Origin of the sequence: Streptomyces sp. NBC_00075 (assembly GCF_045041225.1) — a bacterium.
Taxonomy (GTDB): Bacteria; Actinomycetota; Actinomycetes; order Streptomycetales; family Streptomycetaceae; genus Streptomyces; species Streptomyces adonidis.
Window position 1 is genome coordinate 7,402,085 of sequence record NZ_CP108243.1, and the last position, 115,343, is coordinate 7,517,427.

At 68.8% G+C, this 115,343-nt stretch carries 107 protein-coding genes, 2 tRNA genes and 1 pseudogene (2 of these 110 running past the window's edge); 67 read left to right on the forward strand and 43 right to left on the reverse strand.

All coding sequences use genetic code 11. From position 1 onward, the window contains the following. Positions 1-183: the 5' end (the start) of a GntR family transcriptional regulator gene (locus tag OG787_RS32380; RefSeq protein ID WP_405537505.1), read on the reverse strand. 594 nt of this gene lie to the left of the window's left edge; only the first 183 of its 777 coding nucleotides appear in the window; it begins with the start codon at positions 181-183; its stop codon lies beyond the left edge, outside the window. Between the two features lie 215 nt (positions 184-398). Between OG787_RS32380 and OG787_RS32385 the strand changes: the two genes are divergently transcribed. Both OG787_RS32385 and dapF read left to right on the forward strand, forming a co-directional pair. Beyond that, positions 399-596: a hypothetical protein gene (locus OG787_RS32385; RefSeq protein WP_405537507.1), complete on the forward strand. Its 198-nt coding sequence runs from the start codon at positions 399-401 to the stop codon at positions 594-596. Beyond that, entirely contained in the window at positions 596-1,501 is a 906-nt protein-coding gene (dapF, locus tag OG787_RS32390) for a diaminopimelate epimerase (protein ID WP_405537509.1), read from the forward strand. Before OG787_RS32385 ends, dapF begins: the two co-directional genes overlap by 1 nt. 173 nt (positions 1,502-1,674) lie before the next feature. Here the strand turns inward: dapF and OG787_RS32395 are convergent, their stop codons facing one another. The 3 genes from OG787_RS32395 to cdgB form a co-directional block, all read right to left on the reverse strand. Further along, positions 1,675-2,772 (reverse strand): hypothetical protein, encoded by a 1,098-nt coding sequence (locus tag OG787_RS32395; RefSeq protein WP_405537511.1) that lies wholly within the window; start codon positions 2,770-2,772, stop codon positions 1,675-1,677. 260 nt (positions 2,773-3,032) lie between these two features. Continuing rightward, positions 3,033-4,349, reverse strand: coding sequence for a hypothetical protein (locus OG787_RS32400; RefSeq protein ID WP_405537512.1), 1,317 nt, complete (start codon positions 4,347-4,349; stop codon positions 3,033-3,035). Positions 4,350-4,597: 248 nt separating this feature from the next. Next, complete coding sequence (cdgB, locus tag OG787_RS32405) at positions 4,598-6,130, reverse strand: diguanylate cyclase CdgB (RefSeq protein WP_405540655.1); 1,533 nt, start codon at positions 6,128-6,130, stop codon at positions 4,598-4,600. 1,742 nt (positions 6,131-7,872) lie between these two features. Between cdgB and OG787_RS32410 the strand changes: the two genes are divergently transcribed. Continuing rightward, positions 7,873-8,073 carry a hypothetical protein gene (locus OG787_RS32410; protein WP_405537513.1) on the forward strand — a complete coding sequence of 67 codons (201 nt, stop codon included), beginning with the start codon at positions 7,873-7,875 and terminating at the stop codon, positions 8,071-8,073. 291 nt (positions 8,074-8,364) lie between these two features. Further along, positions 8,365-9,132: a hypothetical protein gene (locus tag OG787_RS32415; RefSeq protein WP_405537514.1), complete on the forward strand. Its 768-nt coding sequence runs from the start codon at positions 8,365-8,367 to the stop codon at positions 9,130-9,132. Here the strand turns inward: OG787_RS32415 and OG787_RS32420 are convergent. Then, complete coding sequence (locus tag OG787_RS32420) at positions 9,062-9,388, reverse strand: GNAT family N-acetyltransferase (RefSeq protein WP_405537516.1); 327 nt, start codon at positions 9,386-9,388, stop codon at positions 9,062-9,064. The genes OG787_RS32415 and OG787_RS32420 overlap by 71 nt on opposite strands. Positions 9,389-9,682: 294 nt before the next feature. On the opposite strand from OG787_RS32420, the gene OG787_RS32425 reads away from it, so the two are divergent. After that, positions 9,683-10,696 carry an NAD-dependent epimerase/dehydratase family protein gene (locus tag OG787_RS32425; RefSeq protein ID WP_405537517.1) on the forward strand — a complete coding sequence of 338 codons (1,014 nt, stop codon included), beginning with the start codon at positions 9,683-9,685 and terminating at the stop codon, positions 10,694-10,696. Here OG787_RS32425 and OG787_RS32430 read toward each other — a convergent pair whose 3' ends face one another. Continuing rightward, positions 10,697-12,022: a DNA-binding protein gene (locus OG787_RS32430; RefSeq protein ID WP_405537519.1), complete on the reverse strand. Its 1,326-nt coding sequence runs from the start codon at positions 12,020-12,022 to the stop codon at positions 10,697-10,699. 265 nt (positions 12,023-12,287) lie between these two features. Between OG787_RS32430 and OG787_RS32435 the strand changes: the two genes are divergently transcribed. The 15 genes from OG787_RS32435 (at position 12,288) to murF (ending at position 24,832) form a co-directional block, all read left to right on the forward strand. Beyond that, entirely contained in the window at positions 12,288-12,797 is a 510-nt protein-coding gene (locus OG787_RS32435; protein WP_405537520.1) for an ATP-binding protein, read from the forward strand. A 140-nt stretch (positions 12,798-12,937) separates the two neighbouring features. Then, positions 12,938-13,270 (forward strand): ATP-binding protein, encoded by a 333-nt coding sequence (locus OG787_RS32440; protein ID WP_405537521.1) that lies wholly within the window; start codon positions 12,938-12,940, stop codon positions 13,268-13,270. 45 nt (positions 13,271-13,315) lie between these two features. After that, positions 13,316-14,812, forward strand: coding sequence for an ATP-binding protein (locus OG787_RS32445; RefSeq protein ID WP_405537522.1), 1,497 nt, complete (start codon positions 13,316-13,318; stop codon positions 14,810-14,812). A gap of 42 nt (positions 14,813-14,854) precedes the next feature. Then, a complete protein-coding gene (locus OG787_RS32450; RefSeq protein WP_405537524.1) occupies positions 14,855-15,349 on the forward strand; it encodes a roadblock/LC7 domain-containing protein in 495 nt (164 codons plus the stop codon). After that, complete coding sequence (locus tag OG787_RS32455) at positions 15,346-15,753, forward strand: DUF742 domain-containing protein (RefSeq protein WP_405537525.1); 408 nt, start codon at positions 15,346-15,348, stop codon at positions 15,751-15,753. Before OG787_RS32450 ends, OG787_RS32455 begins: the two co-directional genes overlap by 4 nt. A 5-nt stretch (positions 15,754-15,758) precedes the next feature. After that, positions 15,759-16,355 carry a GTP-binding protein gene (locus OG787_RS32460; protein ID WP_405537526.1) on the forward strand — a complete coding sequence of 199 codons (597 nt, stop codon included), beginning with the start codon at positions 15,759-15,761 and terminating at the stop codon, positions 16,353-16,355. Beyond that, positions 16,355-16,960 carry a GAF domain-containing protein gene (locus OG787_RS32465; RefSeq protein ID WP_405537527.1) on the forward strand — a complete coding sequence of 202 codons (606 nt, stop codon included), beginning with the start codon at positions 16,355-16,357 and terminating at the stop codon, positions 16,958-16,960. Before OG787_RS32460 ends, OG787_RS32465 begins: the two co-directional genes overlap by 1 nt. Before the next feature lie 77 nt (positions 16,961-17,037). Further along, a complete protein-coding gene (locus OG787_RS32470) occupies positions 17,038-18,318 on the forward strand; it encodes an acyl-CoA dehydrogenase family protein (RefSeq protein ID WP_405537528.1) in 1,281 nt (426 codons plus the stop codon). A 211-nt stretch (positions 18,319-18,529) separates the two neighbouring features. Further along, entirely contained in the window at positions 18,530-19,297 is a 768-nt protein-coding gene (locus OG787_RS32475; protein ID WP_405537529.1) for a zinc-dependent metalloprotease, read from the forward strand. Between the two features lie 544 nt (positions 19,298-19,841). Further along, positions 19,842-20,516, forward strand: coding sequence for a LexA family protein (locus OG787_RS32480; RefSeq protein WP_405537531.1), 675 nt, complete (start codon positions 19,842-19,844; stop codon positions 20,514-20,516). A 42-nt stretch (positions 20,517-20,558) separates the two neighbouring features. Then, positions 20,559-20,663 (forward strand): hypothetical protein, encoded by a 105-nt coding sequence (locus OG787_RS32485; RefSeq protein ID WP_405540656.1) that lies wholly within the window; start codon positions 20,559-20,561, stop codon positions 20,661-20,663. 69 nt (positions 20,664-20,732) lie between these two features. Further along, positions 20,733-21,707 (forward strand): hypothetical protein, encoded by a 975-nt coding sequence (locus OG787_RS32490; protein ID WP_405537532.1) that lies wholly within the window; start codon positions 20,733-20,735, stop codon positions 21,705-21,707. 22 nt (positions 21,708-21,729) lie between these two features. Further along, positions 21,730-22,728, forward strand: coding sequence for a pyridoxal-phosphate dependent enzyme (locus OG787_RS32495; protein WP_405540658.1), 999 nt, complete (start codon positions 21,730-21,732; stop codon positions 22,726-22,728). A 31-nt stretch (positions 22,729-22,759) separates the two neighbouring features. Continuing rightward, positions 22,760-23,419 carry a peptidase gene (locus tag OG787_RS32500; RefSeq protein WP_405537533.1) on the forward strand — a complete coding sequence of 220 codons (660 nt, stop codon included), beginning with the start codon at positions 22,760-22,762 and terminating at the stop codon, positions 23,417-23,419. Between the two features lie 15 nt (positions 23,420-23,434). Further along, complete coding sequence (gene murF / locus OG787_RS32505; RefSeq protein WP_405537535.1) at positions 23,435-24,832, forward strand: UDP-N-acetylmuramoyl-tripeptide--D-alanyl-D-alanine ligase; 1,398 nt, start codon at positions 23,435-23,437, stop codon at positions 24,830-24,832. Here murF and murC read toward each other — a convergent pair. Further along, the gene (murC, locus tag OG787_RS32510; protein ID WP_405537537.1) at positions 24,829-26,283 is read right to left on the reverse strand and encodes a UDP-N-acetylmuramate--L-alanine ligase; all 1,455 of its coding nucleotides are present in this window, start codon (positions 26,281-26,283) and stop codon (positions 24,829-24,831) included. The two genes, murF and murC, sit on opposite strands and share 4 nt — an antisense overlap. Before the next feature lie 182 nt (positions 26,284-26,465). Here murC and OG787_RS32515 point away from each other — a divergent pair, with 182 nt between their 5' ends. The 13 genes from OG787_RS32515 (at position 26,466) to OG787_RS32575 (ending at position 38,543) form a co-directional block, all read left to right on the forward strand. After that, a complete protein-coding gene (locus OG787_RS32515) occupies positions 26,466-26,885 on the forward strand; it encodes a hypothetical protein (RefSeq protein WP_405537538.1) in 420 nt (139 codons plus the stop codon). Positions 26,886-27,461: 576 nt separating this feature from the next. After that, positions 27,462-27,875 (forward strand): hypothetical protein, encoded by a 414-nt coding sequence (locus tag OG787_RS32520; protein WP_405537539.1) that lies wholly within the window; start codon positions 27,462-27,464, stop codon positions 27,873-27,875. A 266-nt stretch (positions 27,876-28,141) separates the two neighbouring features. Further along, positions 28,142-28,903, forward strand: coding sequence for a hypothetical protein (locus OG787_RS32525; protein ID WP_405537540.1), 762 nt, complete (start codon positions 28,142-28,144; stop codon positions 28,901-28,903). Between the two features lie 261 nt (positions 28,904-29,164). After that, entirely contained in the window at positions 29,165-29,731 is a 567-nt protein-coding gene (locus tag OG787_RS32530) for an SAF domain-containing protein (RefSeq protein ID WP_405537542.1), read from the forward strand. A 38-nt stretch (positions 29,732-29,769) separates the two neighbouring features. Next, complete coding sequence (locus tag OG787_RS32535) at positions 29,770-30,567, forward strand: MinD/ParA family protein (protein ID WP_405537544.1); 798 nt, start codon at positions 29,770-29,772, stop codon at positions 30,565-30,567. Further along, the gene (locus OG787_RS32540; RefSeq protein WP_405537545.1) at positions 30,564-32,015 is read left to right on the forward strand and encodes a CpaF family protein; all 1,452 of its coding nucleotides are present in this window, start codon (positions 30,564-30,566) and stop codon (positions 32,013-32,015) included. Before OG787_RS32535 ends, OG787_RS32540 begins: the two co-directional genes overlap by 4 nt. Further along, positions 32,012-32,911 (forward strand): type II secretion system F family protein, encoded by a 900-nt coding sequence (locus OG787_RS32545; RefSeq protein WP_405537547.1) that lies wholly within the window; start codon positions 32,012-32,014, stop codon positions 32,909-32,911. The genes OG787_RS32540 and OG787_RS32545 overlap by 4 nt, the downstream gene beginning before the upstream one ends. After that, entirely contained in the window at positions 32,912-33,805 is an 894-nt protein-coding gene (locus OG787_RS32550) for a type II secretion system F family protein (protein ID WP_405537548.1), read from the forward strand. A 31-nt stretch (positions 33,806-33,836) separates the two neighbouring features. Continuing rightward, positions 33,837-34,022, forward strand: coding sequence for a hypothetical protein (locus tag OG787_RS32555; RefSeq protein WP_405537551.1), 186 nt, complete (start codon positions 33,837-33,839; stop codon positions 34,020-34,022). Positions 34,023-34,033: 11 nt separating this feature from the next. Further along, positions 34,034-34,501: a TadE/TadG family type IV pilus assembly protein gene (locus OG787_RS32560; RefSeq protein ID WP_328285710.1), complete on the forward strand. Its 468-nt coding sequence runs from the start codon at positions 34,034-34,036 to the stop codon at positions 34,499-34,501. Then, on the forward strand, positions 34,498-35,007 hold the full coding sequence (locus tag OG787_RS32565) for a TadE family protein (RefSeq protein ID WP_405537553.1): 510 nt from the start codon (positions 34,498-34,500) through the stop codon (positions 35,005-35,007). The genes OG787_RS32560 and OG787_RS32565 overlap by 4 nt, the downstream gene beginning before the upstream one ends. Further along, entirely contained in the window at positions 35,004-35,456 is a 453-nt protein-coding gene (locus OG787_RS32570) for a pilus assembly protein TadG-related protein (RefSeq protein WP_235478831.1), read from the forward strand. Before OG787_RS32565 ends, OG787_RS32570 begins: the two co-directional genes overlap by 4 nt. Positions 35,457-35,525: 69 nt before the next feature. After that, a complete protein-coding gene (locus OG787_RS32575; protein WP_405537554.1) occupies positions 35,526-38,543 on the forward strand; it encodes a hypothetical protein in 3,018 nt (1,005 codons plus the stop codon). A gap of 137 nt (positions 38,544-38,680) precedes the next feature. On the opposite strand, the gene OG787_RS32580 is transcribed toward OG787_RS32575, so the two are convergent. From OG787_RS32580 to OG787_RS32595, 4 genes are all read right to left on the reverse strand, one after another. Further along, positions 38,681-39,370 (reverse strand): winged helix-turn-helix transcriptional regulator, encoded by a 690-nt coding sequence (locus OG787_RS32580; RefSeq protein ID WP_405537556.1) that lies wholly within the window; start codon positions 39,368-39,370, stop codon positions 38,681-38,683. 310 nt (positions 39,371-39,680) lie between these two features. Further along, the gene (locus OG787_RS32585; protein ID WP_405537558.1) at positions 39,681-40,505 is read right to left on the reverse strand and encodes an SAM-dependent methyltransferase; all 825 of its coding nucleotides are present in this window, start codon (positions 40,503-40,505) and stop codon (positions 39,681-39,683) included. Positions 40,506-40,565: 60 nt separating this feature from the next. Next, positions 40,566-40,796: a DUF397 domain-containing protein gene (locus OG787_RS32590; protein WP_405537559.1), complete on the reverse strand. Its 231-nt coding sequence runs from the start codon at positions 40,794-40,796 to the stop codon at positions 40,566-40,568. Continuing rightward, entirely contained in the window at positions 40,793-41,662 is an 870-nt protein-coding gene (locus OG787_RS32595) for a helix-turn-helix domain-containing protein (protein ID WP_405537561.1), read from the reverse strand. Before OG787_RS32595 ends, OG787_RS32590 begins: the two co-directional genes overlap by 4 nt. 404 nt (positions 41,663-42,066) lie before the next feature. Here OG787_RS32595 and OG787_RS32600 point away from each other — a divergent pair, with 404 nt between their 5' ends. The 14 genes from OG787_RS32600 (at position 42,067) to OG787_RS32665 (ending at position 53,273) form a co-directional block, all read left to right on the forward strand. Further along, on the forward strand, positions 42,067-42,504 hold the full coding sequence (locus OG787_RS32600; protein ID WP_405537563.1) for an ATP-binding protein: 438 nt from the start codon (positions 42,067-42,069) through the stop codon (positions 42,502-42,504). Between the two features lie 252 nt (positions 42,505-42,756). Beyond that, the gene (locus tag OG787_RS32605) at positions 42,757-43,635 is read left to right on the forward strand and encodes a winged helix-turn-helix transcriptional regulator (RefSeq protein WP_405537564.1); all 879 of its coding nucleotides are present in this window, start codon (positions 42,757-42,759) and stop codon (positions 43,633-43,635) included. A gap of 511 nt (positions 43,636-44,146) precedes the next feature. Then, complete coding sequence (locus tag OG787_RS32610; protein WP_405537565.1) at positions 44,147-44,965, forward strand: hypothetical protein; 819 nt, start codon at positions 44,147-44,149, stop codon at positions 44,963-44,965. Positions 44,966-45,923: 958 nt separating this feature from the next. Next, complete coding sequence (locus tag OG787_RS32615; protein ID WP_405537566.1) at positions 45,924-46,298, forward strand: hypothetical protein; 375 nt, start codon at positions 45,924-45,926, stop codon at positions 46,296-46,298. 75 nt (positions 46,299-46,373) lie between these two features. After that, complete coding sequence (locus tag OG787_RS32620; RefSeq protein WP_235478841.1) at positions 46,374-46,754, forward strand: hypothetical protein; 381 nt, start codon at positions 46,374-46,376, stop codon at positions 46,752-46,754. Positions 46,755-46,874: 120 nt separating this feature from the next. Then, a complete protein-coding gene (locus OG787_RS32625) occupies positions 46,875-47,270 on the forward strand; it encodes a hypothetical protein (RefSeq protein WP_235478842.1) in 396 nt (131 codons plus the stop codon). A 743-nt stretch (positions 47,271-48,013) separates the two neighbouring features. After that, entirely contained in the window at positions 48,014-48,592 is a 579-nt protein-coding gene (locus OG787_RS32630; protein WP_405537567.1) for a hypothetical protein, read from the forward strand. A 2-nt stretch (positions 48,593-48,594) separates the two neighbouring features. Beyond that, positions 48,595-48,780, forward strand: coding sequence for a hypothetical protein (locus OG787_RS32635; RefSeq protein ID WP_405537569.1), 186 nt, complete (start codon positions 48,595-48,597; stop codon positions 48,778-48,780). Between the two features lie 135 nt (positions 48,781-48,915). Next, positions 48,916-49,176: a hypothetical protein gene (locus tag OG787_RS32640; RefSeq protein WP_405537571.1), complete on the forward strand. Its 261-nt coding sequence runs from the start codon at positions 48,916-48,918 to the stop codon at positions 49,174-49,176. Continuing rightward, on the forward strand, positions 49,164-49,676 hold the full coding sequence (locus tag OG787_RS32645; protein ID WP_405537573.1) for a hypothetical protein: 513 nt from the start codon (positions 49,164-49,166) through the stop codon (positions 49,674-49,676). The genes OG787_RS32640 and OG787_RS32645 overlap by 13 nt, the downstream gene beginning before the upstream one ends. Before the next feature lie 265 nt (positions 49,677-49,941). After that, a complete protein-coding gene (locus OG787_RS32650; protein WP_405537574.1) occupies positions 49,942-50,421 on the forward strand; it encodes a hypothetical protein in 480 nt (159 codons plus the stop codon). 142 nt (positions 50,422-50,563) lie between these two features. Beyond that, entirely contained in the window at positions 50,564-51,175 is a 612-nt protein-coding gene (locus OG787_RS32655) for a hypothetical protein (RefSeq protein ID WP_405537576.1), read from the forward strand. Positions 51,176-51,668: 493 nt separating this feature from the next. After that, positions 51,669-51,941 carry a hypothetical protein gene (locus OG787_RS32660; protein ID WP_405537578.1) on the forward strand — a complete coding sequence of 91 codons (273 nt, stop codon included), beginning with the start codon at positions 51,669-51,671 and terminating at the stop codon, positions 51,939-51,941. 138 nt (positions 51,942-52,079) lie between these two features. Further along, positions 52,080-53,273, forward strand: coding sequence for a DUF932 domain-containing protein (locus OG787_RS32665; protein ID WP_405537580.1), 1,194 nt, complete (start codon positions 52,080-52,082; stop codon positions 53,271-53,273). A 148-nt stretch (positions 53,274-53,421) separates the two neighbouring features. Here the strand turns inward: OG787_RS32665 and OG787_RS32670 are convergent, their stop codons facing one another. From OG787_RS32670 to OG787_RS32680, 3 genes are all read right to left on the reverse strand, one after another. Further along, complete coding sequence (locus OG787_RS32670; protein WP_405537582.1) at positions 53,422-54,801, reverse strand: hypothetical protein; 1,380 nt, start codon at positions 54,799-54,801, stop codon at positions 53,422-53,424. Positions 54,802-54,880: 79 nt separating this feature from the next. Continuing rightward, positions 54,881-55,918: a UvrD-helicase domain-containing protein gene (locus OG787_RS32675; protein WP_405537584.1), complete on the reverse strand. Its 1,038-nt coding sequence runs from the start codon at positions 55,916-55,918 to the stop codon at positions 54,881-54,883. After that, the gene (locus OG787_RS32680; protein ID WP_405537585.1) at positions 55,905-57,503 is read right to left on the reverse strand and encodes an ATP-dependent nuclease; all 1,599 of its coding nucleotides are present in this window, start codon (positions 57,501-57,503) and stop codon (positions 55,905-55,907) included. Before OG787_RS32680 ends, OG787_RS32675 begins: the two co-directional genes overlap by 14 nt. A 1,002-nt stretch (positions 57,504-58,505) precedes the next feature. Between OG787_RS32680 and OG787_RS32685 the strand changes: the two genes are divergently transcribed. The 5 genes from OG787_RS32685 to OG787_RS32705 all read left to right on the forward strand — a co-directional run bounded on the left by OG787_RS32685 (position 58,506) and on the right by OG787_RS32705 (position 61,444). Further along, positions 58,506-58,580: transfer RNA gene (locus OG787_RS32685), tRNA-Ile, on the forward strand. Positions 58,581-58,988: 408 nt separating this feature from the next. After that, positions 58,989-59,273 (forward strand): hypothetical protein, encoded by a 285-nt coding sequence (locus tag OG787_RS32690; RefSeq protein WP_405537586.1) that lies wholly within the window; start codon positions 58,989-58,991, stop codon positions 59,271-59,273. Between the two features lie 69 nt (positions 59,274-59,342). Further along, positions 59,343-59,582 carry a hypothetical protein gene (locus OG787_RS32695; RefSeq protein WP_405537587.1) on the forward strand — a complete coding sequence of 80 codons (240 nt, stop codon included), beginning with the start codon at positions 59,343-59,345 and terminating at the stop codon, positions 59,580-59,582. A gap of 1 nt (position 59,583) precedes the next feature. After that, positions 59,584-60,087, forward strand: coding sequence for a hypothetical protein (locus OG787_RS32700; protein WP_405537589.1), 504 nt, complete (start codon positions 59,584-59,586; stop codon positions 60,085-60,087). A gap of 625 nt (positions 60,088-60,712) precedes the next feature. After that, positions 60,713-61,444, forward strand: coding sequence for a FadR/GntR family transcriptional regulator (locus OG787_RS32705; protein ID WP_405537591.1), 732 nt, complete (start codon positions 60,713-60,715; stop codon positions 61,442-61,444). A gap of 174 nt (positions 61,445-61,618) precedes the next feature. Here the strand turns inward: OG787_RS32705 and OG787_RS32710 are convergent, their stop codons facing one another. The 9 genes from OG787_RS32710 to OG787_RS32750 all read right to left on the reverse strand — a co-directional run bounded on the left by OG787_RS32710 (position 61,619) and on the right by OG787_RS32750 (position 73,649). After that, the gene (locus OG787_RS32710; protein WP_405537593.1) at positions 61,619-62,581 is read right to left on the reverse strand and encodes an NlpC/P60 family protein; all 963 of its coding nucleotides are present in this window, start codon (positions 62,579-62,581) and stop codon (positions 61,619-61,621) included. 6 nt (positions 62,582-62,587) lie between these two features. After that, positions 62,588-63,634 (reverse strand): replication-relaxation family protein, encoded by a 1,047-nt coding sequence (locus OG787_RS32715; RefSeq protein WP_405537594.1) that lies wholly within the window; start codon positions 63,632-63,634, stop codon positions 62,588-62,590. A gap of 95 nt (positions 63,635-63,729) precedes the next feature. After that, the gene (locus tag OG787_RS32720) at positions 63,730-66,228 is read right to left on the reverse strand and encodes a type IV secretory system conjugative DNA transfer family protein (RefSeq protein WP_405537596.1); all 2,499 of its coding nucleotides are present in this window, start codon (positions 66,226-66,228) and stop codon (positions 63,730-63,732) included. A gap of 52 nt (positions 66,229-66,280) precedes the next feature. Beyond that, positions 66,281-67,111, reverse strand: coding sequence for a hypothetical protein (locus OG787_RS32725; RefSeq protein ID WP_405537597.1), 831 nt, complete (start codon positions 67,109-67,111; stop codon positions 66,281-66,283). A gap of 107 nt (positions 67,112-67,218) precedes the next feature. Next, entirely contained in the window at positions 67,219-68,997 is a 1,779-nt protein-coding gene (locus OG787_RS32730; RefSeq protein WP_405537598.1) for a VirB4 family type IV secretion system protein, read from the reverse strand. A gap of 122 nt (positions 68,998-69,119) precedes the next feature. Continuing rightward, complete coding sequence (locus OG787_RS32735) at positions 69,120-70,295, reverse strand: PrgI family protein (protein ID WP_405537599.1); 1,176 nt, start codon at positions 70,293-70,295, stop codon at positions 69,120-69,122. Next, positions 70,292-71,911: a hypothetical protein gene (locus tag OG787_RS32740; protein WP_405537600.1), complete on the reverse strand. Its 1,620-nt coding sequence runs from the start codon at positions 71,909-71,911 to the stop codon at positions 70,292-70,294. The genes OG787_RS32735 and OG787_RS32740 overlap by 4 nt, the downstream gene beginning before the upstream one ends. 332 nt (positions 71,912-72,243) lie before the next feature. Beyond that, positions 72,244-72,633, reverse strand: a complete 390-nt coding sequence (locus OG787_RS32745; RefSeq protein ID WP_405537601.1) for a pilin — start codon at positions 72,631-72,633, stop codon at positions 72,244-72,246. A 26-nt stretch (positions 72,634-72,659) separates the two neighbouring features. Then, positions 72,660-73,649, reverse strand: a complete 990-nt coding sequence (locus OG787_RS32750) for a hypothetical protein (protein WP_405537602.1) — start codon at positions 73,647-73,649, stop codon at positions 72,660-72,662. A 1,699-nt stretch (positions 73,650-75,348) separates the two neighbouring features. Here OG787_RS32750 and OG787_RS32755 point away from each other — a divergent pair. Together OG787_RS32755 and OG787_RS32760 are read left to right on the forward strand one after the other, a co-directional pair. Further along, entirely contained in the window at positions 75,349-75,558 is a 210-nt protein-coding gene (locus OG787_RS32755; RefSeq protein ID WP_405537603.1) for a hypothetical protein, read from the forward strand. A gap of 521 nt (positions 75,559-76,079) precedes the next feature. Beyond that, a pseudogene (locus OG787_RS32760) lies at positions 76,080-76,478 on the forward strand (recombinase family protein); the annotation flags it as partial. Positions 76,479-77,346: 868 nt separating this feature from the next. Here OG787_RS32760 and OG787_RS32765 read toward each other — a convergent pair. Beyond that, positions 77,347-77,422, reverse strand: a tRNA-Arg gene (locus OG787_RS32765). A 323-nt stretch (positions 77,423-77,745) separates the two neighbouring features. Between OG787_RS32765 and OG787_RS32770 the strand changes: the two genes are divergently transcribed. The 7 genes from OG787_RS32770 to OG787_RS32800 all read left to right on the forward strand — a co-directional run bounded on the left by OG787_RS32770 (position 77,746) and on the right by OG787_RS32800 (position 86,802). Further along, positions 77,746-79,365 carry a dynamin family protein gene (locus OG787_RS32770; RefSeq protein WP_369033301.1) on the forward strand — a complete coding sequence of 540 codons (1,620 nt, stop codon included), beginning with the start codon at positions 77,746-77,748 and terminating at the stop codon, positions 79,363-79,365. A gap of 5 nt (positions 79,366-79,370) precedes the next feature. Continuing rightward, complete coding sequence (locus tag OG787_RS32775; protein WP_405537604.1) at positions 79,371-81,437, forward strand: GTPase; 2,067 nt, start codon at positions 79,371-79,373, stop codon at positions 81,435-81,437. 294 nt (positions 81,438-81,731) lie between these two features. Then, complete coding sequence (locus tag OG787_RS32780) at positions 81,732-82,196, forward strand: single-stranded DNA-binding protein (protein WP_405537605.1); 465 nt, start codon at positions 81,732-81,734, stop codon at positions 82,194-82,196. A gap of 214 nt (positions 82,197-82,410) precedes the next feature. Then, positions 82,411-83,835, forward strand: coding sequence for a Cys-Gln thioester bond-forming surface protein (locus OG787_RS32785; RefSeq protein WP_369033298.1), 1,425 nt, complete (start codon positions 82,411-82,413; stop codon positions 83,833-83,835). A gap of 191 nt (positions 83,836-84,026) precedes the next feature. After that, positions 84,027-85,691: an energy-dependent translational throttle protein EttA gene (gene ettA / locus OG787_RS32790; RefSeq protein WP_405537606.1), complete on the forward strand. Its 1,665-nt coding sequence runs from the start codon at positions 84,027-84,029 to the stop codon at positions 85,689-85,691. A 2-nt stretch (positions 85,692-85,693) separates the two neighbouring features. Then, positions 85,694-86,125, forward strand: coding sequence for an acyl-CoA thioesterase (locus tag OG787_RS32795; RefSeq protein WP_369033297.1), 432 nt, complete (start codon positions 85,694-85,696; stop codon positions 86,123-86,125). After that, positions 86,122-86,802: a hypothetical protein gene (locus tag OG787_RS32800; RefSeq protein ID WP_369033296.1), complete on the forward strand. Its 681-nt coding sequence runs from the start codon at positions 86,122-86,124 to the stop codon at positions 86,800-86,802. Before OG787_RS32795 ends, OG787_RS32800 begins: the two co-directional genes overlap by 4 nt. Before the next feature lie 16 nt (positions 86,803-86,818). On the opposite strand, the gene OG787_RS32805 is transcribed toward OG787_RS32800, so the two are convergent. Further along, a complete protein-coding gene (locus tag OG787_RS32805) occupies positions 86,819-87,223 on the reverse strand; it encodes a globin (protein ID WP_369033295.1) in 405 nt (134 codons plus the stop codon). A 98-nt stretch (positions 87,224-87,321) separates the two neighbouring features. Between OG787_RS32805 and OG787_RS32810 the strand changes: the two genes are divergently transcribed. Next, positions 87,322-88,317 (forward strand): methyltransferase domain-containing protein, encoded by a 996-nt coding sequence (locus tag OG787_RS32810; protein WP_405537608.1) that lies wholly within the window; start codon positions 87,322-87,324, stop codon positions 88,315-88,317. Between the two features lie 13 nt (positions 88,318-88,330). On the opposite strand, the gene OG787_RS32815 is transcribed toward OG787_RS32810, so the two are convergent. From OG787_RS32815 to OG787_RS32880, 14 genes are all read right to left on the reverse strand, one after another. Continuing rightward, a complete protein-coding gene (locus OG787_RS32815; protein ID WP_405537610.1) occupies positions 88,331-89,641 on the reverse strand; it encodes an FHA domain-containing protein in 1,311 nt (436 codons plus the stop codon). Between the two features lie 41 nt (positions 89,642-89,682). Beyond that, positions 89,683-91,029: a VWA domain-containing protein gene (locus OG787_RS32820; RefSeq protein ID WP_369033292.1), complete on the reverse strand. Its 1,347-nt coding sequence runs from the start codon at positions 91,027-91,029 to the stop codon at positions 89,683-89,685. Positions 91,030-91,131: 102 nt separating this feature from the next. Continuing rightward, positions 91,132-92,517: a PP2C family serine/threonine-protein phosphatase gene (locus OG787_RS32825; protein ID WP_405537611.1), complete on the reverse strand. Its 1,386-nt coding sequence runs from the start codon at positions 92,515-92,517 to the stop codon at positions 91,132-91,134. Continuing rightward, on the reverse strand, positions 92,518-95,058 hold the full coding sequence (locus OG787_RS32830; protein ID WP_405537613.1) for a tetratricopeptide repeat protein: 2,541 nt from the start codon (positions 95,056-95,058) through the stop codon (positions 92,518-92,520). After that, positions 95,058-96,383, reverse strand: coding sequence for a hypothetical protein (locus OG787_RS32835; RefSeq protein ID WP_369033289.1), 1,326 nt, complete (start codon positions 96,381-96,383; stop codon positions 95,058-95,060). The genes OG787_RS32830 and OG787_RS32835 overlap by 1 nt, the downstream gene beginning before the upstream one ends. A gap of 64 nt (positions 96,384-96,447) precedes the next feature. Further along, a complete protein-coding gene (locus OG787_RS32840) occupies positions 96,448-97,530 on the reverse strand; it encodes a glutamate ABC transporter substrate-binding protein (protein ID WP_369033338.1) in 1,083 nt (360 codons plus the stop codon). A gap of 88 nt (positions 97,531-97,618) precedes the next feature. Beyond that, the gene (locus OG787_RS32845) at positions 97,619-99,100 is read right to left on the reverse strand and encodes a hypothetical protein (protein WP_405537615.1); all 1,482 of its coding nucleotides are present in this window, start codon (positions 99,098-99,100) and stop codon (positions 97,619-97,621) included. A 250-nt stretch (positions 99,101-99,350) separates the two neighbouring features. Further along, entirely contained in the window at positions 99,351-100,322 is a 972-nt protein-coding gene (locus OG787_RS32850; RefSeq protein WP_369033287.1) for an N-acetylglucosamine kinase, read from the reverse strand. Beyond that, a complete protein-coding gene (locus tag OG787_RS32855; RefSeq protein WP_405537616.1) occupies positions 100,313-101,578 on the reverse strand; it encodes a 6-phospho-beta-glucosidase in 1,266 nt (421 codons plus the stop codon). Before OG787_RS32855 ends, OG787_RS32850 begins: the two co-directional genes overlap by 10 nt. Before the next feature lie 7 nt (positions 101,579-101,585). Beyond that, positions 101,586-102,479 carry a carbohydrate ABC transporter permease gene (locus tag OG787_RS32860; RefSeq protein WP_405537618.1) on the reverse strand — a complete coding sequence of 298 codons (894 nt, stop codon included), beginning with the start codon at positions 102,477-102,479 and terminating at the stop codon, positions 101,586-101,588. Position 102,480: 1 nt separating this feature from the next. Then, positions 102,481-103,425 (reverse strand): carbohydrate ABC transporter permease, encoded by a 945-nt coding sequence (locus OG787_RS32865; RefSeq protein ID WP_405537619.1) that lies wholly within the window; start codon positions 103,423-103,425, stop codon positions 102,481-102,483. 2 nt (positions 103,426-103,427) lie between these two features. After that, the gene (locus OG787_RS32870; protein ID WP_405537620.1) at positions 103,428-104,765 is read right to left on the reverse strand and encodes an ABC transporter substrate-binding protein; all 1,338 of its coding nucleotides are present in this window, start codon (positions 104,763-104,765) and stop codon (positions 103,428-103,430) included. Between the two features lie 119 nt (positions 104,766-104,884). Beyond that, a complete protein-coding gene (locus tag OG787_RS32875) occupies positions 104,885-106,096 on the reverse strand; it encodes an ROK family protein (RefSeq protein ID WP_405537621.1) in 1,212 nt (403 codons plus the stop codon). Positions 106,097-106,324: 228 nt separating this feature from the next. After that, positions 106,325-107,419: a mechanosensitive ion channel family protein gene (locus tag OG787_RS32880; RefSeq protein WP_369033281.1), complete on the reverse strand. Its 1,095-nt coding sequence runs from the start codon at positions 107,417-107,419 to the stop codon at positions 106,325-106,327. A 337-nt stretch (positions 107,420-107,756) separates the two neighbouring features. On the opposite strand from OG787_RS32880, the gene OG787_RS32885 reads away from it, so the two are divergent. Next, entirely contained in the window at positions 107,757-108,293 is a 537-nt protein-coding gene (locus tag OG787_RS32885; RefSeq protein ID WP_235479080.1) for an HNH endonuclease, read from the forward strand. 144 nt (positions 108,294-108,437) lie between these two features. Here the strand turns inward: OG787_RS32885 and OG787_RS32890 are convergent, their stop codons facing one another. From OG787_RS32890 to OG787_RS32900, 3 genes are all read right to left on the reverse strand, one after another. Further along, positions 108,438-109,817, reverse strand: a complete 1,380-nt coding sequence (locus tag OG787_RS32890; RefSeq protein ID WP_405537622.1) for an ABC transporter permease — start codon at positions 109,815-109,817, stop codon at positions 108,438-108,440. Between the two features lie 448 nt (positions 109,818-110,265). After that, on the reverse strand, positions 110,266-111,003 hold the full coding sequence (locus OG787_RS32895; protein ID WP_369033279.1) for an ABC transporter ATP-binding protein: 738 nt from the start codon (positions 111,001-111,003) through the stop codon (positions 110,266-110,268). Continuing rightward, positions 111,000-111,533 (reverse strand): PadR family transcriptional regulator, encoded by a 534-nt coding sequence (locus OG787_RS32900; protein ID WP_369033278.1) that lies wholly within the window; start codon positions 111,531-111,533, stop codon positions 111,000-111,002. Before OG787_RS32900 ends, OG787_RS32895 begins: the two co-directional genes overlap by 4 nt. A gap of 151 nt (positions 111,534-111,684) precedes the next feature. Between OG787_RS32900 and OG787_RS32905 the strand changes: the two genes are divergently transcribed. The 3 genes from OG787_RS32905 to OG787_RS32915 all read left to right on the forward strand — a co-directional run bounded on the left by OG787_RS32905 (position 111,685) and on the right by OG787_RS32915 (position 114,352). Further along, the gene (locus tag OG787_RS32905) at positions 111,685-111,933 is read left to right on the forward strand and encodes a hypothetical protein (protein ID WP_405540660.1); all 249 of its coding nucleotides are present in this window, start codon (positions 111,685-111,687) and stop codon (positions 111,931-111,933) included. Next, entirely contained in the window at positions 111,934-114,021 is a 2,088-nt protein-coding gene (gene malQ, locus OG787_RS32910) for a 4-alpha-glucanotransferase (protein WP_405537623.1), read from the forward strand. It begins immediately after the preceding gene. 67 nt (positions 114,022-114,088) lie between these two features. Then, positions 114,089-114,352: a hypothetical protein gene (locus OG787_RS32915; protein WP_369033275.1), complete on the forward strand. Its 264-nt coding sequence runs from the start codon at positions 114,089-114,091 to the stop codon at positions 114,350-114,352. 71 nt (positions 114,353-114,423) lie between these two features. Here the strand turns inward: OG787_RS32915 and OG787_RS32920 are convergent, their stop codons facing one another. Continuing rightward, a complete protein-coding gene (locus tag OG787_RS32920; RefSeq protein WP_405537625.1) occupies positions 114,424-114,939 on the reverse strand; it encodes a MarR family winged helix-turn-helix transcriptional regulator in 516 nt (171 codons plus the stop codon). 128 nt (positions 114,940-115,067) lie between these two features. Here OG787_RS32920 and OG787_RS32925 point away from each other — a divergent pair, with 128 nt between their 5' ends. After that, positions 115,068-115,343: the 5' portion of an EamA family transporter gene (locus OG787_RS32925; RefSeq protein WP_405537626.1), read on the forward strand. Its footprint extends 663 nt past the window's final position; only the first 276 of its 939 coding nucleotides appear in the window; it begins with the start codon at positions 115,068-115,070; its stop codon lies off the right edge, out of view.

The window sequence follows — 115,343 nt, forward strand, 5'->3', positions numbered from 1 at the left end:
GTCGATCAGGAGTTCCTGGGCGCGGCGTACGACGTTCTCTCCCACCCCTCCGAACTCGGCTCCGAGGACAGAACGAGAAGGGAGCCGGTGGCCGGGCGGCCAGCTGCCATCGACGATGCGGTGTCGCATCCCGTCGGCCACCACCAGATAGGGAGCCGGAGCGGTCGGAGTCCCGTCAGCCATGCCCCTCCTCGCGCATGCGTAGTGCGCTGTACAGATTGACAAAGTTAGTCCACTAGCTAGAAGCTAGTTAACTAGAACTACGCATAGTGACCCGCAGACGATGGACGGTGGGGTACATGGGGCGTGGCCACCAGAACTCCGCAGTCCGTTCGCTCACTGCGCGACTTGCCGAACTGACGGGATCTCAGCCTCGCGTCATCGAGGAATCCGGCAGCGTGCGCATCGAATTCGACGTGACCGACAACGACACCCGCAACTGGCGCCCGATCCTGGACGTGCTGGAACAGGGAACGTCGTTCGGCCTCACCGACACCGCGCACGGCCAGATCGCCTGGCTCCGCCTCGAACCCGAGAGCGACGACGGGCACGACGGGGACGACGGGGACGACCGGGACGAGGGGGACGACTCCTGATGGTCGAGCACCCCGTCGAACGCCGCCTACCGGCACGGGAGTTCACCTTCGTCAAAGGACACGGCGCCCACAACGACTTCATCGTCCTGCCCGACCCCGACGACCGGATCCGCCTCGACCCGGCCGACGTGGTCCACCTGTGCCACAGACGCGCCGGAATCGGGGCCGACGGACTGCTGCGGGCCGTCCGCTGCACCGCACACCCCGAGGCCGTCGGCATGGCGGGCGAGGCCGAGTGGTTCATGGACTACCGCAACGCCGACGGCTCCACAGGAACCATGTGCGGCAACGGAATCCGCGTCCTCGCCCGCTACCTCGCCGACGCCAGCCTGCTCCCGCACGGCAGCACAACGATCGCCACCCGCGCGGGAGTTCGCACACTCCACATTCCGGCACGCCACAGCCAGGACCGCACCATCACCGTTGACATGGGACATCCGCGACTGCCCGGCGACACCGATATCACCGTGTCCGCCGGAGGAAGACGATGGCCGGCCCTCCACGTCGACATGGGCAACCCGCACGCCGTCGCCTTCGTCGAGGACCTCACTCACCCCGGAGACCTTCGGACTCCTCCGGCAGTTACTCCCGGCGAGGCGTATCCAGACGGGGTGACCGTCGAATTCGTCGTCCCCCATACGCCCCGGCACCTGGCCCTCCGCGTCCACGAACGAGGCGTCGGTGAGACGAGCGCCTGCGGCACCGGAGCTTGCGCGGCTGTCACGGCCCTGAGGCAACGTGAACGGCACGCGGGCGCGGGCACGTACACGGTCGATGTCCCAGGCGGGCGCCTCCACGTGACCGTCCACGACGACGGGACCATGATTCTCGGCGGACCAGCCGTGATCGTGGCCGATGGAATGGTGTGGTTGACGCCGGATGCCATAACGGCACGTTCGCGCTAGTTCGCACGCGCCGTTCGTGTGCGGAGACTACGTCGGTACGTTCGTCCGTGACCTGATCAATGGCCTGCGGTCAACCTAGCTGCCTGCCGGTGACCGTTGCCGCAACGCGGTCACCACTCAGGCTGGTGGACCCTCTCAACGCTAGACGGCGCAGGACACAGCCACCGATCGCGTTACCTTCGCGCAGCCTGGATCTCCTCTTGTACACGGCTCAGGGCCCGCTCGGCATGCGCCCGGACGCTGTCCCATGCGACTGTGAAGTCCCGGACTGGGAAAGGCAGGCCGAGCGCCTGGTGAGCGGCGAGGAGCCGGGCCGACGGCTTGGGATGAACCGCGGAGTTGCGCAACACCCGAATCTGATCGAGGAGTTCGACAGCCTGCCGTACCGCGGCCTGATCGATAGCGGGGAGCTGGCTGACGAGGTGACCTTCGAGACGGCCGAGAGCGGAGGCGGGGGCCCCGCCCGGTACCTGTAGATCGCGAAGAATGTCTGTGAGGACGACCAAGCCCGCTTGGAACCCGGCCTCGTCCTCGACGTCCAGGGCCAGCAGGCTGGACCGGTCCATCGGCGGACGGGATACGAGCCGGCGGCCAAGAACCAGTTCGCTGGTGACGTCGAGGAAGTTGAACGCCCGCAGGAGGGCGCGCGGCTCTGTGTATGGCAGTGCGGCTGGCGGCTCGGGCGGCGACAGAGTGGCTGTGACCGCGGCAAGATACTCCGCAACTGTAGAGAACTCGGCGTCAGCCAGCATCCCCAGCCGCCCGGTCTCGCTCCCCTTGCTGTAGCGGATGCCCGGCCACTCTCGCTCGGCGATCACCGCCATTTTTCCTACATGGCCCCCTTCGACGTCGGCCTGTTTCACCGCGGTAGCCAGGTCGATATCGACGTCCGGCATGGTGAACGGCGAGTCGAGAATCGCGTCCTGGGCCCGAGTCAACTCCCGCATAAACACGAGCAGGCCGCGGCTGATGACCTCGGCCGCTGGGTCATCGTGGATGTGGTACAGCCCGGCGATCGTCAGATAGACCAACCCGTCGTTGTCGGGGTTGTGATCGGTCCCCCACCAGCCGACCGCCCGGTAGGGGTGGGTAAGGACGGTGCCCAGAGCGGGAAAGCTGTTGAGCACGGCGACCGTGTTGTAGCCACGACGCCGCATGAGGTGGTTGACGTAGAAGAACTTTGGAAACTCCCCGTGCTCGACGAACGTCGACCACACGAGGTCAACGAGATACTGCTGTGCATCGTCAAGCGGATCTGTCAGGCCGGTCATAGCGCTGTACCTCCCCTGGAAGCGAACAGAGCAGGATAGAGCGCTTAGACCTGACCGACAGCTGATTTTCTCGCACTCGCCCCCTGCCCCGGCGAATGCCAGGGTCCTCAACCCCACATCCGCCCCGCCGGCCCTCCGTTTGAGGATGTCCGGGCCGAGGGGGACGGTGGGGTGCTCGGGCCGGAGCCGCTGCTGTTCTGCGATATTAGACGGCGTCCTATGCGGTGAGGGGGCGGCGCTTCAACATGGGCCGTTCAGCCTCACCGTGGGATGATCAAATCGGTGAGCTGCCCCGCAGTTGGCATGCGACCACGGTTGAAGACGACCGCGACAAACAGCACAACCACCGGCAGCAAAGGGACGAGTGCAGCCTCGGGCAACCCGAGGACAGCCGCACAAGCCATAACCAGCACGACCACGAGCCCCACGACTCCCATCCGCAATCGCTCCCGTGGCGCGGCCGGATCCACGCCAACGAGTTGATCTGCGTCGAGAAGGTCGTCTATGCGGCCCTCGGCGTAGCGTTCGGCGATTGTCAGCAGCATCACGACTAGGTCTTCAAGAGCCCGGTCAGGCTGGGAGTCCTGGCGCGCTTCGGCCTTTCGTAGTGCGCCCACTACCAGTGCGGCGTGCGCCTTGAACTGCCGCTCGTTGTGCCGTCTGGCTCTGGCTCGGCGGGTGCGGTGGGCCTTCCAAATTGCTTGCTCAACCGGTTGTACGGAAACCCGCGGGATCTGGCAGTCCGGCTGGGTTTCCTCCCAGCGACGAAGAACTGTGGCGCACTGGGCTGCGACCGTCAGTAGCGCAACGACTGGCCAACAACGGCGATACTCCATTCGCGCACTCTCTTTGCCCGGGTACCCAGCAAGGGCCTCCAGGTCAGATGCGGCATGCGTCGCGCCGTTACCAGAGCTGGTCAAGTTTGTGCGCTTGAGAATCCGTACTTCAGCGATCAAGATCAGGGCCCAGAACAGGAACGGCGGTACTCTGCCGATCACTGAAAAGTCCCAGGCACGCACCGCCATCGGCACAGCCACGATGTTGCTGAGCAGTGCCTGCACCACGCCTGGTTGGGGTCCCGGATCCGCGCTCAACTGCAGATGTTCCCAGTCGGCCATGTTGCCGACGTTCGCCACGACGGCTAGCAGCAAGCCCAGCCGGAGTGCCTTGATCGGCATGGCCAGGGGCAGAGCTCGCCACCATCGCACGACATACTGAGGGGCCAATCCGTGGCCGTCGACCCGGTCCAGTATTCGGGGCGGCAGCAACAGCATCTGCATCAGAAGTGGGACAGCTCGACGCAGCCCCGAGGCGACGCGGAGTCGTTCGAAGTCCTCCAACTGCCCCAAACACCACCGCTGCACTGGTCCAGGAATGTAGAACAGCGCGATTGCGACCCCGAGCACCAGCTCGCTACCCACAATGAGAAAACCGATCAACACATCGGCAGTCTCGCGTATCCCACTGCCAGCGACGCCTGGAACGCGATGAACCGCCGACGGCGCCGGCACTTCGGCACGAACCTGATGCCGATGGCAGATCGCCTGCCCCGGACGTGTCCAGGGGCGCGTGGACACTCCTACGGTGCCTGCACGCACCCCTCCCTCGGCTTGCTGCAGCCCTGTTCGCTGGGCGACTCGTCCGCTTCACCCCGTAGGACACGGTCTTACTGTCGGAGTGCGCGAGACAGGTGTTGACGGCGGGCTCGGTGACTTGAAGTGCTGGGTGCGCAACCGGCCTCGTGCCGCAGTCGGCACCACTCCGACGCCCAGCACGCAGTACAACGCCGTTTCCGTTTGGCGCACCGGTCCTTGAAAACCTTCGCTCACGACGCGAACCGGCGGGCCGCCCGCAGGATGTCACTAGTGGCGGTCCCGCACTGGGCCCATGCGATACCGACACCTGCGTGCATGCGCACGGCTTGGTCACCCAGGGGGATCGGTAGGTGGATCTGTGTCTGCATCGATACCGCGGCGGTGTGTGCGTCGGCGGGGCCGAGGTCGTCGGCGAGGACGACGAACTCGTCACCGCCGTAGCGGGCGACCGTGTCGCCGTCGCGTACGGCCTGACTGAGCCGCCGGGCGACCTCGACGAGTACGCCATCCCCGGCGTCGTGCCCGAAACGGGTGTTGATCGCCTTGAAGTCGCGGAGGGCGAAGAACACCACGGCCAGGCCATGGGTGGTGTCGTCGCCCACGGGGGCCCATACGTGGGTGTGGTGGGTCGCGGCCTGGTTGGAGTGGCCGAGGTAGAGGGCGTCTCCCCCCTCAGTGTCAGCGTTGGACCCTTGCTCCTGGAGTGCGCAGAGCCGGGCGTCGATACGGGCGTGCAGCTCTGCGGAGTTCGGTAGGCCGGTGAGGGCGTCGTGCGCGGCGCGGTGGGCGAGATCGAGCTCGCGGCGCTTGCGCTCCTCGATGTCCTCGATGTGAGTGAGCAGGAGGCGGGGGCCGTCGTTGGCGTCCGCGACCACGCTGTTGCGCAGCGAGACCCACAGGTACGTCCCGTCGCGGCGCCCGAGGCGCAGTTCCGCGTGCCCGCCCTCGGCGTTGGTGCGGAGCAGGGTGCCTATGTCCTGGGGGTGGACAAGGTCGGAGAACGAGTAGCGGCGCATGGCGGAGGCCGGGCGGCCCAGCATGCGGCACAGCGCGTCGTTCGTTCGGAGGATGACGCCGTGGCGGTCGCCGCCGATCTCGGCGATGGCCATACCGTTGGGCGCGTACTCGAAGGCCTGCCGGAAGGATTCCTCGCTGGCCCGCAGCGCCTGCTGCTCCTTTTCCTGCCTGACCAGTACGCGTTGCATGTTCGCACGTAGCCGCGCATTGCTGATCGCGATGGCGGCCTGGAAGGCGTACTCCTCCAGATCCCGGCGCTCGTCCGGCCTGGGACGGCGGCGGGTGAGGGGCAGGTCCACGGAGATCACACCGAGCAGCTCACCGTGGGAGGCGCCGGAAGCGCTCCGGGCGTACAGCGGTGCGAAGAGGCGGTCGGAGGGATGCCACTCGTCCTCGAAACGAGGGGCGGGGCCGTCGGTGTACCACTGCGGGACGTCGTCATTGTCGAGGACCCAACCCTCGGTGTGCGGTATGAACTGCAGGTCGCCCCAGGTCTCGCCCATGCTCAGCCGACGCTCCCAGGACTCCCGGGAGCCGACCCGGCCGGTGATCTGCGCCTCGGCGGCGGAGTTGCCCGCGAAGGAGGCGACTACGAGATCGCCGTCCGGGCGGACGAGGTTGACGCACGCGAGCTCGTAGCCGAGACCGGTCACGACTCCGTCGGCGACGATCTGCAGGGTGTCGGCGAGACTGCGGGCGAGATGGAGACCCTGAACCGCGGCCTGCAGACTGTGACTCTTGTCGATGGCGAGCGCGCTGCCGGCGGCGAACTCGCCGGCGACCGACAGATCGGCGTCCTGGAAGGCCTGCCCGGTGGGATGGCGCAGGAGGACCGCCGTGCCGATGATCCGCCTGCGACCGTGCAGGGGCACGAGGACGGTGTGGCCCCCGCCGGGCGCCTCATGCTTCTCACCGAGCAGTTCCGGCAGCGCGGCGCCACCGACCGGCGAGTCGGCGGCGACCGGCAGCGCCCCGTTCAGTACTTCGAAGAGTGCGCCGCCGGGGCGTACCTCGCACAGCGCGGCACCCCCTGCGGCGTGGAGCGGTTGCACCTGTTGCAGCCGCAGCACCAGCGGGCCCACGTGTCCTTGGTCGCCCACGGGGATCGGGTCCCGCAGATAGACCATGACCGCGTCGGCGACGGTGGGGACGACGGCCCGGCACAGCTGCGTCACGATGTCCGCCGGGTCCCTTCCCCAGATGATCCGGCGCGCCGCCTCGGAAATGTCACCCTGGGGGTCGGCGGCCGGAGGCCGTGGGGATTCGAGCGCGGGGAAGGATGTCTCCTGGCTGGTCGGCGGGTTGTTCGGGGTTGTTCCGGACAACCCGAAGGGTTGTCTCCCCAGGTTCTGCCGAACCTGCCCGGGCACGGAGACGCCGGCTTCCGCCGGAGAAGCCGAGGGAATCGAGGAGGACCAGTAACCCACCTCGTCGGCGGCCTGCTGGACGGCCTCGTGCTCCTCGTCCAGGACGGCGCGCGCCTTCTCCAGCGCACGGTCCACGTCGTTGAGCGCGGCGTCGTCGGGGCTGAGCGCGTGCAGATCGGGCCGGGACAGCAGGGGCGCCGGCTCCTGCGTCCGGGAGGGCCCGTCCTCTCCCATTCGGAGCCGCAACTCGGCGAGTTCGGCCTCCAGTTCGTGGATACGGCGTGCCGCGTGGTCGGCGACCTGCTGGGCGATGCCCCGCTCCCGTTCGGCGCGAACCAGTTGTTCGCGTAGTTCCGTCTCTTGTCGTTGCGCCCGGGAGAGAAGCTCCACCACCCCTTGACCACCGGGGAGGTCGACCGCCACCGGCTCCAGCGCGTCGAGCCGACGCCTCAGTTCGGTGACCTTCGCCTGGGTCTGTCCGAGCATGACGAACAGCAACGTGGCGATTGACAGTGCCTGTTGGCGCCCGTGCTCGCCGGCCTCGTAGGCCTGCCGGGCACGCTGCATCTCCTGGAGGACCTCGATGGTGCGGTCCTTGGCCTCCAGCAACTGCCGGGCAGGCACCAGCTCCTGCGCCTCTGTGATCGCTGTGGGGTTGGTGCACGCCCGGTCCCACAGCGTCCTCGCCTCCCCGAGGCGTCGCCGGGAGAGGTCGGCCTGTTCGTGGGGAAAACACACGTCGGCCACGGCTTCGACGAGATCCCATTCCAGCGACTCGCCGGACAGCCAGTCGCGCAAGCGGCGTAACTCGGGCACGGCCCTGGCGACGAAGTGCTCGGGAGTGAGCCGTGCGTGCAACTCCCGTACGGACACCGCCGATTCGTCGAGCCAGGACCGCACCATTGCAATCAGTTGGTTGATCTCGACGCACGAGCCCCGGGCCGGTCCCCATGGCCGCCCCGCCCGCTTCCTCTCGCCGGCCACTCGCTCTCCCCCTCATGGATTGTTCGCCGGACAACCCCCTGTTGTCACCGGAGAATCATCCAACCGTTCCACCTGCGGTTCTGCTCGGGGATCGTCGTAATTCGTCATCGACACCACACGATCCAGGCGGTGCCTTCATGAAACACACCTTCCCGGCGTTCCTGCTCCTCGCGCTGGCGGTGGCCGTCCTCTTCTCCGTCGTTGCCGCGGTGATCGCCTTCGCCCTCGCCCGCTGGGAGGGAGCTGCGGTGCCGACGGCCCTGTCCCGCTGCAGCATCGCGTTCGCCGCGAGCCTCACCCTGTGCCTGGCCGTCTTCGCGGCGTTGGACCGGACGTAGCGGAGGGGAAACAGGGGACAGGCGGACGACGGGACTTTCGCAACATGCTTTACGACCTCGTGCAGGGCTGGCCCGTTCCTGTCCCCACACGGTGACACCGGCCGGACACACCATGGGCTCCGGTGGTGTGAAAGCACCCCGGGCCCGACATATTGGGTCGTGCCGTTCAAGGACGGCGCGACGCCGATGCCACGTGGTGGTTGCGTTCAACCGACCTCGGGCTGCGAAGGCTCCACTTGGTGCAGGCAGTACGTGTGTGAAATGCCGTATGGGGCGCGTAAGTTCGAGACCATGACCAACGCGAAGGCCGCCGGACCGCTTAGCGGGTGCGCCGGTATGGAGGGTGCGGATCCGCTGTCACCGAGGCTCACGGTCGCTCTCCTCGACTCCTGTCTGCAGAGCGCGGGGCGATCGTTCGAGGAGGGGGAACTGGCGTACCTGGCGCTGACCTCGCAGATAGAGAACCCCGTCCGGGACCGGGTGGCATACCAACTTCACCGGCGGTTCAAGGGGACACACCTGGACGTCGGCCGAGAGTGGACGGGTATGTACGCCGAAGGCAAGGACGGCCAGCCATCCCCCCGGAAGATCGACCTGGCAGTGGTCAAGCGAACCAGACGCCACCACGTTGAACCGCAGGGTGTCGTCGAGTTCAAGGCCGTGTACGCCTACGAAGCTCAAACCCGGGGCCATCTAAACAGGGTAGAGAAGCAGGTGACGACCGACGTCTTCAAGTCCGCAACGGCGTACGGGTCCGTGCCGAACGATGTGTACGCGGTAGTGCTGCTCCCGAGCATGACCATTAAGAACGAGCGGAGCCTTGCGCGCCACGTCATGAAGGGCACTGACAAGATCCGTATCGACGGATTCCGGCTCCAAGTAGGCAATGTGCCTGACTCGGTGGTGAAAGGGGTTGCCGATCGGCTCGCTCCGCTCGGGCCGGTGCGTGATGGGGTGTTGGAGGGCGGAATGGAGTACGGGGTTCACGTCACTGTGCCGTACGTAATCCTCGGGCCGATTCCGCTGACGACGTTCGAGACGCTCCCCTCGCCGTACTAGACGCGCTGGAAAGTCGCTCGGTGGCCAGCCCGGAAGGGCCATTCACTGCGGTCCGCGTGGAGGCCTTGTTGAGTGGGGACCGCGTACCCCAGACGCGATGCAGACCAAGTTCGTCGAATCCAACCCCTAGAAGAAGGCGGACGGTATCAAGGCCATAGCCAACTCCCCAGGTGTTCGGGCGCAACGCGAACTCGAACGTGGCTGCGCGCTGTTGGTGTGGATCCAACGCGAGGCGGCCGAAGCGGAACAAGCTCACGAGTATGCCGCTCGATGATGGCGACTGCGTACTCGCTGCGCGGTTCCGTGGTGGCCGAGGCGATAGATCGGGCCACGATCTGACCGACTTGTCCGCGAGTCCGCGGCGCGAAGGACAAGTGCTCGGTGGCTTGGGGGCTGCCGTAGATGGCGAACACCGGGTCGACGTCCTCGACGGCTAGTTCGCGGAGTTCGAGGCGCGAATTGGAACGCTTGATCGGCTACACGGGCAGGCACTCTCCCCATGCTGAGCTCGGCTTCCGCTGGCCCGCCTTGGCCAGGCAGGATCGGGGGTATGAGGATTCTCTTGCTGGGTGGAACGTGGTTCCTGGGCAGAGCTATCGCTGAGCAGGCGTTGGCGCGAGGATGGGAGGTCACCACCTTCAACCGGGGACGTTCCGGCCGAGACGTACGTGGGGTAGAGCCGGTTCACGGAGACCGGACAATACAATCGGACCTTCGGAGACTTGCCCAACATGGCCCTTGGGACGCTGTGGTCGACACCTCCAGTTCAGACCTCGCCCCGCGCGATGTACTCCTGGCGACCACCGTCCTTCGGGGGCGGGCCCAGCGGTGGGTCCACATCTCTACGGTGTCCGTGTACGAAGGCTGGCCCCATCAAGCCCTGACCGACGATTCCCCGTTGCTGAACTGCCCGCCCGACGCCGACGAGACGTACGGGTACTCGGGCGAGGACGGCAGCCCCACCATCTATGGATTCCAGAAAGCGGGTGGCGAGCGCGCGGTCACGGAAGTATTCGGAGACTCGGCGGTCTTCCTGCGCCCCGGAGTGATCCTCGGCCCCGGCGAGTACGTGGGGCGTTTGCCCTGGTGGTTGGAGCGGTCGAAGCGCGGCGGTCGAATCCTTGCTCCGGCCCCGGCCAAGCAACGCATCCAGCCCGTCGACGTACGTGATGTCGCTCAGTTCGCCCTGGACCAGGCGGCGAGCACGACCAACGGCGGGTACAACATCACCCACCCAGACGGAACCACCTTCGAGGAATTCCTCAGCGAGTGCCTGCTTGCTACCGACAGTACGGGCGTTCCTGTCTGGGTCGAGCCGAGCGTACTAAAGGAGCATGGTGTGGCCCAGTGGACCGAGCTTCCGCTGTGGCGCACTCATGCTGGTGTATGGGCAGTTGACTCCAGCCGAGCCGTCGCTGCTGGTCTGAACTGTCGATCGATCGCCGTGACCATCCGCGACACATTGCGATGGTGGGCAGCCGACGGGCGTCCCGTGGACCACCCGCGATGGGCGGAACACGGGCTCCGCCCGGACAAAGAGGCGAAGATCCTCACCTCCCTATGATCAGGGAGCGATCGCCAGCAGGGATACCGGCGGGCCGAGCCGGTACGGCGGGGAGACCCGCGTGAAGTCCTCGATCTGTTCACGCAGATCCTTCGGTAGCTGCGCGCCGTGGTAAACCGGCCGTGCCAGGTACCGGCCGATGCGGGCCGTCCGCACGACGATCCCTGTGTTGCGCTGTTCGATGGGCACCTTCCAAACCGGTGTCAGGGCCTCGGCCGCGCCGTCGACGTCGTCAGCAAGGAGACGGGCGTGGGCCAGATCGGCGGCTGCGCCTGCCCGGACGTGGGCGGACCGCTCGCCCTGGGGCCTCTGGTCGAGCAGCACCAGGGCTCGCCGGGCCTCTGCTTCGGCTTGGTCTGCGTCGCCGATGAGCAGGGCGGTCGTGCTGTTGGACATGGCCAAGCGTTCCGGGGAGAACCCAAACTCGCCGCCCACCGAGTCGTGGAGTTCATCCCGCATACTTCTGTCGCTCTCTTCGGAGAGCTGGATGGCACGTTGCGCGGAGGAGATGTCGCCCAGGTAGGCGTGCGCGCGGGCCGCGATGGAGTGGAGCCGCCGCCGGGCGACGTCCCCGAGGCCGCCGTACGACAGAGCACGCTGGGCCTTCGCCGCAGCTTCAGTCGCATCGCCCGTGTGGTAGGAGATGTATGCCAAGGTGCCGTCTGCGAAGGCCTGCAGAGGCGCGAAACGCGAAGCTTCGCCATACACGGCTGCGGTGCGGGCCAGGGTACGGGCACTAGGGAAATAGCCCAGGTCGAACGCGGCGACTGCCAGGAGCGCAGCCGTCTGCCCGTTGAAGATCATTAGGGACTGCTGTTGTACTGGCACTTGTGTCCGGTCACGCTGCCGCTCGACCTCCAGGCGGAGGCTGTCCCCCTCCTCGTACGCCTTGGCCGCCGGCAGGCCGTGATATCTCCGGGCAAGGCTCACCACTTGGTCGTGTAGTTCGTCGATGGTGTTGTCGGAAATGGACGCTGCGGCGGTCGCATCAGCGCCGTCGTGGGCATTACGTGCGGTCATCTGAACTCGCTCTTCCAGGTCAAACGCGGGTGCCTGGGAATCGTCTTTCGGAGGCGGCCCGAACAGCTGCGCTGCCATGTACTCGGGCCACATGGCTTCGAGGATTCTGCAGCTCTCCGGGATGGGTAACCCGATGAGCTTGCCAGCCGTCCAGCGCCGGAACTGTGCCTCGCCGCAGGTCGGATTGCTGGGGTCATGCCCGAAGAGGCGGACACCGGTCTGGTTGAACTTTTCGTCGAATCGGCGGTAAGTGAGGTTGTCCCGATCGCACAACCATGCGAGCAGTGTTCTCGGCTCACTTCTCATTCCGCCCCCAAGTCTGCGGCGCCGCAGTAATACGGCCTGCGGATCGATCCCTTCGTTGGAAGGGGAACCCGCCATCGGCCGCTGTGGCAATAGGCCCTGAACAGAAGCCACTTCAAAGCTACCCCGAGGCCACGAGTGTTGTCTGGAAGGGGTGGAGAGGCTGTGTGGCAGGCCATGGCGAGGCAACGTGGCACGGGGGAACGCTGATCACCAACCCTCGCTGAGAGTGCGCCTTCGAGCACATCCGTGAACCAGGGAGTTCCCCATGTCGCCCAGAGCTATTGGAGCAGCCAGCTTGCTGGAGGTGCCTCCGCTCCAAGCCAGAGAGGCGCCAACGTCTGTAACCCCTTGCTTTGACGTTGCTGTACGTGCCGATCCGTCGCGTGTCGAGCATGCGCGACGCATCACTAAGGCGTGGTTGAGCCGGCGGTGTCTGATGGCGGAGGACCGTACCAACGCCCTCGTGGTCGTGGTCTCCGAGTTGTGTACCAACGCGATCGTGCACGGCCGTGTCGACGAGGTCGGGCTGCGCGGCCGGATGGATGCTGAGGGTCGTGTCCGCCTCGAAGTGCGGGACGCCCCTTCGCTGGTTCCCTCGCAGCAGCAAGTTGACTCGGGGGCCGAGAGCGGCCGGGGTTTGCTCCTGGTCGATGTGTTTGTCACGGAGTTGGGCGGTACTTGGGGCTTCGCTCCGGACGGCGCGACTGCCTGGTGCGAGGTACCGCTCGCCTCGGAGGTCGACGATCGCGCGCCGGTGCAGGAGATGCTCCGATGACGTTGTACGAAGGATCGCTTCCAGCCCGGCCCTCCGAGCAGAAAGCTGCTCCGCTCCGCCCGCAGCAGTGGTCGAGGGCATGGCCTGTGGCGCCCGGGGCTGGCCGGCTGTCGCGCCTGCACGCTCGCATGATCTTGGCGATGTCCGCCTGGGCCGGTGACCAGTCTGTCGCTGCCCGGGTGGTTACCGAGCTGGTGGCCAACACTGTGGCGCATGTCGGCGCTGGCCGGGTCACGCTCGTCCTGGTCGTCGCGGAGGACGAGGAACTCCTCATCCAGGTATCGGACCCGAGCCCGGACTTTCCCGGATTCGACGAAGCCGTGGCCAAGCGGAAGGCGACGGGGCTCGGTCTTGTACGGGCTCTGGGCGGCGAGATCAGCCTGGGCGTCCCGCCTCCAGGAGGCGGAAAGACCGTTGAGGTGCGCATGCGTCCCGCCACCCCAGGAACGGCCAACGCGCCGTCTGTCTTTTGACCCTTCTTCCTACCCCCTTGCTGGAACGGACTGTTGAGGAATCCCATGTCTGACCGTGTGTCCGCTGCTCGCCAGGTCACGCACCGGCGCAGACGGGGCCGTCGGCCCCGGGTGGATCGCTACCTCCTTGATGAGGTCGGCGGTGTGCTGGTCGCGCCTGTGGTGTGCCTCGTCGGCGTGTGGGCCGTGTCCGTTTCCGCCGCGTGGGTGTTCCGGTTCACCGTCACCCAGCTCGCGATCGCTCTCGGCGGCGGCGTACTCGTCGCGGTGCTCGTCGGCGTCATCCGGGTCCAGGCTGTGGCGGCCTCCCTCCAGGGCCACCGGGATGCTGAGTTCCAGCGGGTTGCGGAAGCAGTGCATGCCGCTGAGCAGACCATGATCTGGACGGCGGATCAGCTGTGCCAGGGTGCGCGGCCCCCGCTCCCGGACGACCCTCAGCCGGCGGGCGGCGACATGCTCGACAAGGTCATCGAGCTGATCGGGAGTCTGAAGATGCAGGGTGCGGGCTCCCTGCTACGGGTGCACGACGAGTCGCAGGCGGCGGTGCTGGTGGAGATGCACCGGACCCTGTCCCGGCGCCAACACAGCCTGATCGGCGAGATGTTGGAGCATCTGAGCGGCCTGCAGAAGGCGACCGACGACCCGGACCTCCTCGACTGGAGCTTCAAGATCGACCACCTGGCCATGCGGCTGCGCCGCATGGTGGAGAGCGTGTCCGTCGTCCTGGGCAGTCAGTACCTGCGCGAGACGCGCGCTCCCGTCAAGGTCGACACGGTGCTGCGCGGCACGAAGTCCGAGGTGGTCAGGTATCCGCGCGTCCAGATCGCGGCCGGCGAAGTCGGCGACGCCTTCGCCCTGCCGGCTCATGTGCATCCCGACGTGGCCCATCTGCTCGCCGAGCTGATCGACAACGGTCTGGAGCACTCCGATCCGGCGACCCATGTCGTCGTCCGCGCGCAGCAGGTGGCGCACGGTCTGCTGATCGAGGTCGAGGACAAGGCGACCCTGCTGATGGAGCCCGAGCAGCGGGAGATGCTCAATCGTCTCCTGGAACACCCCGAGCAGGCCGACGTCGCGGGCCAGGTCCGGGCAGGCCGCCTCGGTCTGATCACCAGCGCGAAGATCGCGGAGAAGTACGGCCTGACGGTGTGGCTGACGATGAACCCGATGGGCGGGACCACTGCCCACGTCGTGGTCCCGGCCCAGTACCTCGTCCCGGTCACGCGCGCTGTCGCCACCGTAGCGATCCCTGCGGCGCCAGAGCCCGTTGCCGCTTCGCAGCCCGCGCACGCGGGCGCGGGCGCCGTACAGCAGCTCGTCCGCCGGGCGCCCAGCAATCCTCCCTCGAACCCGGGCACAGGCGCGACAGCCCCGCTGCCGAAGCGCAGGCGTGTGCACCGGCCCGTTGCCGCCACCGCCGCGGAGGGGGAGGTGCCGGCCCAGGCCGCGAATCCCCGGGCCGTGGGCGACTGGCGGGCTGGCCTGCGTGCCGGGCTCGGAACCGAGCCCGCTTCCGGCACGCCCTCGATCGGCCAGCCCTGACCCCCCGTACCTTTCCGCTACTTCGCATGGAGCGAATCCACCATGACCCACGACACGAACGCTGCAGTGGCCGCCGCGCTTTCCCCTGATGCGGTCAAGGGGCAGATGACGCGCCTGCTCGACGACTTCGTGGCGGGCACGACCGGTGTCAGCCACGCCTTGATGGGCTCACGCGACGGTTTGAAGCAGGTGTTCTCCTCCCAGATGGACCCCGACTGGGCCGACGAACTGGCCGCGACGTTCTCGGGCATGGCGGGGCTGGCCAAGGGAGTCACCGGGCCCACGGGGAAGGACCTGCCGGCACGTCAGGTCCTGGTGGAGCGGGACGACGTCCTGTTCCTCGTCACCAACGCCGGTGTCGGCAGCGCGTTCAACCAGAGCGGGAAGACCGTCGCCACCGTGCTGGTCGTGCTGGTCGCCACGGACGCGAACATCGGCGCCGTCGCGTTCGAGATCGGGCGGCTGGTGTCCCGGTTCGCGCCCTTCATGACCACGCTCGTCCGTGAACGCGTTCCCGGTGGTGAGGGTGCCGCATGACCTCCCGGCCACGTCAGGAGCCCTTAAGTAGGGCCGGGGACGACACGGGGAGCATCGTCCGGCTCTACACGGTGACCGACGGCCGCACCCGCCCCCGTCACCACCTGAATCTTCAGACCGTGCTCGGCCCCGGCCGCCGTCGGCCCGGCCCCGGGCTCTCGGCGGAAAGCGCACAGATCGTCGCGTTGTGCCGCCAACGGCCCTGCCCGCTCGCGGAGTTGGCGGGCACCACCGGTCTGCACGTCACCGCGGTGAAGGTTCTTGTCTCCGACCTGATCGACGCGGGCGCCCTGAAGGTGCCCGTCCCGGAGGCGCCGGGCGACCGCTCCGAGATTCAGCTCCTGGAATCTCTCAGCGCCCACCTCAAGATCAAGTATCCCGACGCGGTAGCGAAGGCCGGGTGACCCCCATGACGCACGTTGAGCGGCCCGCCGGGCGGACGGCCCTGAAACTGGTCGTCGCCGGAGGATTCGGCGTCGGCAAGACCACCGCGATCGGCGCCATCAGTGACATCAAGCCGCTGCGCACCGAAGAAGTTCTCACCGCGCACAGCGCCGGGACCGACAGCCTGGACGGCGTCGAGGCCAAGACGACTACGACGGTCGCCTTCGACTTCGGCCGTGTCGGCTGGGACGATCCCGAACCGCTGGAGCTGTACCTGTTCGGCACGCCGGGACAACCCCGGTTCTGGAAGCTGTGGCACGACCTGTCCCAGGGCGCCTTCGGTGCCGTGGTCCTGGCTGACACCCGCAGGCTGGAGAGCAGCTTTCCGGCGGCCGACTTCTTCGAACAGCTCGGCCTGCCCTTCGTCATCGCTGTCAACCGCTTCCCGGGATCGGTCCCGCGCACGCTCGCCGAGATCCGCGACGCCTTCGACGTACCCGCCGCCTTTCCCGCGATGTTCTGCGACGCACGCAATCCCGATTCCGTGGCCGGAGTCCTGCTCGCCCTGATTCGGCACGTCGTGACCCTGGCCTCCGATAACTCAGCACTCCTGGAAGCGTGATGACCTCCATCCCCAGCGCACACAGCCCTGCCCTGCACGTCCCGGCGCACAGTCCCGTGCATCACCGGATCGAGACCTTCACCGACGATCCGGAAGTCGAGGCCGCCCAGATGGCCACCCGCCTGACCCGGTTCGAGGAGCTGGGCATCCGTATGGAGGGCGTGGAGGTACTCGACGAGATCGCCAACGACATGGGCGAGCGTGCCGACTTCCTCTACGCCATGGTGAACGCGTTCGGCCACGAGCAGACATTCCTCGGTCTGCGCAACCCGCCCCGCGACGCCGGCTATCCCATCGTGGGCCGCACCATGAGCCGCAGCCACGGATGGTGCCCCGAGGTCGTCCGGCGCAAGCTGTCCCTGCCCCTGCCGAACGTGGCCGCCTCCCCGCGGTTCGCCAGCAACCCCGTCGTCGACGCCATCGGCATCCAGAGCTACTTCGGCAGCCCCATCATCGACGCCCACACCGGCCTCGTCCTGACCACGGTCTGCATCATCGACCCCGAACCGCGCACCCTTAACGACGCGAGACGGCTCCTGGCCATCGTCAAGGACACCGCGCACACGGCCGCCGATGTGCTCCAGATCAAAACGCCTGCCCCCTGACGTCTCAACTGCCCGCGAACCCCCCACGCGGAACCGGCCGCAGCCGTCATGTGAGCCCATCAGGGAGAGGGACGCCCATGCCCGTGCCCAGCACGCCCCGCGTACTCGACAGATTTCTCACCGCCCGCCACCAGGCCCTGTGGGACGACGTCGATACCTTCGCCGAACAGGAGATCCGCCCCCGGGTGACCCGTATGGAAGCCGCCCCCGGCCGCGTCGACCGCAAGATCGCCCGGCTGCTTGCCGCCCGCGGCTGGTTCGGCGTCACCGTGCCCAGGGCCTCCGGCGGTATGCAGGCCGGCCAGGTCGCCAAGACGATCCTCATCCACCGCCTCGCCCGCGTCTCGGGCGCAGCCGCCGCGATCCTCCAGGCCGGCCTGATCCCCATCGCCGCACTGCTCCACTTCGGCACCGACCGACAGCGCACCGACCTCCTGCCGGGCGTCGCGGACGGCAGGGTGCTGCTGTCGATCGCGGTCACCGAGCCGGACCAGGGCGGCCACATCGGCGGCATGACCACGGCAGCCGAGTGGGACGGCACAGCATGGGTCCTCACCGGCACGAAGGCCCACATCGGCAACTCCCACATCGCCGACATCCACGTCGTCGTCGCCCGCACCGCCCCGCCGGGCACCCGCACCTCGCAGGCCCTGACCGCCTTCCTCGTCGCCAACGACCGCCGTGGAGTCACCACCGACCGGTACGCCGCCGCGTTCGGCCTGCACGGCTTCAGCTTCGGCCGGATCGGCTTCGACCGCGTCCGCATCCCCCCGGAAAACATCCTCGGCGACGTCGGAGGGGGCTTCGCCGTCGCCCAGTCCAGCAGCATCCTGTACGGACGGCCCAACCTGGCGGCCGTCTCGCTCGGTCTCCACGAAGCGGCCGTGGACCTCACCACCCAGTACGTCGACAACCGGCCCCGCTACCGGGGCATGCTCTCCGACATCGGCGTCGTACGAGACCGGGTCGGCGCGATGGCGGCCCGCCTGCACATGGCCCGCATACTCACCTACCACGCCGTCGACATGCTCGATCACGGTCTTCCCTGCGACGACCAGCTCATCGCCTCCAAGGGCATAGGCCACGAAGCGGCCGCCGAGTCCGGCAAGGACGCGATGGAGCTGCACGGCGCGAACGGCCTCGCCAGCTCCGGCGAGGTGTCACGGGTGTGGCGTGACATGCAGACCGTCTACGCCCCCGCCGGCACCGGCGAGGTCCAGCGCCTGCGCCTGGCCGAATCCGCCCTGCGGGAGAAGAGAACCAGACCCGCGCCCGAGGACGAACCCGAACGCATCGTCTGGTCCGTGCGATTCGCCGACCAGCTACGGCACGTCGAGCCCGACCCGACAGCCGTCTGAAGACACCCGCGCACGGCATCCCCGTGAAATCCGCATCGCCGTGCGCGGGTTCCGCTCCCTGTTGCCGAGCCACACCTCCCCGGCACGGCAACAGGGAGCCCCGATAGAAGCCGACTTGAACATTTCCATGGAAAGCAGCACGATGCCCCCTGCTGTCGTACGAAACGAAGCCGGCCGCCGATTCGATCCGCTCGCGGACCGATTGAAGGCCATGGCCGACGAGACGTTACCGCTGGTCGAAAGCGTCACCGGACTGCCACTGCCCGACCCGGTGGTCATCCGGCTGATGCGTCCCCGCGCCTGGTGCACGGCCCACGCCCGCATGAGGCGGCAGCTCCTGATGGCCGAAAGCGCCGAGCTCTCCATCCGCCGGCGGGACCTGGCCGGGATTTCCGCCGCCCTCAAAGCCGGAAACAAGGAACGTCGACGGACATGGCCTTTGATCGGAGCCCTGTGCGCGGCGCTTACACCGGGTGAGCCGGAGATGATCGTCCTGCCACAGTCACTCCGGGAGGGTGGAGTCCTCGACAACGAGCCCTTCCTCTACAAGACCGTCGCGCACGAGGCCACTCACCTGGCGCAGCACGCGGCGACGGGGGGAAAGGTGTGGGCGGCACAGGACACCCTGTTTCCGCACCTACGCGGTACGGCGGACCGCGACTACCAGTTCCTGCTGGAGGGCCACGCCTACTGGGCGGACCACCAGGTCACCACCAAGATCCTCGGCGCCTCGGTACCTACGGATGGTCTCAGCCCGCACGCCAGCTCGCGCTTCCGAGCCCTCCAGGATTCCCTCCGGGGCTCAGGAACGCGCGAGTTCCTCGACCGAGCGGCGAGCAGCGTCGGCGACATCATCGCCGAACACGGTCTCGACACCTTCAACCAGGTCTGGGCGAGCCCGGACCTGGTCCCCACTACTGAAGAGAAGGACGACCCAGCTGCCTGGACGGCCCGATTCGCATCCCTGAGATCCGCATGACCTGCCGGTGGTCCGTGGCCGTTCCGCCCGTGCCGGACGGCACAAGAGTTCCGGTCGCCTGAAAACTCCCGTGCATGGCAGCCCCGTTGAAGTCCACTGCCGCGCGCGGTTCCCCCCTCCCCGTTGCCGGGCTCGCTGCCCCAACGCCCGTCCGGCGACGGGGAGGAACACACCACAGACACCCTTCGTTCCCCGAGCCTTGACGGTGGCCGGGGATCGAAGGGGCCGATTCCGGGAAACCAGCCAGGCCCCATCTGCTCACCGCACTGATCCCCTACGCCGCGGCCTGGTGGATCAACCGACATCTGCACGCGGCTGCGGCACGGGAATCGCCCCGTGCCGAACCCGACAGCCGTCTGAAGACACCCGCGCACGGCGACACCCCCGTGAGAACCGCTTCGCCGTGCGTGGGCCCTTGCCGCCGAGCGGGGAATTGGGGTTCCCCGCCCGGCGACAGGACTCACCCCCAAGCACCCTTCGTTCCCCGGGCAGGACGGTGACCCGGGGAGCGAAGGGCCAGACCGACACCTCTGAAGGAAGATCTTTGAAAGCCGAACAGTCCATCGGCCTGGCGCGGGACACGATCCGCCGCGCGGTGCCGGACACAAGCCCAGAGCAGACAGATCCGCGGTTGACGATGCGACAGTCGCAGATCATCGCTGCCATCCGGGACTCCATGGAGCGGAACGGGTACGCCCCCTCCCTACGGGAGATCGGCCGCGTAGTGGGACTGAAAAGTACCTCCTCCGTCGCGCACCAGCTCAGCAAACTGGAAGAGCTGGGGCTCCTTACGCGCGATCCTCACCGCCCCCGGACTTACAAGCTTGTGACCGGCTCCGAGCCAACGGCCCCGGCAGCCGCCCCTCAGAGTTCCACGTGCAGCTTCCTCGGCAACGGTGCTGAGGAGCCCGGAACCGTATTCGTCCTCCAGGTCATGGTCGGCGCCGCCGTCGGCGCCGCTCTGCTCAACGGCGCGCTGGTGACGGTGAAAAGCGACCCTCCCGGCCCCGATGCCCCGCCCAGGATCGACCACGCCACCCTCCTCGGCCAGGTGGTAGCCCTCACGCACCCTCTGATGACATCCCCGTCGGTCGTACAACCACCCGACACCGCCCCCGGCCGTCAGGCCTTACCGGACCTGCTCTTGCCCACCCCGGGGGAGAGCGTCAGCCCCGAGGTCTCGGCTGGCCACGTCGAGCGGGGGGCACTTCATGCCTAACCTCCCCTCTCTCTTCCCTGATCTGCGCCTCGCGGATCTGAGATCCGCGACATCTCCGGCCACACGAACCGCTCGTACGGAACCGTCCGCTGCACCCTTCTGGACGCTGGCGTGAAACCGCGTAGATGTCCGAAGCGGGCGTCCTGACCGTCCCCGCTGCCGCAGATTCCGCTCACCGCCACGGCAAGACACCCACGTATCCAGACGGAGACCCATATGCGTATCGCCCCCCTCGACGCGGTCGAGATCGGGAGGCCAGTCACGGTGATCACTGGAGGCTGGTCCCGCGAACGAGACCGTGCCCTGCTGTCCGGCAGGACCGTCACCGACGCGCTGACCGATATAGGGATCAAGGCGCGCGTCGTCGACCTCTCCTGCGACAGCCTGCTCGAAGGCCTTGACAGCACCGCGACGGCATTCCTTGCCATCGCGGGCCGGGGCGCGGAGGACGGCCGGCTCCAAGGCCTGCTCGAAACGCTCTTCGTCCCCTACACCGGATCGGGAGTGCTGGCCTCCGCGGTCGGCATGAACAAGCTCCACGCGAAGACACTGGTGTCGGCCGCCGGTGTCTGTGTTCCCCGCGGCACCCGGATCGACCCGACGGCCCCCGCCGACGACGAGGCCGTTCGGGTCAGCCAGTTGCTGGACCTCCCCGTGATGATCAAGCCCGTCAGCGAGGGCGGCTCGATCGGGGTACAGGTCGCCACCACCGTGGAGAGCCTCAGCCACGCCCTTGCGCACCCGGACGTCGCCGACGGGGAGATGATGGCCGAGGCATTCCACCGGGGGCGCTCGGTGAGCGTCGGAGTCCTGGAGGACCCGCTCGGTGCCGTACACGTCCTGCCTCCGCTGGAGGCCCGGACTCCGAACGGCGTCTACTCCTACGGCGCGAAGCGCGGCACGGCCGCCTGCGACTACCACTGCCCGGCCCGGATCAGCCCCGTCACGCTCGCCGACCTGGAGCACCAGGCGGTGACCGCTCACCGCAGTCTGGGCTGCCACTCGTACTCGCGGCACGACTTCGTCGTCGGCGACGACGCAAGCGCCTGGTGGCTGGAGGTCAACACGCTGCCCGGCCTGTCGAGGGGCGGCAATCTGGCCCGTATGGCGACCGTCGGCGGTATCTCCTACGAGCTGCTGCTGACCCACATCCTGCGCGGGGCGGACATCGACCGCCGTACGCGTCCATGAGGACCGGGAGACCGTCGTGACGATGTCGATCCGCCTGATCCTGGGTGCCGTGGACAACCTGCGCGGCATCGCCGTACGCACGCCCATGCTCACGTCGGCCGCCCTCAACGAGCAATTGGGCCGCACCGTTTGGGTCAAGGCGGAAAACCAGCAGCTCACCGGCAGTTTCAAACTGCGCGGCGCGTACAACGCACTGGCGCTCATGGACGCAGAGACCCGCAGCCGGGGCGTGGTGGGCGCCTCGTCCGGCAACCACGCGGCCGCTCTGGCCCTGGCCGCTCACCGGCTTGAGGTGCCGGTCACCGTCGTCGTCCCCGAGAACCTGCCCAGCGTGAAACGGCAGGCGATCGAGGACCTCGGCGCGCGCATCGTCCCCTACGGGCGGCTCGCCGGCCGCCGGGACGCGCTGGTCCACGAGATCGCCGACCGCGGCGGTCTGACGATCGTGCCGTCCGCGAACGACGAGCAGGTCATCGCCGGGGCCGGCACGGTCGGCTGGGAGATGCTCCAGGAACACCCGGACCTGACCGCGCTCGTTGTGCCGGTGGGCGGCGGCGGACTCGCGGCCGGCACCGCGCTCGCGGCGAGCGCCCACAACCCGGGCCCTCGCGTCTTCGGAGCCGAACCGGCCACCGCAGACGACACGCACCGCTCCCTGCAAGCGGGCCGCCGGATCTCCATCGCTCCGCCGCGCACCATCGCCGACGGGCTCGGCCACACCGAGCCCGCCCGCATCCCCTTCCACATCAACCAGCGCCTCCTCGCCGGTGTCGTCACCGTCCCCGAGGGGGCAATATCCGAGGCCATGGCGCACCTGTGGCGCCTCTTCCGGCTCGTCGCGGAGCCCTCCGGGGCCGTTGCCTTCGCCGGACTGCTGCACGCCCTCGGCCGTCTTCCCGACGGCCCCGTCGGCGTCGTCGTTTCCGGCGGCAACGTTGACTGGAACACCTACAAAACCCAGGTAGACACTGCCATGACCCGATGGGAGACCCCACTCCATGCCGCCGCCGTGCTGCACTGAAACGCCCGTCCCCGGCCTCGTCCACGATCCGGTGCGGCCCATCACCCAGTACGCCAGCGCCGACCTGATCGGCCCCATCGCGTACGACGGGCACGACCCGGCCCGCGATCCCGCCTGGCAGACCACCGGCGCACCGTCCCAGACCATCTACGGCCGATGGTGCCGGCACCTGTGCGGCATGGCCTGCCTGCACATGGTGCTCCTGCACCGCGACGGCCACGCCCCCGATCTGTTCGAACTCCTCGCCGGGGCCCGCCACTTCGGCGCCTACGTCCGGGAGACCGACGGAATCAAGGGCCTGATCTACCGGCCGTTCGCCGAGTACGTGGAGCACACGTACCGCATCCCGGCCGCCGTGCACCCCGAGCTGGACCTCGACGGCCTCGCCGCGCTCCTGGACGACGGGCACATGGTGATGGCCTCCGTCTCCAAGGAGATCCGCCGACCCGAACACGACCCCGAGCAGCGCGAAGGACACCTCGTCCTGGCCATCGGCCGCACGGAGGGCCAGATCGCCTTCCGGAACCCGAGCGGACACACCCCCCAGGCCCTGGCCCCGGTCATGCCCATGGACCGCTTCGGGGACTTCTTCGCAGGCCGCGGCATCTCGCTCGATGTCCGCCGCACCGTACGGCACCCGCCTGCCCGGACCTCCGTGTCCGGCCCGGTAGCGTCCCAACCCACCACCTGAGCAGGGAGAACCACGTTGTACCCGATGTCCTTGACCCATATCGCCAACGTCGTCGGCGGCCGGCTCGCCGACGTCTTCGACCCCGAGGCCCTGGTCACGCAGCCCGCTCTGTTCGACTCCCGCGACGCCGTCCCCGGATCACTGTTCCTCGCCCTGACGGGCCAGCACACCGACGGCCACGCCTACGCCGAGGCCGCCATCAACAAGGGTGCCGTCGCGGCCCTCGTCACCCGGCCCGTCGGCCTCCCCGCGATCGTCGTCGACGACGTCCTGACCGCGTTCGGACGCCTCGGCCGTTTCCTTCTCCACGACGGACTCGGGACCGCCAAGGTGGTGGCCATCACCGGCTCGGCCGGCAAGACCAGCACAAAGGACTTCATCGCCCAGGTACTGCCCGGCACCGTGGTCTCCACCCCTCAGTCCTTCAACAACGAGATCGGTTTGCCGCTGACCATCACCATGGGCGACAACACCACCGACTACCTCGTCCTGGAGATGGGAGCCCGTCACATCGGCGACATCAGGGAACTCACCTGGATCGCCCCGCCGGACATCAGCGTCATCACCAACGTCGGTACGGCGCACGTCGGCGAATTCGGCAGCCGGGAGAACATCGCCCAGGCCAAGGGCGAGATCGTCGAAGCACTCCAGCCGGACGGGCTCGCCGTCCTCAACGCCGACGACCCATTCGTACGGGACATGCACCAGCGCACCCAAGCCCGGGTCGTCACGTACGGCCTGACCGAGCAGGCCACCGTCCGTGCCGTCGACGTCACCATCGACGGACAGGGCCGGGCCTCCTACACCCTCACGACTCCCGAGGGCAGCGCCCGTGTCCAGCTTCAGTTCGTCGGCGACGTGCAGGTTCCCAACAGCCTGGCCGCCGCCGCCGTCGCCCGCGCTGCCGGACTCAGCGTGGAGGAGAGCGCCGCGCGCCTGTCCGAGGCTCTCCCGCGTTCCCGGTGGCGGATGGAGACGACCATCAGGGCCGACGGCGTCACGATCGTCAACGACGCCTACAACGCCAACCCTCACTCGATGCGTCACTCCCTGGACGCCCTGGCCTCCATGACCGGCGGACGCGACCAACGCTCCATCGCCGTCCTCGGCCGGATGAACGAACTCGGCGACGACGCCCGCACCGCACACGAGGAGATCGGCCGCTACGCCGCCGAACTGGACCTGGACCAGATCCTCTTGGTGGGAGAGGAAGAAGCCGGATGGATGCAGAGCGGCGTACGCAGTATCGGTGGGAAGGCCGTCCACCTGCCCGACCAGGACGCCGCCCTGGACCTGCTCCACAACATCCTGCGGTCCGGCGACGTCGTCTTGGTCAAGGCCAGTCGCGGGGTTCAGTTGCAACAGCTCGCCGACGCGCTGCTGCAACCCAATCCCCGCCCCACGGGCGCTTAGGCCACTGCGGGGTCCAGCTCGCCGAGCGCGGCCCTCAGCAGCGGCCCCGACTCGACGATGTCACCGGTCCCCATCAGGACGACCACGTCGCCCGACCGGGCCTCATCGGCCGCGGACACCATGGCCTGAGCCCGATTCGGCACCACATGCCAGGCGTTGCCGCCCGCGTCGTTGACGCGGGCGGCCAGCGCCTCCAGCGACCCTACAGCGACGCCTTGGAGGCTGTCCGTCAGCACCACCTGGTCGCAGCCGGCCAGTGCCTTCGCGAAGGCGCCGCCGAACGCGTCCAGCCGGGTCTGGCCCGACGGCTGGAACACCCCGACCACCCGGCCGCCCGCCTCGACCAGGGAACGCGCGGCAGCGAGATCCACGCTCACCTCGTCGGGGTGGTGGGCGTAGGAGTCGAAGACCAGCACCCCGGCCGCCTCACCGGACAGGGTCATCCGCCGCTGCACGCCGTCGAAGTAACCCAGCTGATCCACCGCCAGGTCGCACTCCTGGTTCAGGGTGTGCAGGGTGGCGACGGCCGCGGCGGCGTTCAGGAGCTGGTGGACGCCGGGCACACGCAGCACCAGATCGAACTCCACACTCCCCGGACCACGCAGCACCGCCGTGGTGCGCCCGCCCGCGGTGGCCGCCCCGGTCAGGCGCCAGTCCGCGGACGACGAGAAGCCGAACGTCACCGTCCTCGGCCCATCCCCCCGCATGGCCAGCCGGGAGGCCAGTTCACGGCACCCGGGATCGTCGGCGCTGAGCACCAGCGTGCCGTTCTCGTGCAGGCCGATCCGGACACACTGCTCGTACGCATCGACGTGGTCGGCCTGCGACGCGTAGCTCTCGGGGTGGTCGTGCCCGATGTTCGTGATCACCGCCACGTTCATACCTACGCCGATGTGGGAGCGGTCCGACTCGTCGACCTCGGCGACGAAGAAGCCTCCCTTGCCGGCGCGCCCGCCGCTGCCCGGCACATCAAGGTCACCACCGACCACGTACGACGGCTCCTGAGCCATGCGGGAGAGCAGGAACGCCAGCATCCCCGCCGTACTCGTCTTACCGTGCGTACCCAGTACAGCGACCGGCGTACGGTCGGCCGCCATCAGCGCGTTCAGGACCGCCGAACGGTGCACCACCGGGATACCGCGCCGACGCGCCTCCAGGATCTCCGGATTGTCCGCACCGACGGCGTGCGTGAACACGACCACGGTCGCATCCGCCGGCACCTGCTCGGCCGCGTGACCGGTGTGCACGGTCACGCCGCAGCGGGCCAGTTCCTTCAGTCCCTCCGACGTCCGGGCGTCGCTGCCGGACACAGTGGATCCCCGTTCGGCGCACACCCGCGCCACCGGCAGCATGCCCATGCCGCCGAGCCCGACGAAGTGCGGGCGCTCCAGATCGACCGGACCACCGGTCGACACGTTCGGCGCGATCGTGGGAACTGCGGTTTCTGCCATGAAACAGCCTCCTCCAAGGCGGCCCCAGCCGCCTCAACTGACAACGTGCGCTCCCGTGTTGGAAGACGCACCGCCACCGTCCCGTCTGGCCCCGCACACCGTCTACGACCTGCGGTGTTGCGAACCCATTCGCAACACGGTCACACGTCTCCCACCCGTCCCGCCCGGGCGGACGGTACGCGATGAGGACACCCAACTACGCGCTCGCACTGGCCCTCGCCCAAGTCGGCTGGAACAACAGCGAGACAGCCCGCCGCATCAACACCCTCGCCCTGGAACGAGGGCACCACAGCGTCGCCATCGACCGCTCCCGGGTCAGCCGCTGGATACGCCACGGAGAGAAACCCCGTCAGCCCGTTCCCGAACTCCTCGCCGAGCTCCTGGCAGAACATCTGGGGCAGCCGTACACACCACAGAGCCTCGGCATCGGCCCAGCTCGTAGTCTGCTCGTCCTCTTGGACCCACAGGAACATCGCACCCTGACCGCGAACGCCGCAGCCGCGAACATGCCTGTCGAGCACTACGCCCACGCGCTGCTCCGCAAGGCCCTCTCACAATCGTCGGTTCCACAGCCTGCTCAATTCCGCCAGCAAGAGGTGTGACGCCTGGGAAACCCTTGACTCGCGACCGCGATGGGCCCGGAGCACCTGGGAGCGATCCCGAAGCTCCGTGTTAATCCTGAACCGGAAATAGCGCATCAACCTGGCAAAGTGGCGCAAAGGGAGGATGGTGAGCGGTCGTCTGAAGTTCCTGCAGCAACGTGGCGCTGCGTGCCGGTGAGGCTGAAGTTGCCCCCCCTCTGTCGATCAAATCGCAATGCGTGCTTCCCGATAAGGTAAAGAATTCGCCAGTGATCCGTTCCCGCTTTCAAGTTGGAGCGCGTGGAGCGGCGTTCGCACCTTGCAGTGGGAACGGGGCAAAGCGATAGATGTGGAAGCTGTTCATGTGCCGGATGACGGGATCTGCATCGTTCGCGGGGTGATGTGACTGTGGATGTCTTAGGAGTACGTACGGTTGCCGGGCTGATCGCCCGGAGGTTGGGCACGGCGGTCCTGACGTTGCTGATCGCTGGCTGTAGTGCGACGGGGTCGACTGGTCCGAAATCGCAGGGAGGGAACAGGACGCCCGCTGGCTCGGCGAACGAGTCGGCGTCCGGGTCCTCGCCTTCAGCCTCCTCCGTGGAGATCGCGCGCTCGCAGGCGAAGACGGCGTACTTGGGGATGTGGCGGGACATGGCGCAGGCCGGGACGACGTCGGACTGGAACTCGCCCAAGTTGGCGCAGTACGCGACAGGTACCGCGCTGTCGGCGATCTCGCGCGGGATGTACGCAGATCACCTCAATGGCTTGGTGACGAAGGGTGTACCGAAGAACGATCCGAAGGTGAGTTCGTCGGCGCCCGCAGCGAACCCGACGACGGTCATGATCTCCGACTGTGGTGATTCGACGCGCTGGCTGAAGTACCGGAAGGACAACGGCAAGCTCGCGGACGGCAAGCCCGGTGGGCGACAGGCGATCACGGCCGAGGTGAAGAACGTCAACGGCGCCTGGAAGGTCACGCGCTTTGCGGTCGAGGCGGTGGGCTCGTGTTGAGGCGAGCAGCTTTCGCCGCGGGCCTGTCCCTGATCGTCGTGATGGCCGCTGTGGCGCCCGCGTTCGGCGACAGTGGGTGGGGTTCGGTGCAGTGTGACCAGAACCCGCATCCCGGATGTGAGCTCGGTGCGGGATCGGGCGGCCCGGACGGCGCGCCTCCACAGGCCCGCGAAGGTTCCTCCGGCTCGGGAGGTACATCCAGTGTCGGAGGGAACAGCGGATCCGGTGGCCAGGAGGAGCCGGAGTTCTCGAACCCGGATTTGAACTTGGCCGATTGTTCGTACCAGCGTAGTGACTACGAGCCTCCGCCCGGGGTGGCCCTGGCCGCGTACGAGGTCGGGTCGGGCGGTGGTGGGGCGGTGGTGGCGGTGTCCGCGGCGTACTCCCCGGCCACGCCGTCCGCAGTGGTGCCGGTGGCTGACCCGAAGCCGGGGGAGTCGGGGGCGTGGTACGTGTACCGGTGCGAGGCGGGCGGGGTACGCGATGCGGTGTACCGGCCGCCGGTCTGGATTCCGGATGCCCCTCAGGAGGGCGGCGGGGATCCACTGCCGACGCCGGCACAGTTGGCGCAGGTGGCACGCGAGCAGTTGCGGTTGCCGTCTCCGCGGATCCAGGCGAGTCCGGCGGATGAGCAGTTGGTGAACCTGCCGACCTGGTTGTGGCTGGAGCGCGGCGGCTGGGGAGCGGTGTCGGCGACGGCGTCGGTGCCCGGGGTGTCGGTGACGGCCGTGGCGCGGCCGACGTCCGTGGACTGGACGATGGGCGACGGCCACTCGGTGACATGCACCGGACCTGGGACGCCGTACGGGGCGAGCGCGAGTCCGAAGAGCCCGTCCCCGGACTGCGGTTACACCTACCGCACCACTTCCGCGGGTCGGCCGGACAGCGCCTTCGCGGTCTCGGCGACTGTGCACTGGACGGTGACCTGGGCTGGTGCCGGTCAGAGCGGCGTCTTTCCCGGTATGACGACCACGTCGGACGCGGACTTCCGCGTCGCGGAGAGCCAGGCCCTGAACAACGGCGGCTGACGCCGAATTGAGCCTCCGCCCTGTCGGCTGACGGCGGGGAGCGACAACCCCTATTCGTGATCTTGTTCACCGCGTCGGCGGCGCGGTGAGGTGAAGTCCTGTGCCGGAAGGTGGCAGTTGGTGAGTACCCGTACGTCTACGTATTCGGATTCGTCCAGTCCGGGGAGCACGTCTCCCGCGGGTTGGGCAGGTCGCGGTAGTGGGAAGACTCCGGCGCGGATGGCTGGTGTGCCGAGGCCGCGTCGGCTTCCGTACCTCTTGGTGGGAGTACTGCTGGTCCTGGGGTGCACGGCAGGCGGTGTCGTGGTGGCGGTGAGAGCCGGCCATCAGGAACCGGTGCTGGTGCTGGCCCGCGCGGTCGCGGTCGGGCAGGCGCTGTCCGAGCAGGACTTGCGGGAGGAGAGCCTGTCGGCCGACAGCGGGGTGGCGTTCGTCCCGGCGCGGTCGCGGGCCAGGGTGGAGGGACGGCCTGTCGCCTACAGCCTGCCGGCGGGAACCCCGCTGACTGAGAACGTGCTGGGGGAGGCCCGTGTCCCACCGGCCGGGCGGGCGGTGGCCGCCGTGGGGTTGAAGGCGGGGCAGTTCCCGCCGGGTGTACAGCCCGGCAATCGCGTGGCGGTGGTGGTGGCTCCCTCTGGTGATAGCACTGCCGGCTCGGCCTCGCCGCCGACGTCGGTGTGGGGTGCTTCGGTGACCGACGTGCGCGGTGACAGCGCGGATCAGACGACGGTGATCTCGCTGCAGATGGCCCAGGAGGATGCCCGCCGCCTGGCCGCGGCACCGGCGGGCCAGATCAGCGTGGTCGTGGTGCCTGGAGGCGCCCCGTGATGCTGGTGGCGTTGTGCAGTCTGAAGGGCTCCCCGGGCGTGACGACGAGTGCTCTGGGATTGGCAGCGGGGTGGCCGTCCGCCGGGCAGCCGGTGGTTGTCGAGTGCGATCCGGCGGGCGGTGATCTGGTGGCCCGTTTCCGGCTGGAGACGGCTCCGGGGCTGATGAGCCTGGCGGCGGCCGCCCGGCACAGCACGGAGACGGGGCTGATCTGGCAGCACACCCAGCGGCTGCCGGGCGGACTGCCGGTGATCGTGGGCCCGACCGGTGCGATCCAGGCGGGTGCGTCGCTCGCCCAGCTCGTCCAGAGCGGAACGCGGGTGCTGCGGCAGGCCGCTGACCGCGCCGGCACGGTGGTGATCGCCGACTGCGGGCGCCTCGCTCCGGACTCTCCGGCGCTGGAAGTGGTGCGCGAGGCCGACGTCACGCTACTGCTGGCCCGTGCCCGTGACGACGCCCTGGCCCATGTGGCCACGCAGTGGCACACCGCGGCACGCTGGTCACAGCGCCCTTGTTTCGTGCTGGTCGGCGAGGGCTATCCGAGCGACGAGGTCGCGCGGGAGCTGGACGTCGAGGTGATGGCCCGTATCCCTCAGGACTCGAAAGGCGCCGCCGCACTGGGCGGACAGCCCGGGCGGCGCGCGGCACCGGCCCGTTCGCCACTGGGTCAGGCCATGGCCCGACTCGCCGCGTTGACCGTGTCCCGCGCCTTCACCCCTCCCGCCTGGGTTCAGCGGGCGCAGGCTGTCGGCCTCGACCCCCGGGGGCAGTCCGTCGACGCGTTGAAACGCCAGGCCGGCGATCCGGGGCAGGCATGGGGTGAGGCGCGGCGATGACCGAACCGGAGAAGACGTACGTGGCCTTGCCGTACGGGGGAGGGACCCCGCCGCCGGACGGACCTGGGCAGCCCCACACCCGCCCGGCCATGGTGAGCGGCCTTGGGGCGCGCCGGGTGCAGGTCGGGCCGCCTGCCGAGCGGCTGCGCATCCACTTGCGGCAGCGGCTCTCGGTGCGGATGTCGCAGCAGATCCGCGACGACGACGCGGCCGGCCGGCCCACGATGAGCGATGCCGACCGCCTGACCCTGGCGGGGAAGATCCTCACGGATGCCGCCGAGGAGTACACCCAGAGGATGCTGTCCGGCGGAGGGGAGGTGGTGGCGCCGGACGTCGAGCAGATGGTCATCACCACCGTCCTGAACGAGGTGTTCGGGCTGGCCGGCCTGGAGCCGCTGCTCAACGACCCGCAGATCGAGAACATCAACGTCACCGGTGACCGCGTCTTCGTCCGGTACGCCGATGGCCGTCGCGATCGCCTGCCGCCGGTCGTCGGGTCGGACAGGGAGTTGGTGCAGCTCATCCGGGACCTGGCGGCCCGCAGCGGGCTGGAGGAACGCCGCTTCGACCGGGGCAGCCCCGGCGTGAACTTCCAACTGCCCGGAGGGGAGCGGGCGTTCGCCGTGATGGCGGTCACCGCCCGGCCGTCGCTGTCGATCCGCCGGCACCGCTTCCAGCACGCCACCCTGGCCCAGCTACGCGCGGGTGGCACCGTGGACCGGGGCCTGGAGTCCTTGCTGGCCGCGATGGTCCGCGCGCGCAAGAACATCCTGATCACCGGCGGGACCGCGATCGGCAAGACCACGATGCTGCGCGCCCTGGCCTCCGAAATCCCGTCCTGGGAGCGGCTGGTCACCATCGAAGACGTCTTCGAACTCGGCCTCGACCTCGATGCCCAGGCCCACCCGGACGTGGTGGCGATGCAGGCGCGCGAAGCGAACATCGAGGGTCAGGGCGCGGTGAGCCAGGCCGAGTTGGTGCGCTGGGCGCTGCGGATGTCCCCGGACCGGGTGATCGTCGGCGAGGTCCGCGGGCCCGAGGTCATCCCGATGTGCAACGCGATGTCCCAGGGCAACGACGGCTCCATGGGCACCCTGCACTCCTCCACCAGCAGGGGAGCGTTCACCAAGCTGGCCGCCTACGCCGTCCAGGGCCCGGAGCGGATGCCGCTGGAGGCCACCAACCTCCTGGTGGCCAACGCGCTCGACTTCGTCGTCCACCTGGACAAACCCCGCGGCCACGACGGACGGCGCGTGGTGTCCTCCATCCGGGAGATCGTCGACGCCGACGACAAGCAGATCGTCTCCAACGAAGTCTTCCGCCCCGGCCCCGACCTGCGGGCCGTCCCGGGCGCACCACTGCGCACCGAGACCCTGGAGGACCTGGTCGCCGTCGGCTTCAACCCTGAGACGACCGGTCGGCCCGAGTGGCAGCGGCGGTCGCCATGAACGGTTACGTGCCCGGGATGGGCCTGCTGGGACTCGGCGTCGGTGGCGGCCTCGTGCTCCTGATCCGTGCGTGGCGGGCACCCGCGTTGGCCGCCGGTCCGGCTCGCCCACGGCGGCGGCGCGAACCACCCCGCCACGCCGGCCGTTGGCTGGCAGCCGCCGCCGGAGCGGGGCTGCTGGTCGGGGTCGTCACCGGCTGGGTGGTCGGCGCACTGCTGGCGGCGATGGGCGCTTGGAGTCTGCCGCGGATCCTCGGTTCCAGCCCGGCCGAACGTGATCGGACCGCCCGGATCGAAGGCATCGCCGGATGGACGGAGATGCTGCGCGACACCCTCGCCGCCGCAGCCGGACTGGAACAGACCATTCTGGCCACCGCCCTCGCCGCACCAAAGGCCATCCGCTCCCAGATCGCGGACCTGGCCGCCCGGCTGGAGCGCGGCGAGAGTCTGCCCACCGCTCTGCGGCACCTGGCGGACGACCTGGCGGACCCGACCGCCGACCTCGTGATCGCCGCCCTGACACTGGCCTCCGAGCACCAGGCGAGGCAACTCGCCTCACTGCTCGGCGAACTCGCGGCCACCGCCCGCGCGCACGTCGAGATGCGTCACCGGGTTGAGGCCAGCCGCACGCGTACCCGCACCACCCAGCGCGTAGTCGTGATCACGACCCTGGCCTTCGCGGGCGCCCTCATCCTGTTCAACCCCCGATTCCTCACCCCCTACGACTCCGTGGCCGGGCAATTGATCCTGCTCCTGATCGGCGGCCTGTTCACCATTGCCTTCGTCTGGCTGCGCCGCATGGCCCGCATCGAGGAGCCGGAACGGTTCTTCGCCGGGCTCGAACCCACCAGCCCGGCATCCGATGCTGGTGCGACCGCGCAGCAGGAGGTGATCTGAATGACCGTCCTTGTGCTGCTGGCCGCCGGCCTCGGTCTGGGCCTGTGGTCGCTGATGGTGTGGCTCGTCCCGCCCCGACCGCCCCTGGCCGCGCTGCTCACCCGGCTGAACACCACGCCCGCGCCTCCGCCGATCCTCACCCCCGACAGCGGTGGCTGGGCCGCACGGCTTGGCAGCCCGTTCGCCAGCCTGCTGCGCGCCGCAGGCCTGCCCGGCCACACGGTCAGCCAGGACCTCACCATCGCCGAACGCTCCCCCGAAACACATCTGGCGGAGAAGGCCGCACTCGCCCTGACCGGGCTGCTCCTGCCCGCCGCGGTCGGCGTGTTGCTGACTCTGGGCGGTCGCCCGCTGCCCTGGCCCATCCCGCTGGCTGGCTCACTTGCCCTGGCGGCCGGCGGCTTCCTCCTGCCGGACGCGACGGTACGCGCCGAGGCCGAACGGCGCCGGGAAGCCTTCCGCCACGCCCTGGGCGCCTACCTGAACCTCATCCACATCCTGCTCGCGGGAGGCGCCGGAGTCGACGGGGCCCTCACCGACGCTGCCGGCATCGGACACGACTGGTCCTTTCGGCAACTGCGCCGCGCCCTGAACACCGCCCGCCTCACCCGCACTTCCCCCTGGGTGGCGCTCGGGCAACTCGGCGAGGAGCTCCAGATCGGCGAACTGACCGAACTCGCCGCCGCGCTGTCCCTGGCGGGCACCGAGGGCGCCAAGGTACGCGCCTCACTGGCAGCCAAGGCCGCAGCCATGCGCCAACGCAACGGTGCCGAGGCCGAAGGCAAAGCCAACGCCGCCACCGAGCGGATGGCCCTGCCCGGCATCCTCATGGCCTTCGGCTTCATCCTCTTCGTCTTCTATCCCGCCCTGACTCAGATCACGAACTCACTGTGACCAGCCACCGACCGCCTGAAGGGAAGCACTGATGTCCCTGCCACATTCGCTCGCAGCCCGCACCCGATCCCTGATCCATCGCCTTGCCGACGACGACCGCGGGGTCACCACGGAGCACGTCATCTGGATCGCGGGCCTCTCCGCTCTCGCCCTCACCATCGTCGGCATCTTCGGCCCGGAGATCACCGCCGCGGCGAAGAACGTGGTGTTCAAGTAGGCCGTGCTGACATGAAGTTGTTCACTGAACCCGGACAGCAACAGCGTGGCTGTCGAGCAGCCTGCGCCGGAACTTGCCGTCGCACGGGACTCCTGCGGGACGAGCGGGGAGCGGTCACCACCGAGATGGTGATCATCATGCCGGCACTGCTCACCATGGTGCTGCTGCTCGCGCAGGCCACTGTCTGGTGGCACGCCGTCCACATCGCCCAGGCCACCTCCGCCCACGCCCTGGCCGTCACCCGCGTTCAGGACGGCACCGCCGCCGACGGCCAGGTCGAGGCCCGGCGGGTCCTCGACCAGCTCGGCCACGGACCGCTGCAGGGCACGGACGTCACCGTTACCCGGACAACCGACCGTGCCGAGGTCCAGGTCACCGGAATCGCCACCAGTGTCGTTCCGTTCCTGCACCTGCCGGTGCGCACTCATGCGTCCGGCCCCGTCGAACAGTTCCGCCCGCCTGCCCAGGGGGCGCCGTGAGACGCCCTCCGCGCACCGCTGATCCAGGCGCGGTCGAGCGACGGTGGCAGCACGCCGACGGCCGAGGCGCCCGACTGCAGCATGACGCGCGCGGATCGGTGACGGTCGAACTGGTACTGACCATCCCCGTCCTGCTGCTGATGCTGTGGTTCCTGGTCTACTGCGGGAGGTTGTCCGACACCCGGCTGCAGATCGAGGACGCCGCCCACCAGGCCGCCCGCGCCGCCACTCTGGACCGCACCCGGTCAGCCGCCGCGGCCGACGCCCGCTCGACCGCGGCCTCCGCCCTGAGTGACGCTGGCGTCACGTGCCAGAGCCTGTCCGTCACCACCCGAGGAACCCTTCAAGCCGGGTCCACCGCCACCGTCACTGTCTCGTGCACCGTCGGCTTGCACGACTTGGCTCTGCTCCAGGTACCGGGCACCACCACGCTCACTGCCGAGTTCGCATCACCGGTCGACGTCTACCGCTCGACCACCACGACCGCAGGAGGCGGCACATCGTGAGAACGCCGTACGGTCTGTCGCCCCGCCTGCGAGGCCTTGCCCATGACGAGAACGGCCAGGTAACCCCGTTCGTCGTCATCCTCGCGCTCGCGATCGTGATGTTCGCCGGCCTCGTCCTGGACGGCGGCCTCGCCCTGGCTGCCAAGGTCCGAGCTATGGGCGAAGCCCAGGAAGCCGCCCGCTCCGGCGCCCAGGCACTGGACCTGGCCGCGTACCGCGACTCCAGCACCGTGCGCCTCGTCCCTGGCCAGGCCCGCACCCTGGCCCAGACGTACCTCGCTACCACCGGCGACACGGGAACGGTCACCGTCGCCGGGGACACGGTCACGGTGACCGTCACCGCCCACCAGAACACCCAACTCCTCGGCCTGCTCGGCCTTGACTCCCTCACTGTGACCGGCACCGGCTCCGCCCACCCAGCCCGCGGTATCACCACCCCCGAACCCTGACGAGGCCCGGCCATGCCCGCACGCCGACACCCTCTCCGCCCCGGGCCAGCCCGACGCGGCGCCGACCTGGTGTGGCGCAGCGCCCACCTGCTGCGCGGTCTGCTCGCCACCGGGGTACTCACCGCTCTCGCCGTCGGGATTCCCTGGGGCCTGGCCTGCTACATCGGCTGGCCGCTCCCGCACCACGTCCCCACCTGGCCCGAGTTCGAAGGGGCCCTGCTCGCCCCGATGAGCACAAACTTCCTTCTCCGCACCCTGGCATGCATCCTCTGGCCGGTCTGGAGCGCATTCGTCTTCGACGTCGCCCGCGCAACCGCCGACGAGATCCGGTACCTTCCCCGCCCCGCCATATCGCACGCTGGCCCGCTGAACGCCCTGGCCACCGTGCTCGTCGGAACCATCATCATGGCTATGCTCCCCCAGCGGCCCACCACCCCCGCAGCCGCCGCTCCAGCCTCTGCCGCGACGAGCACCGTCATCACGGAGAGCAGCTCAACGCTCCTACAGACCAGGCTGGTTGCCATCGCCCGGCCCGTCACCGCACAGACGCAAGGCCGCAGCCACGCCACCGGGACTGTCGAAGTCGAGTCGCCCCACGCCGGCATCTACGACAGCCTGTGGCGCATCGCCGACCGAGCCCTCGGCGACGGGAACCGCTGGCCCCAGATCTACGCACTCAACCGCGGCCGCCCCCAGCCTGACGGACGTACCCTGACCACCCCGAACCTGATCCGCCCCGGCTGGATACTGCGCCTGCCCGACCATCCGCGCGCCCCCGGCACCCGCGATCCCGGACACCGAGAGTCTGCCACCCCGGCACCGGAATCTCCCCACCCACCGCACACCAGTGCCCCCACCACACCGAACCCCACAGAATCACCGGACACCTCGCCGCCCACCAGCACAGAGCCACCCGGCGCCACACCTTCGGCACCGCACTCTCCCCCCAACGACTCATCGCCGCCCCTGCCTTCTCATGAGTCCCCCCGACAGCCCGGCATCAGCCTGCCCACGGGAGCGTTCGTCGGCATCGGCCTCGCCGCGCTGATCACCGCCGTCCTGCTCACTGTCCGACGCCGCCACCGGGTGCGCTACCGTCCCGGCAGCGGCGAACGCGACGACCTGACCATCGCCCCCGTCGTACGCGCCCTGCGCCTCGCCCACGACGACTCAACCCGCACCGACGACCCCGACGACGCACCTGCCGACGCCGACCGGCCCGCACATCCCCGCCAAGCCCTTCCCCGGACCCCGCAACCGACCGACGAGAACGTTGTGCCGGCCGCGCCCCTACCTACGAACGAACGGGTCATCGGAGTCAACGACGGTCAGGCAGTCGCGTGGAACATTGCCCGAGCCCGCGGACTCGGCCTCATCGGCCCAGGAGCCCTCGACGCCATCCGCGCCCTGCTCGTTGCCCTGCTCGCCGAACCCCGTTGCTCCACTACCAGCGCTGTCGAGATCCTCATCCCAGCCTCCGACGCTCGCACGCTTCTCGGTGAACACCCCAGCCACCTTGCCCGACTACGCGTTGTCGACGACCTCGACGCGGCGCTGGACACGATGGAGGCCGAACTCCTCGCCCGCACGCCCACGGACGCTGGCCCCGGCACCGTCCCAGACGAGGCCGGCCCGCCCGTCGGAGACCTCGTGCTCGTCGCTACCCCGGCTCCGCACGCCGACCGCCGTCTGCAAGCCGTCCTCGACAACGGATCCACACTCGGGCTGGCTGGCGTTCTCTACGGACAATGGCGCCCCGGAGGCACCGCCCGCATCCGGCCCGACGGCACCGTCGCCGCAACCAGCTCCTCCGTCGCCGACCTACTCACAGGCGCCCGGTTATTCACTCTGCCCACCAACGACGCCCAAGCACTGCTCGATCTCCTCCACGATGCGCAACCAGCGCAACACCCCAAAGCCCAGCGGCCTCCGGCCGCCCCGCCCATGCCACCACTTGCATCCGACCGGCACGACCTCGATACCGAAGCGCACACTCCCTGGCCTGCGCCTGCGAGGCCCCGCCGTGGCCTCGCCTACGGACCTGCTTCTCGCCCCGGGGCCCAGCAACCGCCGCCCTCGGACGACCGCGGGCACCCAGTTGGCCCTGAGAATGCGCAACGGGAAGAAGCATCCGCGACAACACGTGATGGCGATCCAACACCAGCAAACGTAAGATCCCCGGCTGTCCACGTACCAGACCGTGAACACACATTTCGGAAGACTGACGACGGATCCGGCCTTTACACGCGGCTGACCGCCGAAGGCCGCCCGACCGAGCGAGCTCCCTCGGCCCCACGGCCGCTGCAGCTGGCCGTCCTCGGCCGCGTACGGCTGACGCATCATCAACCCGGCGGTGGCGAACACGCCGATCTGAGCCCCGCTCTCGCCCCCAAGCAGCGTGAAGTCCTCGCCTACCTTGCGCTCCACCGCGACGGAACCCGCCGTGAGGCCCTGACCACCGCCATATGGCCGGATGCGCCGCGAGACCGCCCCTACAACAGCTTCCACGCGACGCTGAGCCAGCTACGGCGGGCACTGCGCACCGCGACCCACGACGTGCTCAGCGACGTCACCGTCCATGCCGACGGTCACTACGGCCTGGACCGCGACCAGGTCACGGTTGACCTGTGGCACCTGCAGGACGCTCTGGAGAACAGCCGCCACTACACCAGCGAGCACTACCACCGCACTGCCCTGGAACACGTTGTCGAGCTCTACGGTGGCGACCTTGCCGGCGATCTGTCCGCGGAATGGATCGAAGCTCCCCGCGAAGCTCTCAGACGCGATGTGCTGGACGCTGTCAGCGCTCTGGTTCGCATCCTGCGCGACGACGAGCCCGAGCAGGCACTGGCCCTCCTGGAAAGGGCTCGCACCCTGGATCGCTACAACGAAGCCATCTACCGCGACATCGCGCGGTTCCAGGCTCACCTCGGCCAGCAAGAAGCGATTCCCCGCACCCTCACCCTGCTCACCACAACGCTCGCCGAAATCGATGACGCGCCGAGCCAGGAAACCGTGGACCTGTGCGACTTCCTCCAGCGTTCCCGGTCGGCCAAACGCATTACGGGCGGCAGAACAGCCGGCTGACGATTCCGACGACCTGAGCCGCCTCCTCGCACCTGCGATGCGGGGAGGCTGCTCGCGATGTCGCAGCGGTCGGTGCAGAATCCCACAGCGCGAATCAGCAAGGCAGCGCTCGATGCCGAACAACCCCGCCACTGTGCTCAGTCGCCCCCTGATTTCTCAGCGCGTCGCCGCTGCCGAGCGTGTTCCACGAGGTCTGCGTTCGACTCCGCCCATACGACAACTGGCACCATCGCGGTGAGTAACTCTTTTGCCGGAGGAGTCAACTCGTACGCTGAACGGTAGGGGAATTCGGTTTCCCGGTTATGTTTGACGAGGTCGCCCTGTTCCAGGCGTCGAAGGGTCCGGTTCAACGTGCCGTCGCGAAGGTAGTTGTGCTTTTTACCGGGCCAGCCACTGCCGTTCTGCTTCGACTGAATGGCATCGAGAAGAATCGTGTAGTGCAGGGGTCCGCCATGAAGAGTCACGAGGACGTCCCACGTCCATTCGCCACTTATCAGATGCCGGACGTCGTGAATTCCCTGCAGAAATCGATCGCTATCTGCCATCGGGAATTTCTCCGGGTTTCGCTGAAGATACTCGCTGCTTCCGTCACGCTGCCGTCCTTGATCGCCGTCTGAGCCGCGTCTCCGCCAGCGGCCTATGCGATCGGGCACGAAATCCTCCCTCTGGGATAGCCGTAACGCGATCTTGCCGAACCGGTCGTCACTGTGCCTCTTCATCTCGTTTCGAAGGCAGGAGGCGAGGGCGCCGCCCGCGGGGATGAGACAGAACACCGCATAGGAGTCTTGGAAGGCGACACCTGCCACACAGACGATCAGCCTGTGCATCGGGCACTAGCGGTAGACGTGCCCGGCGATGGCGGGTGCCGAGACCCTGTCACGAAAAGCTCCTCTTGTGCGAAGGAAGGCCCCGGGCCTGGTTCCCGGTCGGCGGAGCGGTGGTGCCGCTGGCCGGTTGATGGGTAGTAGGCACGGCGGTGGGCCGGGGGATAACAGTTGCTGCCTCTGGCATACACCAAGGCACCGACGTAACTTCAAGGTCAGTGCGCGGAGCTGCAGTGCAGAGGTGTTGGCCGTGAACGGGTACCTTTCGTTTGAAGCAGACACGACGCTCAAGTCCGCAACGCCAGCCCAGGCATCACCGTTTGCGGGCAACCCCCACATACAACGGGATCTGCTCACCCTCGCTGTGCTGTTCCCCTGGCCCCGGGTGCCAGAGGGTGGCGAGCTCTATGCCAGGGTCGACAAGCTCAAGGCCCTCAAAGAACCTCGCAAATTCACTGCGCGACCGTACTTGCGCGGGAGTTCCTCCCTTACGGTAGACCTCGACAACGCGTTCCCAGGTCTCGGGATCAAAATCTCCTGTCGTGTGGGAGAGCGCCAAATAGCTCCCAGGCGCCAGTGGCTTTAGCAGCTCACCTACGATTCGGTAGGGATCGTCCTCGTCGGTCACGAAATGCAGGAGGGCAACCAACGAGAGAGCGATCGGCTGTTCGAAGTCCAGAATCTCCTTTGCTGCTGTGAGGATCCTTCCTGGCTCCTTCACGTCGGCGTGAATATAGGCAGTACGTCCCTCTGGCGTGCTGTGGAGAAGTGCCTCGGCATGCCTGAGGACGATCGGGTCATTATCTGCGTAGACCACACGGGTGCTGGGCGCGATGGCTTGGACGACCTGATGCAGGTTCGGCTCGGTCGGTATTCCGGTACCGATATCGAGGAATTGATGGATTCCTCGTTCGGCCAGTAATCGGGAGGCCCGGTGCATGAAGTCGCGGTTGACTCGTGCGCCCTCTTCGATGGCAGGGAAGTGGGATTTTACCTTTTCTGCGGCTTCCCAGTCGACGGGATAGTTGTCTTTGCCGCCGAGGTAGTAGTCGTACATGCGGGCCGAGTGGGGTTTGCTTGTATCGATAGCGTCCGCACTGATTCCTGAATCTGTCACTTCGATCCTCCGATGCTGCATCGGCGTGATTCTAAGGTTTCGGTTATTTGTGGCTGGACAATGTTCTTGCGGGCTGCTGTCTCAAGCGACAAGGAAGTCCGCCATTCCGGCCTTGGCCGCCCCAACGAAGGCGGAAATCGCAGAGGGGGTCCAGATGAGAGCCGGGCCCTCCGGGTCTGTCGACTGCCTGATCGCCACGTGTCCACCGTCAAGTTTTTTTGCTTCGACACAGTTGCCGTTGTTACTGCCGCTCCACGGCTTGTGCCACCCTTCAGTCCCCAAATCCCTTGCGGCGTTCATGGCGTGCTTCATCGTTCTAGCTCCTTGCGGACGTCCGAGAGGAATCCCCTGGTACGTCCCTTGGACATTGCTTGGGTACTCATCCGGTCGAACACCTCACGGTGCAGGGCAACTTCCTCCCGCTCCTCGCTGTAACGGGCGCTGCTGAGGTTGTCCGTGCCGACGATGTCCGGGAAATCCGGCATCGGGAGACGGAATAGAGTGAAAGGCCCGAACGCGCCTGGGTGCAGCCCGGCCGCGAACGCCAGCACCTGAAGTGTCACGTGCGGAAGGTCCATCACCTCGATCAGATGATCGACTTGGGCCTTCATGACCTCAGGCTCGCCGGCCGGACGCCGCAACACGGTCTCGTCCATGATGATCCACAGCTGAGGCGGAGGCGGATCCTGACGGGTGAGCAGTGCCTGGCGCTCCATGCGAAGCGCTACGCGCCGTTTCAGTTCGTCCGGCGTCGGGCGGGGACGGTTCAGCCGCAGAACATCGCGGGCGTAGCCCTCGGTCTGGAGGAGGCCCGGAACGACGTGGGGTTCGTAGCCCCGGATTTGGGTGGCCGAGGTCTCCAGACTGACGTGGACGGCAAACCAGCTCGGCAGGGCATCACGGTAACTCTGCCACCAGCCGTGCTCGTTGGCTTTCACCGTGAGGGTGAGGAACTCCTCCATCTCGGCTTGGCCGACCTCGTAAAGCTCCAGCATCGCCTTGACCGTTGCCCACTTCAGGGTGACTCTGGCCTGTTCCATCCTGATGACCGTCGTGTGGGCAACGTGCAGTCTCCCGCCGACGTCCTGTGCGGAAAGGCCCGCGGTCCGCCGCAACTCCTGTAGCCGTCTGCCCAGGACCATCTGCAGAACGGTCGGGGCAGAACGCGGTGCGCTCACGCCGTATGCCTCCTTGACGCCCGGTCGTCAGCAGTGTGCCACGCCACACACGGCACGGGACAGGGTGCACACATGAGATGTGCACTGTGCAGACTGATGGGTTGCCAAGTTACTTGCGAGGCGAGCATAGTGACGAGGTGACCAAGTTCACCCGTGTCCAACGGCAGGTGCCGACCGCGCGTAAGCGGTGCACCGCGCCGCGGGTGGCCCGCCCTGGATGCTGTGCACCGTGCGCCTCAGATGCACCATGTCCCCCTGCCCGCAAGACTCATGGCGGGGGATCGCGTCACAAGCCCGAACTCGCAGGCTGGTGGCCCTCATTGACTTCCCCGGGACCGCGAGACCGTCACGGTCCTCGCAGCGCACGGTCTCGCGAGGCATCCGCCCCACGTTAGGAATCAGTCGTGGCCTTGTCCGACGCCACTACAACGGGAGCCCCACCTCCTGTACTTGAGGGCACCGCACACCGAGTTGTCTTCGACCTCCCCGCTGACGGCCAGGCCGTCGGAGAGGCCCGTCACCTCACCCTGGCACACCTCAGAAGCTGGGGTATCGGTTCCGACGGCTGCGACACGGCTGTCCTCGTCGTGAGTGAGTTGTTCACCAACGCCGTGATCCACACGAGCAGCAAGACCGTCACGTGCAGCCTGGGAGCGACGTCAGACCAACTGCTGATCCAGGTCCTCGACGACGGCAGCGGTCACTCCGCCCCCAACTTCCAGAAGGCCGGCCTCCGTGACGAGGGGGGCCGCGGACTGATACTTGTCAAGAGCATGACCGAACGCTGGGGGGTGGGCCGAGTCGTCTGGGCGACGCTTCCGGTGGCCGAGGGACAAGAGTGAAAGAGCCTTGGGGTCGACATGCCCAACATCCCACCGAACAGGGTCACTTGGCTGCGCGTAATGCCTGCGCGCGCTGCGCCGTGTGCCCCGGGTGGTCCTGCCCTCGGCTGACGAAGGCCTGTTGATCAGCGATCAGATCGAGCTTGCCGGGTCGTGACACCCCTTCCCGCTCCAGCCCGATCTGATGCCGGAGTCGGTCTCTGCTCCCATCGACTTGTTCTGAATGAGACATCAATTTCGGGAAGGCGGATCGTGAGCCAGCTGATGGACGAGGACTCACGACGGCTACGAGGGATTGATATGGCCCTCGACCTATTCCGAAATCGCTGGACGTACCCTGTCCTGACCGTGCTCAGCAGCGAACCGCTCCACCCTGCACAACTGATCGCACGGATCAACAAGGAAAACGCGAGCTACGTGGACTTGGCGAGGATGCGAACCCTCCACGAGAAAACACTCTTCGAAACACTGCGCCGGATGGAGTCGCAAGGGCTCATCGCCTGTAAGAACATAGCAGGCAGACCCGGAAGCGCCACTCAACGGGAGTTGACCTCCATGAGCCGGGAACTGCTGATCTCTATGCATCGCATGGCGGAGTGGGCCAGTGACTACCGCGATCAACTCACCATCACTGTGCGGGAGCATGAAGAACCTTTACAGAGAAACCCAAGCCTTGCAAACTCTGGAGTCGCAGGACCACCTTCGCTGACACCGGAACAGAGCTCCTGGCGGAGTATTGGAGTCGCGTTGACAATCCTGCGTTTGCGGTGGAGCTTCTCAGTAATCTATCAACTCAGTCATGGACCTCAGCACCCCACCGGAGTAGCTGCCGCGATCAACGCCAGAGTCGATAAGAACCGCGACATTATGGGAAAACGTACCCTGTCGGCAAAGGTCCTCTGGGATACCCTGCATCGACTGATCGATGCTGGACTTGTCAACCATCAACCGCGAGCCGGCCAGTTCGCTTCAACTGCACAATGCACCCTGACAGCGCGTGGCTACTCTCTCCTCGGAGCCCTTTCACCCATCGGTACCTGGGCAACCGGCCACGAGGAACACCTCACTGCGACCACCCGCAAGCGCCGCGGATTTATCGACCTCTCTGCACCTGGAAAATTCGCAGGCTAATGGCACCTCGCGGGAAATGAACAGTGGTCTGCCAATAAGGGTTCCAATTTCGATGCTAATTCATCTTCCAATGCGTCTGCCTGCTAGGTCGGCAGCCTCCGTGGCCCTCCTTGGTGCAGGTGACTGCCGCCACGGCCACTTCCAAGGCTGTGCGCAACTGTGGTGCCGGTAGGCGCATCAACAGACGGGGCGGGGTTGGGGTGGGTGACATGTGAATGATGGTGTTTTATTTTTGGTTTTTGGATTGATCCTGCTCTGGTGTCTTTAAAATGCTTGGTTCGATTCTGACTCCCTCCTCCTTCACTTGCCCTGAATTGAATTGCCGACCGTGCTGCCATTCGCCTTTATGGGTTACCCCTTTTGGTGATGTTGACCTATCTGCTGGTTCTGGATTCCTGTAAAGAATAGGGAAAGGTTAGTGGTGGCTCTTGAATTGAAGCGAGAAAGCGCGAGAATGGAAGGGAAGGGACGCGGTACAGAGGGTACGCGTCACGAATGATCGGAGAGGATCGTGAGCGATCTTCCCGCAAATGGGATACAGGCGAATAAGCCTGTGGGAGACGTCACGGCAGAGGACATGAAACGGGTGACGTCGGAGGACTTTACGGAACTGCAAAGGATCGCGCGCGGATACTGCCGCACGGTCGATTCCACTCGGTCCCGTAAGCGGATGGACGGAAGCGCGACCGTGGTGCGTAGCGGGTCCGCACTGTACGGAACGGATGACGTGAGCGACGATGTCACTCAGGATGCCGTTTTGATCTTCACGAAGCGGCTGCGCGAAGTCATCGCAACCTGCGAGGCTTCGGCGGTTTGGGTGGAAACCCGTAAAGTGTGCGCATGGCAGTACATTCGCAGGGACGGGGAAACGATCATCGTGACCCGTGGAAAGCTCCATTATTGGGCGGTGCGAGATGCTGCCGCGCGCAACGGGTACCGACTGGACGTCAAACCGGAGCCAATAGATGTCACTCCGGGCGCACAGATCACGCGCGGAATCCCGCACGCGGACAAACTGTCCACCCTGGCAGTAACGCCGTATCTGTCGGGGCAGAGCGAAACGATCTTCCGGTCTGCGTGGGGTGACGGACGTGAGTTCCCGGTTTTGAGCACGATCCTGGACATCGCGAAGCAAGCGGATGATCTCGGTCGTACCAGTGTGCTCGGACAGACCGCGCAAGATCTGTACGGCGGACCGCGTCACTCGTCATCCAAAGTACAGCGCACGCGTGACGCTGCGGTCAAGGAATGGCGAGCGTTGACCGCGTCCCTTGACTCTGTGCGCGACGAACTGGTCTACCGCAGCACCGAGCCGCCGCACACGGCCTGATAACGGGCAGCTGTAAGGGTCCCTGAGGTTGAATCCCAGGGACCCTTCGCGTTGTCCCAAGCGGCGATGTATGCGTCTGCACCATGGGCGGGATTCGATGGCGTTTGGCGGTCCCGGGCATGGGTGGGAACGACCTGTGACAGCAACCGATCGCCGCAACACTCGCGTGATTCCTTGAATGCCGGACGCGCGGCAGACTCAGCTGTTCGGTCGTATCTTTGCGCGCCGGAAGATTCTTGAAATCATTTTCAATGATCGGTATTTGGACGGTCCGACGCCCCGTATATAGGTGAGAGCGCGTAACGGCAGCAGTCGAACGCGTGAATGCCAGTCTGCCGTTTCCTGTCAATTGCTGGACGGGAATCGGTAGACGTTAATGGTTCTCGGCCGGCCGGGCAGTCAATGCGTGTGTCTGGGCGCAATTGGGTGCGCCTTCGCATGCCCAAAAAGATCTTCGACGATCAATCCCCTTGATCGGTAATTGGGGGTTTGGGGATCTGTATTTAAGTGGCATGCGATACGGGCGCCGCAGCCTACAGGTGGCGCATCCGTTCGCCTCTGATTTTCCGGACGGTAAAGAATCTTGCGGAAATTCTCGCTTGAGCGGTAATTGGGCCGTCCGGGGAGTCGTATTTGAGTGAGAGCGTATTGCGCTTTCATGGACGGAGGAAAGCGTGATTGTGTTTGATGGCGCTACGCGTACACGAACCAAGATCGGCTATTTCGTTGGCAGGAGCTTGCCGTTCTTCGCTTATCTCGGCGGAATGCTGCTCGCATTGGTGTTCGGGTCGAAGTGAATTACTGCGTGGTATGGGTGACAGCCCGGCTCCTGCCCGGGCTGTCACCTGCCTGCTGTAGTCGCATGATCGAGGAACCGTGACTCGCCACGGCGAAAGGGTGGCGGTCGCTGCGCAACTCGATCAAGTGTCCCTATTTCTGGTCAGGTGGGGAGCTGATCATGAGTGACACCACGCTGGTTACCAGCGACTTAATCAACCTGTATGACGCTGCGCTTCTGTGCGGCGGCTTCACGGTCCGGCTCAACGCGGACGGAACTATAACCCCGGCGGCAACCGGGTTTGCCGTGTCCGCGACTGACGAACGACGGTCTGTCCCGGTCGACGTACCGTTTGCGGACTTCGCATCGGTCGTTGAACGGCTGCGCACCCTATACCCCACCGCGAACGCCGTTGGGGGATGGGTGGACGGCCAGTGGTTGTACCTGGACCCGGTCGAGATCATCGACGACCGGTCCAAGGCGGAGTCCCTCGGCCGTCTGCGGAATCAGATCGCGATCTACGACCTGTCCGCCTCCGAAGAGATCAGGCTCTGAGCCTGCCCGTGATCAACGGTTGCTGCACCGGCCGTTGTTCGCGGGCAGGACCAGAACCGATCTGGGGAGGCGATCATGAAACTTGTCTCATGCACCACCGGCCAGGAGATCACCCCCGGCGCGACGCTGCACATGCAGTCCGGCCCAACGGCGGGACGGGCGTGGCGCTTTGAGCACATCGTCGAGCGGCCGGACGGCAGTCACCACGTGCACGTCACGCGCGCCAGCGGGAAGTTGGGGCGTGTGCCGGGACAGTACCACCCGGTCCTGTTCGGCTGCGAGATCGCGGTGGACATCACGTGGCGCCAGAACATCCGCAATACGGTACGGCATGCGTGGACCAAGGCTGACGACTACCTGATGGCGGGGGTGTTCGCCCTGGTCCCCCTCGCATTCTTCGAGCACTACCAATGGGCCGAATCGATCACGTCGGCGTTGGGGTTCGGCGGTCACTGATCTGCCGGAGTATCGGGCGCGCTCCATCGGGGTGCGCCCCCTTGCTCTTACAGACGAGAGCACATCCGTGCCGGTCGGACCGGTTGCGGATGCGTAACCCAGGGACCGAGGAGAAAGGCCATGGAAGCCCAGCAAGTTGCCGACCTGATCAACCAGGTCAGTTTCCGCCCAGGGTGGGAGTTCCGGGCAGACGTGATGGCTGACGGAGCGCCGCTCGTGATCGTTCAGGCACTCGTCGAGACCGTCAACTCCGACCGCGACCAGGCACTCAGGGGCTACCCGGAGAAGATCCTCCTCGTGCCCGAGGCGATCATCGACGCAGCTGAGTACGTGATCGCCGACGATCTGTACACGGCCATCTTCCAGTGGATCATCGATCTGGAGATCCACGAGTGCCGTGAATTCTTCCGGGTCGGCCCGGACAAGGACGCGCCCTTCCACCCCCACCGCCCGGAGGGGCAGAGCGCGTGGGACGCGATCGTACGCGAACCGGTCGCCGAGGATGCCGGGGCATGAGCCGCGATCGCGCGTGGCACCTGATCGGTTGGCTCGCCCTCAGCTGTCTTGTGCTGCTGAACGTGGCCCCCGGGCTGTTCGGCATCCACTGAAGCCCATCGCTCTGCTCCCCGCCCCCGCTCCATGGTGGGCACAGCGTGATCCACGTCGAGGGCACGCGGCGGCGGGCAAGTTCACCGGGGCCAACTGGCCCCGCTCGCGCCGTAGGCCAGTGCGGACGGCGGATGAGAGTTTCGCGCCGCCCGATTCACGGTGTACTGGAAGCCAAGCGCTGCGGGACCTGCCCCGGATTGCATTCTCTACGGTTCGGCTGGGCATCGCGGAAGCCTCTGCCGAGTGAGCGAGTGGCGAACCACCTCTGCACGCTGCTCAGTACCCCGGGGGACATGATCCGTGCTCCCGCCTGCGGATTCCTTCACGGTCATCGAAACGTGAGCATGGCTCACAGGCGACCGGTCCCCGCAGCAGCGGGCGAACCCCTTCCGCAGGGTGAACCGTCTTGCACCGGACCCTGACGCGGCGCGTTCGACGCGCTGCCCACACGGACCCCCGCACCCCCTCAATTCCCCCCCACCCGGAGGGGGTGCGGGCTAGGCCAGAGGCACCGCCTCTGGCCGCTCATCCCTTGGATGAGCGCCCCAAGTACCGCTGGCGGGGATGCCACCCCGCTTCTTCCGTGTCTCGGACACGGTGCCCGGCGTCTTGGCGGCCCTCACCGTCCCGGTCTTGGAGAGGACAGGACCATGCCTAAATTTGCGACCCAATCGTGGTCGGTGCGGAGGGCACTGGCTGCACGCGAGCCGTTCGACACTTACGGTGCCTTCCGAGCCACCGACGAGCGCAGCTACTGCGTAGGGCGCCTTCCGGAGCAGTGGGCCGACCGGTACAGGTCGGACGCGGAGGCCGGACGCATCGTCTATCAGGTCTACAGCTACAGCACCCCCATCGCATGGGTGCTGGACGACGACTCGGTCGTCATGCCGCAGGTGCGCTACTCGCCTACTACCAGCAGCCATCAGGGGCTGCTGTACGCCCTGGACAAAGCCCCCGACACCTTCCCGCAGGACACTCCGCGAGAGCCCGCCTTCGCGCCCACCCAGGCGCCCGGAAGCTGGGACTGGCCACGCGCCGACGGCTACCCCGTGGGCGGAGAGGGTCGGAACGGGCGCGGCTGGAGCTCGCGCCTCGACCGGCCGGAGGAACCCGTTCACGTGGACTTCGCGCCGGTGCGGATGGAGTACAGCGAGAGCTACAGCGTCCGTCAGGGCTGGGCCACGTCGTACGACGTCGGTCCCGCGTCCGGCGTGGAACAGGCGGCGTGACCATGAGCTACACGATCGAAATCACCCGCCACGTCGTGAGCTACCGCACCCGGGCCGGAGTCACCCCTACCGGGGGGCGGTACGGCGGCGGGTGGATGGACGGTGCTTCCCGAACGATCGAGCCGCCGTTCACGACCTGCGAGACGTACGACCCCCGCCTTCCGCTTGCCCCGGAACAGTGCGCGTGACGCGCTGCCCGACACAGACTCCCGCACCCCCTCAACTCCCCCCACCCCGGAGGGGGTGCGGGGCCAGGCCGGGGGTGCCGCCATGCCGGGCGGCGCTCCTGGCCCATCTCGTGATCTGAAGGAGAGGACGAGATTGTGAGTACAGAGGAGATGACCGAGGTCAGGGTCGAGATGACAGTGACCGAAGAGGTGACCTACGACTTCCCGGTCACCGTGGAAATCCCCGCCGAAGTAGCCGACGACCCGGAGGCCCTGACGGACTATCTCGCCGAGAACGAAGACTTGTGGCTCGACGACCTGCCGATCGATGCGAGCAGAGGCTCGCTCTCGGTGAATGAGCGTGATGTGGAGGACGTCAAGCTCCTGCCATCCACTGAGGCTGCGTGCTCACCGTGAGCCCGTTCGCCCCGTTGACGCCCGAGCGCTTTGACGCGCCGCTGTACGAGCTGCCGCAGGAGGAGTGGTCCGAGGAGCCCCGGGACTTCACCGTCACCGTGGCCGGACCCGAGAGGTTCGACGGGGAGGAACCGTACACATACGTGGTGCGCGACCACACCGTGGAAGCGGCCTGGATCCAGGCCCTGACCTGGCACATGCGCGAGAACGAAACCCTTGACGCTCACGTGATCGCGTCCGAGTCGCACGTGGGGCTCCCGCCCGCCGACGCCGGGTACCACTGGAACGACCTGCGACCGGAAGGTCAGTCGGCCGCGATGAACAGGACCATCGCGCAGGCCCGGGACCTGATCGCACGGTACGAAGCGGCTATCGCCGGTTTCCGCGCCGAGGACGGCGAGGACATCGACCCGGAGCAGTACGGCTCGTACGACGAAACCCGAGCCGACTTCGGCGAGGAAGCCATAGACCTGGTCAGCAGCCTGGCCATGGCGGCTTGAGCGTTCGCGACCACGGGTCACCGGCGCCGAACCTCCGTCCAGCTCCGCCGCGAGTAGCCGTCAGGACTAACTCGGCGACGACACTCCGCACCCCGCTCACTGCACGTGCCCGGGCAACAGGACCCGTGCGCGGTGCCAGTGCAGCCCGCGATGGTCGGCGATTCCGTGTCAGCACACCGCCCTTTCGGCCGCCAACCAAAGCGTGTGGCGGTCATACGTCGCCCACCCCTCACCGATTCTGCCAACTACCCGGAGGTGTTCCGCCATGAGCATCGCTGACCGTGCCGCATCCGCCTATGAGCTGCTCCGGCAATACTCCACCCATCCGGTGATCTCTGAGCACCGCGTCGCTGACATCGCCCGGACCGTCGTTCGCCTGGCCGCGCTGCTGGGCGTCGATCCCGCCCAGGTGCAGCCGAACCACAACTGGGACTACCTGGCGCTGCCTCTGACTCCGCTCACTCTGCACGCGAGCGATCCGGAAGACCCGGAGCGGGTCTACACCTTCTCCTACCGCGATCCGCTCTACGACGACGAGCCGTTCTTCCTGCTCAGCCCGTGCCCGCTCTGCGAGGCCACGGTGCCGCTCGCCGAGATCCGCAGTCTGGCGGACCTTGGGGCCTTCCTGGCCAACGGGCCAGCTCCCCTCCGGGACAACGGGATTCTGCCCGGGAGCTACCCCGATGAATTTGACCGGGACCCGGCCCACACATCCAAGTGCCCCTACCGCGAAGGCGACTGCTGAGCGAGCGACGCCGGCTGCCACGCGAGCGTACGGCGCACCGCACCTGTGCAACCCCAGCGCCCGGGCCAAGCACCGGCGATCAGCGCCGGACGCCTTGGGACCGGCCCAGCCATGCCCGCCCAACTCCCGGAGGGAGGAAGCCGTGATCCCCATAAACGTGTCTCCCGAGACACGCGAGCAGTTCGTCCGCAACATCATCACCGCATGGCATTCCGCCACTTCGGAGCAGCAGCAATGCGGGCGTACCTGGTACCGCACCGCCCACGAACTCGCCGCGATGATGACCGACGGGAACCCGCGAGCGGGTGCCGGCGTCATCGCCGCCCTGTCGGCGAACAAGTCCTGGCCGGAGAACCTTCGCTTAGCCCGCCAGGCATGTGAAACCGGCCTCAAATCCGGGCACTTCACCGACGCCCTACACAAGGCCGCCCAGATCATGGCCGGAGCAGACCCGGCTGACGTACTCCCCATGGAACGGAAGACCGGGCAGTTCTTCCGTCTCATCGCCAACCCGGACGACCCGGACGCCGTTGTGATCGACCGCCACGCGCACGACATCGCCGTCGGCGAGACGTACGGGAACCGCGACCGCGGCCTGTCCAGCGCCGGACGCTACGCCCTGCTCGGCCACTGCTTCCGCGAAGCCGCCCTGCGACTGGATGAGCTGCCCAGCACGGTCCAGGCAGTCACCTGGGTCGCCCACACCGAACGCATCGCAGGTACCGGAACCCGCAGCTCTCGCCGCGCCGCGTGACGACCTCCGCGACCGGTGCTCCGATCCGGAACCCTGAGCCAGATCTGTCAGGGTCCTGCGACCGGTGCGGACCTCTGCTCCGAATCCGGTCCCGATGGCGTCGGAAAGCAGGGCGGACCAATTTTGCCCAAGGTCGGTATTCGGGCGACTTCCGTCACCGTATTCAAGCGACCCCGAACGCAAGGCCCCGTCGACCCGCCACTCGCACGGTGGGCCTTCGCGGTAACGGCGGCCTTGGCCAAGACCCGGCGGCGGCTTGGTCTGCATTCCCCGCCGCCGGTTTCCCGCCCTGGTCGTGCGGGGGATCCCGGCCTCCCTTCCCCGGGTGCTGGGCGCGCTCAGGAAAGGGGGGCCGACCGTTTGTCCCGTAGCGCCCCACGCCCGCACGCCTGCCCCGTACTTTCCCCAGATCGGACGGAGCCGGGCGTGCGGGTCTGCGGCCCTACGGGCCTGCCCTGGCCCTTGCGAGTCTGTGGAGAGGAGGCCACCACGCATGGCCAAAAGCGCGACCGCGCTGCTCCGGGAGGCACAACAGCTCGGCGCGATGATCCGAGAAACCGTTTCGAACACTCCTGTGCGCCACGCGCCCCGGAGCACCCACGATCCCCGCCCCTGGGTGCTCCACGAACCCAACCGCGGCCAGGACTTCCGGCTGACCGGACGTGCGTGCACCGCCACCTTCCCCGACCAGGTCCGCACAGTGCCCACCGATCTGCCACCGGCCCCGGCCAAGGAGTACAACGGCCCGGCAGACGGGAGGCGTTGACGGTGCCTGCGGATATCTCAGTTTCTGGTCTACCCGTGGGATGTCACGTGCCGTGCCCTTGCCATATCCGTCTGACGAGCGGCGCTCAGGAGGCCCTCGGAAACCACATCCACAAGCAGATCACGAAGGAGTCCAACCATGACGACTGACGTCAACGCCGCGTTCACGCAGGAGAAGGAAGACCAGATCGAGGCCGTGCGCGAGGAGGCGCGCGCGTTCCAGGAGCGCATCGACCGGGGCGAGATCGCACCGATCGGCGACGACCGCTACCGCGTCCTCACCGGCTGGGACGCGGGTGAGACCTTCTCCGTGCAGCGCAACACCGAGGGGCGGATCGAGCAGATCCTCGCTCAGCATGGGCTGGACACCTCCACCGGTGGGGCCGCCCTCTATACGACCACCCCGGCCTGGCACGGTCTGGGCGCCGTGATCCCCGGCGGGATCACGGACATCGACGAGGTGCTGAAGCTGGCTCGGATCGACTGGGAGGTCAGCAAGCGGCCTGTGCTGTACGAGTGGGACGACGGCATCCGCGACGCCGTCGACCGCTACGTCACCGTCCGCACCGACGGAGGCGCCGCCCTCGGCACTGTGGGCGATAGATACGAGGTCTTCCAGAATCGGCGTGTCTTCGAGTTCCTTCAGGACCTGGCGCAGCGCTACGACGTGGTCTGGGAATCGGCCGGCGCCCTGCGCGAGGGCCGGAAGGTCTTCGTGACCATGCGCATCCCCCACTCGCTCGTGATCGACCGCGGCGGCCTGGACGACGAGATCGTCCTCTACCTCGCCGCGATCAACTCGCACGACGGGACGTCCTCGGCCGAGTCCGTCGTCACGCCGTGGCGGATCGCGTGCGGCAACACTGAGCGTTTCGCGACCCGGGACGCCGTACACCGCTGGGGCATCCGGCACACGAAGGGCGGCCTGACAGCCCTGGAAGAGGCCCGCCGCACGCTCGGCCTGACGCTCGACTACGCGAAGGCCTTCGAGGCCGAGGAGAACACGCTCGTCCGCACCGACCTGCTGATCGACGACTTCCACAAGCTGATCGACGGCCTGTGGACGGTCGACGAGGACGCCAAGGACCGGGCCAGGTCCTTCGCCCAGCAACGGCACGACGAGCTGGAGGGCATGTTCCACGACGAGGCCCGGAGGCTGGGACGCACCGCGTACGCCGCAGAGCGCACCATCACCGACTACCTGGACCACCGGATGGGCGTCGTGCCCCGCAACCTCGGCGAGGACCTGGCGCGCGCCCAGCGGTCGCTGGAGGGAACGAACGACGACCTGAAGTCCAAGGCCCACCGAAAGCTGCTGCTCCTGGCGCGGTGACCTAGACCGCAGTGCCCGTCCAGGGCGTGTAACCGGGCGGGCGGCTCTGCCAGGGCCGGTAACTCAACTGCAGAGAAGGCCAGTTAAACGGCCGCTGGGTGCCGGATCGATCCCGGCCCACGGGTTTGGCCCGCCTTGCGCTCCGCTGCTAGACCCAGATCTCGTGCTCGTTGCGGTAGTGCGGCCAGGGCCTCCCAGCCTGCCGTGCGGCGAGCACATGTTTGATGCCTGCGATCCATGAGCCTGGCTGGACGAGTTCGATCATGTAGCGGTCCAGTTCGGAGCGGCCCATTTGCAGAGTCCAGCCCGGGGTCATCGTCAGGCCCCCCGGCAGTGGCACGGCTCGCAACTGTTCCTGCTGGTGGATCTCCATGACGACCTGGCCTGGCTTCAGGCTTGCCTTCCCCGACGGGAGGACCCAGTGGGCATCCAGGCCGGCCACCTGGAGAAGACCGGCCAGCGCAGGCCCAGAGGTTTCCACGACCATCGCAGCGTAGTCGCCGATCAGCCGAGCGCAGGCCACAGGATGCAAGGGATAGTTCGCCCACGGTACCCGCAGCGGATCACGAGCTGTGCTGTCCATGCTGGTGAAGTGGATGTTGTGAACCTCGCGGCCCGCCGCGATACCAGCGCGCTCCAGCGCGGCACCCATGGTCTGCTGAAGTCGCTCGTTGAACCGCGTGGAGGGAAGACCCTGCTGGGCACATCCGAATTGGTCAATGACGTACAGGGCCCGGCTGCCGGGTACGGCGGTGGCGTAGACGCCCTCGGCCGCGGCTCGCTCAAAGGCCGAGCGCAACATGTCCAGGTGCGTGCGCAGTGGCAGGTTCAGGTCGTGGAGGAGCTCTGCAGTGTTCTCACCCGGCAGCGGACCGCCCTCCAGCACCGAGGCCCTGGCCTGGTTGATCCGCCGGATCTGGGCGCTCTTGCGGTTCTTCGGATTGGTCTTGATCTCTTCGGTTTGAGGAGGACGAACGCGGTCCCACACCGTGATGTCGCCGATGCGCAGGCAGTTCGTCAGGTCATGCAGGAGGGCGAAGCAGCCGCTCTCCTTGAAGACTCTCTCGACGCGATCGAGTTCTGCCTGCAGTCCTGCTTTGCCGTACATCGGTCCGGGTGACTCGTTGCGGCACAAGGCGAGGATGAACGGGCGGTGGAAGCCGAAGGCCCGCCAGGCCAACCCGTCGCCCACGGAACGCAGTTGGCGAGCCAGCCGCTCGTACACATCATGCTCGAACCGCCAGGTCGCCACGTCACCAAAGTCGCGACCTGACTGCGGCTCGGGGGCCTCCGGCTGGGGCGGCTTCCCCTTACGCACCCGGTCCGCGGCACGCTTGAGCTCCCTGCGGGCCTTCTCCACCTCCAGCAGCCTGGTGATCAGGTCCCGCTGGAAGGCAACGCCAGCCTCCTCCGTCGTACAGTCCCGCAGCTGCTGGATGAGCGCGGCCAGGACGGGCTGCATCTCCTGGTGCCGCGGGTGCGCCAGCATGTCGTCGGGGTCGTAGTAGTCGGCGTCGAACAGGCTCATCCGGCCAGTGTGACGATCAGCTGGCTATCCTGCTCCGGTTTTTCCAGGCTTCGGAGGAAATAACCCATGTAAGCGGGCTCTACGGGATCACGAAGGTCACGCTGTACCGGGCTCGCGTCACCGCGACGTACAGCTTGAAGCGACCGCCATCAGCCAGCTCGGACTCCCGGTTCCGGTAGTACTTGGTGATCGGCTGAGTCGGGAAGATCAGTACCCGGTCGAAGGTGCACCCCTTCGACTGGCCGAAGTTCATGGCATCGAGTCCCTGAGTCCTGGTCCGCTTGTCCCACCTCAGCACGACCGGCTCGTACTGCTCGACGTACCCCTCCACCTCGGCCGGCGTGATCGCAGAGACACCGTCGTGGCCTGTGATCTCGGTGTTTTTGGAGATCGTTCGCGGCAGGTCCGGGAAGAGGCCGTCAGCAAAGTCGCAGATCGCCTGGTTGCATCGATAGCTTTCAAGCCGGTGCTCGATCTCGCAGATGTCCTTGCGCTCGTCCAGCCAGTCCGCGATGCCGCTGCCCTTGTACCGCTTGTTCTTGGTCGAGTTGTTCGTAGCGAAGGTGGCTTGTCTCGGGTCCCCGACGACCGTGATCGCGGCAGACGATTTCAGCAACAGGTCGAGGATTTCGAGGTCGTAGCCGGCGAGGTCCTGGACCTCGTCGATGTAGATCTGGTCGTAGATCTCGGTCAGCCGGCCTACGACCTTGCCGCCGCTCCGCTGATCGGCCTCGTAGGCGAAAGCGGCTACAGCGTCACGGAACATGTCGCCGTTGGTGTCGAGGTAGTACTTCTTGACGTTCGTCTTGGGGATGAACTTGTTGCGCTCCCCTACGAAGTTCAGTCCGCGCATCACTCCCACGTCGTCGAGCACGGCGCTCTGGTACGGGCGAGCGCACTGGTTCAGCAGGAACGTGAACCAGGTCATGACCGTGACGTGCTTCGGCAACAGCCCCGTGCCGGCGCTCAGCCGATCAACCAGCTGGTTCATGTTCTCGGTGGTGTAGGTGGTTACGAGCACACGTTGGCTCGGGTCGCTGAGAACACAATCCACGATGTGCTGGGTCTTGCGGGAGCCGGCCGCGGCCAGGACGGCCAGGTTGTTATGCGACGGCATCGGCGATGTACCCCGGCATGGTCACGGCCTCCTCGGCCTCGAAGATGGCCAGCGCGACGGTGGTCTTGCGCGCCTTCATGTACGCGAGCAGATCATCATCCGTGGCGAAGGTCGTTCCGAAGATGCTGTTGAGCTTGTCCCGGCCGTTCGCCTTGAGCAGCTGCGGTTCCAGCGTCGGGAAGTTCGCGTCCTCGCCCACATGCACCGAGATGTTGAGGAAGCCGCCGAAGCTCGCGTACCGTGCCTTCACATCCGCGACATCCTTGCCGTCGTTGTCGGTGACGACCGAGACCTGGTTCTGCTCCAGCAGCGACGCGATGTCGAGGAACCGCTTGAAAGACAGCCCGCGGATGTTGATCACGTCGACACCGTCTTCGACCGGCAAGCAGCCGTGCACATCACTGTAGGCGCGCTGGATGACCAGCTCGTCGGAGGGGCCCTCAACAAGAATCGAGCGGCGGGCCAGGACGACGCGCAGCGTGTCGTAGCCGGACAGCTTGCGGAAGTAGTCCTGGGTGTCGGCCGGCAGGCTGCTCAGGCGGAAGCCTTGCTGGGCGGACAGCAGGACGAGGTTCTCCAGACCCAGCTTGTTAAGCACGTACGAGCTGTGGGTGGTGATGAAGACCTGCTTGTCCTCGCACTTGGTGCTGATCTTGCGGATCAGCTTGCCCAGGTTCGGGAACGACAGGTGGTTCTCGGGCTCCTCGACCAGGACGATGTGCGCGTCCTCCACCTGCTTGTTCAGCGCCAAGAGGATCTTCAAGGTGCTCTGCTCGCCCTTGCCGACGAACTGGAACGGCAGATCGTCGAGGTGGGGCACGATGTTGCTCTCCCAGTTGGACTTCTGGGAGACGTCGATGGCCAAGGTCAGCTCTCGATCGCTGACCTCCCGCGGAGCACCGCGCAACTTCCGATTGATCTTGACGATGGAGTCATCGTCGGCAAAGTTCTCCCGCAAGCTGCGGTACGCGCGGGCCAGCTCGACGCGCTCGCCGGCCTCCAGGTGCGAGCTGATGATGCCGTTGAGGTAGTAGTCGACGCCGCTCTGGAGGTGGATGTTGGTGGCGTCGATCAGGGATGCCGTGGCCGGGATCCGGTGGAAGGTGATGCCGTTGCCCCCGAAGTCGAGCCAGTCGACCTTGTAGTACTCCGTCGGCACCAGACGGACCTGCAACGGGTCCTTGATGAACTCCCGGTATTCCGCCTCGTAGTCCGGGTTCAGCGTGGCCCGGATACGGACACCGGATTCGTCGCTCTTGAGGAGGTTGTTCGTCCCCTTCAAGGTGGCAGGCGCTGCCTTCCCATCGAGGAACAGGTCGATGATGATCTCGGGCGGCTTGGCCTCAAGGCCGTCACGCAAGGCCTCGATGTACTCGTCGACGACTGCCTTGTTGAACAGGTACGGCGACAGCTCCTGCGCCAGGAGTCGGCCCCGGATCCGACCCGTCAGGGCCAGGCCGATCGCTTCGAGGAGTGTGGACTTCCCCCGGTCGTTGTCGCCAACCAAGATGTTCATCTGCGGGTCAAATTCGAGAGTGAAGTCTCGAAACGTCCGATAATTCTTGATGACGATCTTGGTGAGCACACTTCCCCCGGGTTACACATGTTCCACTTCATGATCACCCGACGTTTTGGCGAGCCCAAAGCGCATAGCAGTGGCGGCAGTTGTCATACATACCTACCGATGCAGCCGGGATTCAGGAGAATAGCAGCCGCACCGTCCAGCATGGCCAGAAACGGCCAAACCGGCTATTTTAGAACTTTAGTTCGACAAGTCGACGGGGGTCGGCCCACACCCCGACACGATCGAAGTTCGGCCCAGCAGCCACAATTCCCCTCATGGACGCAGCACTTGCAGGGCTGGTCGGGGCGCTTGGCGGAGGCGTCATCGGGACCGACGGCGCCTGGGGCGCGGCTCTGATCGACTTCCGTGCGGCTCGCTACCAAGCCGACACGTAGGCGAAGAGCAGTCGTGAGCAGTGGCTACGCCAGAGCTCGGCTTCGGGCACAACAACTGCGGCTCGCTGTGCATCCGTGGCGGTCACCGGCGCTGGGCACACGTACTGGAGGTCTTCCCCGAGCGGTACGCGGAAGCCGAACGCCAAGAGCAACAGCTACGAGCTGAACTGGGCGACGTGGCGATCCTGCGCGCTGACGCTGACCGAATTCTGCGAACGCCAGCAAGCCTTGCAGAGTGCCTCGGCGGCATGAGACCTGGCCTCGGAGCCTCCGCGAAGCAGACCAGAGCCGAAAAGCCCGAGATCGAACTCGACCACGATGGTCGTGGAATGGCCTTCGCGTGGGCCAGTTGAGAGTTCGAGGACTGGTCCAAACGGGACTCGGCGGGAACCTCTGCATGATCGGGAATCGGCCGGATCCGGGCGACGTAATTGGGTGAGGTGTACCACGTTCGGGCGCCACCCACGCGGACCCGCTGCCCACCTTTTCTTCCCCCGTCGCCCCGCGGGTCCAGCGCCGCGGAACAAGCGCACCCCTGAGACCAGCGGCCCGAACTCGCATGTCCGGTTCCGGCCGCTCCCAGGGTCGCACTCCGAACCCTGTTCTACGGAGCGTGGCCCATCTACCTGGTTGCGTAGCTCAGCTGGTAGAGCGCCGATCTTATAAGTCGTTGAGGTCGCGGGTTCGAGTCCCGCCGCAACCACTCTCGACCAAGTCACCCGAGGAGGTCCGTATGGGCCTCAACTTCCCACATGTTCCGGCCTATTCGACCCCGACCACCGGAAGGAGAACTCACTCCTATGACCGCTCCCGCGTACCGCTTCGACTCCAGAACCTCGCGCTGGCCATGACGCAGGCCCGTGACCGCGTCCATGGTGCCGAACTCCGCCTGGCCCGCGTCGCGTGCGCGCGCATCGCTGCAGCAGTCGGCGACCTCCTCACCGACGACGCCCCCCGCCCCGATGCACCGTTCAGATACCCGGTTCGACCGGATTGCCCCCCGTGATCGATGGGTCAACGGCATCTCACCGCTCGGGATGGCCTGGGAGCTTAGGCAACCGGGGAAGGGGAACATCATGTCCCTCCTGGTCAAGCTGCTCAGGCTGCCGGCGTGGTCGGCAAGCTGGAGGAGATGACCATTACCGTTGAGTTAGTGGATGACGGCGGCGAGGGCGTCTACCGCTGGCTGCTGGACGTCGCGGCCCCCACCCTGCCGAAGGTCGTGACACTGAGCGAGGTGATGGCGCTGCTGGGAGAACCGGATCTTCGCCGGGCGGGGACCGAGGCGACCGAGTCCGCCGTCGCTATCCTGAAGAAGGCGGTCCAGGCAGCCAAGCACGCCGTCCACCGACTGTCGGACCACGTCGAGGCCGGCATCGACCGGGGTGGCAACTGACCTGCAGTGCTGGGCTCCGCCGGCGTCCCGAATGCGGGAGACTGCCGGGGGAGCCTGGAGGTAGGGACAGTGAAGATCGATTTGGCTCAAGCCCGAGCCACAGTCAAAGAACTGGCCGAAGAGCTTGAAGCGCTGGACGGGACGGAAGTGATTGATAGGCCGAGCCGCGCGGCACGTCTCCAGAACAGCCACACCAGCCGCACGCTGCTGCGCCTGTCCCACCTCGGTGACCGCGTCTCCGTGGAGATTATGGGCGTGTACCACGACTTCAAGCTCCGGGACGATCCGCCGCAGGCAGGTGATCGCTGACGTGAACCAGGACACCGAGAGCTTGCTGTTCGACGTTGCCGGCCGACTGGAGCGGGCCATCATCGACCGGGACTGCCCGGCGATGGTGGCGTTGCAGGGCGACCGTACTCTCGTGCTGTCCGACTACGACTATCTGCGCGACGAGCCCACTGCCGCGGCGTTCGAGCATCGCGCGGCGGAGAGAGCCCGGGAGATCCACACCTCCCGCTTCGTCTTCGCCGTCCCGCAAGTCTGGGTCGACACCGACGACACGGTCCAGGCGCGAGCGGTGTCCAACCACCCGCTGCGCGAGGACGAACGTGAAGTTATCGCCTGGATGAGTTACGACGCCCACGACGGGGTGGACTACGGATTCGTGCCGTATGTCCGCCGGCCAAATGGGGAGCCGATTTTCGCCGACCCTGAAGTCTTCACAGCCCTTGTCCGCCCCCGTGGGCAGGCGCCTGGCTGGACCCTGCTGCGTGCCCTCATGGAGGACGGCACCGAGCCGACCGACACGTTGTAGTCGTTCGGCCCTTCCCTGCTACGGGACCGTAGTCCTGCCGCAGGGCGCAGTACTCGATGGGCACCTCTTCGTTCGCGACCTCGCAGAACCTGGTCCGGCGGACCGTCCGACGAGTTGCGAGTCGACTTCCTCGTGTCCGCGTCGCCATTGGTGTGCCATGGGTAAGGGTGCTGTCGCTGGCCGGGCACCGCCCGTCGGCCATCTACGGCTCAAGGCGGCCCCGCCATGTCATCCGCGCGTCGGTCCCAGTGTCAATACCGGGCTGAGTCTGACTGCGGCACCGCACTTGAGGATCGATCCCTTGCAGGCGCCACCTCCGTGTTCGTCCCGGCGGACGACGACTGTGAACGGTGCGAGGGCAGCTCTCGCGACGACAGTCCATGAGACGGGTGCGCCCCGCTGGGGGCGCCCAGTGCTCGCGGTAGGTGTCAGTGGGCGCCACCGGTGCTGAGCGTGGACGAGACGACCACCTTCCCAAGATCGGTATTCGGGGAGTCCCAGGCCCCGTATTTCTATGAAGGAATTTTTTTCGGAGAGATCAAGGAGTGGCTATGAAGAGCAAGCGCTGGTTCATTAAGGGCGAGAACGACACGTGGCGACCGACCGCGAGCGAGGAGGGCCAGCCGTGAGCACCCCCAGCATCAACGGTCGCCGAGGCCGTGGATTGCACGGTCAACTCGTCCAGCAACTGGGCCAGATGATCGTCTCCGGCGACCTGGGCGCGGACCGCCTGCTTGTGCCCGAGGAGATCGGCCAGCGCTTCGAGGTCTCCCGCACCGTCGTCCGTGAGTCGCTCCGCGTCCTGGAGGCCAAGGGCCTGGTGAGCGCCCGGCCGAACGTGGGCACGCGCGTGCGTCCCGTCAGTGACTGGAACCTCCTCGACCCCGACATCATCGAGTGGCGTGCCTTCGGGCCGCAGCGCGACGATCAGCGCCGCGAGCTGAGCGAGCTGCGCTGGACGATCGAACCGCTCGCCGCCCGTCTCGCCGCCGGGCACGGAACCGACGAGGAACAAGTTCAACTCGCGGCCATGGTCGCGGGCATGGGGCACGCTGTTGAGCAGGGCGACGGGATCGCCTTCTCTCGCGCCGATGCGGAGTTCCACGCCCTGCTTGTCCAGATCGCGGACAACCGCGTGCTGGAGCACCTCTCCAGGATCGTGGCAGCGGCTCCCCAAGATCCCGATGACGTGCTCGGCGGCTGCAGCTCTGGCAACAAGGCCCTGCTGGCGCACCACGCTCAAATTGTGGATGCCCTCGTTACCGGCAATGGCGCGGCGGCCGAGGAGGCCATGCGTCAACTGCTCACCGACCACACCGAGGCAGATCCTGGATTGCCCACGCAACGCAAGCCGTGACGTGAGTCTGGTTGCGTGCCCCAGGCACTGTTAGCCCGCCCGAGGCGCCACACTCACCGGCGGCGTCATGCGGCCCCTTCCCGCTCTGCTCGCGTGGAGAATTCTTCCTGTTCTTGGTCGGCGTCTTCTCATACTTGCTGGCAGAACGACGCATACGGTCCGGGAATCGAACATTCAACCAATCGAACGTGTGGTCAGTTTGAATGGCCTGGTGGCACCCGCGTAGTCGTCTCCCTGGTACCGGTACGGCTCGATCCTGATCGTTTTTCCCGGGCGAGGGGCATCGATCATCTGTCCGCCTCCGGTGTAGAGGCCGACGTGGTGGATGGCGCCGCCGGGGTTGCCGTAGAACACCAGGTCTCCCGGCTTGAGTTGCTGTCCTGCAGGGACGCGGGGGCCGGCATCGTATTGCGCCTGGGCGGTACGGGGCAGGGAGATTCCGGCGGCTGTATAGGCGGCTCTGGTCAGGCCGGAGCAGTCGAATCCCGCGTCGCCGGTGCTGGGGCCGTTGCCGCCCCATTCGTAGGGGAGTCCGAGCTGTCCTTGGGCGTAGTTGATTGCCTGCAGGGCGGCGGCGGTCGGAGTGGCGTCGGCGCCGAAACCTGCGCCGCTGGCGTACGCCTGGGCTTGGGTGAGGACGTCTGAGACGTACCAGTCGGCGTGGTTGTAGGCGTAGATGGCGTCGGTGAGGTTGCGGCCGTCGCGGGCGCCGGAGTCGCACAGGTACGCGGCTGCGGTGTAGATCGCGTCGTGCGCGTTGTACGGCGAGGGCGGAGTGGCTCCGCCCTGCGGCGGCGGGTGTTTGGCGATGACGCTCTGAAACGTGGGGAGCAGGAACTGCATGGGGCCGCGGGCGCCGGCGTCGTTGGTGCCGCTGTGCACACCAGGGAGGGCGGAGCGGCCGTGGTCGGACTCGGTCTTGCCGACGGCCGCCAGGACGGACCAGTCCAGCCTGGGACAGGTGGTGGCGGCGTCCATGTACAGGGCGAGGTAGTCGGACGGGATGTCGGTGAGGGCGCTGGCGCTGGGCTGGGTGCCGCTGCTGCCGAAGCCGGACAACATGCCGCCTGCTCCGGCGCCGCCGAGGACAGCGACCAGCACCAGCAGTCCCAGGGCCGCGGCAGCGATCTTTCCCATGAGCGATCACCGCTGTGGGCGGCGGTCCGACGGGCCGGGCGGCACTGGGGAGGGCGGCAGGGGGCCGCTGGTCACGTCGCCGCTGGCCTGTGCAGGGTCACTCGAAGAACTGTTCAACGGCGGCAGATGCGGCCAGGCGTGGGTCAGTTCGGTGAGGCGTAGACGCCGGGTGAGGGGTTGCCGGACGTCCAGGGGCTGCCAGCGGGCCGCCGTGGGGTCGTTGTCGTGGCCGCTGAGGAAGTCCGCGCTGGACGTGGCCACGGGTACCAGCGATGGATCATCGAGGTCGGCCAAGGCGGCTGCCAGGGCTTGGCGGACGCGGGCTTCCCGGCGGGCAGTTGGCACCCAGATCAGGACCGGGGTGATGATCCCGGTGGTGGCGGCCAGCTTGGCGTATCCGGCGAGTTTGCGGCCGACGCGGTCCGGGCGCTCGGAGCCGAAGTCGAACTCCAGGAACCACTCGAACGCCGTCGGCACGGGGCTGTGCTCGTGCCAGAGGCCATAGGCGTCGGGGCGGACGATGTCGCCGAAGTGCCTGGCGCAGCGTGTCTCGGACCACCAGGTGGTGAGTCGGCCGGAGGTGTCCGGGCGGCGGGAATGTGCGACGAGGGCGCTGAAGAAGCCGTTGGTACCGACGGTGTGGGCCAGGTGCAGGGAGTAGGCGACGCCGATCGCCCGGTCGTGCCGGTAGTCCAGGTCGCGCAGGTCTAGACCGTCCTCGCGGGCGAGCAGGGAGGCCCCAGCGAGGTCGAGTACGTAGTGCATGGGGGCGGTGCCGTACGTGACGAAGGGTTGGAACCGGTCGATCAGCCGCCACCGGTACAGCCGCAGCAGCCGCATGTTGGCCGCCCGAACGGACGGCCAGGCCATCTCGACGATCTGGTGGGTGGTCAGGACCCGGTGTTCATAGAGCACGCGCGCCAGCCACCGGTCCCGCTCGGTCATGCGGGTGGCGAGTTGGGCGACGTAGCCGCTGGTGACGGCGGTGCGCTGGCTGGGACGCTGGGGCTGGTGCCCGCGCAGGGAGCGCTGGGGCGTGGGATTGGTGATCAAGGCGGTGCACCTCCGTAGAGAGAGGGGATCGGGGCGTGGAGCGGCGATACGGCTGGCCGCCGCACATGGTGGGTGCCGGGCGGGAGCCCGAGCGCTCAGGCGGGGCGGCGCGGATCCGCCGTCTGCCCGCCGGTCCCCTTGCGGGTCGAGACCGGCTGAGGGCGGGCGTTGCGGCGCGCGGCGGCGCGGATCCGCTTGGCCCGGCCTGGGATCGCCGACGGGAGCTGTTCGGTGACTGCGGTGAAGGCGGGGGCTTCGGCTCCGTTGACGACCGGTCGTACGGCGGCGTGGAAGGCGTCGAGGTGGGAGAGGTCGTGTGGGGTCAGCCGCGGTTCGGTATGCCGAGCGAGGTGGCGGGCGTCCTCCGGTGACGCGTTGAAGAAGATCTTGGTGCGGGCGTTGGTGCTGATGCCCTCCTCCAGTTCCTTGGGCAGTTGCCGCAGGTACTGGTGGGCCAGTGTCATCGACAGCCGGTAGCCGCGGGCCTCGGCGAGCATGTCCTCCAACGCGTAGGGCAGGTTGAGGAAGTTGTGCGCCTCGTCGAGATACAGTCCGGCGTCCTGCCGCTGGTCTTGGGGGATGCGGGCGCGGCGGGTGGCGGCCTGCCAGGTGCGGGCGACCACGGTGGAGCCCATCAGGTGGGCGGTCTCGGTACCCAGGGCGTCCTTGGCGATACGGACCAGGCAGATCCCGCCGTTGAGCACCTGGTCCATGTCGATGGTGGAGGCTCCTCCGGCGAGGGCGGCGCGGACGAAGGGGCGCAGCAGGAAGCCACGAAGCTTGTTCATCAGCGGGGCGGTGACCTGGGCGCGGGCAGGGTCGGATAGAGCGTCGTACCAGGACCAGAACCCTTTCAGCACGTCGTCGTGGATCTGGTCGACGGCGCGTTGTCGAAAGGCAGGCACCGATAGCAGCTTGGGCAGGTCGGTGAGGACTGGGATACCAGGGAGATGGCGCAGGGTGAGCAGGCCGGCGCGCAGGATGTCGTCGGTGCGCGGTCCCCAGGAGGAGGCGTAGACGCGGGAGAAGATCGACACCAGATTGTCGACCGTCCGGGCAGCGTCGGCGCCTTCGAGCGGGTTGAGGACGGGCGGGCGGCTCTTGCTGTCGGCATCGAAGAGCACCACCTTCTCGCCCAGTTCCTCGGGCAGGCGCATCAGGACATCGGTGATCAGGTCGCCCTTGGGGTCGACCACCACCAGGCCGCGCCCCGCGTCGGAGTCGGCCAGGATCATGCGGGCCATCAGCTCGGACTTGCCGGAGCCGGTGGCACCGAGGATGTGCAGGTGATGGCGGGCATCCGGCACCCGCAGGCCCACCGGGCGGGAGTGGCCGGAGTCGCTCAGGCCGATAGGCCTGACGGCTGGGCCGACGGTGGCGATCCCGGGCGGGGGCGGCACGGCGCGGGCGCCGGCCCGTTCCAGGGCAGGGATGGCTTCGTCCCACGGCAGATGGGCGACCGCGGCCAGCTCCGGAATGGACAGCAAGTCGCCGCCGTCGAGACGGCGTTCAGCTAAATGTGGCAACGGGCGGCGGAGCCGGGCGCGGCGGTAGTAGTTGTGCTCGGTGAAGGCCGCGAACGCCGAGGCGATGGCGTGGCCCCGTCCGCGCAGCCGGTCACGCGTCGCAGCTCGCTGTTCGGCGTTCAGGGTTTCGGGAACGGTCGCGGTGACGACGTAGCGGACGCGGGTCTCGTAGGAGGCGCCGCGCTGCTTGGCGACGATGACCTTGTCTTCGGCGGCGGTGGTCAGCGCGGTCTGCCGGTCCACGACCGGGGCAGAGTGGCGGGCGCGGGAGCGGGTGCGCTGACCGGGGGTGATCAGGTCGAGCAGGCGGCCGACGGGACGGGCGGAGCGGCCGGCACGGGTGTGCCGGGCGACTCGGCGGGCTTTCTTCACACGGCGTCCGGTGACGGGCCGGGCCAGGATCTGCACGACGGCCTGCTCGTGAGGGCCGAGGCCGACGGGTGCGCCGAGCAGAGCGCGGATCGGGTCGGCCGGGAAGACAGTGCGGAGGGGCAGGGCCTCGCTGCGGGCGAGCCGCATGTCGCCGCCCGCAGCCTCGATCTCCTGGCTCGGGGCCGCGATCTGGGTAGGCGCGGGTGTGGTGCGAGTGCGGGCTCCGGGCCAAGCGGCCTCGACGGCCCGCTCCACCATCCCGGGCGGGATCACGCCGGGCACCCACAAGCGGAGGTGGACGGTCTCGCGGTCGAAAACGTACTCCCAGGCCAGGTGCGGTTGACCGGTCACTCGGCGGCGCCAGGCGGGCCGCAGCAGCCCCAGCAGGTTCGTCCAGAGGGCTTCGGCGCCTGCCGGGTCGGCAGTGGGCGGGGGCAGCACCCTGACCAGCCGTGCGTCCAGTGCGAGGGTCCGACGGCAGCGGCGACGCCACCACCAGCGCGCCCAGCCAAGCGCGGTGGTAGCGATTGCCACGGCCGGACCGGCGATCGGTCCCCAGGTGATGGCCCCGCGCGTCGCGTGATCGAGGAGGGTGTGAACGGCGTCTGCCGGGTCGCGCAGATAGTTCCCCAATGGGGAGTCGGGACTGGCGGGAGCAGAGAACCGCGATGCGGCGAGGGCAGGACCGATCAGCATGTCGAGGAGCCTCCGGTGAGTAGAGAGGAACGCCGACGACGGCGCCGAACAGTCAGGCGGCGCGGTCGCGTTGCCCCGCCGAGGGACGGCCGGGAGCGTCCGGCGCTGGGCTGGCCGCCACCTGCGAACCGCCGTGCTTGCGGCGGGCGGCCTGGCGTTCGGCGTCGACTTCGGCCTGCCAGGAGCGGAAGGTGCGGCCCCCGAGGAGTTTGAGGAAGTGGGGGATCCGGTTGGCCGGGATGCCGACCAAGTGAGGACCGAGCACGGCGAGCAGGTCGTTGGCCTCCTGCGAGTGCCATCCAGCGGCGGCGATCGCCTCTTCGTCGGGGAAGACATCCGCCACCCGGTCGATCGCCTCATCGAGCGCGGAGTCCTGGGTGCCGCCGAAGCTGTAGACCCACAGGAAGTTGGTTGGCGCGTTGGGCTCCACCAGGGCGCGGAACCTGCTGATCTCCTTGGTGTACGCGTAGAAGTTCGTTGTCGGGCGGGCACGGATGACGTGCAACCAGGCGATCACGTAGCCGTCGGAGAAGAAGTCACCGCTGTCATGAATCCTGATCCAGGTACCGCGGAACTTGTCCGCACCGAGTTCCGCGATCATTGCCCGCTGCCAGCCAGGCAGGTCATCGAGCACGAACCGCAGGTTTGCCTGGTGCTTGGCCCGCACGACCGGCCACGTGTAGGTGCCGTGGCGTGCATAACAGACATGCCGACAGATGCCCGCCGAGGGACAGGTGTTGTAGGTACGGCCATCGGGAAGCCGGCCCGCCCACGCGGGCAGGGACCAGTTCCACACGCCGATCGCGCGCAACTCACGGTTCTGGGTCAGCAACCGCGCGGGACGAGGAGCGTTGAGGGAGGGCGTCGATTCGGGAGACGACATGAAGACTCCCCTCGGATGGGGGACGCGGACGTGGTGCGGGACAGCCAGGCATCCAGGTCGGGTGTTGAGAGCGAGCCCGGATCGCCTGGGCCGGGAAGCGGATTCGGTCAGGTGTCCAGATCGATCTGGACACCTGCATCGGCCTCGAACGCCTCCGTGTCGGGATCGGCGGCTTCCAGATCCAGGAAGGAGTCGTCGGCCGTCGTGGAGGCGTTCGATTCGGCGTAGGCGGCGAGTTCGGCCGGGTCGGTTGTCACCAGGTAGTGCTCGGTGGGCGAGGCGATGGCATGGAAGGCGACCCGTTGGGTTCCGGTGGACAGCAGCCCTTGGCCGCGGTCGGCCGACAGTAGGAACTGCCGTTCGCCCTCGGACAGATCGAACGTCCGGCTGATTTCGTCGATGACTTGCGGGGCCTGGCGCAGCAGGATCTGGGTGGCGGCGTTGGTTACGACCGTCTTCCCTAGGTCGGAGCCGAGTAGGTCGGCGGTGTCCTGGGTGGCCACGGTCAGACCGGCCCAGTGCTTGCGGGACGCCTTGGCCATCCGGAACAGGAACGCGGCTCCGGCTGCTTGGTTCATCAGCAACCAGGCCTCGTCGACGGTCACCAGTCGTGGTCGGCGCACCGTGGGGTTGGACACCTGGCGCCAGATGGCGTCCAGGGTCAGTAGCGTGCCGATGGGCTTGAGTTCGTCCGCCAGATCGCGCAGCGAGAACACCACGAGGTGACCGTCGGGCCGGGTGGTGGTGGGTCCGGCGAACAGGCCGGAGAACGCGCCGTCGACGAACGGGTGGAGCCGGGCCGCCAGTTCGCTGGCGATGCGGTCCTTCGAGTGGTGGAGGGTGGCGACCAGATCGGCCAGCAGCGGTGCGGGCCGCGTCCAGGTCCGTGCGTCCGCAGTGATGCCCGCCTGCTGGTAGGCCGTGGCGATCGCTTGGTCGAACACGGACCGCTCGGTGGGCGCCAGTTCGACACCGAGGAGCACGGCCAGGACGGTGTGCAGGAAGAGTGCGCGGCGTATCAGGGCGTCTTTGGGCGCGGTGCGGCGTCCGTCGGGGCGTGTGTGGATGGGTAGGTCGAACGGGTTGAGGTGGACGTCGTCGGTGCCGAGGCGGATGCAGGTACCACCGACGGCCTTGGCGAGGCGGGTGTACTCGTCCTCGGGGTCGATGACGTGGATCTCGACGCCGCGGTAAAGGGAGCGCAGCAGTTCCAGCTTGACCAGGTAGCTCTTGCCCGAGCCGGAGCGGCCGAGGATCACGCTGTTGTGGTTGTCCAGGGCGAAACGGTCCCAGTGGACCAGCCCTTGGGAGCCGATGTTGTAGCCGTACAGCACGCCCGAGGGCGCGGCGACCGATGTGGGATCCGGCGGGGGCAGGTCGGGGCTGGTGAACGGGAACGCCGCCGACAGCGCCGCGGTGTCGAAGGTACGGCGCATCCGCACCAGGTCCAGGCCCATCGGCAGGCACGTCACCCAGCCTTGGAGAGTGCGGTACGTGGTGGGCTTGGCGTCCAGCAGCATGCTGGCGGCCAGTGCCCGCACGGCCGCTGTTTCGGCGATCAGGGTGTCGTGGCTGGTGGCGTGGACGGTCAGGTACAGGCCGAGCCGGAACAGTTTGCCCTCTCCGCGGGCGACCCGGGCGGAGAGCTCGTAGGCGTCTTCGGTGGCGGCCTCGATTTGAGGATCGGGGAGTCGTCCGTGGTCCTGGGTGTAGCGGCGGCCGGACTCCATCTTGGCCAGCTGCCGCTTGAGCCGTTGGGCGGCGGTGATGGGGTCGATCGGCTCGATGTGCAGGCTGACGTCCACCCGGCCGGGGTAGGCCAGCAGAGGCTGGAGCCAGCCCGGATGCACCTCACGGGGAAAGCCGGTGACGGCGAAGGAGGCCACCCATTCGCTCCCGACCTGCAGATACCGGGGTGTGATCGCCAAGGCATCAGGACTGAATGCCCCGGCCCCACCCGGGGCCGCAGCCGCCTGTGCCCGCTGCCGCAGGCGGCTTCCGGATCGCTTCACGCAACGCCCCCTGTTTTGAAGCGAGCGCGCCCAGAGCCCGCTGCACCCTCTTCATCGGTCCAGCCGCGAACTCGGGTGGCGGGCTGCTCCGCCGGTGAACCGGCGTTTGTCGAGAACCGGTTTTCCTCGTCGGCGGTGACCGTGGTGATGACGTCGTCGGCTCCGGCGAGCGCCGAGGACGGTGCCAGCAGACTGTCGGGATCGCACGCGGCAGCCAGGACCGCGGTGGCCTGCCCAGGATCGAGCGGGGTCACGGAGACGCCGATGGGGCCCAGGAGTTCGACCGCCTCGCCGAGCCTGCGCACCAGACGCGCCTCAGCCGCACGCCGCGCCGTACCGTCGTCTGGAGTCGGCTGCGGGGCGGCCTTGCGGCGGGTGAGCGCGGCCAGGGGCGAGGTTCCGCCGAGCCCGTCGACCGGGGCGGCTTTGCCAAGGGGTTCGCGCAGGACAAGGAGCACTTGGCTGCGGAGCAGATCCGTCGTGCGGCCGAGGTGGGCGAGGTAATCCGCGTGCTCGCGGGCAGCGGCCTCCAACGCGGGGTGCGGCAGGGAGGGCGCGTGCGCGTGCAACTCGGCGATCTGATCCGACAGATCCAGGCGTTCGGCTCGGATGAGGATCTGGACGGGGGCGGTGAGCGAGTGCAGGTACCGACCGAACGCGGCGACCAAGGAGTCCTGTTCGGCCGGGGTGCGCAGCGCGAAGTTGACGGTGCTGCACACCGCCACCGCCGCCACCCCGTCAGTGCCGAGGTCGATCACGCCGGTTTCCGTGACACCTTGGGCAGGCAGCCGCAGTACGGCCGGAGCGACCGTAGCGGCGTCCTCCTCTTCACCCACCGTGACCTGCTGGGACAGCCAGGCCGGCGCGGGGTGGATGCCCTCCGGGGCGCTCACGCGGTAGCGGGGGCCCAGTCGCTGACGCAGGGCCGCAAGCACCAGCCGGTCCAGCGCCAACCCATCGTGCTTGCCCAGGACCAGGAAGGCAGCGGCGAAAGCGACGGGGACAGCAGGGATCAGGAAAACCGGCAGCGGCACGAAGATGCGCGTGATGGACCAGGCGCCGTACAGCAGGATGCCGGTGACGGCCAGGATCATCAGTTGACGGGCAGTCAAGTTGGCCAGGACGGTGTCCTCGCGGTCGACATCGGAGGGGATACGCACGGGCTGGGTCATGACCGGTCACCTCCCGAGCGGGTGCCGCCGGTACGGCGCGGAAGTGGGGGAGAGGTGCGCCTCGCGGGCGGGGCGCTGGTGGGTGGTGGGGAGCTGAAGACGGCCGGGGGCGGAGCACTGGTGCGCGGGTGCCGCATGGCAGGAGTTCGGGGCTCGGTTACCGGTGGCCGGAAGGTGGCGGTTGCGGGCGGCCGGGTGGAGTGCCGGGGCGGTATGCGGGGCTGTGGAGCGGGCTGTTGGAAGCGTGGCCGGGCTGGTACTGGAGGCCGACCGGTCGCCCTGGTCGCAGGGGCGGGGCCAGTGCCGCCGGGTGCCTGGAACATCGGCAAGCCGGGAGGGCGAGTCGGCCGCGGGGTCGGCCGGGCAGGGGATGTACCAGATTCCGGGCCGGCGGGAGCCCGGAATTCGGGCATCGGGGGCGGGCCGCTGGCGGGGCCGATCGGCTGGTCCCGCTCGGGGACCATGGGAATCGGCTGGAGGAACAACGGAGGTCCCGGCCGCCGACGCGGGCTGCCGCCCGGCTGGCTTGACCCGCCGGTGGAGGGGCTCCCGCCGCCGCTCCGTCGGCTCGGACCGCCCGCAGACGGCCCTGGCCCGGACGGCGGTGGAGAGTTGGCTGCCCCGCCGGAGCCTCCGGAGGGAGGTGTCCGGCGCGCACCGCCGCCGCGTAGCAACCCGAAGGTTTTGTACATGATGTAGGCGCGGGCCACCCTGCCGACGAACGAGCGGCCGTGCCCGGAGCGGATCGACCCCAGGATCCAGAACGGGATCTTGAAGACGATGTACATCAACGCCAGCGTGACCAGCACGTTGACCAGCCCGTCACCAGTGAGCCCGAACAGTCCGCCGGGGCCGAACCCCCCAGGCGTCAAAAACACCCGCACCCCAGTGATCAGCGCCAGGGACTGAGCGACCTGGATGGCCAGCACGCCGGCGAAGACCTTCCACCACCAGCGGGCGATGCCATCGGTCTGCGGCAGAGCGTGACAGATCAGAGCCAGGGGAGCTGCGACGATCAGAATGACCGTCAGAGCTACGCGGACGACGTACGTCAGCAGCAGAGCGACCAGGACTCCGACGACCACGAGCCACATCAGGACCATGAAGATGCTGCCGTCGGCGGAGTTGAAGGAGCTCAGGACGAAGTCGCGCAGAGCCAGGCCTGCGGTGTCGGCGTTGACGCCGCCGCCCGTAGTGGCGCGGGAGAGGCCGTTGGCCAGCTCGACTGCCTTGCCCGCAAAGAACAGCGACAGCGCGGCAGCGAGGAATCCCAAGGGAATCCGCGGCGCGATCTCCTTGACCGAGTAGCGGGTCTGCACCGTCTCATGGCTCATCACCACGATCCCGGCGAGGGCGACGACCAGCGCGTAGCAGGCGACAGCGATCTGCCAGGAACTCGCCCACAATTCCCCGACCCGCGGCATCGACGACAGACTCGGCGTGGCCAGCAGTGTGCCGCTGAGCAGATCCAGAAGCGGGTTGAGCGCGAACTTGATCACCGACTTGAAAAAGCCCGTGATCGCACTGCTGATCCCCTTGGCGATCCACCCGGCCACACCACCGACGCCGCCACCGTCGGAGACCTGGGCCGGGGGAGTGAGGCCCGCCGTCGGCACCGCCTCGGCCGACGTGTTGGGCTGAGGGATACAGTCCGCCCCCGAGCACGGGGACGCTGTCCCGGACGGTGCCGGCAGGGGCGCGGAGGAAGCGGTCGTGGTCGGCTGCGGGCCGGGGCTCGGACTTGGATCGGCAGAGGCAGAGAACACCGACGCGAGCACGGCCAAGACCACGAGGCCGAGCACCACAACATGACGCCAACGACGCCGCCGGGAGTGGCCGGCCGCACGAGACCGGCGAGATGGTGCCGGACGTACGGCCGCAGACTGGAAGGCACCAGTTGCTCCGGGGAACCGGCGGTCAAGGGCGGCGGTGGCCTCGGTGGTGGTCATCAGGCCCCCACGATCCCCTTGAGGATCTCGACCACCAGCGGGGCCAGGGCGGCCAGCCCGTAGCCCCAACCGGCGCTCTTGAACGCGGTCTTGGCCTTCTCCACCTCGCCAGGTTCGTCCCCGGCCATGATGTAGCGCACGCCGCCGACGGACAGGAACACCGTGGCCAGGCCAGCCAGAATTCCCATGATCCAGGCACGGATGTTTTCCAGCACGGCGTTGACCGATGCCTCCAGTGCCAAAACCTCGACCGTCTCGGCGGCGCCGTGCGCCCGGGTGACTACGACGGCGAGTACCAGCACCGTCAAGCCGGCCAGCCACAGCCCTCGACGCAGCCCAGCACTGTGGGGCCTCTGCCGCGGCTCGTGTTCTGCTGCGTTTTTGGCCATACGGGCACGATCGGAGCGTAGAAAGATCAGACGCATCCTGGCACCTCCGAAGACACATGGGGCGTGCGGGCGGGTGTGGATTCCCCGCACGCGAGAAGGCCGGAATCGGAGCCCGTTTTGGACACTGCCGCCGCGGATTTCCGACGCGGTCGAGCCGGGCCGCCCGGGGACTCAGGAGTGACGCTGCGTGACCTTAAGGGGCTGTGGCTGGTAGGGGCCGCAGGAGTCAGGCTGCTGACGACATGGGAAGCGACAGGGTCGTCCGGGTCGGCGGAGTCGGCCTGCTCGCGCAGGAACGCGACTAGGCGCCGCTCGGCGCGCCAGCGCGCCTTGTAGGCGGCTTCCGTGGTCATGTGATTGCGACTGGCCCAGTCGGTGACGAGGGTTTCTTCCAGTCGGGTGGCACCGATCAGGTCCGCCTCGGTCCGGTTCAGGACCGACTGCCGGACTGCCTCCGCCAACACCAGGTCCGGGTGACCCCACGGCGCCTTCGGAGGCGCCGACCGGAACGCACCGGCCACGGGCATCGGTGCGTCCAACGCCTCACACAGTGCCGCGAACCCGGAGCGGTAAGCGGCCCACCGCAGTCGCACCAGGACCCGCGGCCGGTCGACATCGATCGTCGCGAGTGCGCCGAGGAACCCGGAGAGCACCTCGGCATGCACATCGAACACGTCATCGGGGAACCGGGCCGCCAGCCAGCGAGCCACCCCGGCCAGCGCCGGCAGCGCCATACCGGTGCACGCCAGCGTCCACGTCGCCCCGTGCTCCCTCGACTGCCGCACCAGGTGCGCCCAGATCTCGTCCCGGGTGCGCCGCGGACAGCTCCGACGCAGCATCCGGTCCCGCAACTCATTGAGCGGGACAAGCCGGTTGGGTAGTCCCGCGTAGCGTCGCCCGTCCAAGGACAACGGCTGAGGGCCGGTCACCAACAGCGTGAAGCATTCCCTCGCTGTATCCAGCGGCAACGGCTGGCTGATGGCGCGGGCGTGCCGGGCATGATGCCTGTCGGCCATGTCACAGGACTCCTTCACAAGGCGGGAGAATGACGCCTCAAGGAATCCAGACGGCCGACAAGAAAAGGACAAGACGGCAACAGGGTGATTCGCTGAGAAAGCTAATTTTCTACTAAAGCTGCCTTAATTATTCTCCTTTTCTGTGGAGGTGGTTGTGCCGGCCTGGTGTGGGCTAATTTCGGTCTTAGTAGGGCTTCAGTGGCTCCTGACCTGCATATTTAGTGGCCTCTTGGTGTCGCAGTAGCCGGTCACGCGACCTGTCGGTATCACGGCTCTCGCTCTAAAAGAACCGCCATAGGGCAGGTTTCATCGTGTGTCCCGCGTCATGGCGGAAAATCCACAGAGGGCCGCCAGTGGATTTCCTTTGGTCGGTCCGGCCGGGGACCGAGACCGGTGCGAGCTCGACGAAGCAGCAGACACCTCAGCACGGTGTCCAAAACAACCCCGTATCCCGGCCTTTTGCGGTGACAGCGCATCAGCTGGCTCATCGCATCCAGGGGAGTGGGCATGACACCACGACCGCACCGACGACCCGCGCGCCGCGAACGGTCCCGGGCGCCCCGGCGCCCCCACCGCTCGGGCTCTGCGTGGGTGATCGCCCGACACTCCGACCACCCTGACGCCCGACTGATCGAACCGCGGCTGATGGAGACGATCGTCCGGGTCGTCGCCAACTGCGCTCGCCCCAGCCACCGCGCGCTGCTCATGGCCCCGCCTTCGCGAGACCGGCCCGATGAGGGTCGGTTGCCTGCCTTGATCGGAGCAGCCAAGACCGCAGGCCAACTCGGCCGCACGATCGAGGTGCTCAGGACCACCCCGGACGTGGCCCGTCGAGTTGATGAGAGCGTCCCGCTGGTCCCGGCTCAGTCGGTACCCGGACTTCTTGGCGAGTCCATCTCTCGCTTACCGATCGATTCCCGACGACTCGGGTACTGCTGCGGACCGACCGTCGTTGACCCACAGCGGCGGGACGTGGCCCTCGCGCCCCGGGAGGCCCTGTCGGTGCCGTCCGGGAGCCTTTCAACCATTGGTCATTGCATGAGGGTTGAGTCGCCATACGGACTGGCGAAACCATCGCTCGGTCCGGAGACGGACGTACGACAGACTCCCGTGCGGGAAAACTCGGGCGTGAAGATCCCAGGCAGCTTCAACAGTGTGCTTGCGTACGTGGATTCGTGCGCAGACGACTGGGCTCGTGGCGCCCCTTGGGCCGTCTTTGCGGGGACCGTCGGAATTCTCGACTCCGTCACCTACAGCGACGATTCCGGCGACATGGTGAGTCCTCATGGCGCGTGGATGCGCACGGCCCTTCCCGCGTCTCTCATCCAATTCGATCTCCAGGTTCCATCTCCCGCGCCGCCTGGGCGTAGGGCCCAACAGCAGCTTCAGCCGGCCGTTCCCGACAATGGGGAGCACGCTCTGAGGACACTGCAATCCGGATACATGGCTCGTATGCGACTTCGGTTCCGCCGAAGCCATTTCGGCGTTACGCTGAGTATTCCCGTCCAGCAGCTTGGTAGTGGACAGCGGAATCGAGTGGTGCTCGCCGTGAAGGCTGAGCACGGCCGACCTCGGCACGGTCGGGCGGAAACGAGCCGCCGTGACGTCCCTCTTCCCTTGAACGGCGTTCCCGGCGATCACCCGTGTCCTGCACTCCGCAATCGCGGGGCCGATGACCGTCTGAGCGGATACCGCCGCCATGGCTGAGACGTCAGACGAACGCCGTGGTCGGTTCCGGGCGAAGAAGAAGGTCCGGATGACGTTCGAGATCCAGGTCCTGGACGGCCCAGAAGGAGCTCAACTGCGCCGCGAACAGGCGCGGGTGATACGGGAGGTGGTCGAATGGGTGGCCCGGCAGCGGTCAGATCCTGGATCGAGCAGCGCGCCAGAGCCGCGGAACCCCCGGTAGGCACGGCACCGCAACTGATCAGGGTGGCCTGGGTGGGCAGGACCTCCACCCGTGATCTGCAGGACCCCACGCTCTCGTTGCCGCGCCAACTGCGCCACAGCCAGATCGCCTTGCCCGAGAACGCCATGATCGTCGCGCACTTCTACGACGTGGAGTCCGGACGGATGGCCCTGGACACTCGCGGACGTGGCACCGCGCACGAACAGTTCGAGATCCCGATTCCGAGGGATGGCGGCATCCAGGACCTCCTAGAGGAGGCGGAACGTCCGGACCGCCGATTCGACGCGGTGATCTGCGAGGCGATCGACAGAATCGCACGCAACACGTACTTCAGCACCAAGATCGAATATCAGCTGGAGCAGGCCGGTCTGCCTCTGCTCGCCTCCGACGAGCCGATCGACCTCGGAGGCAATCTCAGGAAGACCAAGGCGGCCACCCAGGTCCTGACGCGACGGGTCAAGCAGGGAGTGGCCGAGTGGTACGTCACTGAGCTGCTGGAGAAGTCGTGGGCAGGCTTCGAGATGCACACCGAGCACGGCTACAACGTCGGAAAGGCGTGTTACGGGTACCGGGGGCAGCCCATCCCGCATCCCGTGCCCGCGAAGAGGGCCAAGGGCGTCAAGAAGACTCTGCTGGTAGTCCACCTGGTCGAAGGCCTGGTCGTGCAGAAGGTGTTCCAGTGGCGAGTTGTGGAGCGCCTGAGTTACGAGGCGATCGCGGATCGGCTCAGCCTGGATCTGGTGACCAACCCGCCACCGTCGCCCATCCTGGCCGATACGGCAGTCGGGCACTGGACGTACTCCAACGTCCGCGACATCCTGACCAACCCGAAGCACACCGGCCACATGGTGTGGAACCGTCGCGCCCGCAAGGGTGCGGGTCGCAACCGTCCCAACCCGGTGGAAGAGTGGGTGTGGTCCCCCGAGCCGACCCACGAGGCGCTGGTGAGTCTGGAGACGTTCGTGCAGGCCCAGCAGATCGCTGGCCATCGCGAGCGCTCGCGAACCTCCGGGGGATTGAGCCGGCATCCGCAGGCGCAGCGCAGCTACCGGCTGCGCAGCTACGTGTTCTGTGTGCAGTGCGGCCGACGCTTCTACGGCAAGCCGAGCAAAGGGGTTAGCTACTACGTCTGCGCCCCGAAAAGGGCGTACCGCCCGCCGGAGCATCCGGCGAGCATTTGGGTGCCGGAACCGGGCCTGCTCGACGGCATCAACGAATTCCTGGCCGCGCAGGTCTTCGGCGAGTACCGGTCGGATCTGCTCTCCGAGAGTCTGGACCAGCTGGACACGGACCAGCAGCGTGAACGGCGGGAGCGTGGAGTGGCGCTGCGGGCGGCGATCGAGGAGGCCGAGACCAGGAGCAAGCGCCTCATCCGGAACCTGGAACTCGTCGACGATCCTGGCCGGGAATTCGTTCGCGACATCAACGACCGGCGCGCCGAGCTGCGCGGCCAGCAGTTGGATCTGGAACGGCAGCTCGCCGGACTGGAAGCCGAAATTCAGGAAACGCCGAACCGAGGGCTTCTCTGTCAGCTGCCAGTAGTTCCGGTCGACCTCGCCGCGGTGCCCGAGACGCTCGCGCGGCGTCTCTTCGACGTGCTCCGACTTGAGATCAACTACGACCATCGGACCGAGACGGCGGCCTGTCGCGTCACGCTGACCGGTGACACGATTGCCGCAGTAGTCGCTATGGCGGACCTTCTGCCCCACTCGGGGCGAGGACGGTCCCGCACGAGCAAGGAGGAAGGCATGAGTGCGGAGAGGAACCCCTCACAGCCATCCTTCTGTGTGGCGCCCCCGGCAGGACTCGAACCTGCGGCCAAGCGCTTAGAAGGCGCCTGCTCTATCCACTGAGCTACGGGGGCCGGGTGTGGTGGCCTCGGTCGCGGTGGGCCCGGGTGCGGGCTGGTCCTTGACGTTGCCGGGGACAAGGATAGGGCTCCCGGGTCCTTGTCCTGGTTGCTTCGCCTCCGTGGCTCAATGTGGAGGTTCAGTGAAGCGGTCCTGATAATCGCAGGCAGGTACGAATCGTGCACCGATTTTGGCGTCCCGCGCATCGGGTGTTGTGCACTCGTTATGCCTGGACTATGCCTACGTCCCAGTCATCCCTTCCGTCCCTTGTGTTCCGTCGGCGCGCAGACATGCCCATATGCTTCAGAATTCCCCTAAAATTGGGCATTCTTCGCATGTGGTGACCTTGGACGTACGGCCTCAGCTGCTCGACGCACTCTCCGCCCTTCGCGACCGTGTCGCCGCCGCACGCTTCCCGCTGCCCCTGGCGGGGGCTCCACGCGCGCGTGCCAACCGCGACGAACTGCTCGCGCAACTCGACGACTACTTGGTGCCCCGACTGAGGGAACCTGAAGCGCCCTTGCTCGCCGTTGTCGGCGGGTCCACCGGGGCCGGGAAGTCGACCCTCGTCAACTCCCTTGTGGGACGCCGGGTCAGCGAGGCCGGCGTCCTGCGGCCCACGACCCGGACACCGGTCCTGGTCTGCCATCCCGAGGACCACCACTGGTTCAGCGGGATGCGCGTACTGCCCGACCTCACGCGCGTATGGGTGCCCCAACAGGAGCCCGGCCGCGACCCCGACGACGATCTGCTGCTCCCCGGCGAGGACGGGTCCCGGGTACTGCGCGTCGAGACCGCCGACAGCATGCCGCGCGGACTCGCCCTCCTGGACGCCCCCGACATCGACTCCCTCGTCGCCGACAACCGTGTCCTCGCCGCCGAACTGATCTGCGCCGCCGACATCTGGATCATGGTCACCACGGCCGCCCGGTACGCCGACGCCGTCCCCTGGCACCTCCTGCGCACCGCCAAGGACTACCAGGCCACCCTCGTCACCGTCCTCGACCGGGTGCCCCATCAGGTGGTGTCCGAGGTGTCCCGGCAGTACGGCGCCCTCCTCACCAAGTCCGGCCTCGGCGACGTACCGCGCTTCACCGTGCCCGAACTGCCCGAATCCGCCTGGGGTGGTGGGCTGCTTCCGGCCACCGCGGTGGCACCGCTGAAGGCCTGGCTCACCCAGCAGGCCCAGGACCCGGCCAGCCGCCAACAGGCCATGGCCCGTACGGCGTACGGCGTCCTCGACTCCCTCAAGTCCCGCATGCCCGAACTGGCCGGCGCCGCCGCCGCGCAGTACTCGGCCGCCCTGCGGCTCACCGCGGCCGTCGACGGGGCCTACGACAGCGAGCACGCGCGCGTACGGGGGCGGTTGCAGGCCGGTGCCGTGCTCGCCGGGGACGCGCTCAAGCGGTGGCGCGCCTTCCCGCTCGACTGCACCGCGGGCGAACTCCTCGACGCCCTCGTGGAGAGCCTCTGCGCCCTCCTGCTCTGCTCCGTCACCGCCGCCGACGAACGCGTCGACGACGCCTGGCGCCGCGAACCCGCCGCAGGGGCCCCGGAACTGACGGCCCCCGACCCGACCCAGGAGAGCGTCGAACACCGTATCGGGATGGCCGTACGGCGGTGGCGGCGCGAGCTGGAGGAGTACGCCGAGGAGGAGCTGCGCGACCTCGACCGCGGTGTCGCCCCGGACGTCGAGGCGGTCGCCGCGCTCGTCGCCACCGCGCTGCTGGGCGGCCGACGCGCCAGGTCCGCCGGTGAGGGCCTCGCCGAACGCATCGGCGCCCACGGCGCCCTGCGGCTGCGCGACCGCGGCGGACGGCTCCTCGCCGACCATCTGGACCGGGTCATGCACACCGAACGCGAGCGCCGCCTCGCCCCGCTCGACGCCCTCGACGTCCATCCGGAGCCCCAGGCCGAACTCATCGCCGCGCTGTCCGTACTTCAGAAGGAGAGGTGACCGCGGTGACCGCCGTCACTGACCAGGACCACCACGACACCTCGGGGACCGGGCCCGCGGAGCCCACCGAGCCGACCGATCCGCCGCCCCCGGCCGAAAACACGCCTCCACAGGAGGGGCTCTCCGACGACGAAGCCGGGGAGAAGGAGGAGAAGGAGAAGGAGAAGGAGGAAACGGAGGGCGATGGCGGGGCGCCCCAAAGCGACGCCTCCGACGTCCCCGGGGAGGCCTCTTCCGCCGACGGCGACGGCCACGCGCGCGTGGAGAGCGATTCCGACACCCGACCTCCTGCCATCCGTACTCCTGCCACCCGCAAGGACATCCGCAAGGACACCGGCAAGGACCCCCGAACCGAATCCGAACCCTCCGGCGCCTGGGACGACGGACTCATCGCGCGCCGTGTCTCCGAGACCGACGGCCACACGCGCGAGACGGTCGTCGAGCCCCGGATCACCGCCACCCCCCAGCCCGTGATGCCTCTGGCGTACGACGGACAGCTGCGCTCCCGGCTCGACGCGCTCCGCGAACTCGTGGGCCTGTCCCGTACCCGCCTCGACAGCAGAACCCTCGCCGAGGCCGGCCGGGTCCTCGACGAGGCGGCCGCCCGGCGCAGGCTCTCCGGACAGCACACCGTCGTCGCCATCGCCGGCGCCACCGGCAGCGGCAAGTCCCAGCTGTTCAACACCCTCGCCGGAGTACCCATCTCGGAGACCGGGGTACGCCGGCCCACCACCGCCGCGCCCATCGCGTGCAGTTGGAGCGACGGCGCCGCGACCCTCCTCGACCGCCTCGGCATCCCGGGACGGCTGCGCAGGCGCCCCCTTCAGAGCGCGGAGGCGGAGGCGCAGCTGCGCGGCCTCGTCCTCGTCGACCTGCCCGACCACGACTCGGCGGCCGTCCAGCACCGCGAACAGGTGGACCGGGTACTGGCACTGGTCGACGCGGTCATCTGGGTCGTCGACCCGGAGAAGTACGCGGACGCCGTGCTCCACGAGCGCTATCTGCGGCCCATGGCCGGCCACGCGGAGGTCATGTTCGTCGTCCTCAACCAGGTGGACCGCCTCCCCGGGGAAGCCGCCCACCAGGTCCTCGACGACCTGCGGCGCCTGCTCGACGACGACGGCATCGCCCTGGGGGAGTACGGCGAACCGGGCGCCACCGTCATGGCGCTGTCCGCGCTCACCGGGGACGGCATCGGCGAACTGCGCGAGGCGCTCGGACAGTTCGTGGGCGAACGCGGGGCCGCGGCCCGCCGGATCTCGGCCGACCTCGACGCCGCCGCCTGGGAGCTGCGGCCCGTGTACGCCACCGGACGGCGCGCCGGGCTGAGCGAACGGGCCCGGGACGAGTTCGCCGACCGGCTCGCCGACGCCGTGGGCGCCACCGCCGCAGGACAGGCCGCCGAACGCGCCTGGCTGCGCAACGCCAACCGTGCCTGCGGCACCCCGTGGCTGCGGCTGTGGCGTTGGTACCAGGACCGCCGCGAACCCTCCACCGGCCGCTTCGCCGTACGCACGCAGCCGGACGAGGAGGCCACGGCCCGTCAGCGGGTCGAGCAGGCGGTGCGTACGGTCGCGGAGCGGGCGTCGGCCGGACTGCCCGCGCCGTGGGCGCTGGCGGTGCGCGAGGCGGCCGTACGGGGCTCCCAGGGCCTGCCCGAGGCGCTGGACGAACTGGCGGCCCGCGCCGGGACGCCCTCGGGACGACCGCCCCGGCCCGGCTGGTGGCCGGTGGCCGTACTGGCGCAGGCGTCCATGACGCTCCTTCAGATCGTCGGCGGGCTGTGGCTGGTGGCCCAGATCGTCGGCGTCATGGCACCGAACCTGGGCGTGCCGGTGCTGCTGATGTCGGTGGGCATCGTCGGCGGCCCGGGCGTGGAGTGGAGCTGCAAACTGGCGGCTCGCGGCCCTGCCCGCCGGTACGGCCTGGAGGCGGAACGCCGGCTGCGGGAGGCCGCGGCAGGCTGCGGCCGGGCCCGGGTCCTGGATCCGGTGGCGGCCGAACTGCTGCGGTACCGCGAGGTGCGGGAGCAGTACGTGCGGGTGACAGGGGCTCGTGCGGTGGTGGGGTGAGAGCGGAAAACGGCAGGTCAAATGAGGTGAACCCCGGAGGAGTGAGACGAGAGAGGGAAGTGGATCACTCGGTCGGGTGACGGAGTTGTCCACAACCGGCCGGTAGTCCACAGCGCTCAGCGGGCTCGGCCCGGCGGATGCATTCTGGCTTCGCGGCGATCACGACGGACGCGATCGACGCGGGGCGGTGACCGGAGAAACACACGGTCGCCGTGCCGGAAGCAGCCGTACGGGACGGGCCCGTACGGGTATCCGCCCGGCGTGAGTGCGCCGGGACCGGGAGGGGTGGTCCGCATGAACGAGACGATGGTGTGCGTGGTGGGCAACGTGGCGACGCAGCCGGTCTACCGAGACCTGGCGTCGGGGGCGTCGGCGAGGTTCAGGGTCGCGGTGACCTCACGCTACCTGGACCGTGAGAAGAACGCGTGGACGGACGGACACACCAACTTCTTCACGGTGTGGGCGAATCGGGCGCTCGCGACGAACGTCGGGGCGTCCCTGACGCTGGGCGAACCGGTCATCGTGCAGGGCCGGTTGAAGGTGCGCACGGAGGTGCGCGACGGGCAGAGCTGGACATCGGCGGACATCGACGCCGTGGCGATCGGCCACGACCTCGCACGGGGCACATCGGCGTTCCGCCGCTCGGCCGGCCCGCTCAGGGGCGAGGCGGGGTCGCCGTCCCGTCCGGAACCCGACTGGGAGACACCGGCGGCCGACGAGGAGACCCAACAGCGGCGGGAACCGGCGGCGGTGACGTGACCTCAGGTCCGAACTGAGGCTTATCGGTGAACTGACCGGCACGCGGATGATCTTGGCGATAACGATTCCGAGTCGGATCGGTTATCCGATGACCGGACTGGGAAATGCGGTCCGCCCGCGTCCCTAGGATGCCGGGCATAGCTCAGGGGGCTCCTGATGCTGCCGGCGGGACCGCACCCCCCACGTCAACGAGCCCTGTTCGAAAGGGAATCCTGTGTTTTCTTCGTTCTCCGCGCTGTCCGGGCGCGGGCGAGCGGCGGCGGCCCGGCTCGCCGCCGCGACGATGGTGTCCGGTCTCGCCATGACCGGTGCGCTGGTCGGCGCCGGTACGGCCGTCGCCGACGGGACTCCGCAGCAGCAGGGCGGGGCGACCGCCACCATAGGCGGGCTGAAGACGTACGGCGCGGCCGTCGTCCACGGGGACGACGGGGACGAGCAGATCTCCGCGGGCCTGTTCGAGATGTCCGTCGACAACGGCGGCACGCTCCAGACGTACTGCGTCGACCTGCACAACCCGACGCAGAAGGACGCCAAGTACCAGGAGACCTCCTGGAGCGGCACCTCCCTGGGCGGCAACAAGGACGCGGGCCGGATCCGCTGGATCCTTCAGAACTCCTACCCGCAGGTGAACGACCTCGCGGCGCTGGCCGACCGGGCGGGCGCGGCAGGCCTCACCGAGCAGGACGCGGCGGCGGGCACCCAGGTGGCCATCTGGCGCTACTCGGACGGCGCGGACGTGGACGCCGTGGATCCGGCGGCCGAGAAGCTCGCGGACTACCTGGAGAAGAGCGCGGAGAACCTCGCGGAGCCCGAGGCCTCGCTCACCCTCGACCCGCCCGCGGTCTCCGGCCACCCCGGCGAGCGGCTCGGACCGGTCACCGTGCACACCGACGCGGACAGCGTCACGGTGATACCGCCCGCCGACGCGGCGACGAGCGGGGTGCGGGTCGTCGACCAGGACGGCAGGGCGGTCACGTCCGCGGTCGACGGCGGCCAGGTCTTCTTCCAGGTGCCCGAGGACGCGCCGGACGGTTCGGCCGCCCTGAGCGTCCAGGCCTCGACCAGCGTCCCGGTCGGCCGTGCCTTCACCTCCGACAGCAGAAGCCAGACCCAGATCCTCGCCGGCTCCAGCGAGTCCACGGTCTCCGCGACGGCGACCGCGAACTGGGCGGCGACGGGTCCGGTCCCCGCGCTGTCGGCACAGAAGAACTGCGCCGAGAACGGTGTGGACATCACGGCCGCCAACAAAGGCGACGAGGCGTTCACCTTCCAGCTCATGGGCTTCGAGCACACCATCGAGGCCGGGGAGTCGCGCACGGTGACGATCCCCCTCCAGGAGGACCAGCCGTACGACTTCACGATCCAGGGACCGAACGCCTTCGAGCAGCGCTTCACGGGCGTCCTCGACTGCGAGACCCAGGGCGCGGCGACCGGCGACTCGGTCCAGACGCTCAGCGAACCGAGCCCGGCCCTGGCGGGCGACGACACCACCGCCGGGGGCGTGAACCTGGCAGAGACCGGCGGCTCCAGCGCGACACCGATGATCGCGGGCATGGCGATCGTCCTGCTGGTGATCGGCGGCGGAGTGGTCCTCCTCGTAGGCAAGAAGGAGCAGCACGGAACAGGCGCCAAGGAGTGAGCGCGAGCGACACCGCACCTTGACAACTCCACAGTGTGTGACCGACCGGTGACCCACTGATTCCAGCGGCCCCGGCCCGCCCTCCAGGCGTCCGGGGCCGCTGACGTACTCGTTTCCCCGCAGGGGTGGCGGTACGGCAAGATGGGGTGTAACCCACCACTGCCAGATTTCAAGCTGCCGGACGGTTTCTCTTGGCTGAGTTCATTTACACCATGCGCAAGACGCGTAAGGCGCACGGCGACAAGGTCATCCTTGACGACGTGACGCTGAGCTTCCTGCCCGGCGCGAAGATCGGTGTGGTCGGCCCGAACGGTGCCGGTAAGTCCACCGTTCTCAAGATCATGGCGGGCCTGGAGCAGCCGTCGAACGGCGACGCCTTCCTGTCGCCCGGCTACACGGTCGGCATGCTCCTCCAGGAGCCGCCCCTCGACGAGTCCAAGACCGTCCTCCAGAACGTCCAGGACGGCGCCGCCGAGATCATGGGCAAGCTCAGGCGCTTCAACGAGGTCGCCGAACTCATGGCGACCGACTACTCGGACGCGCTCCTCGACGAGATGGGCAAGCTCCAGGAGGACCTGGACCACGCCAACGCGTGGGACCTGGACACCCAGCTGGAGCAGGCCATGGACGCCCTGGGCTGCCCGCCCGGCGACTGGCCCGTCACCAACCTCTCCGGCGGTGAGCGCCGCCGCGTGGCGCTCTGCAAGCTGCTCCTGGAGGCTCCCGACCTGCTGCTCCTCGACGAGCCCACCAACCACCTGGACGCCGAGTCCGTGCAGTGGCTGGAGCAGCACCTCGCCAAGTACCCCGGCACCGTCGTCGCCGTGACCCACGACAGGTACTTCCTGGACAACGTGGCCGGCTGGATCCTGGAGCTCGACCGCGGCCGCGCCATCGGCTACGAGGGCAACTACTCCACGTACCTGGAGAGCAAGGCCTCCCGTCTCAAGGTCGAGGGCCAGAAGGACGCCAAGCGTGCGAAGCGTCTGAAGGAAGAGCTCGAGTGGGTGCGGTCCAACGCCAAGGGGCGTCAGGTCAAGTCCAAGGCCCGTCTCGCCCGTTACGAGGAGATGGCCGCCGAGGCGGACAAGATGCGGAAGCTGGACTTCGACGAGATCCAGATCCCGCCGGGCCCGCGCCTGGGCGCGATCGTCGTCGAGGTCACCAACCTCACCAAGGCCTTCGGTGAGAAGGTCCTGATCGACGACCTGTCGTTCACGCTGCCGCGCAACGGCATCGTCGGCGTCATCGGCCCGAACGGCGCAGGCAAGACGACCCTGTTCAAGATGATCCAGGGCTTCGAGACCCCGGACTCCGGTTCGATCAAGGTCGGCGAGACCGTCAAGATCTCGTACGTCGACCAGAGCCGCGAGAACATCGACCCGAAGAAGACCCTGTGGGCCGTCGTCTCGGACGAGCTGGACTACATCAACGTCGGCCAGGTCGAGATGCCGTCCCGCGCGTACGTCTCGGCGTTCGGCTTCAAGGGCCCGGACCAGCAGAAGCCGGCCGGCGTCCTCTCCGGTGGTGAGCGCAACCGCCTCAACCTCGCGCTCACTCTCAAGCAGGGCGGCAACCTGCTGCTCCTCGACGAGCCGACGAACGACCTCGACGTCGAGACCCTGTCCTCGCTGGAGAACGCGCTGCTCGAGTTCCCGGGTGCCGCGGTGGTCGTCTCCCACGACCGGTGGTTCCTGGACCGGGTGGCGACGCACATCCTCGCCTACGAGGGCGAGTCCAAGTGGTTCTGGTTCGAGGGCAACTTCGAGTCCTACGAGAAGAACAAGATCGAGCGGCTCGGCGCCGACGCCGCCCGCCCGCACCGCGCCACCTACAAGAAGCTGACCCGGGGCTGATCTTGCGGCACATCTACCGCTGCCCGCTGCGCTGGGCGGACATGGACGCGTACGGCCACGTCAACAACGTGGTCTTCCTCCGCTATCTGGAGGAAGCCCGTATCGACTTCCTGTTCCGCCCGGACAAGGATTTCCAGCAGGGGTCGGTGGTGGCACGCCACGAGATCGACTACAAACGGCAGTTGGTCCACCGGCACACGCCCGTGGACATCGAGCTGTGGGTCACGGACATAAAGGCGGCGTCCTTCACACTCACCTGTGAGGTCAAGGACCCGGACCAGGTGTACGTCCGGGCCTCGACGGTCGTCGTGCCGTTCGACTTCGCGACCCAGCGCCCGCGCCGCATCACCTCCGAGGAGCGGGAGTTCCTGGAGGAGTACCTGCACGCGGACGACGAGGATGACGACGAAGAGGGCGGGGCCGTCGCCGCATGACGGTCCTGCACCTCGCCGACGAGGGAGAGGCGGCCGACCTCGCCGCCTTCCTCGGCCGGCTGCTGCACTACGACCGTGGAGCGGCGGTGCGCCTCCAGGCGCACGGCACCGCGCTCGCCGTGTTCGGGCGGCCCCCGTCCTTCGAGGTCCTCGCGATCCGGGCGGCCCGCCTCGCCAAGCCGTACGAGAACGGCCTGGACGCCGCCCTCGACGTCACGGTGTCGGCCGGTGAACTCCTGGAGTCGGTGGACGAGTCCGCCGCCACCCTCACCGTCCCCGCCGCGGTGACCGGCCCGCCGTGGGCCGGCGTACTGCCCCCGCGCGGCGGCTGGCGACCTGAGCCGGGCCTGCCCGCACCGGACGCGCTGCGGGCGATGGTCGCCGCGGCGGTCGCCGAATTCCGGTCCCGTACGGGGGAGTTGGCGCCCGAGCTGCGTACCCGCCCCGAACTCGACCGGATCGGGCGGGAGATCTGGACCCGGACGGTCGGCGACACCCACCTGCCGGTACGGGCCGTCCACGCGGCCCAGTCCCTGGGCTTCCTGCGACCGGAGTCCTCCGGTGACACACCGCTCGCGCTCGTCGCCTCCGGGGCCTGGCTGCGGCTGCGCACCCCGTACGGGTCGATCGCCGTACGCAGGGCGGGGCTCGGGGCACTGGACGTCACCGTCCGCTGAGCCCCTGGCCCGCTGGTCAGCCCTCCGTGTTCACCATCGAGGCCGCCGCGTACGTCAGGTAGTTCCACAGCGTCCGCTCGTGCTCCTCGGAGAGGCCGAGTTCCTCGACGGCGACCCGCATGTGCTTCAGCCACGCGTCGTGCGCGGCCCGGTCGACGGCGAAGGGGGCGTGACGCATCCGGAGCCGGGGGTGGCCGCGGTTCTCGCTGTACGTCGTGGGGCCGCCCCAGTACTGGATCAGGAACAGCGTGAACCGCTCCTCGGCCGGGCCCAGGTCCTCCTCCGGATACATGGGCCGCAGCAGCGGGTCCTCGGCGACACCCTCGTAGAACCGGTGCACAAGGCGCCGGAAGGTCTCCTCGCCGCCGACCTGCTCGTAGAAGGTCTGCTCCTGAAGCGTGCCGCGCGGAATCTCTTTCACCTCACCATGGTCTCAGACGGGGGGACCCAGGACTCAAGGCCTAGGACCACCCCAAGCGCCCCATGGCGTCCCGGAGCCAGGCGCAGGACAGTGGATGTATGAGCGCGCACGCTCTCCACGAGGGCAGGGACAAGGACCTGGACGACCTCGCCGCCACGGCGCGGGCCGAACTCGTGCGGCTGATCGAGGCGAGCGGGGCCTGGGACCGCGACCCGGTCTGGCGGGAGGCGTTCGAGACGGTGCCCAGGCATCTGTTCGTGCCGTACTACTACGCCGGTGCCGTGACCGGGCAGCAGCGGCTGTGGGGCGAGAGCCCGGACCCGCGCACACGTGAGCGCTGGGTGCGCGGCGCCTACGCGGACTCGCCGCTCGCGACCCGGATGCGCGACGGCGAACTGCTCTCCTCCAGCAGCCAGCCCTCGCTCATGGCGGTGATGCTCACCGAGCTGCGGGTCGAGGACGGGCACCACGTCCTGGAGATCGGCGCCGGCACGGGGTACAACGCGGCGCTGCTCGCGCACCGCCTCGGCGACGCGCTCGTCACGACGGTCGATCTGGATCCGGAGATCACCGAGTCGGCGCGACGGCATCTGGCCGCCGCCGGGTACCACCCGGTCGTCGTCACCGGCGACGGCGCCCGTGGGGTGCCCGAGCGGGCCCCCTTCGACCGGATCATCGCGACCTGCACGCTCACCTCGGTCCCGCGCGCCTGGCTCGCCCAGTGCCGCCCCGGTGCCCGCATCCTGACCCCGTTCGCCACCGGCCTGGCCGCCCTCACGGTCCACGACGCCGAGCACGCGGAGGGCCGCTTCCTGCACACGTCGGCCTACTTCGTGCCGCTGCGGGGTGAAACCCGGCCGGAGCCCGACTTCCCGCACCTGGGCGCGCTCCCGCGCCGGACACGCGAGCACGAGCTGTTCCGGTTCCTGCTGGCGCTCACCCGGGGCAGCCTGGACCCGCAGGAGGCGTACGCGCTGTGGGAGCGCGAGGACAGGCCGGTGCGGGAGCGGTACGGGATCACCGTCAGCGGCGACCGGGAGTGGGCCTGGCTCGACGAACCCACAGGTCCGTACGCCTGGCCCCTCCCCGGCTGACAGCCGCTAGGCCCTAACCCCGGCGGATCGTGATCGTCGTCCACGCGCCCACGTGCACCCGGTCGCCGTCCTGTAGCGGTACGGGGACGAAGGGCTGGATGGGCTCCTCGGAGCCGTTGACCGTCGTACCGTTCGTCGAGTTCTGGTCGACGATCGCCCAGCTGCCGTCGGGCTGCTGGACCAGTACGGCGTGCTGGTGCGAGACGCCCGGGTCCTCCGGCGGCACCGCGAGGTCGATGTCCGGGGACTCGCCCGTGGAGTGGCGGCGGCGGCCGATCGTGATCTGGTTGCCGGTGAGCGCGCGCTGCTGCTCAGGCGAGTACGCGGGCAGGTTGAGGCCCGCGGCCTCGGGGCCCGAGCGCTGCATCATCGCCATGAAGTACTCGCGGTCCGGGCCGATCGTGGCACTCCAGGACAGCGGCTGCTGCTGGCCGTAGCCGCCGCCGGGTCCGGGCGGGGCCTGGGTCGAGCCGGGCTGCGGATAGCCGTAGCCACCGCCCTGCTGCGGGGGCGGGGGTCCGCTCGGGCCGCCGGACGGCGGGGGGAGCTCCCAGTCGTCGCCACCGCCGTAGCCGCCACCGCGTCGGCCCGTCTCCTGCGGGAACGCGGGCGGGGAGGGCGGACCGGACGGCTGGAACGCCTGCGGAGCCCCTCCGGGCCCTCCGGGGCCGCCACCGGGCGGCGGGTAGCCCTGCTGCCCGCCGGATGTGGGAGGCGGGTATCCCTGCGATCCACCGAAGCCCTGCGGGCCGCCGGGCGAGGTGCCACCGGGACCGCCACCGGGCGCGCCGGGTGTGGGACCCGGCGGCGGGGGGACCGGGCGGGACGGGTCGCCGCCGAAGGGCGGGATCGGCTCCGCGGGGCGGTTCATCTGCGACGGGCGCGAGCTCTGGTAGTCGTACCCGTCACCGCTGCCGCCGTAGGACGGTCCGGGCGGCGGGGGCTGGTACCGCTGGCCGGGGCCCGCGCCACCGGGGCCGCCGCCGAAGCCCTGGCCGGGACCCGGCGCCGGCGGGCGCGGGGCGGCCGGGGTGTACGAGGTCGCCGTGTTCGTCAGGAAGTTCCACCGGCACTCCTCGCAGAACGGAGCGCCCCCCTCACGCGGGGTACGGCACTGCGGGCACAGCTCCTGCTCGGCGTCCGGTACGGCGGACAGGTGCGAGCGGCTGCCGGGCGCACCGGTGGCGGAGCCCGGCGGCGGATAGCCGTAACCGGGCGCCGGGGGTGGCGGCGGGGGCGGGGGCACGGCACCGGCCATGCGGTGACCGCAGACCTCGCACCAGTCGTCGGAACCCGACTGGTGTCCGTTCGGGCAGGTCGGCATGTCGGCGCTTCCCCCTCTCCTCTTCGCTACGTTTTGGTCGGTTACTTCTTTACACGAACAGTCTTTGTGGACCGTGTTTCGAGTGTCATCTCGTCGGCCTCTTCGACCTTCGCCTTCAGTCGCACAGTACCTGCCGCGGCGTCGACCACGTCCACCACCTTCGCAAGCAGTTTCGCAGTATCCGCGTTTCCGGAGGCGCTGGCGAGCTGAACGGCCCGTCCCAGCTTGGCCGTTGCGCCGTCGACATCACCCGCTTTGCGGGCATCAAGACCCTGCTGGATGACTTGTGCCAGTTCCGCCTGACCTGTGTAGTGCGCGACCTGGGGGTTGATCGACGTCGAGGCCACCATGTCGTCGGTCCACACGGCCCGTACGAGGCCCTGCGCGCCGAGGTTCTGGGCGCTGCCGTCCGGCTGCGGGATCACCAGGGAGACCCGGGCGGCCAGCATCTCCTGGCCGAGGTTCGCGGAGGGCACCTCGACGCACACGTGGTAGTCGCGGGACTCGTCGCCCCAGGAGCCGGTGGGGTAGTCACCGGCGCGCGGGCCGGCCTCGGTGCGGCGGTCGGTCAGCTCCTCGACGGTGGGCGCGACCTGCTTGACGAACTTGATCTCCGTGCCGACCGGGGTCCACAGCCGCAGGGCGACGTCCGCGACCTCTTTGCCCATGGCCGTCTCCATCATCTGCGTGAAGTCGGCGGCGAGGCCGGCCGGGTCGGCGACGATGTCGGCGGTGCCGAGGAGCGCGGAGGCGATCCCGGTGACCTCCTTGACCTCCCAGTCGGTGCCCACGCCCCGCGCGTCGCAGGTGAAGCGGCCGGCGCAGGAGTCCAGGGCGGCCTTCAGGTCCTCCGCCGACTCGTGCTCGTTGCGGCCGTCGGTCAGCACGATGCCGTGCCGGATCGCGACGTCCGCCGAGGAGAGGAGACGGTCGGCGAGGCGCAGCCAGGTGCCGATGGCCGTGCCGCCGCCCGCGCTCAGCCGGCGCAGCGCCTGCTTGGCCTGCTCGCGGGTGGTCGCGTCGGCGACCGCGAGCCGTCCGCTGCCCGGATAGACCTCCTTGGCGAGGTGCGTGCCGCCGATCACCGCGAAGTGCACTCCGTCGCGCACGGCGTCGATCGCGGCGGACGTGGCCTCCCGGGCGCCCCGCATCTTGGTCGGCGGGTAGTCCATGGAGCCGGAGCAGTCGACCATGATGGCCACGGCCGCGTCCGGGCCCTGGCCGGGCGAGTAAAGGTGAGGTGCCGCGACGGCGGTGCCGACCGTCCCGCCGCCGGTGGCGGTGACCGTCACGATCGCGCTGACCTCACGGCCGCCCTCGGGCAGGTACTCGTTCTGGTAGACGTCGACCGAGAACTGCGGCACGTTCGACTTCGAGAAATTGGCCATGCGTGCTTCGCTCCCCCTCGAAAACCCCACACCTGTGGAGCAGTGACTGTATGCGGACCAGTCCCCTCCGGTCCTTCTGAGGACACCCCCGTGTCAGTGCCCTCAGGCCGATCCTGCCCCCGGCAACGGGGCGGGGAACGGCACGACGGCCACTGTTACGTTGTCGTGGCCCCCGCCGTCCAGTGCGTGGCCGACCAGGACCCGGGCGGCGTGCAGCGGGCGCGCGGAGGCGTCCGGCGGGAGAATCTCGGCCAGCTCCTCCGCCGCCTCCGCGTAGTTCCACAGTCCGTCCGTGCACACCACCACTACACCTGGCCGGTCGGGCTTGAAGGAAGCGGTGTGCGGCTCCAGTTCGTACGCGTCCGCGCCGAGCCAGCCCGTGATGGCGTGGGCGCGCTCGTCGGCGTACGCCTCCGCCTCGTTCATCAGGCCCGCGGCGACCATCTGCGCGGCCCACGAGTCGTCCTCGGTGAGGCGGGCGGGGGCGGCGGAGCGGTCCAGCGGGACCCAGTAGGCGCGGCTGTCGCCGACCCAGCCGACGACCAGCAGGGTCGGGGTGACGACGGAGCCCACCAGGGTGCAGGCGGGGGAGTTCTGGTGCGGGGTGTGCTCGCGGGCCCCGGCGGGTTCGTCGGCGAGAGCGTTCACGGCGTGCGAGGCGGCGATGATCGCTTCGTGCATCGCCTGCTGCGGGTGGGTGCCCTGGGGCAGGGCCGCCATCAGCGAGTCGCCGGCCGCCCGGGACGCGGCGAGCGAGGCCTCGTCGGGGCGGGTCGCCGAGGAGACGCCGTCGCAGACGATCGCGACCAGCGCGGGCGCCCGGTCGGGCAGCGTGGTGTGGGAGATCGCGTACGCGTCCTCGTTGCGGTGGTGGCGCAGGCCGCGGTCGGTGACCGCGGCGAGCGGGCCGACCTCGTCCTCCATGTGGTCGCGCTCGCGCGGCTGGGCGTGCCCGCAGTTCTCGCAGTACCCGTCGAGGTCGACACGGCCCGCCCGGCAGGCCACGCACACCTTGGTGCCGGCCGGGGGCGTCGAGGACCCGGCGGGGCGCGGGACGGGCGCCTGGAGCGGGTACTCGTCGGGCTCACCGCCGGCCGCGCGGTCGAACCGGACGCCCGTGGCCGGGGAGACCGGCGAGCCCGTGGGCGGCAGACCGCCGGGCAGCGGCGGGAGCGGGGTCTCGCCCGAGTCCGCGCCCTGTAGATCGGTCGCCAGGTGCACCGGCGCCGGGGTGCCGGAGCTGCTGGTCTCGGGGGCGCGGGGCCAGTCCACGGAAGCGGCCTCCGGAGGCGGGAGCTGAGCGGCGGCGAGCGCGCCGCTCAGGGTGAGGGTGGGGGAGTCACCGGGGCGCGGGGGCACGGCCGACAGGTCGTACCCGCACGCGCCGCAGAACCGGTCGCCGGATTCGAGGGGCTCCTCGCAGCTCGGGCACCGGGACAGGGCCGTCGGCTGGGACGGCTGGGGTGGCTGGGGCATCTGGGACATCAACTACACCCACGTCCGGGGGCGGTAACGGTTGGCTCGTTCCACCAGGTCGATCCTCTCCTCGCCGCCCTGCGCGAGCCGGGCCAGCGTCCGGTACGAGCGCTCAAGGCCGAAGCGCAGGCCACGCTCGTCCAGGTCGCTGCCGAGCAGCACCCGCCCCCCGACGGCCGGAGGGGCGGAAGCCTGGTCCTGGGAGAGTATCCAGTCCAGCGCGCAGCCGAGGACTTCCGTGGACAGCTGCTCCCGCCGGACCGCGTCCAGACCGTAGCCGCCGAGCGCCTCCACCTGCCCGGCGGACGCGATCAGATCGTCCAGGAACGGTGCGTCGGCGTGTGCGGCCGTCCGCTGCCGCAGCCGCGCCCGTACGGCCGCCACGCGGGCCGCCGTGTAGTGGATCGACGCCTCCGGGACCGACTCCAGCGTCTTCACGGCGCTACGGCGGTCGCCCGCCGCCAACTGGACGCGGGCCAGGCCGAACGCGGCGCTCACATAGCTCGGGTCGGTTGTCCACACCAGCCGGTAGTACTCGGCGGCGTTGTCCAGCTGCCCGAGCACCTCCGCGCACAGCCCGAGGGCCAGCTTGGGCGGACTCTCGCCCGGGAAGGCGTCGTAGATCGCGTCGAAGGACAGCGCGGCGCCCTCGTGATCGCCCGTCACCAGCGCGGCCACGCCCTGGTACCAGACCACCCGCCAGTCGTCGGGCCGCTCCTCCTCCAGCTCGACCAGCGACGCCAGAGCGGTCGCCGGGTCGCCGTTCTCCAGCTGGGCCCGCACCTGCCGCAGCCGGGTCTCCGTCGACTGCGCCGGGACCACCGCGAGGGCCGCGATCAGCTCACCGGCCGCCGAGGCCATCAGCCCCGCCAGGAAGCCCGCGTTGGGGTCCGTCGGGTCGACCCGGGGCACGGGCAGCGCGAGCGCGGCGGCACCGGCGTCGACGGCCTTCACGAGCCGTGGGGTGCCGGTGAGCGCCCTGGTGGTGCCACCGAGGGCGGGAGCGGCCGACGCCGAGGACTTTCTGCCCGGCGTCACCACGCGTGCCCCCAGCCGCGACACGTCCCCGTCGAGCGCCCCGAACAGCTCCGAGTCCGTGACCTTCAGCTCGGGCCCGAACAGCGTCGACAGCGCGGGCCTGGACCGCCCCGTCTGGAGCGACACCACCTCGCGCAGGACGCCCGTCAGCTGCTCCGCCATCTCCTGCGCGGACGCGAACCGGCGGGCCGGGTCGGGGTCGGTGGCGCGGACCAGGAGCCGGTAGAACGACTCGTACTGGCGGAAGACCTCGATGTGGTCGGGGTCGGGCAGGGAGTCCACGAACACGTTCGTGTAGCCCTGGAAGTCGAACGTCATGACGGCGAGCGTGCGCGCGACCGTGTACAGGTCGGACGCCACCGACGGGCCGACCTCCGCCACCTCGGGCGCCTGGTAGCCGACCGTGCCGTAGATGGCCGACTCGTCGTCGTCCATCCTGCGGACCGCGCCCATGTCGATCAGCTTCAGCTGGTCCTCGGTCTGGATCGCGTTGTCGACCTTGAAGTCGCAGTACAGCAGGTTGCGACTGTGCAGATGCCCGAGCGCTTCGAGCGCCTCGATGCCGTACGCGCACGCCTGTTCCACCGGCAGCGGGTCCCGCTTGCCGGTCGGGGTGCGGCGGTCGTTGGCGATCTCCTTCAGCGACTTGCCGCCGACGTACTCCATGACGATGTAGCCGTCGAGCGAGCCCGTGCGCTGGTCGAGGTGCTCCACGAAGTTGTAGATCCGCACGATGTTGGCGTGCTCGATCTCCGCGAGGAAGCGCCGCTCGGAGATCGCGGCGGCCATCGCGTCCTGGTCGCCGGTGTCCAGCAGGCCCTTGAGGACCACCCACCGGTCGGACACGGCCCGGTCCACGGCGAGATAGACCCAGCCGAGACCGCCGTGCGCCAGACAGCCCACCACCTCGTACTGGCCGCGCACGATGTCACCGGTCTCGAGCTTCGGCACGAACGAATACGGGTGCCCGCACTTCGTGCAGAACCCCTCCGTGCGCCCCGGCCGGCCCTCGCCGCGCGCCCGCCCCACCGGCGCCCCGCAGTCGGAGCGCGAGCAGAACCGCTTGCGTTCGGGAACCTCAGGGTTCTCCAGCACCATCGCGCGCGGGTCGGGCCGCGGCACCCCCGGCACCTCGACCAGACCCACACCGAGCCGCCCACGCCCGGAGGACCCGGCGGTCGACCCCGAGCTGCGCACCGACACCGAACGGCCCGTCGACTTCCCCGACAGGGCCCGCGACAGCCGCCCGGAGACCGAGCGGCGGGACTGCGAGGACCGAGAGGTACGGGAGGAGGCGCGGGAGCTCGACGAGGACGAACTGCCGCGCCCGGAGCCCCGTTTGCCGCTCCCGGTGACCCCGGTGGGCGGTGAACCGACCATGCCGGTGGCCGACACGACCGGTGCGAGTCCGCACGTGTCGCAGTACAGCTCGCCGCCGCCCATGTCCTCGTAACTGCCCTCGCAGTCGGGCCGCTGGCACTTCTGCTGCTCCGCCCCGGTCTCCGTCTCGCTCATCAGTAGTCCCCCCTCCGGTCACTGGGCCCGGCCTGGCCGGGCACCCGCGGGCCGCCGAAGAACTCGGCGGCGGCCTGCTGGTAACGCAGCACGGCCTGCTCCGCGACCCGCAGGTCGCAGGGCGCGCTCCACAGCATGCGGCGCGCCGCGTCGTACCGCTCGATCAGCAGCGGGTCCTCCGCGAGGCCGTGCCTGGCCACCTTCGCCTTGTACGCGTCGAGCCGGCCGCGCAGCTCCGCGCGGACCGCCAGCGGCTGGGTGACCGCCGTCAACGACTCGCGGGCGCGCATCAGTTCGTCCTCCGCCTTCGCCTCCAGCGACTCCAGGAGCGGCGAGAGCCGGTGCCACTGGGCGTGTCTGCGGTACTCGGCGGCCATCGACAGCTGCTCGTGCAGCGCCGTCGGCGGGCCGCTCACCGCGGGCACCTCGGAGGCGGCGATCTTCGCCAGCACCTCCCCGCGCGCGCTGCGCGCCTCGGCGAGTGTGCGGTCCGCGCGGGACAGCAGGTCGCGCAGGTTGACGAGCCGCGCCTCCGCGTCCTGGCGGACCGTCAGCACGGCGTCGATCTCCCGGCGGACGTCCTCCAGGGCGCGCGCCTCACGGTCGTACACCGTGGTGTCCGGACGGCCGCCGCCGGGCGCCGAACTGCCCTGGGCGGGCAGCCAGAACGCCAGCGGGTCGGAGATCACCCGCTCGCGCAGGGCGGTCAGCGTGCGCGTGATGCGTTCCAGGTCGTCGCCCGCCGGGTGCTCGCCGGGGCGTACGCCCACGGAGTGCGCCAGTTGGCGGGTGCGCTGAAGCTCCGCGGCCAGTAAATCTATCCGCGCGGGCAGGGCCGACCAGACGGCGTCGGCGGTGACGACCATGTCCAGTGAACTCGCGTACAGCTCGTTCATCCGCTCCACCAGGGCGGCCAGCGAGTACGCCTGGCTGAGCCGGCCGGTGCCGTGCAGGGTGGGCGCGTTGGCCGTGGCCGTCGCGCTGCCCGCGACCGTGACGCACTCGCCGCGCAGCAGCTCCGTCAGCTCCACCAGGTCCTCGCGGCTGGACCAGCGGCGGCGCGAACGGATCTCACGGGCGGAGCGCAACGCGTCCGAGTACGCGTCGAAGTACGCCCACAGCAGCGTGATCGACGCCTCCGCGGACGTCCAGCGCTCCTGGGTCGTGCCGGTCAGCTCGGCGCCTTCGAGGAGTCTGCGGCCCGCGTGGTCCTGGAGGGCGAGGAGCGAGGTCTCGATCGCCTCGTGCTCCGCGCCGAGCCGCGCCAGCGCACGGTCCACCTCGTCCCGGTCCATCACCGGCCCGGTGGCTCCCGTGACGCCCATCGATCACCTCGACTAGTCGGCTCTGCGGTCAGTTGGTTGGTTGGCGAACCTGGTTGGCGGACCGTCACTTGTAGCGTGGCACCGGCGGCTTCGCCGACTGGGAGTCACTGCCCAGGGTGGGCAGCAGCCATTTGTCGTACGACGTCTGCCAGCCGCCGTCCAGGCGGTACTGCTCCAGTATGCGATTGACCCGTGCCGCCAGGTCGTTCGCACCCTTCTTCACCGCCACGCCGTAGTACTCCTTGGTGAACGTGGCGCCCTTCAGTTCCACCGTCGGGTCCTGGGCCGCCTGGCTCGCGGCGAGCGCGCCGTCGGTCACCACGGCGTCCACCAGGCCGAGTTGGAGCTGTACGAGACAGTCGAGCTGGCTGGGGACGGTCGTCCCGATGTCGGCGGAGGCGACCGCGGCCTTCTTCGCGGCCTTGTCGTCCGTCAGCTTCTCCAGCGCCGTGGAGCCCTTCGCCGAGCAGATCCGCTTGCCGTCGAGGGTCTTGTCGTACCCCTTGATCGTGGAGCTCTTGGGCGCGAGGACCTGCTGGCCGGTGAGGAAGTACGGGGCGGAGAAGGACACGTCCTCCAGTCGTGAACAACTGATCGTCATCGTGCGGACGATCATGTCGACGAGGCCGGCCTTGATCGCCGGGATGCGCTGGTTGGTCGGGATGGCCTTGAACTGGACGGCGTTCTCGTCGCCGAGGATGTCCTTCGCGATCCGGTGGACCAGGTCGATGTCGAAGCCCTCCAGCGACGCCTCCGGGCCGCCGTTCGGATCGCGGTAGCCCCAGCGGTAGCTGTTCTGGTCGACGCCGACGATCAGCTTGCGGTCCTCGCCCTTGCGGGCCTTGATCGCCTCGATCGTCTTCCCGTCCAGGTCGGACGGGGGCGGGCTCTGGTCCTGCGCGTTCACGCAGTCCTCCGCCTTCGCCTGGATGCCCTCGGCGACGCCCTGGCCGCCGGTGCCCGTACTGCCGTCGCCGGACGACTGGGTCAGCGGGAGCAGCAGCGCGAAGGCCACCGCGAGGGCGCAGACGGCCGCCATCGCCCCGACACCGCCCCAGCCCCGCAGTCCGGCCCGCAGCGTCCGGAGACCGGCCCGCAGGACCTGGAGACCGGTGCGCGGACCCCGCAGAAGCCGCTGTGCGTTCATCGTCACGCCCCCTCCCATCGCCCGAACTCCTTTGCCGCCGCACTCCCTTGTACTGCGTCGTACCGCATCTCTACCGCTTCGGACCGCATCAGCGGTACTCCGACAGCCTGCGCCCGATGCCGAGCACCGCGCCCGCCGCCCCCAGCACGGCGAGGGCGCCGGCGCCCACCGGGAGGCCGATCATCGCGTCCCGGCCGTTCCCGGCCGCCTGCCGGAACTCCGTCTGCTCGTGTTCGATCGCCGTCTTCAGCGCCGTGTCGACGTTGTCGAAGCACTCGCCGGTCGGCTTGTCTTCCTTGCCGCCTATGACCTTGGCGAGCGCCTGCTGGAAGTCACCCGACTTGTAGGCGTCCTGCGCCGCGTCGTGGCGCTTCTCCCACTCCTCCATGCCGCCGACGGCCGAGGTGACCGGCTTCTTGCCCGCCGAGTCGTCGGCGAGCCGCTCGGCCTGGGCGAGGCCCTTGCCGAGCGCGCTCATGTCGCCGTTGAAGTCGTTGTCGTAGGCGTCGACGATCGAGCCGTCCTTCAGTTCGGTCGTCTCCGCGCCGCGCGCCACCAGCGTCAGGTTCTCGTTGCCGCGCGCCTTCAGGGAGGCGATCCGGGCGTCGTGCAGGACGTTCAGCGAGCGGATGCCGTGGTCGTAGGAGTCGTTGAGGCCCGAGCGGGCGAAGCTCTGCCCGGCGACCAGCCACAGCAGGACGATCGTCGCGGTGGCCGTCGCCGCCACCAGACCGTGGTTCAGCACCCGGTTGGTCCGCCGGTAGTTGCGCCGCTGGGCCCAGACCAGGGCGCCGAGCACGACGACGCCGAGCCCGATCGCCGCCCATGGGTACGAGGTCGCGTCCGCGTAGTCGGAGCGCAGCCGTTGGTTCTCCCTGGCGTAGAGCTTCTCCGCCTCGGGGAGCATCTCGTCCTGCATCTTCTCGTTGGCCAGGCGCAGATACGAGCCGCCGACCGGGAAGCCCAGCCGGTTGTTGGCGCGGGCCCGCTCGATGTAGCCCGTGTACTCCGACAGCAGCTCGTTGAGCCTGGCGATGGTCGCCGCCGACGGGGAGTCCGGCTCGGAGTTGGTCGCGGCGCTGGACAGCTTCGCGGCGGCGTTGCGGATGTCCCGCTGGTAGCGCTCGCGGGAGTCCGCCGTCTCGTCACCGCCGGCCAGGAAGCCGCTGGAGGCCGCCGTGTTGGCGTCGGCGAGGGAGCTGTAGATGTCCGCGGCGGCGGAGCTGAGGGGCTGGCTGTTGTGCAGCACGTCGTCGGCGGCGGACGAACGGTCCGTCATCTGCCAGGCGGTGACCGCCCCGAACGCCACGACGAGCACGGCGAGCAGGGCGCCGATGATCCGCAGCCGGCCCGGCTCGGTGGTCGCGGCGGCCCGCAGCTGGTCGACGCCCTCGGCGAAGGCGGTGCGGCGCGGTGGCTGGGGGGCGCCGGGGGCCGGACCCGCGCCCGCCTGCGCCGGGACGGCGGGTGGGGGCGTGGCGGCGGACGTGCCGGTCGTGCCCACTGTGCCGGGCGAGTTGGGCGCCGGTGGTGCCGCACTGCTCGTGGATGTCACTGTGACCTCCCCCATGGTCATCCGTCACCGCCAGTATCGCCCCCGGCACCGACAATCCGCACCGGGCTTCACTGGATCTTGATCGGATCGCAGTGCGGCCGCGTTGTGTTGCAGTGCGGAGGCGTTGTGCGGGGGCGCGCTGCCCTGCATTCGGACACACCCGCGCTCCCCGCACCACCCCTCTGCCCATGAATACGCCGCCGGAATCTGTTCGGTTCCCGTACGAAGGGGGTCAGACCTCGTATCGGACCTGGTGTCGGTCCTCTCAGTCCTCGTAGAAGCTCCGTACGCGTGCGTGCACCTCCGCCGGGGCGTTCGTGTGGTCGAGGCCCAGCAGCGCCGCGCCCAGCACCGGCCGTGCCGTCACCACCTGCGCGACCGCCTTGGGCGCCCGTGCGGCCAGCAGTTCGGTGATGCGGTCCGTCAACCGGGCGTGCTGGGCGGCCAGTACACCGCCGCCGAGCAGAACCGGCGTCTCCTCTTCGAGGAGACCGAGGCGGTTCAGCGCGACCGTGGCCATGGCGACCACCTCCTCGGCCAGCCGGTCCACCAGCGCGCACGCCACCGGGTCGCCGTCCGTCGCGGTCGCGAACAGCACCGGCGTCAGCTCGTGCCGCCGGGCGTCGTCGATGCTCCCCAGGTGCAGGGCCTCGATCAGCGCGTACATGGAGGTGAGCCCGAAGTGCGCGGGCAGGGCGGTGAGCAGCGCCGTCGGACCGCCCCGCCCGTCCTCCGCCCGCGCCGCGTGCCACATGGCCTCCTCCGCCAGGCCCCAACCGCCGCCCCAGTCCCCGGAGATGCGCCCCAGGGCGGGGAAGCGGGCGGTGCGGCCGTCCGGGGTCATCCCCACGCAGTTGATGCCGGCGCCGCAGACGACGGCGACCCCGCGCGGCTCGGTGATCCCGGCCCGCAGGATCGCGAAGGTGTCGTTGCGAACGTCGACACTCGCGCCCCACGCGCGCGCGTGCAGCGCGGCGGTGAACTGCCGTTCCTCCACGGGGAAGTCGGCGTTCGCGAGACACGCCGAGACCCGGTCGACGGAGGTGACCCCGGCGGCGGTGAAGGCCTCGTCGACGGCGGTGGCCAGCCCGGAGACTGCCACGTCGAGGCCGTCGGCCGGCGGCCGGAACCCCCCGCCGCGCGCCGTGGCCAGCACCTCCCCGTCGGCGGCGACCACCGCCACGTCGGTCTTGCTGTTGCCGGCGTCGACGGCGAGGACGTGTGCGGTCATGCCCACGCGAGATGCTCCCGGTTGTGCGCGATCAGGGTGTCGGTCAGGGTCTCCGCGTAGTCGTACTGTCCGACCAACGGATGGGCGAGAAGAGCCCGGAAGACCCGGTTCCGCCCGCCGTGCAGAGCGGCTTCCAGGGCCAGTTCCTCATAGGCGGTGACATTGGCGATCAGCCCCGCGTACAGCGGGTCGACCGGCTCGACAGCCAGCGGAGTCGCCCCCTTCGGGCCCACCGCCGCCTGGGTCTCGATCACCGCGTCGTCCGGCAGGAAGGGCAGTGTCCCCTTGTTGTACGTGTTGACCACCTGGTAGGGACTGCCGCCCCCGCCCAGCAGCGACGCGGCGAGGTCCACCGCCGCCTCCGAGTAGAAGGCGCCGCCGCGCTTGGCGAGCAGCTCCGGCTTCTCGTCCAGGGCCGGATCGCCGTACATGCGCAGCAGTTCCGCCTCCATCGCCGCGACCTCGGCCGCCCGGGAGGGCTTGGTGCGTAGTTCCCGTACGACGTTGTCGTGGGCGTAGTAGTAGCGCAGGTAGTAGGACGGGACCGTCTCCAGGCTGTCCAGGACCCGGCGCGGAAGGCGGAGGTCGTCGGCGATGGTGTCGCCGTGTTCCGCGAGGAGCCGGGGGAGGACGTCCTCGCCCTCGGGGCCGCCGAGGCGGACGCCCGTCTCCCAGGTGAGGTGGTTGAGGCCCACGTGCTCCAGGTGGACGTCGGCGGCGGTCACCCCCAGCAGCGCGGCGAACTTGCGCTGGAAGCCGATCGCCACGTTGCACAGGCCGACCGCCTTGTGGCCGGCCTCCAGGAGGGCGCGGGTGACGATGCCCACCGGGTTGGTGAAGTCGATGATCCAGGCGTCCGGGTTGGTGCGCCGGACGCGCTCGGCGATGTCCAGGACCACCGGGACCGTGCGCAGCGCCTTGGCGAGGCCGCCCGCGCCGGTCGTCTCCTGGCCGACGCAGCCGCACTCCAGGGGCCACGTCTCGTCCTGCTGCCGTGCGGCCTGGCCGCCGACGCGCAGCTGGAGCAGCACGGCGTCGGCGCCCTCGACGCCCTTGTCCAGGTCGCTGGTCGTGACGATCCGCCCGGGGTGCCCCTGCTTGGCGAAGATGCGCCGGGCCAGCCCGCCGACCAGCTCCAGCCGGTCGGCGGCCGGGTCGACGAGCACCAGCTCCTCAATGGGCAGGGTGTCCCTGAGCCGGGCGAAACCGTCGATGAGTTCGGGGGTGTAGGTCGAACCGCCGCCGACCACAGTGAGTTTCATGTAGCGATCAACCCTTTACGCCGGTCAGAGTGACGCCTTCGACGAACGCCTTCTGCGCGAAGAAGAACACGAGGATCACGGGGGCCATGACCAGCACGGTGGCCGCCATGGTGAGGTTCCAGTCGGTGTGGTGGGCGCCCTTGAAGGACTCCAGGCCGTAACTCAGCGTCCAGGCACCCGGGTTCTCCGAGGCGTAGATCTGGGGGCCGAAGTAGTCGTTCCAGGCGTTGAAGAACTGGAACAGGGCGACGGCCGCGATACCGGGCTTGGCCATCGGGAGGATGACCTTCAGCAGGGTGCGCAGATCGCCGCAGCCGTCCACCTTCGCGGCGTCCACGTACTCGTTGGGGATGGTCGTCAGGAACTGGCGCAGCAGGAAGATGGAGAACGCGTCGCCGAACGCCAGCGGGATGATCATCGGCCAGAGCGTGCCGGACAGGTCCAGCTGCTTCGCCCAGAACAGGTACATCGGGATGACGACCACCTGGGGCGGCAGCATCATCATCGAGATGACCAGCATGAGCGTCAGATTCCGGCCCCGGAAGCGGAACTTGGCCAGCGCGTACGCCACGGGCACCGAGGAGACGACCACCAGGACAGTGCCCAGTCCGGCGTAGATCAGCGTGTTCTTCCACCAGGTGAGGAAGCCGGGGGTGTCGAAGACCTTCTTGTAGTTGGCCCACTCCCAGGTGTGCGGGATCAGGTCCCGGCTGAGTGCCTGCGAGTCGCTCATCAGCGAGGTCAGGAACACGAACACGAAGGGCAGGGTGAAGAAGAGGGCCGCCGCGATGCCGAGCGAGTGGATCGCGATCCACTCCAGGAGCGCCTTGCGGCGGGCCGTGCGCTCGGCGGGCGAGGCGGCGACCTTCACCTCCACCGGCCGTTCCAGTAGTTGGGTCATGTCAGTCACCTGCCTGGATGAGACCGCCCCGGCGCCGCATCAACAGCGCGGTGAACGCCATCGACAGGGCGAACAGCACCAGGGCGACGACACAGGCGGAGCCGTAGTCGAAGCGCTGGAAGCCGAGGTTGTAGACGAGTTGGGGGAGGGTGAGCGTGGAGTGCTCGGGGTAGCCGGGCTGGAACATGGTGCCCGCGCCCTGGATCACGCCCGAGGCGACCTTCCCGGCGACGAGTGGCTGTGTGTAGTACTGCATCGCCCCGATGACGCCGGTGACGACGGCGAACATGATGATCGGCGAGATGTTCGGCAGCGTCACGAAGCGGAACCGCTGCAACGGTGTCGCGCCGTCCAGCTCCGCCGCCTCGTACTGCTCCTTCGATACGTCGAGCAGCGCGGCCATGAAGATGACCATCAGGTCGCCGATGCCCCACAGGGCCAGCATCGTGAGCGCCGGCTTGGACCAGGTGGGGTCGTTGAACCAGCCCGGGGCCGGGATGCCGATCTTCTCCAGGATGGAGTTGACCGGTCCCGTACCGGGGTTGAGGAGGAAGGCGAACGCCATGGTCGCGGCGACCGGCGGGGCCAGGTAGGGCAGGTAGAAGAGGGTGCGGAAGACGCCCGTACCCGTCTTGATCTTCGTGATGAGCAGACCGATCCCGAGTCCGAACAGGACGCGCAGGGTCACCATGATCACGACCAGCCACAGGGTGTTGCGCAGGGCGGGCCAGAAGAAGGGGTAGGACTCGAAGACGTACGTCCAGTTCTTCGTCCCGACCCAGGTCGGCGGCTTGAAGCCGTCGTAGTGCATGAACGAGAAGTAGACCGTCGAGATCATCGGGTACGCGAAGAAGACCGAGAAACCGATCAGCCAGGGCGAGAGGAAGGCGAGGGTGCGCAGCCTCTCGCGCCGGTGCTTCGCCCGCAGGGTGTAGGTGGCGGCCATGGCTACTTCGCCTGCGCGATGTCCGTGTCGATCTGCGCCGCCGCTTTCTTCAGGCCCGCCTGAAGGTCGGTCACCTTGCCGGACTCGTAGTCGTAGCCGAGCTCCTGGATGGTGGTGAGGTAGACGCCGCCGTTGATCGAGGCCGGGGCGGTGGTCGAGTTGGGGTTGGCGGCGATGTCGAGGAAGGTCTTGAAGCGCGGGTCGTACTTCAGCTTCGGGGACTTCAGCGCCGCGAGCGTCGAGGGCACGTTGTGGATGGCGTTGGAGAAGCCGACCACCGCGTCCGTGTCCGTGGTGATGTACTTGACCAGTTCCCAGGCCGCGTTCTGCTTCTGGCTGGTCGCGGCGATACCGGCGATGGTGCCGGTGATGTAGCCCTTGCCGTACTGGTCGGCCTGGTCGTCGGGCACGGGCAGCGGCGCGACGCCGATCTCGAAGTCGGGCTTCGCGTCCAGCGCCATGCCGAGGCGCCACTCGCCGTCCAGCTGCATGGCCACCTGGCCGGTCTGGAAGGGGTGCTTGGGGCCCCACTCGTCACCGAGGCCGGCCCGGTACTTCTCCAGCTTCTTGAAGCCGCCGAGATCGTCGACCAGCTTCTTCTGAAGGGTCATGGCGTCGGAGACGGCCGGATCGGTGGCGACTGTCGACTTGCCGCTCTTGTCGAAGTACGTCGGCCCGAACTGGCCCATGTAGTGCTCGGTGGTCGTCTCCCAGCCGTGGTAGTTCGGCATGAAGCCGAGCTGGGAGTACGTGTCGCCCTTGGCGATCGTCAGCTTCTTGGCGTCGGCCTCGAACTCGGACCAGGTCTTGGGCGGGCTGGTGATCCCGGCCTTCTCGAAGGCGGTCTTGTTGTAGTAGAGGCCGTACGCGTCGCCGAGCAGCGGTACGGCGCAGCGGTTGCCGTCGTACTGCGTGTACTCGCTCATCGCCTTCGGGAAGGTGGCCGCCGGGTCGATGCCCGACTTCTCGAAGAGCGGGTTCAGGTCGACCAGCGCGCCCGAGGAGCAGAACTTGCCGACGCCGTTGGTGGTGAAGGACGAGATCACGTCGGGTGCCTTGCTGCCGCCCGCGCGCAGTGCCTGGTTGATCTTGTCGTCGGTCATGTTGCCGACGATGTTCACGTGGATGTTGGGGTGGGCCTTCTCGAAGCCGGCGACCAGCGCCTTCACGCCCGCGACCTCGGCCGGCGCGCTCCAGGCGTGCCAGAAGGTGATCGTCGTCTCCTTCGAGGCGTCGTCGGAGGCGCCGGTGGCGGACTGGCCCGTACAGGCCGTGGCGAGCAGGGCGGTGGAGGCGGAAACGGCGAGAGCGACGGCGACTTTTCTTGACATTCCGGGCATGGCGAGATCTCCCAGGGAAGGGCGTGGCAGGGCAGGGGACTTGAGGGTGAGGAAGGAGATGGAGAAGGAGGCGGAGAAGAAGGTGGAGAAGAAAGGGAAGCGAAGGGGGACTGCGGGACTCAGCGCGAGGTGTCGAAGACCTCGTCGCGGGTGGTCGCCAGGGCGCTTTCCAGCGCGCCCCGCAACACGGGGTGTTCGCGTACGTCGCCCACGACCAGCCGGGGCCGGGCCGCGGCCAGCTCCTCCAGTTCGGCCTGGACCAGACCGCGCAGGGGTTCGCCGCCCGCGGTGAGGGAGGCGCCGCTGAGGACGACGAGTTCGGGGTCGAGGACGGAGACGAGCGAGGCCAGACCGGTGGCCAGACCCGTCGCGTACGTTTCGAGGAGCCGCCGGTGGGGCCCCGCGTCGATGGCGGCGGCCTGGGCGACGAGGTCGGCTGCGACCTCGGCGTACGGGCCGTCGGGGACGGGGCTGATGCCCAGCTCGCGGGCGAGTCGGGGGATGATCTGGGAACCGGCCAGTTCCTGGTAGCCGCCGCTGCCGGTCCTGCTGACCTGCCGGACGAGGGGTGTGCCCGGCACGGGCAGGAAGCCGACCTCGCCGGCGCCGCCGGTCCAGCCGCGGTGCAGCCGGCCGCCGAGGACGAGCGCGGCACCGAGTCCGCCCTCGTTCCAGAGCAGTACGAAGTCGCCGTGGCCCCTGGCCGCACCGAGCCGCTGTTCGGCGATGGCGACGAGGTTCACGTCGTTCTCGTACTCCACCGGCATCGGCAGCGCGGCGGCGAGTTCGTCGAGGAGGGCCGGGGAGTGCCAGCCCGGGAGGTGGGAGGCGTAGCGCAGTCGGCCGGTGCCCGGGTCGAAGGCGCCCGGCGTCCCGATGACGAGCCGCCGGACGTCGTCCCGGGCCAGTCCCGCCGCCTTGACCGCGCCGTCCAGGGCCTCGGTGACCTGCTGGACGACGGGCCGGGCGGGGCGTTTGCCGGGGGTGGGCAGTTCGTACTCGCCGACGGTCCGGCCGGTGATGTCGGCGACGGCGGCGAGGACGCGTTCGGGGGTGACGTCGAGCCCGGCGGCGTACGCGGCGGTCGGGTTGACCTCGTACAGCTGGGCGCTGGGGCCCGGCCGGCCCTCGCTGGTGCCGGTGGCCAGGACAAGTCCGGCGGCCTCCAGGCGGGCGAGGAGCTGGGAGGCGGTCGGCTTCGACAGTCCGGTGAGGTTGCCGATGCGGGTGCGGGACAGGGGCCCGTGCTCCAGGAGGAGGTCCAGGGCGGCCCGGTCGTTCATGGCGCGCAGGACGCTCGGGGTGCCTGGCGTGCCTGCGGTTCCTGCCATGGGGGTCTGCACCTGCCTTTCCTGCGCCCAGTTTTTCATGGTCACCGTCGGTGGGTTCTCCACGGTGACTGTTAGGAAGGTTTCCTATCGGATGGCAGGAAGGTAGGACCGGACCAAGGCAGGCGTCAAGGGGGGAACCGGAAGGAAAACCGCGCGGAAACGGAGTCGTTACCTGCGCATACGAAGAGGCGGCGCCCCCGGATTCCGGGGGCGCCGCCTCTTCGCGTACTACTTCGACGCGGGCGGACTCACCAGGGGTGTGGCCGCCTGGGCCTGCGGGGAGCCGGTGTTGGAGTACGCCGAGGGGGCCGCCATGCCCGCTGTCGGGTCCGCGGGCGGCTCCTCCTCCGCCACCGGCGGCGTACCGCCGACGATGCGGATGCCCGCCGCGTCCAGGGCCCGCTTGACGCGCCAGCGCAGCTCCCGCTCCACCGTCAGGGACTTGCCCGGCATGGTCTTCGCCGAGAGGTGGATGACCATCGAGTCCAGGAGCACGCTGTCCAGGCCCAGGATCTCGATCGGGCCCCACAGCATCTCGTTCCAGGGCTCTTCCTTGCTCATCTGCTCGCCGACCTCGGCGAGCGTCGCCTTCAGCCGGTCCAGGTCCTCGTCCGCGCGCACGGTGACGTCGACGCCGGCCGTGGCCCAGCCCTGGGAGAGGTTGCCGATGCGCTTGACCTCGCCGTTGCGGACGTACCAGATCTCGCCCTGGTCGCCGCGCAGCTTGGTCACGCGCAGCCCGACCTCGATCACCTCACCGGACGCCACCCCCGCGTCGATCGTGTCGCCGACGCCGTACTGGTCCTCCAGGATCATGAACACCCCGGAGAGGAAGTCCGTCACCAGGTTGCGGGCGCCGAAACCGATCGCCACGCCCGCGACACCGGCGGAGGCCAGTAGCGGGGCGAGGTTGATCTCGAAGGTGCCGAGGATCATCAGGGCGGCCGTGCCCATGATCAGGAAGCTCGCCACCGACTTCAGCACCGAGCCGATCGCCTGCGAGCGCTGCCGACGCCGCTCCACGTTCACCAGCAGCCCGCCGAGCGCGGTGCCGTCGACCGCCTGAGCGGTGCGGTTCATCCGGTCTATGAGCTTGGTGATCGCCCGCCGCAGAGTCATCCTCAGCACCGCCGCGATCACCACGATCAGCAGGACTCTGAGCCCGATCGACAGCCAGGTCGACCAGTTCTGCTCGACCCAGCTCGCGGCGTTGGTCGCGCTCTCCTGGGCGTCCTGGAGTGACGGGACCAGTGCGGTCGGTGACTCCGAGGGAGTCGGCGACGGCGACGAACCGGCGGCCAGTGGGACGGCGGACAAGGACACGGCGGGTACCTCCAGAGCGGCCTGCCCCCGGTACGGATGGTTACGGCGCTCAGCTCGTCGGTCAGCTGGTGATTCAGGTCACGGAAAGGTCACCGGAAGGACAGAACCACCACACTAACGGGGCAACGTGTGCGGATCGGCGCGATGTTCGAGGGAGAGACCGTGCCCACCTGGGGATAGAAGAGGGTGTGGTCCCGGGGAAGTGCACAAGGTGTGGTCGAAAACACTCCCAGCCCGTTACCGGGACGTGGTGGCGCTGCCACCAGGCGAGAGGGGAGACTGACTTGCAGATCGTCCCGGCGCGAGCCACGCGCCGCCGACGCCCAAGGAGGCATCCGTGCCGCATGTCCTGGTACTCAACGCGTCGTACGAGCCACTCGGCGTCGTACCGCTCCGCCGCGCGCTCGTCCTCGTCCTGGAGAACAAGGCAGTCTCCTTGGAGGAATCGGGCGCCTTTATGCACAGCGCGACCGTAACTGTCCCCGCACCCAGCGTGGTCCGGCTGAAGAGGTTCGTCCGGGTTCCCTACCGGGGGCCCGTTCCACTGACCCGTAGGGCACTGTTCGCCCGTGACGGCGGCCGGTGCATGTACTGCGGCGCCGCCGCGACCAGCGTCGACCACGTCATCCCACGTTCCCGCGGCGGTCAGCACCGCTGGGACAACGTGGTGGCGTCGTGCCGCCGCTGCAACCACACCAAGGCGGACCGCCATCTCTTCGAGATCGGCTGGCGGCTGCGCCACAAACCCGCCCCGCCCACCGGTCTCGCCTGGCGCATCATCGGAACCGGGCATAGGGACCCGCGCTGGCTGCCATACCTACAGCCGTACGGCGCGGACGACGCGTTGGCCCGGATCGACGGCATCTCAGCCTGACGTCCGGGCTTTCGTATACCTGAATTCATCTGAATAGGGAGTACCCAGTACCCGCACGCCTGTACGGATTTTCCGTACGGTACGGATGCGATCCGGCCCCGGGAACCCCCGTTCCCCAGGGCCGGATCTCTCATGCCCGGCCGCTCACACGTACCGCAGCTCCGCCGGCCGCGCCGCACGGCGCAGCAGCGGCAGTGAGGTGGCCGCGGCGAGCAGGCACGACACGTACACCGCCGGTGGCACCAGCAGGGCCGTGAACGGCACCGAGCGGCTGCCGTCGTGGGCGATCGTCGCGTACCAGCCGCCGATCAGCAGGCCTCCGCTGCCCGCGAGCAGCAGCGCCGGTGCCAGCGGCAGGGCCGTCTCCAGGAGCAGCGCCCGGCCGAGCACCGCGCGCGGCACCCCGGCGGCGGCCTGCGCGGCCAGGCCCCGGCGCCGGGTCGCCACCGACTCGGCGGTGCCGACACCGAGCCCGCACAGCGTGATCACCAGGGCGACCAGCACGGCGGCGCCGGTCAGGTCGACGCCGGTGGTGTAGAACGACATGTCCACGGCCAGCATGTGCTCGCCGCGGTCGCGGAGCGAGGTCAGCAGCACCTCCCGGACACCGACGAACCCGGTGCCCACGATGGTCACCAGCAGCACCGCCGCATGGGTCCGGGCGGCGGCCCACGGGTCGTCGCGCAGCCGCTCCGCCGCGATCAGCGTCGCCGGATCGGCGGTCCGGGCGGCGAGGATCCGCCCTGTGTACCGGGCGGTGGCACCGGTCAGCCACAGGGCGCCCATCCCGGTCACGATCACCACGGAGAACACCAGCACCGGCGCGGTCTCGTACCCGCCGAACGTGTCCGGCGCCAGCAGCACCCCCACGAACAGCAGCCCCAGAACCGCCGTCGGGACCGGCATCCCCGGCCCCCGCCCCTCACGCGGAGGCACCCGCCGGACCCGCCCGAGCGGCGAGGCGACGACACGCCGCAGCGCGAGCACGCCGACGAGCGAGCCCAGTACGGGCACGCCCACGGCGACGAGCGCGACCCCGACCCAGAGCAGCACGGGCGGCTGCCGCCACTCACGCAGCAGGAACAGCACGCAGTACACGGTGGCGAGCGCCGAGCCGAGCAGACAGGCGAGCCCCGTCTCCAGCGCCGCGATCCGCCGCACCTGCGCCGCACCGGCCCCCGCCAGCCGCAGCGCGGCCAGCCGCCGGTCCCGGTGCACGGCCCCGACCCGCGCGCACTGCCCGAGAAACCCGAGCACGGGCACGAGCAGCAGCACGAGGGCGAGAACGATGCCGGAGCGCTCCCCGGGCCGGTCCAGCAGCCCGTTCCCGAACCCCACGCTGCGATACCCCCGCACCGAGGCGACGGCCACGGCGGCCAGCGCGAATCCGGTGGCGAGCGCCGCCCCGACCCCCGTGAGCAGGACCCGCCACCACTCCCGCCGATCGGAACCCCGGGTGAGCAGCCAGGCGAGCCGCAGATCGGCCCGCAGGGAGCCCCTCCGGGAAACCTTGCCGGACGTCATGAGGCCACCTCCGGGGAAACTGCGGGCGTGCCGCCCGGCTGGGTCTGGCGGTTGGGGCACTGGGTACGGGGGCGGCCGGGCCGCCGGGGCGGGCGGGAGCCGGTTCCGGGGGATCCGCTGCCGGTGCCGCCGGAAGCGCCGCTCGACGTCATGGGGTCACTTCCGGGTACGGCGGGCGTGCCGCCCGGCCGGGTTTGGCCGCTGGGGTGCGGTGCGCGGGCCGCGTGCGTGTTCCGCCGGCTGCCGTGCCGGGAGTGGGAGCGGTCGGGTCGCCGGGCCCGGCGCGATTCTGGTCCCGGGGATCCGCCGCCGGGAAGGCTGTTCGGTGTCACGAGGTCGCCTTCGTCGAGGTCGCGGGGGCGTCCGAGCCGCCGGGCCGGGCGGGATCCGGTCCCCGAGGACCCGCTGCTGGGACCGCCGGGACCGTCGGCGACAACGCTGCGTGGCGTCACGGCGTCACCTCCGCCGAGGTCTCGGCCCCGTCGGCCGCGACGACAGCCCCGTCGCTCAGTCGCAGCTCGCGGTCCGCGTACGCCGCCACCTGGGCGTCATGCGTGATCAGGAGGACCGCTGTGCCTGACTCGCGGGCCGTGTGGGTGAGTGCCGCCATCACCTGCTCGCCCGCGAGGGAGTCCAGCGCGCCCGTCGGCTCGTCGGCGAAGATCACCTTCGGGGCCGTGACCAGGGCGCGGGCCAGCGAGACGCGCTGGGCCTGGCCGCCGCTCAGCTCGCCCGGGCGCAGCGTCTCCTGGCCGAGCACCCCGAACCGCTCCAGCCACTCGCCCGCCTGTTCGTGCGCCGCCGCTCGCGAGGTCCCGGCGAGCAGCAGCGGCAGTGCCACGTTGTCTAGGACGGTCAGCTCCGGGATCAGCTGGCCGAACTGGAAGACGACCCCGAACTCCGTGCGCCGCAGCTCGCTCAGCCGCCGCTCGGGCATCGTGTCGAGCCGCTCCCCGGCGTACTCGACGGTCCCCGTGTCCGGCCGGACGATCCCCGCCAGACAGTGCAGCAGCGTCGACTTGCCGCTGCCGCTCGCCCCCGTGACGGCCAGGATCTCGCCCGCCCGCAGCGCGACCGAGGCGCCGCGCAGCGCGGGCGTCCTGCCGTGCGTCTTGGACAGGCGGTGGGCCGTGAGGAGGGGTGGTGGGGCCTGCTCCCCGGATATGTCCCCGTTGGTGGTGGTCATGCCTTGTCGACCTCCGCGGTCAGTGTGGTGAGCCGGGCCGCCGTGGTGGTCATCCAGCGGAGGTCGGCGTCGAGGTGGTTGAGGGCGTAGTCCGCCGAGAGCACGGTCGAGAGGTCCGAGCCGGGCGCGGTCTTGACCGCCGTCAGCTCCCGCATCCGCGCCATGTGGGCGGCCCGCTGGTCCAGCAGATACGCGGCCGGGTCCCCGCCGGCCAGGATCGCGACGACGACCTTGGCGAAGATCTCGTTGACGACGTGCGGCGCGGGTGCGCTGATCTGGCGTACCCAGTCGGCGCGTTCGCGTTCCCCCTCCGTCGTCGCCCGGTACTTCGTCCGCTCCGGGCCGCCGTCCGCGTCGGTGCCGTCGACCTCCGCGAGGCCGTCGCGCACCAGGCGCTGCAAGGTCGTGTAGACCTGCCCGTAGGCCAGCGGCCGGGCCTGCGGGAAGCGTTCGTCGTGCCGTCGCTTGAGGTCGTAGCCATGGCTCGGACCTCCGGCGAGCAGCCCCAGCAGGATGTGGCGGGTGCTCATGCCGGTCATTATGCACTCGCTACATGTACTGAGTGAATAGTGGAAGATGGGGGACTTCGTCGTGCGAGCGGCGGAAGAACCACGGAATGCGAGCTTCGGTGCCGTGGTTCGTCCGTTCATACACGTCTGTCGTCCCGCCCACTGGGTAGGCCTGCGAAGGAAACCCGCCAACAAGGAGGCCTCCGTGGCCGTACCGGCCTACATCTTCAGTGCCGAGAGCGCGTCCGCCGAGGCGCCGCTCACCAGTGAGCCGCCGCTGCCCGCCGCCGAGCCGCTCACCAGCGAGCCCCCGCTCGCCGACGAGGAGGCGATGACGAGCGAGCACGCCGACGCCGAGGCGGACCCCACGGGGCTGTACGAGGGTCCTGTCCCCGCGCTGTCGGACCTCGCGGGGCTGTAGATGACCGCTCAGGAGTCGGCCGAGAGCGGGGAGCGGCTTGCGCTCGCCCGTCTCGCCGAGCTGTACGGAGTCTCCACCTCCTTCCAGCCCTCCCCGGACCGGACCGTCGCCGCCTCCGACTCCGCGCTCGTCGCCGTGCTGGGCGCGCTCGGTGTCGATGCGGGCAGCGCGGAGGCCGTCCGGGCCGCTCTCGCCGCGCGGGAGCGGGAGCTGGCGGCGCGGCTGCTGCCGCCGACCGTGGTGTGCGGGGCCGACGGTACGGCCACCGCGCTGGCGGGGCTGCCCGAGCGCACGCGGCTGCGTGTTCGTACCGAGCAGGGCGAGGTCTGTGACTCCCTCGACCGGCTTCCGCCCGGTGTGCATCGGCTGGACGCCGTCGCGCCCGACGGACGTACCGCCCGCGCCCACCTCGTCGTCGCCCCGGCCCGGCTGCCCACGCCCACCGGGCGCTCGTACGGCATCCTCGTGCAGCTCTACTCCCTTCTCTCCCAGCGCTCCTGGGGCATGGGTGACCTCGGTGATCTGGGGGAGCTGAGTGCCTGGGCCGGGCGGGCGCTGGGCGCCGGATTCGTGCAGGTCAACCCGCTGCACGCGGCCGTTCCGGGCGCGCCGACCGACCCCTCCCCCTACCGTCCCTCCTCCCGGCGCTTCCCCGACCCCGTACATCTGCGGGTCGAGGCCATTCCCGAGTTCGCGTACCTCGAAGAGGCCGGTGGGCGGGTGCGCTCGCTGCTGGAGCGGGCCCGGCGGCTGCGGGAGTCGGTGCTGGACAAGGGCGCGCTGATCGACCGTGACGCCGTGTGGGAGCTCAAGCGCGAGGCGCTGGAGCTGGTGTGCGCCGTACCGCTCGGGCCCGGGCGGCAGGCCGAGTACGCCGACTTCCTCGCACGGGCCGGTGAGGCGCTGGAGGACCACGCCACCTGGTGCGCGCTGGCCGAGGCGCACGGCTCGGACTGGTCGCGCTGGCCGGCCGGTCTCCAGGACCCCCGCTCGGCCGAAACCGCCCGCGCCCGGCGCGAGTTGATGGACCGCGTCGACTTCCACTGCCACCTCGCCTGGCTCACCGACACCCAGCTCGCCGACGCCCAGCGGGCCGCACGCGACGCGGGCATGCCGGTCGGGATCGTGCACGACCTCGCCGTCGGGGTGCATCCCGAGGGTGCCGACGCCTGGGCGCAGCAGGAGTACTTCGCGGCCGGCATGTCGGTCGGCGCGCCCCCGGACGCGTTCAACGCGCGCGGCCAGGACTGGGGCCTGCCGCCCTGGAGACCCGACCGCCTGGCCGAGTCCGGCTACACCCCGTACCGACAGCTCCTGCGCGCCCTCTTCGGCTACGCGGGCGCCCTGCGCATCGACCACGTCATGGGCCTGTTCCGGCTCTGGTGGGTGCCCCAGGGGCAGGCGCCCACGGAGGGCGCGTACGTCCGTTACGACGCCGAGGCCATGCTCGCCGTCCTCGCGCTGGAGGCCTCGCGGGCCGGGGCGGTCGTGATCGGCGAGGACCTGGGGACCGTCGAGCCGGGCGTCCGGGAGACGCTGCACGAACGCGGGGTGCTCGGTACGTCCGTGCTGTGGTTCGAACGGGACTGGGACGGCGACGGGCGCCCCCTGGCCCCCGACCGCTGGCGCGCCGACTGTCTCGCCACCGTCACCACCCACGACCTGCCGCCCACCGCCGCCCGTCTCACCGGCGACCATGTCGAACTCCGCGACCGGCTGGGCCTGTTGACCAACCCGGTGGAGGAGGAGCGGGCCGCCGCTTCCGCCGACACGGGGGAGTGGCTGACTCTTCTCTCCCGTCTCGGTCTGCTGGAGGGGTGCAGCGGAGGTCACTCGGGCGCGGTGGAGGAGGCCGAGATCCAGGCCGTCCACCGCTTTCTGCTCCGCACCCCCGCCCGCATGATCGGCGTCTGGCTCCCGGACGGCGTCGGCGACCGCCGCCCGCAGAACCTGCCGGGTACGTGGGACCAGTACCCGAACTGGCGCCTGCCCATCTCCGACGCGGAGGGCCGGCCGGTGACGCTGGAGGAACTGGCGGGGTCGTCCCGGCTGCGGGCGCTGATGGAGGTGCTCAGAGAGGGCGGGTGACCGTGGCCGGCCCCTCATACGGCACCCCGGGCGCGCGGCCCCGCCGGGCGTTCGCTACTTTTGCACCGTGGACAACAAGAACGCCCTGCGCGCCGGTGCACTGGTCGCCGGTACGACGCTGATGATGCTGCTCATGACGTCTCCCGCGCTCGCGCTCACCCGCGACGACGGTGACGACCCCGGCCATGGCCTGAGCGTCATCGAGACGCTGGGCCTCTATGTCGTCGCCCCGATCGGCCTGTTCGTGGTCATCGCGGGTCTGGTGATGGTCCTGGACAAGTCCTCGGACCGCGCCCCGAAGGCCGCCAAGCCCGCCAAGGCGAAGGCCTGATCTCTCTCTTCGAGGGCGCCGTTCTCACCCCATGAACCCGATGGGGCGGGAACGGCGCCCTCGGCGTGTTCTCAGCCCTCCGTCGCCGTCAGCAGCTCCCGCAGCAGGTCGGCCAGTTGGGCGGCCTTCTCCGTGTCCAGGGCGGCGAGGGCCTCCGTCTGGGCGTCGACACCGACACCGACCGCTTCGTCGACGCGGCTCAGTCCCTCCTCCGTCAGGGTGACCTGGAGGCCGCGCCGGTCGTGGGGGTCGGGGGAGCGGCGTACCAGCCCGGCCCGTTCCAGCTTGTCGAGGCGGCCGGTCATCCCGCCGGTGGTGAGCATCAGCGTCGACGACAGCTGACGCGGCGAGAGCGTGTACGGCTCACCGGCCCGGCGCAGCGTCGCGAGCACGTCGAACTCGCCGCGCCCGATCCCGAACCGCGCGTACGCCTTCTCCGTCCGGTCGCCCATCGCGCGCGCGAGCCGGTAGATACGGCCGAAGACCTCCATCGCGGCGGTGTCCAGATCGGGCCGCACCACCGCCCACTGGTCGATGATCGCGTCGACGGGGTCCCTGCGCTGCTGCGGCGGCGGCTGTGCACTCATGCGCCGAGTATCGCCGAGGAACGGGCGTCAATGGTCACACGCAAGAAAGTTGCTCGCGGGAAAGTAGCTTGACTGCAAGTTGCTTAGCGCTAAGCTAATCAGCGCTGACCTACTTGAAGGACGCGCCCATGCCCGCGAACCGCTCCGCCCACCGCCCCGCCATCCTCCTCACCGCCCTCGCTCCCATCTCCTGGGGCACCACCTACGCCGTCACCACGGAGTTCCTCCCGCCCGACCGCCCCCTCTTCACCGGTCTGCTGCGCGCCCTGCCCGCCGGGCTCTTCCTGCTCGCGCTGACCCGGGTGCTGCCGCGCGGCGCCTGGTGGTGGAAGGCGGCGGTGCTGGGCGCGCTCAACATCGGCGCCTTCTTCCCGCTGCTGTTCCTGTCCGCGTACCGGCTGCCG

Excerpts from the sequence above, each read along its gene's own strand:
- dapF (WP_405537509.1), top strand. The coding sequence starts at position 596 with ATGGTCGAGCACCCCGTCGAACGCCGCCTACCGGCACGGGAGTTCACC.
- OG787_RS32395 (WP_405537511.1), bottom strand. The coding sequence starts at position 2,772 with ATGACCGGCCTGACAGATCCGCTTGACGATGCACAGCAGTATCTCGTT.
- OG787_RS32410 (WP_405537513.1), top strand. The coding sequence starts at position 7,873 with ATGAAACACACCTTCCCGGCGTTCCTGCTCCTCGCGCTGGCGGTGGCC.
- OG787_RS32415 (WP_405537514.1), top strand. The coding sequence starts at position 8,365 with ATGACCAACGCGAAGGCCGCCGGACCGCTTAGCGGGTGCGCCGGTATG.
- OG787_RS32425 (WP_405537517.1), top strand. The coding sequence starts at position 9,683 with ATGAGGATTCTCTTGCTGGGTGGAACGTGGTTCCTGGGCAGAGCTATC.
- OG787_RS32430 (WP_405537519.1), bottom strand. The coding sequence starts at position 12,022 with ATGAGAAGTGAGCCGAGAACACTGCTCGCATGGTTGTGCGATCGGGAC.
- OG787_RS32435 (WP_405537520.1), top strand. The coding sequence starts at position 12,288 with ATGTCGCCCAGAGCTATTGGAGCAGCCAGCTTGCTGGAGGTGCCTCCG.
- OG787_RS32440 (WP_405537521.1), top strand. The coding sequence starts at position 12,938 with ATGTCCGCCTGGGCCGGTGACCAGTCTGTCGCTGCCCGGGTGGTTACC.
- OG787_RS32445 (WP_405537522.1), top strand. The coding sequence starts at position 13,316 with ATGTCTGACCGTGTGTCCGCTGCTCGCCAGGTCACGCACCGGCGCAGA.
- OG787_RS32450 (WP_405537524.1), top strand. The coding sequence starts at position 14,855 with ATGACCCACGACACGAACGCTGCAGTGGCCGCCGCGCTTTCCCCTGAT.
- OG787_RS32455 (WP_405537525.1), top strand. The coding sequence starts at position 15,346 with ATGACCTCCCGGCCACGTCAGGAGCCCTTAAGTAGGGCCGGGGACGAC.
- OG787_RS32460 (WP_405537526.1), top strand. The coding sequence starts at position 15,759 with ATGACGCACGTTGAGCGGCCCGCCGGGCGGACGGCCCTGAAACTGGTC.
- OG787_RS32465 (WP_405537527.1), top strand. The coding sequence starts at position 16,355 with ATGACCTCCATCCCCAGCGCACACAGCCCTGCCCTGCACGTCCCGGCG.
- OG787_RS32470 (WP_405537528.1), top strand. The coding sequence starts at position 17,038 with ATGCCCGTGCCCAGCACGCCCCGCGTACTCGACAGATTTCTCACCGCC.
- OG787_RS32475 (WP_405537529.1), top strand. The coding sequence starts at position 18,530 with ATGGCCGACGAGACGTTACCGCTGGTCGAAAGCGTCACCGGACTGCCA.
- OG787_RS32490 (WP_405537532.1), top strand. The coding sequence starts at position 20,733 with ATGCGTATCGCCCCCCTCGACGCGGTCGAGATCGGGAGGCCAGTCACG.
- OG787_RS32495 (WP_405540658.1), top strand. The coding sequence starts at position 21,730 with ATGTCGATCCGCCTGATCCTGGGTGCCGTGGACAACCTGCGCGGCATC.
- murC (WP_405537537.1), bottom strand. The coding sequence starts at position 26,283 with ATGGCAGAAACCGCAGTTCCCACGATCGCGCCGAACGTGTCGACCGGT.
- OG787_RS32515 (WP_405537538.1), top strand. The coding sequence starts at position 26,466 with ATGAGGACACCCAACTACGCGCTCGCACTGGCCCTCGCCCAAGTCGGC.
- OG787_RS32540 (WP_405537545.1), top strand. The coding sequence starts at position 30,564 with ATGACCGAACCGGAGAAGACGTACGTGGCCTTGCCGTACGGGGGAGGG.
- OG787_RS32545 (WP_405537547.1), top strand. The coding sequence starts at position 32,012 with ATGAACGGTTACGTGCCCGGGATGGGCCTGCTGGGACTCGGCGTCGGT.
- OG787_RS32550 (WP_405537548.1), top strand. The coding sequence starts at position 32,912 with ATGACCGTCCTTGTGCTGCTGGCCGCCGGCCTCGGTCTGGGCCTGTGG.
- OG787_RS32555 (WP_405537551.1), top strand. The coding sequence starts at position 33,837 with ATGTCCCTGCCACATTCGCTCGCAGCCCGCACCCGATCCCTGATCCAT.
- OG787_RS32560 (WP_328285710.1), top strand. The coding sequence starts at position 34,034 with ATGAAGTTGTTCACTGAACCCGGACAGCAACAGCGTGGCTGTCGAGCA.
- OG787_RS32580 (WP_405537556.1), bottom strand. The coding sequence starts at position 39,370 with ATGCACAGGCTGATCGTCTGTGTGGCAGGTGTCGCCTTCCAAGACTCC.
- OG787_RS32585 (WP_405537558.1), bottom strand. The coding sequence starts at position 40,505 with ATGCAGCATCGGAGGATCGAAGTGACAGATTCAGGAATCAGTGCGGAC.
- OG787_RS32590 (WP_405537559.1), bottom strand. The coding sequence starts at position 40,796 with ATGAAGCACGCCATGAACGCCGCAAGGGATTTGGGGACTGAAGGGTGG.
- OG787_RS32615 (WP_405537566.1), top strand. The coding sequence starts at position 45,924 with ATGAGTGACACCACGCTGGTTACCAGCGACTTAATCAACCTGTATGAC.
- OG787_RS32620 (WP_235478841.1), top strand. The coding sequence starts at position 46,374 with ATGAAACTTGTCTCATGCACCACCGGCCAGGAGATCACCCCCGGCGCG.
- OG787_RS32625 (WP_235478842.1), top strand. The coding sequence starts at position 46,875 with ATGGAAGCCCAGCAAGTTGCCGACCTGATCAACCAGGTCAGTTTCCGC.
- OG787_RS32630 (WP_405537567.1), top strand. The coding sequence starts at position 48,014 with ATGCCTAAATTTGCGACCCAATCGTGGTCGGTGCGGAGGGCACTGGCT.
- OG787_RS32635 (WP_405537569.1), top strand. The coding sequence starts at position 48,595 with ATGAGCTACACGATCGAAATCACCCGCCACGTCGTGAGCTACCGCACC.
- OG787_RS32650 (WP_405537574.1), top strand. The coding sequence starts at position 49,942 with ATGAGCATCGCTGACCGTGCCGCATCCGCCTATGAGCTGCTCCGGCAA.
- OG787_RS32660 (WP_405537578.1), top strand. The coding sequence starts at position 51,669 with ATGGCCAAAAGCGCGACCGCGCTGCTCCGGGAGGCACAACAGCTCGGC.
- OG787_RS32665 (WP_405537580.1), top strand. The coding sequence starts at position 52,080 with ATGACGACTGACGTCAACGCCGCGTTCACGCAGGAGAAGGAAGACCAG.
- OG787_RS32670 (WP_405537582.1), bottom strand. The coding sequence starts at position 54,801 with ATGAGCCTGTTCGACGCCGACTACTACGACCCCGACGACATGCTGGCG.
- OG787_RS32675 (WP_405537584.1), bottom strand. The coding sequence starts at position 55,918 with ATGCCGTCGCATAACAACCTGGCCGTCCTGGCCGCGGCCGGCTCCCGC.
- OG787_RS32710 (WP_405537593.1), bottom strand. The coding sequence starts at position 62,581 with ATGGGAAAGATCGCTGCCGCGGCCCTGGGACTGCTGGTGCTGGTCGCT.
- OG787_RS32720 (WP_405537596.1), bottom strand. The coding sequence starts at position 66,228 with ATGCTGATCGGTCCTGCCCTCGCCGCATCGCGGTTCTCTGCTCCCGCC.
- OG787_RS32725 (WP_405537597.1), bottom strand. The coding sequence starts at position 67,111 with ATGTCGTCTCCCGAATCGACGCCCTCCCTCAACGCTCCTCGTCCCGCG.
- OG787_RS32735 (WP_405537599.1), bottom strand. The coding sequence starts at position 70,295 with ATGACCCAGCCCGTGCGTATCCCCTCCGATGTCGACCGCGAGGACACC.
- OG787_RS32745 (WP_405537601.1), bottom strand. The coding sequence starts at position 72,633 with ATGGCCAAAAACGCAGCAGAACACGAGCCGCGGCAGAGGCCCCACAGT.
- OG787_RS32750 (WP_405537602.1), bottom strand. The coding sequence starts at position 73,649 with ATGGCCGACAGGCATCATGCCCGGCACGCCCGCGCCATCAGCCAGCCG.
- OG787_RS32755 (WP_405537603.1), top strand. The coding sequence starts at position 75,349 with ATGGCTGAGACGTCAGACGAACGCCGTGGTCGGTTCCGGGCGAAGAAG.
- OG787_RS32780 (WP_405537605.1), top strand. The coding sequence starts at position 81,732 with ATGAACGAGACGATGGTGTGCGTGGTGGGCAACGTGGCGACGCAGCCG.
- OG787_RS32800 (WP_369033296.1), top strand. The coding sequence starts at position 86,122 with ATGACGGTCCTGCACCTCGCCGACGAGGGAGAGGCGGCCGACCTCGCC.
- OG787_RS32810 (WP_405537608.1), top strand. The coding sequence starts at position 87,322 with ATGAGCGCGCACGCTCTCCACGAGGGCAGGGACAAGGACCTGGACGAC.
- OG787_RS32815 (WP_405537610.1), bottom strand. The coding sequence starts at position 89,641 with ATGCCGACCTGCCCGAACGGACACCAGTCGGGTTCCGACGACTGGTGC.
- OG787_RS32820 (WP_369033292.1), bottom strand. The coding sequence starts at position 91,029 with ATGGCCAATTTCTCGAAGTCGAACGTGCCGCAGTTCTCGGTCGACGTC.
- OG787_RS32830 (WP_405537613.1), bottom strand. The coding sequence starts at position 95,058 with ATGAGCGAGACGGAGACCGGGGCGGAGCAGCAGAAGTGCCAGCGGCCC.
- OG787_RS32835 (WP_369033289.1), bottom strand. The coding sequence starts at position 96,383 with ATGGGCGTCACGGGAGCCACCGGGCCGGTGATGGACCGGGACGAGGTG.
- OG787_RS32840 (WP_369033338.1), bottom strand. The coding sequence starts at position 97,530 with ATGAACGCACAGCGGCTTCTGCGGGGTCCGCGCACCGGTCTCCAGGTC.
- OG787_RS32845 (WP_405537615.1), bottom strand. The coding sequence starts at position 99,100 with ATGGGGGAGGTCACAGTGACATCCACGAGCAGTGCGGCACCACCGGCG.
- OG787_RS32855 (WP_405537616.1), bottom strand. The coding sequence starts at position 101,578 with ATGAAACTCACTGTGGTCGGCGGCGGTTCGACCTACACCCCCGAACTC.
- OG787_RS32860 (WP_405537618.1), bottom strand. The coding sequence starts at position 102,479 with ATGACCCAACTACTGGAACGGCCGGTGGAGGTGAAGGTCGCCGCCTCG.
- OG787_RS32865 (WP_405537619.1), bottom strand. The coding sequence starts at position 103,425 with ATGGCCGCCACCTACACCCTGCGGGCGAAGCACCGGCGCGAGAGGCTG.
- OG787_RS32870 (WP_405537620.1), bottom strand. The coding sequence starts at position 104,765 with ATGCCCGGAATGTCAAGAAAAGTCGCCGTCGCTCTCGCCGTTTCCGCC.
- OG787_RS32875 (WP_405537621.1), bottom strand. The coding sequence starts at position 106,096 with ATGGCAGGAACCGCAGGCACGCCAGGCACCCCGAGCGTCCTGCGCGCC.
- OG787_RS32890 (WP_405537622.1), bottom strand. The coding sequence starts at position 109,817 with ATGACGTCCGGCAAGGTTTCCCGGAGGGGCTCCCTGCGGGCCGATCTG.
- OG787_RS32895 (WP_369033279.1), bottom strand. The coding sequence starts at position 111,003 with ATGACCACCACCAACGGGGACATATCCGGGGAGCAGGCCCCACCACCC.
- OG787_RS32900 (WP_369033278.1), bottom strand. The coding sequence starts at position 111,533 with ATGAGCACCCGCCACATCCTGCTGGGGCTGCTCGCCGGAGGTCCGAGC.
- malQ (WP_405537623.1), top strand. The coding sequence starts at position 111,934 with ATGACCGCTCAGGAGTCGGCCGAGAGCGGGGAGCGGCTTGCGCTCGCC.
- OG787_RS32920 (WP_405537625.1), bottom strand. The coding sequence starts at position 114,939 with ATGAGTGCACAGCCGCCGCCGCAGCAGCGCAGGGACCCCGTCGACGCG.